We start from the raw sequence: 115,343 nt of genomic DNA on the forward strand, positions 1-115,343 counted from the left end.
GGCCGTACATTAAATTCTGGTCAACGCGATCAGCTTTTTCAGTTGTTATCGACTGAAGATGATGTGGTGGCTTTGGCTGCTGCCATACAGCAAAAACTAGATACGGAAAAGAATCAACGTCAAGCAGCTGATATTGTGCTTCAGGGCAACATTAATACAGAAGCCGCAACAAGAGCTAATGCAGTTAACAATGAGTCAAATGCCCGAACTAATGCTGACAATGCTTTGTCAGTACGTTTGAAAGCATTGGAGGATTTACCACCACCACTTGGTGTTAATCAAACTTGGGTGGATGTAAAAAGCTCAAGAGTTGCAGGGACTGTTTATACTAATCCTTACAATCGTCCAATTGCAGTGAATATAACAGTTAAGGTCTATCACGACTCTTCACCAGCTCAGTTGCTAATAGATAGTAAAGTACATGCTCAAGTAAATTGTGATGTTGGCCCTAATGGTTATGTTGTTTCACCGATGTACACTGTTATACCTGCTGGAGCAAAATACAAACTGAGTAATGCAGATGCTATTTTATTTTGGGAAGAGTTAAAGCAGGCCGATTAATTTTGAAATTTATTTTCAAATGTTGAAACTAAGATGAGCGCCAATTATCTCGAAATTTTTGCGAAATTATCTCGGCGCGCATCAGGCAAGCTAAGAAATCGGTACCAGCCTACTTACAACTCAAACAAAAGCATTCAAAGAAATAACCATCAACTTCTCTCAACTCAAAACCTCTTTTTAATATCATGATTGATTTTTAATTCAACTTGCATTAATATTTTCTTCGGTACATATCGTATCGCATCCATATCGAGGGTTTTATGTTGGAGATAGCAGTAATCTGGTAACTAAATTTCAATAGCACATTGAAATTGGTTATCTGCGCGATTTTTTGGGCTTTAAGCCTAACTTTGCCTCTGATTATTTCTATCTGGATAACAACATGAACTTATCTAAGTCCGAACAACGGACACTGCACGTCTTAGCAAAAGGCGGAAAAATCGTAAAACTTCGTAATGACTCAGGTCAAATCATCGCTGTAGAGTGCTATAGCCGAGAAGGTTTCTTGCTGTCCGATTGCGACCTTGCCGTTTTTAACAAGCTAAGAAAGAAAAAACTGATTAAATCCATTAATGGACAGCCCTATCAAATTAATTTACATGGGCTTAGATCAGTACGCCCACAGTTAGACAATCGTTAACACACAACCATCGGTTTGGATAAATCCTTGGTTGTACTTAGATGATGTCTATCAATCTAATCTTAGATCGGGTTTATCCAAATTACATATGGTTTATTTTGAGAAAGAAAATGGAACTAGACGTAATTCAAAACCGCTTAGCTTTTTTACGAGAAGCGGAAAAACTAAAAAATGTGCTGCGATTTTCACATACTTCCAATGGTCGCCAAGAAAGTACCGCTGAACATAGTTGGCGTTTATGCTTAATGGCGATGATTTTTGCAGATCAATTTAAAGACATTGATTTGGAGAAATTACTAAAAATGTGTTTAATTCATGATCTTGGCGAAGCCATTCATGGTGATATTCCAGCCATTCTGAAAGATCAATTTCCAACTAAGAATCAGCAGGAAAAACAGGATTTTTATCAATTAACCGAATGTTTAGATGATAAACCTCAAATATTGATTCGATCACTCTGGCAAGAATATGAAGATGCAAAAACACCAGAAGCAAAAATCGTTAAGGCACTAGATAAGCTAGAAACGATCCTTCAACACAATCAAGGAATCAACTCACCTGATTTTGATTATGAATTTAACTTAAGTTATGGAGAGAAATATACAAATGATTCTCCACTACTCAAACAAATTCGAGCAATTTTAGATCAGGAAACACAAGAGAAAATGAAGATGAATATGCACATTCGCGATGAAAACCCATCTGACATTCAAAGCATTTTTGATTTAACCCAAGCTGCTTTTGCAACAGAAGAGCATTCAAGCCATACCGAGCAATTTATTGTGAATGCTTTACGTGATTCCAATCAGCTCATGCTTTCCTTAGTCGCGGATTGTAACAATAAGATTATTGGTCATATTGCCTTTTCACCCGTGCAGATTTCTGATGGCACAACTGGTTGGTATGGACTTGGTCCGATCTCGGTACTTCCAGAATATCAAGGTCAAGGAGTAGGTTCTAAACTGATGCATGCTGGTATCGAAGCGCTTAAAGATTTGGATGCGGTTGGTTGTGTTTTATTAGGTGAACCGCAGTATTACGGCCGATTCGGTTTCAAAGCAGATTCAAGACTGGTATTAGCTGGTGTCCCTGCCGAATATTTCCAGATCTTGCCATTTACAGAAGATGTCCCGACAGGTGAAGTGGTTTATGCGGATGCATTTAATGCCACAGCATAATTCCACAGACTAAATCACATGAAAGTAGAAGTTCGTATCGAATCGATGTGAACTTCTATTCTTTCAACAAGACAAAATCGTGACTTCTGAAGCGTGCAAGACTGCCTCAAATGTCTCTGCATACCCTGCAATCAACTCAGCTTTATCCGCTCCATTAATGATTCGCCGAGCACCTATATAATCTTTCTTATTTTGGCAGATGTAATCAGACAATTTCTTACCGGTAAACATCCCTTTTTTCATTCCAACAATCATGACACGAGCTGCAATATCCGCTTGTAAAGCCAGTTTCGGATTTTTCACTAAATCAATTTTTAAGTAATCCCCCATTCGCTTATAGTTTGCCAACCATGTCAGTTGTACATAGCCATAGCCGATATAGGGATAATATTGCTTAGACTTTAGATACTTTTCTGAACCATATTCAATCACGGGTTGCATCGTTTTAGCCGTTTCGTGCCAAGCCGTTGCCAAGATATAAGCGGCTTGGGCAGATGTGATCGCCCCATCTTCATCAAGCACTGAAACCAGAAAATTGATTCCATCGACCTGCAACTGACTTAATTTTCCAAATGTGTGGCGCAAAATATCGAAACCGTCTTGTGTTATTTTCATGTCATTTTCCTCTTTATAATAAAAAACCGCCCGAAGGCGGCATTGGATTGTTTTTTCTTTAGAATTTGTCTTTAAAGTCTTTCACCTCTTTTGCTACATCCAAAATGGTTGAATCTTCTCGTGCATTAATATAATTAAAGGTCCAACGAATAATCGCCCATACTGGCAAACCACAAAGAAAGTACAGACCTCCCAAGGCAAATGCGCCATATGGGTTTTGACTCCACTCTTGCAAGCCAAAATGCTGAATCACAAAAGCACCTCCGGCAATGCTGCCAACTGCTGTTGAAATGAGTGAAACCACCCATTCACGTCGAGACTTGGGTAACCGTGTCATAATCACAACCATCCAAGCCAAAAACATAAAAGTGAGTGCCATCATGACAATAAAAAAAACTCCATAAGATTTAATTACGGCTGCAATCCCTGCACCCGTTGAAACAAACTCTGTCATTATTTTTCCTCCATAAATAGAAAGGCCCTAACTTATTCAAAGTTAAGGCCTCGATTGACATTTTAAGCAAAACCACATAACCGACTACTCTCAATTCATTTTGATCACCATTGCTTAATTATTTAATTTAAATTCATACTATTGTGGATAATGCGTCATCCAACTTTGCTGAGCATGAAACTGCACAAAATCACCTGCGTTCACTTGTAAGCCCAAGATTTCACCTTTACTGGTTAAGTGATAATAGATATTGTCTTCAAGTGCTGATGGCATTTTATAATCCAAGCTGACATAGGCCTCTCGCAGATCAAAATCCAGTTGCTTTAAATCTTCTTGTGCAACAATGTGATAATACTTCGGCAATTTTAGGGAATTGGTTGAATGCCACTCTCCAACAAGTTCATAGTCAACATAGACCTTCATCGATTGAGAGCCAGTAATCTCAAAGGTCACAATTGGGTTTTCTGAGGGGTTAGCTTCAATAAAAGTGACGTTATTCAGACTATTATATTCGCCCAAAGTCACCACAAATTTATCATCCAAAAAATAGCTATGAATGACAAATCCACGCTCAACTTGGTTTAACTTCACCTGATGTTCAGGTTGCTGATCCACACCTAAAATGACAATTGACCGTTGCGCTGTATTTGCGCTGCTAAAAGAAAATTGACCTTTCTGTGCTTGGAAATAAGCAGATAAAGATACTTGGCACGCATCCTTCACTTTGACAGAACCTAATTGAGCATTCCCTTCAATATATGCAGTCGCTGTGAGATCAGCTGTTGTTTGCATAATCGCAGGCACAATCTCGGCATAAGAAAGAATATCTAAGTGTTTAATGGAGAAAGTGCCTAGCAGCATTTTATTTGTACAATTCATTTTAATCACCTTCAGTTATTTTCGGCTTTAAGCCGCCATCAATAGACAACAACCAACAATCTGTAGATATAAAAAAACTCGGCATCAATAAGAAACCGAGTTTTTAGGCAATAAAAAAGCCCATCTATCAAATGAGCTTTTTAATTATGATCGAAAATTTTATATTACGACCAGTGTAATAAAACTATAACTTAGTTTCCTAAAAAATGGAATCATTAAATCACTAGCTCTTTGTAAATATTTCTTTCCTTAATTTTCTTAAAACTAATGTATGAATACTAAAATTAATAGACCTCAATCAAAGTTCATTCACTAAATCATTTATATACGCTTTTTGATATCATTCTTATTTAGAACTAAAAAGGTTTACACAATATTTGTAGTTTTCCTCTTTGCTTACATGCCCTCCAACATGGACACATGAGCAAAAATTTTCCATCTAATTGTATTTTATTGATTTAGAAATATCAACATCATAGCATCTAGAATCTAATCGAACAGGCTTCCTCGGAAACAATGAATTCGAGCTATATATTGAATAGAAAATTCCGCCGCAGACAATAACGATTAAAGTCAAAATGGGTGAATGTTTTTTTAACATTAATAGCCTCCTTCTTCTTAGATATATTTATATTATCCACATATTAAAAGCCCACATAAAAATGAGCTTTTAATCAAGAATATTTTAACAGCAAAATTAGAATAAATATAATTATGAAGTTGACAATTACATCTATAAAATATCATGCCTTCATTATTTTATAAGTATCATTCCTATATTTTTCTATTGCAATTTCTGCTTCTTGAATTGCATTTTCAAGCACATTTATGAGTTTAATCTCATAACATTTCCATGTCTTTCTATAACAATCAAGACTCATTTGATGGCGGCTGATCCCAGCATAAGCCAAACGTCCTTTTGCAGTATAGTTTTCCTCTAAATCAGGATCTAATACAAAATCCAATACCATCCGTGCTATCAATTCTGCCAAATGGTACATCGCAATACGTTCAGGCTCTCGTTTTTTATCTTGTACGGCTTGCTCAATAAATACTTTAGCCAAATGTTGACGGACATCGTCATAGTCTTGCTTGCTTTTATGTTCGAACACAATCAATGCCGTGACCGACTTTGCCAATTGGCTTTGCATTGAGGCAATCACACCCAAACGATCTTCATAACTCAAGGTTCTCTCACCTGTACCACGCACAAAAGGCTCTAAATTTGGTGAACGCAAGCTTAGCCCCTGCATTAACCATTCAAATTTTTCAAACTTTGCTACATTTGCATTCATAACTTCACCTCTTATTGATTTATATATTTTGTGATTTAGCGATCATTGTATTTGTTGCGTTTAGTGATACTTTTCTCTCGCTTCAACAATATTCATGGCCTGATGAATTTCTTCAAATCGAGCTTTAGTACAGGGCCGAGTTGCACTTTTGATTTGGGAAATATAACTATGTGCACAGCCCAAAATACCCACCAATGCTTTTGCCCGTCCCTTATGCGCATCCAACCACTGACTAAACATCTGAATTTGGGCATCTGTTGCCTGATTGGCGATTCTTATACTTTTCTTTAATTCTTTTTGGGTTTTTTCTGGTGATACAAATTTAGTCATATGATTTGGCCTTGCTTTCAAGCGCTGCTCATATGTATTTTGGATCTTTGTGATTACATTGCCTTGAGCCAACCATGCTTCAATTTCCGCATCAAGATTTTGCTTAATATGCATGTTTGGATTGATTGTCTTGTTCATGCCGCACCTCCAGCATTTAACCTAATGAATAAGACAATTATATTAGTAAACTAATATTTATTCAATAAGAATACTAATTTGACTTCACATTAGCTTGCTAATATTCTTAATCTATTGATTTAAGGTGCATTAAAATGCTTAAAGATCGGCTCAAAGAAGCAAGAAAAAAAGCCAAGAAGTCTCAAAAAGATGTGGTTGCTGCTGTCGGCATTACACAATCTGCACTTAGCCAGCTTGAAACAGGACTGGTAAGCTCATCATCACATTTGCCTTCGATTGCTAATTTTCTAGGTGTAGATGCTTATTGGTTACAAACGGGTCAAGGGCATGCCACACCGAAAGAATCTGGTCATGAAGATACTTCAAATATCTCCCCTGTAAAAGCCAATATGGCTCCAGTACTCTCCTGGGTCCAAGCGGGCGTTTTTACCAATGTGGAATCGGTTGATATCACACAAGTTGAAGAATGGCTGCCATTGCCAGATGATTGCGATCACTGCTTCTATTTAAAAGTACAAGGTCTCAGTAATTATCCTGTTTTTCATGAGGGTGATTACATCTTGGTTGATCCAACCGTGCAATATAGTGATATGCAGTCAGGTGACATGATTGTGGTGAGAAAGCATGAAGATGCAACATTTAAGCGCCTAGTGATCGAAACTGATAATTCAAGATATCTGCAAGCACTGAATCCAGAATTCAAACCCAACATCATTCCACTGGATGAAGAATGTATTTTTGTCGGTGAAGTGGTCGATTCCATTCGCTATATTTACCAATCCAAACGTCGATCGAAGATCAAACATAGCTAATGGATAAAGGCTTATTTATTAGTATTCTTATTCAAAGCTAATATTAGTAGGTTAATTATTTATACCATCAAACAAATTCATATAAAAAAGCCTAGATGATCTAGGCTTTTTTGTTCAACGTCATATTACTTCGCAGCAGTTGCTTCAGTTGTAATATTGACAGTGATCTTATCCCCTACGTTCGGAACGTAGTTACCGATACCGAATGCAGAACGGTTAAAGCTTGTTGTTGCATTAAAACCAATTGCAGGTACTTTCGCCATTGGATGCTCGCCTTGTTTATTCAGTACAGCATCTAATACCACAGGTTTAGTCACACCTTTAACAGTTAAATCACCCGTGATTTTGAAGTGTTTCTTGTCTTTGGTTTCTACTTTAGTACTTTTGAAGGTAATGTTTGGATATTTCGCAGCATTAAACCAAGCTTCTTCTTGGAACTCTTTATCCAAAGCAGCAACATTGGTATTTACGCTGCTTAAAGGAATAATCACTTCTACAGATGAATTTGCAGGTTTTGAATTATCAACTTTAATCGTACCTTGGATGTCAGTGAAATTTGCACTTGGTGTAGAGAAACCAAAGTGATTCCAGCTGAATACGGTCGCAGTATGCGTTGGGTCAATTTTATAGTCGACTGGCGCAGCCAACGTTACAGAACTCGCTAAAGCGACTACTAAACCGAGGCTTAATGTTTTAAATTGCATTTTTCGTATCCTTGTTTGATATAGTGATTAGTGTATAGATCATGTATTTTTATTCACTAGTCTTTATAAAACGATATGTTTCACCAGTGCAACAATAAAAGCGTTACAGCGCTTATCAAAAATCAATATCATAAGACCATTCGATACTGGACAATTGATCAGCAAGATCACATGATCAATGGGTATATTTTGATTTAGATACTTCACGATAAACAACAAGGTAAAACATGACACATACAGCACAAGCACTCAGTACAACAACACCTTATCGCGTTACATTGACAGATCCTGCTGGCCATACTTGGTATGCAGATGAGCCTGCAGATAAAGGTGGTCAAGATACTGCACCCAACCCTGTTCAGTTGGTACTTTCAGCTTTAGGGGCGTGTACAACGATTACTTTAGAAATGTATGCCAATCACAAAGGGATTAAGCTTGATCATGTTCAGGTTGATTTAGCCTTAAATCCCAATGGTGAACCAGAATCAGGTCACAACAATATTGAACGTAAAATTATCTTAAAAGGTGAATTTACCGAAGATCAGCATAAACGTTTATTAAAAGTTGCTGAAAGCTGCCCAATTCATAAATTGTTAACGTCAAATATTTCGATTCAGAGTGAATTAAGTATTGGCTAAGTAGCCCTTACACTAAATTTCAATCACATTCGTATACCATTCCAATGAGCCACTCATCGAAATATCTATTGCTCGGTCGACAATATTTGTGAGCTCATTTGGAATAAATGAATATAAATTTTCCCCATCGAAATGAATCCAAAATTCAGGTGGTGGAGTGTCAGAACCATCTATAAACCCACCTGTTTCGTTTTCACCTAAACAGTCAAACATTGATGAGTGCACATCAAATACTAATATTTTGCCCTTTAACTTTGTCCAACTTGGTAAGTGATGATATTTAACTCGAGCTTGAATAGCCTCTTCAAAATAAGTCTGCATACGATAAGCATAATCACCACCACCCAATGTTTGATCACCTTTTCCATTTTTGAAACGTTCTTGTAATGCGCGAAATAAAAAATTATATTGTGCGCACTGCCAAAACATTTCTTTTTTATTTAAATTTTTCAAATACCTATATTTAATATCATTTAATATTTCATCAAAAGCATGAAGTTCGAATTCCGTCCTCATCACAATACCTCAATCTATTAAATTTCAATAAAGTACCACTGATCAGCTATATAATTAGCTGCTTCATCATTTGGATCAATATAATGAATATGTATTCCTCATGTGATCAGGAATTTGTAGCCTCCAATTTTTGGCCAAACTTAGCCTGTCCGCTAAAAGATATTGGGGATCATAAGAACCTGCCGATAAGGTATGGGCATTAAAATAATCTTCATCTAAATATAAACAAATTTCACTAGCAAACATATCTGGTTGCACAATAACACACGCCACTTTACAGAATTTTAGTCCTTGAGGTTTTGCTTCAATTAAATACTGACAAGCATTCATAAGATATTGAGCACACTCAGCCTTTATTTCTTGTTGAGCGTGTTTTCCTTGAACCATATTCATGGGTACAGGTATCTTCCAATTATAATAATGCAAACCGCTCATTTTTATATTCCATTTAATCATCATAAAAAAAGCGCCCTTAATCAGGACGCTTTTTTATACGACTTAATTCAATTAAGCAGTCAATTCTTTAACCGCAGCAACAACCGCTTCAGTGGTGATACCGAAGAATTGGAACAAGTCTTTTGCTGGCGCAGATTCGCCGTAAGTGGTCATACCGATCACTTTGCCGTCTAAACCAACAAACTTCCACCAGTAATCCACATGAGCCGCTTCAACCGCTACACGTGCACGGATATGCGCAGGCAATACCGCTTCACGATACGCAGCATCTTGCTTCATAAACTCTTCAGCACATGGCATAGACACTACACGCACACCTTCAAGTTGTGCATATGCTTCCATTGCCAATGAAACTTCTGAACCTGTTGCAATGATGATTGCCTTCAATTCACCTTTCTCTTCAGCAAGTACATAACCACCTTTTGCAGCGTTTTGAATTTGAGCTTCATTACGTGCTTGGAATGGTAAGTTTTGACGAGAGAAAATAAGTGCAGATGGACCATCTTTACGTTGAAGAGCAGACTTCCAAGAAATTGCAGCTTCAACTGTATCACATGGACGCCATGTATTTAGGTTCGGTGTACCACGTAACGATGCAATTTGTTCAATTGGTTGATGCGTAGGACCATCTTCACCCAAACCGATCGAGTCATGCGTATAAACATGAATCACACGTTGCTTCATCAATGCAGACATACGTACTGCATTACGCGCATATTCCATAAACATCAAGAATGTTGCAACGTAAGGAACGAAACCACCGTGTAAAGCCACACCATTCGCAATTGCAGTCATACCGAATTCACGAACACCGTAATACACGTAGTTACCCGCTGGGTTTTCTTGTACGCCTTGGCAACCTTTCCAAAGCGTTAAGTTAGAACCCGCCAAGTCAGCAGAACCACCTAATAATTCAGGAAGTAATGGACCGAATGCCTGTAAAGTATTTTGGCTTGCTTTACGTGTTGCAATGGTTTCTGCTTTTGCATTTGTTTCAGCAATGAATGCATCTGCTTGTGCAGCAAATTCAACAGGTAAATCACCATTAATACGACGTAATAATTCAGCTGCGTCAGTTGGATATTTTGCTTGGTATTGAGCAAACAATTCATTCCAAGCTGCTTCAGAGGTTTGACCTTTTGCTTTTGCATCCCAAGCTGCATAAACATCTTCAGGGATAACAAATGAATCTTCTTTCCAGCCTAATGCTTCACGAGTTAAAACGATTTCGTCTTTACCCAATGGCGCACCGTGGCAATCTTCTTTACCTTGTTTATTTGGTGAACCTAGACCAATAATCGTTTTACAGATGATAATGGTTGGTTTATTAGTTTCAGCTTTTGCTTCTACAGTCGCTTGACGGATTGCATCAGCATCATGACCATCTACACGAAGAACTTGCCAGCCATAAGCTTTGAAACGTTGTTCAGTATCATCGCTGAACCAACCTTCTACTTCACCATCAATTGAAATACCATTGTCGTCATAGTACGCAACAAGTTTACCAAGACCCAAAGTACCTGCAAGTGAACATACTTCGTGAGAAATACCTTCCATCAAGCAGCCATCACCTAAGAAACAGTAAGTGAAGTGATCAACAACATTTAAACCGTCTTTGTTGAACTGCGCTGCCAAAGTTTTTTCAGCTAATGCAAAACCAACTGCATTTGCAATACCCTGACCTAATGGGCCAGTTGTTGTTTCAATACCAGGTGCATAGCCATATTCAGGGTGACCTGGTGTTTTAGAATGTAATTGACGGAATTGTTTTAAATCTTCAATAGATAACTCATAACCAGTCAAATGCAATAATGCATATTGCAACATTGAACCATGACCATTCGACAATACGAAACGGTCGCGGTTCGCCCATTGTGGGTTCGTCGGGTTATGATTTAAAAATTCACGCCAAACAACATCAGCGATATCTGCCATCCCCATTGGTGCACCTGGATGCCCTGAGTTTGCTTGTTGCACAGCATCCATTGCCAAGACACGAATTGCATTTGCAATACGACGTTCATTTAAAGGGGTTGTCATAAGTCAGAATCCGATTAAATCAAATAAGATGAGAGAAGATGAGAAATCATCTTTCAAAAGATGCGACTATTGTCTTAAAAAAACGCCAGTGGGTAAAGTCCAATACACGATATTTCTTATTTTTCACGCATTCATTTGGGATTCTGGGAGCAAATGTTCATGTGATAGACAACACACTTCTTCGCTAGACACAATTTTAGGCCCTAAATTACAGATTTATTCATATAAAAAGGCATTAATATCAGTTTCCCTGATACACATATCAATAAAAACATAATGAAAATGAAATAAATTCATGCTTTTTAGTCAGCTTATGCTAGTCCTCTGCGTCAAGTCGATGTAACATACTCTGTCTTTTTGAAAATACCAATGATAGGACGTTCATGCGCGAGTATGCTGTTTTTACTTCAGAATCTGTAAGCGAAGGTCATCCAGACAAAATGGCTGACCAAATTAGCGATGCAATTTTAGATGCAATCCTAAAAGAAGACCCGTATGCGCGTGTCGCTTGTGAAACATTAGTAAAAACAGGTGCGGTTGTTCTTGCTGGTGAAATCACAACAACAGCAAATGTGGACTTTGAAGCGATTGTACGTCAAACCGTAAATGGTATTGGCTATCACCATTCTGATTTAGGTTTTGATGGTTCTACCTGTGCCGTCATCAACATGATCGGTAAACAATCTCCTGAGATTGCACAAGGTGTTGACCGTCAAAAGCCAGAAGATCAAGGTGCTGGCGACCAAGGTTTAATGTTTGGTTATGCAAGCCGTGAGACTGATGTTCTCATGCCTGCTCCTATCTCTTATGCGCACCGTTTAATGGAGCGTCAAGCAGAATTACGTCGTTCAGGTACATTACCGTGGTTACGCCCAGATGCGAAAAGCCAAGTGACATTTGCTTATGAAAATGGCAAACCTGTTCGTTTGGATGCAGTTGTATTATCAACACAACACGATCCTGAAATCTCTCAAATTCAGCTTAAAGAAGCGATTATTGAAGAGATCGTTAAGCCAATCATCCCAGCTAAAATGTTCCATGCAGGCACTAAATTCCATATCAACCCAACAGGTATGTTTGTAATTGGCGGCCCTGTAGGTGACTGTGGTTTAACTGGTCGTAAGATTATTGTAGATACTTATGGCGGTATGGCACGTCATGGTGGTGGTGCTTTCTCTGGTAAAGATCCATCGAAAGTTGACCGTTCTGCTGCTTATGCGGGTCGTTATGTGGCAAAAAACATTGTTGCTGCTGGTTTAGCAGATAAATGTGAAATCCAAGTAAGTTATGCAATCGGTGTAGCAGAGCCAACATCGATCTCTATTAATACCTTCAATACAGGTAAAGTATCAGATGAGTTGATTATTCAACTTGTACGTGAACACTTTGACTTACGCCCGTATGGTATTACACGTATGTTGAACCTGATTCAACCGATGTATAAGCAAACTGCAGCTTATGGCCACTTTGGCCGCGAAGGTTCAGACTCTGCCTTTACTTGGGAAAAAACAGATAAAGTTGAAATCCTTAAAGATGCAGCTGGATTGTAATCCATAGTGCTCTTCTATAAAAAAGCTCGCAAATGCGAGCTTTTTTATTTACCCCAAAATTATTTAGCAGAATCTGTATTATCTTGCTTAAACATCTCAAACAGTGAATTGCTTTGAACGGGCTGATCTTCTTGATGATGTTGCGTATACAAATGCGCAAGCTTAATAACAACGACAACGGCTAGACATGCGGCAACACAGAACATCCATAGACCATACGGACTACGGATATGATGAGAGCCACAATGTGGACACTCTTTATCAGTTGATGCAACAACCTTGTCACAACATGCACAATGATATTGATATAACATCATTAATTCCTCCTACCACTTATTTTTTATTTTCTTTTTACAACAATTTCAAATGTTGCACTTTTATCCTATGAAAAAAAAACTGAGAATTCAATCTAGTTTTCTGACCTATTCATTCAAATTAACAATTTTTTATGACAATTTGATTAGAATCTCGATTTTAAACAAATCTTTAAGTTCTTAATATTATTTTGATCTTTCACATAATTTGATAAAATAATCTTTTGAAACTGTGGAATACATCATGACCGAATTAATTAATAAAGGTGGATTTCGAGAACGTGCAAATCGTAGCCGTAAATACAAACAGTCCGAAAATGAGATTACAACTCTTCAACCAAGCCACTATCAGCCACAAAACAAAGAAGCCGATCTGCCTGCCACTCCAGAACCAGCTCAGAATCCACAAGAGCAAAAAGATAAGACATAAAAAAGCACACGCTATTGGTGTGCTTTTTTAAACCAATTGAAATCAGTTTACGTCTTTAAACTCAATTTTCTTTTGATCAGGTTTTACTTCACGCGCTTCGCCATCAATAATGGTTGAGTCTCTATATTGACCACCACCTTGTTGATTCTGCATATCCTGCATCTGACGCATCAGATCAGCAAATGGGTTCTGCCCTGCAGCACTACCAGCGCCCATGCCTCCCATCATTTTATCCATCATGGCTTGCTGACGTTTTGCCATCGTTTTCATCAATGCATTACGAAACGCCGTTTGAACAGGTGGAATTAAAACCAACACTGCCAATACATCAGAAATTAAACCAGGAACCATCAATAGAAAACCAGACATCGCTAGCGCCAATTTCTTGGTGACTGCTGGATCACCGCCTAATTGGCCTGTCATCTGCATTTGCTGCAATTGAGGCATGATGCTCGATGTACTTGAACGAACCATATTCAAGCCAATGAAGAATGCGATAATGAACCAGAAAAAGACATACCACATACTTCCAACGAGGTCACCCACGCCAATCCAAACTAAAACTTCGGCAATTGTGCCAAATACCACGATAAGAAGTAGATTCATGTCAAATCTCGAAAATTAAAACCTTGTGCAATCTTGAAGAATCAATCCTGACACAACAAATAAAATAAACTCAATAATCTAATTGATGGGTACATTTCTCAATTTATCAAGTCTGATATGATAGCTTGTATAAAAAAGCTCCCAATTAAATTTGATCTAATTGAGAGCCTCAATAATCTCTATCGATTAGCCACAAGTCGCTTGGATAATCTTCTTAGACTGCGGATCAATCGTTACTGTTACACGATTTTCACGATAATCCATAGTAACAGGCTGATTTGGTCCTACACTGCGAACAATCTCAGACTTAGTTTTTTGTTTGATTTGATCTTCGCTTAATCCAGACTGACCAATTAACTTTGTCGCTTCATCTGCTAGGCATTTTGGCTGACTTGCGCGGAACAACTCCCACTCTTCAACTACTTGTCCATTTGGTAACTTACAGTACCCAACCTGACCATTGGCTTCATTTTTAATTTCCAACTGACCACCTTGCTCTACGCAATATTTGCTTGCAGGGTTCGCCATACCAATTTTTGGCGGGGTCATATCTTTATTTGGTGTTGCTGAACACGCCGCCAATGAGGCTACAATTGCACCTAAGAGTAAGATCTTTTTCATAATTTGAATTCTGATAAAGTGAAAAGGCAAAGATAACAAAATAATGTCGATTATTATGTCTATGATTTGAAACAAAAAGAACTTAGGCGAAAAAGCATGGGCTGCATAAGGATGTAACCCATACTTTTTCACTCACAAACTTATCCAATAGAATAAAGATACGCTTATTGAATAATGATGTATTCCAACCGAATAGCCTGATCAATCAAGTAATGCTCTTTGATAATATAAAAGTAAGGTCGTGTATCCACCCACTCATCCATTGCCATAATAGCTTGCGTGTACCCCGTTGCCGCTGAAAAATCTTTAACTTGTATAATATCCATGGACTTCATCCTTTTTTATTTAGCCTAACATATTATATTTATTCATATATAGAACAAATTGAAGTCGAATAAGTCATTTATACACCACTCATCTTTCAAGCTTAAGAAACATAAAAAATGTCTCACAGGGTGGAGACATTTTTTATTAGAAATGAAGAAAATCGAATATTAAAACGAAACCATTTTGCCAGGATTGAGCATTCCAGTAACACCATACCAACCTTTTGACATTGGAATCGCTAAGGGCGCCAATAAACGACCAAATAAAATATCGTTGTGCTGAATTTTAGTGAGCATTGCATAATCGGTGTTCTTAGCTGAAAAATCATCTGCAATTGCTTTACCTATACGGACGGTTTGCGCCACACCATGCCCACTCCAACCATGTACCGCATAAATTGGAAATTTATTGCCAAATTTTCGATTATCAGTTGCGCCATTCATAGTCAAATCACTGACACCACTCCAGCAAAAGTCCATTTCGACATTTTCAAGCTGCGGAAAAACTTTATTAATTCGGCCTAATAAATATTGATTCATTCTGCCTACTGCCCAACTTATGCCTGTACCTTGCCCACCAAAAAGCAATCTATTCTTAGAAACACCACGATAATAATCAATCTGTAATTGCGTATCGTAGACAGGATGATCGTGCGGTAATAATTCAGTCATTGGCATGTCTAATGGCGCCGTAACTGCAATATAAGTATGAAATGGAATTGCTGTTTGTTTCTTTTCAGGGAGTAACTTAAATGCATTGTGATGTACTGCAATCACGACACTTTTACGTGCTTTAATCACACCCGATGCCGTCTGTACATAAACTCCATCAGCTTGTTCAGCGATCGACAATACTTCCGTTTGTTCAAACACCCGCCCGCCATTCTTACAGAAGCCATGTGCCAAAGCACGGTTAAGTGCCAATGGATGAATATGGCCACCCAAGTTATCGACCAAACCACCTTTATACAGGTTGGACTTGATCAACTCTTTTAATTCATACTCACCCACCACTTTCGTGTGATCCTCACCCAAATATTTCCGAGCATCTGCACCTTGAGTCAAGGCAATCAAATGTCCCTCATGTACCGCAGCGGTAATATGTCCACGTTTACGTGCCAAATTTACAGCATACTTTTCAGCAATTTGATCAATTAAAGACATTGCTTCCGTAGAGGTAAAATGCCAAAGTCTCTTGGCATCTTCATAACTAAAGCGCTTAATCATCTCCTCAGCTTCCCAACGCGCCAAACCTGGAGTAAGCTGCCCACCATTTCGACCTGATGCTGCGGAGCCAATGCGATTCTTTTCAACCAGAATCGTATCAACACCCTGCTCAGCCAAATGCAATGCTGTTGAGGCACCTAACAATCCACCACCGATCACAACAACATCACATTCTTGATCTGCTGATAAAGCATCAAAACAATGCCAGTCCTCTAAAGAACTCTCATAATAGTTTGCAGGATGATCAAATTGACCGTGTTTCGGATTAACCCAATTCCACTCACTCGAATTTTTATATGCTTTACTTTCTTTAAAAACAACATCATCTAAATGCGCTGGTTTCTCTATGTCACCAAACATTCTAAATTCACCTAAAACAATTTTTTACCGATTAATGCAAGCAGCTTATCGCAGAAAAATTGAGTAACAAAACCAGAATCTTTCAATAATTTTGATAGGTATATCCGTAGCCGAACATTCCATCAATATACTCAGATTATGAAAACCAATTAAATTTGATGTGCCCAGATCTTCAAGCATCGACGATAAAAATGAGGTGATTCAATAAAAATCAATAATTGAAATTAAAAAAGCACCCGAAGGTGCTTTTCTCTCTTATAGGCTAGTTGCAATCAATACCACAAAGCTGAATAACAATGTACCTAAAGATCTCTTGCAATGTACATGAACTTCTTGCTCAAACCCTTGAGCATACGGCTCCAAGTTTTCCATAACTTTAACGCTCATTAAATGTACTACACTTATTAATTTGCCTAACAAATCAATAGGAATAAATTAGCAAAAAGTCGTATATCTCGCTAGTGCAATTCTTCAACCAAATGGTGAATTTATGACAAAAATCGACACTTAATACAAAATAATTTTAAAAAAGAGCCTGCTTTACATCAAGACATAAAAAAAGCCCACCAAAGTGAGCTTTTTTTTTAAATATCGCGCTTAGTTTTAAGCAACGACAGTAATACCACTTGCTTGAGGGCCTTTTTTACCTTCAGTAATTGTAAAAGACACACGTTGACCTTCATGTAGTACTTTGAAACCACTGCTTTGGATTTCGCTGAAATGAGCAAAAACGTCTTGTCCAGAGTCTGCATGAATAAAGCCAAAACCCTTAGTTTCGTTGAACCACTTAACTGTACCAGTCACAGTATTAGACATATATTTAAACCTATTTTAAAAAATTTGGGGCGCTTAGCAGCGAGCAACTTGGAATCATAAACTCTGAGAGGAAATCTGATAAAACGAAAGGTTTATCTACAACTATATGAGATGCAAGATTTTCTGAATCAACAGCGTTATTCTTCTAGTTAGCTTTCACTATACACGACTTTACATTTTTCACGCAATCTCTATCTATCAATCCTACTCCCTACGTCTTTTTTCCGCAGGTTATTCAAGACTACGAATAAACAGAAAATAATTTTTCTAATTAATTTTCATACACTTAAATTTAAATATTTTCATCTAAATTCTAAATTATGATTTTTATATAAATTTTTAACATATTATTTCATTTTCTTTTACTCTCAAATATTCGCTATCTTCACTCAGTTCAAATTGTTTTAGCCACAAAAAAAGCCCACTGTTGTGAGCTTTTTTTTCACTGGTCTAAAGTAATTAGATAACAGTAATTAGAGTTGCTTGTGGGCCTTTTTTACCTTGACCAAGAACAAACGAAACGCGTTGGCCTTCATTCAATACTTTGAAGCCCTTGCTTTGGATTTCGCTGAAATGAGCAAAAACATCTTCGCCAGAGTCAGCTTGAATAAAACCAAAACCTTTAGTTTCGTTGAACCACTTAACAGTACCAGTAACTGTATCAGACATACCTTTAAACCTTTTAAACTTTGTTCATTTATGAATTAAATCAAAATTTTTACATCATGATTTAATACAATCTATCCTTATTGAATAGATACTACAAGTATGTGAACCATTTATGTCAATCGATAAAGTTGATTAACATCGGTATAAAAGCTTTTCCCGTCCAAATTAAAGTCAATTTCTTGACCTGATTCCAACAGGATCTTCTTTCCTACTTCTACCCATTTAAAACCATTCAGCGTATTTTGCTGACGCTTTAAAGGGATGATTCTCACACAAATTTCATTGCCATTACTGGCTTTGGCTACACGCCATTCATTAATAATTTTCAACACAAAATCACTCATTTCTGAGCTCAAGTGATCGATTTTGATTTACTATAACACTAGATAGATGAGAGAGGATAGCTACATTTCTAGAATCTAATAATTTTTAGCTTTATTTAGGGTTATTTCAGCTAACTTTATTACTGTCTATTCTTTTTAGACAGTAACCTTAAATACATCACAGAGCATAACTAATTTAATTCGGTTGGTAGCGGGAGCTGGATTTGAACCAACGACCTTCGGGTTATGAGCCCGACGAGCTACCAGACTGCTCCATCCCGCACCGACGAGTTAGCTTTATACGCACATCTTCCCCACAATGCAAATTATTTTTATAAAAATCGCTTAATTTATCAATTAATGTCTAAATTACACACAAAGTGATCAAAACTCACTCTTATTCAATGGGCCTGAGTTAATCTTGCAAATGAGTTCTCAATTTTCAGATATTCAATAAATCAATTAAGATTCGTTCAATAAAACAACTATTTCTTTATAATTCAAAATTCTACAAAAATATTATGCAGTAAAAAGCCCATTATGTAACAATATCATCACCCTTTCATTTATATAGTGCTGCATGTCATTAATTATTGGTATTGACCCTGGTTCACGCTTAACAGGTTATGGAATTATCGAAAAAGATGGCAATAAGCTGCGGTTTGTTGATGCAGGAACCATTCGTACTGAAACACAAGAAATGCCTGAACGTTTGAAACGTATTTTTGCGGGTGTCGAACGTATCGTTAAATTTCATGGTCCAACAGAAGCAGCGGTCGAACAAGTATTCATGGCACAAAACCCCGATTCGGCTCTTAAGCTCGGTCAGGCCCGTGGTGCGGCAATTGCTGCACTGGTGAATCTAGATTTACAAGTCGCAGAATACACAGCACGTCAAATCAAGCAGTCTGTTGTCGGTTACGGCGCAGCAGAAAAAGAACAAGTTCAGCTCATGGTGATGCGTTTGCTTAATTTAACCATCCAACCTCAAGCGGATGCAGCAGATGCGCTTGCCGCAGCAATTTGTCATGCTCATGCGTCAGGTAGTATGAGTAAAATGGCAGTACTCAATGCTTTAGGTGGTATGGCACGCGGCCGTAGCCGTTCGAGTAGCAGACGCCGTTAAACCTTTTGATTCACGACTTTATATATCATTTTTGCCATGTCATGCGCTTGTAATCCCCTCATACCCTTTTCAGCCAGCAGATCGCCTGCCTGTGCATGTAGGCTGACGATCTCATGCAATGCAATCTGTTGATGAAATTGAGCTTTTAAACTGGCAATCATACCTGCCAGCACATCTCCCATTCCTCCAGTTCCCATTCCAGCATTACCCTGCGTACAAATAAATAATTGTTCTTCTAAAATTAAACTACCTGCACCTTTCAACACCCATTTCCCTGCATATTTTTGTTGTAACTGTTGAATGGCAGCGATACGGTCTTGTTCTATATCCGCAGCAGTACACCCCAAGAGTGTTGCTGCCTCACCTGAATGTGGCGTTGCATAGAGATGCTGGTTTAATTGTTGCGGATGCTTGGCCAGAAACCACAAGCCATCTGCATCAAGTACAACCTCTAAATGTGAGTTTAGCTTGAGTAAATCAAACCATTGTAAATATATTTGCTCTGCCCATTCATCTCGACCTAAGCCCATACCAAAACAGACTGCATCCACTTGCATTAATAGCTGCTGAATGGCTTGCTGATCTAAGGCATTAATGTCTCGCACCATAATATTTGGTGAACGTGCCAAAATGGCTTGATGATGTTTTACATGACAAATGACACTGACTTTACCAGCTCCTGCATGAAACGCCGCTTCAGCCGCCATAATCACTGCACCGCCCATGTCTGCATGACCACCAACAACAAGCACATGCCCATAATTACCTTTGTGTCCAAAGGCTTGACGCTTGGGTAAAACGATTTTTTCAGGTGACAGATAAGCAAGTGGTTTTAATTCTTGGTCAATCGGAATCAAACTCAGCAAATGTAGTTTCCCCACATATTGCTTAGCTTGACCCGTAAACAAACCTGCTTTGTAGCCTAAGATCGTAAAGGTTTGATCGGCTTGTACTGCGCAAGGCAAAGCTTGTCCTGTATTGGCCTGTAAACCACTAGGAATATCGATTGAGACTTTTAAGCCTGTTTGTGCATTATACAATTGAATAATTTCTTGCCAGTTTGGATCTAGCATTCGGTTGAGACCAATGCCAAATAAAGCATCAATATGACAATCAAAAGTGGGCAGTTCTTGATGGACAGCATTTTCAGATAAAAGATAATCAACACTTTGAATATCGACTTGATGAGACTGGGCAAAATCTGCGGCTTGTTTTAAATCCACGGATTGTCCGAGTTCTGTTGCAAATACCGTAATGCTAAATCCGTATTGCTTAAGAAACGCAGCAATATAATAGCCATCACCCGCATTATTACCCTGCCCGCACCAAACTGCGATCTTTTGAGTTTTATTTTGCTGAAATTGTTGCATTAACTGTTGTGTAATTGTCCAAGCCGCTTGCTGCATGAGCCCTAAAGATGAGTTTTGCTGAGCAAACCAACACTGCTCCCATGCTTGGATACTTCGGCTATGGTAAACTACAGCTTGCATGTTTTTCTCCTTATTATCGTTTTATGGCTTCAAGCACACCATCTCAAACACAGTCTCAGAAAACGCCTGATAAAATCAAGTTGCAACAACTTGACCCTCAAGCATTAAAAGACTGGATCAAAGCACAGGCATTAGACTTGGGCTTTGCTGATTGTGTCATTGCCAAACCAGATGCTCAAGATCAAATGCCACGTTTTAAAGAATATTTAGAACGTGGTTATCATGCAGATATGCACTATTTAGAAGAAAACTTAGACAAGCGGGCTGACCCAACCTTGCTCGTTCCTGGTACAAAAAGCATTATTTGTGTGCGAATGAACTATCTTGTGGCATCACCCAAGCCCCGTTATGTACCATTTCAACCAAATTCTGCCATTATTGCGCGTTATGCACGAGGTCGTGACTATCATAAAGTCATGCGTGGACGTCTTAAAACCTTAGCGACCCGTATTAAGGAAAAAGTCGGTGATTTTGAATCACGCCCCTTTGCTGATTCTGCCCCTATTTTTGAAAAATCGCTGGCTGAAAGTGCAGGTATGGGATGGACGGGTAAGCACACCTTATTGATTCATAAAAAATCGGGCTCTTTTTTCGTTTTAGGAGAACTGTTTACTTCTCTAGAACTGCCTTTTGACCAACCTGCGACTGCACATTGCGGTTCATGTACTGCCTGTATTGATATTTGCCCAACACAGGCGATTGTTGAACCGTATATGCTGGACGCCAGAAAGTGTATTGCTTATCTAACCATTGAATATAAAGGTATTATTCCTGAAGAATTACGCTCAGGTATTGGCAACCGTATCTTTGGCTGTGATGATTGCCAGTTGATTTGCCCTTGGAATAGCTTTGCTAAAAAAGCGTCTATTCCAGATTTTGATCCAAGACATAGCTTAGATGACATCAGCTTATTAGAGATTTGGCAATGGGATGAAGCAACGTTCTTAGCCAATACAGAAGGCAGCCCAATCCGCCGTACAGGCTACCAATCCTTTAAGCGCAATATTGCAATCGGTCTAGGAAATGCTCCATACTCGGCTGAGATCGTGACGCAATTGCAAGATGCAAAAACGCTGCACGATGAGATCGTCAATGTACATATTGATTGGGCAATTCAACAGCAATTGCAGCAAATAAAAGTACACTGAATAGAAAAATGGTGTTTTTTGCCCTTTGGCTTTGGCACGATTTCTGTATGATGAATCTCAATGTCTGTAATCAATCATCATGGATATAACAATGACTTTACGTAATGACTGGACTCGTGATGAAATCCAAGCTTTATATGACCAACCCTTTTTAGACTTAGTATTTCAAGCACAAGGCGTTCATCGTCAGCATTTCCAAGCAAATGCGATTCAGGTCAGCACGCTACTTTCAATCAAAACAGGTAAATGCCCTGAAGACTGTAAGTATTGCTCACAATCTGCTCGTTACGACTCTAAGTTAGAAGCAGAAAAACGTATTGCCGTTGATAAAGTTATTCGTGAAGCACTTGCAGCAAAAGAATCTGGTTCATCGCGTTTCTGTATGGGTGCTGCTTGGCGTAACCCGCATGAGCGTGATATGCCTTATGTGCTAGAAATGGTACGTGAAGTGAAAGCATTGGGCCTAGAGACCTGTATGACTTTAGGTATGCTCAACCAATCTCAAGCGGAACGCTTAAAAGATGCAGGTCTAGACTATTACAACCATAACCTAGACACTTCTCGTGAATACTATTCTCATATCATCAGCACACGTACTTTTGACGACCGCTTGGATACTTTAGATCATGTGCGTCAAGCAGGCATGAAAGTATGTAGTGGCGGTATTGTTGGCTTAGGTGAAAGCCGTAATGACCGTATCGGTTTATTACATGAACTTGCAACCATGCCAGTACATCCTGAATCTGTGCCAATTAACATGCTGGTTCCAATTGAAGGTACACCTTTGGCTGATGTAGAAAAACTTGATGTGACTGAATGGATCCGTACCATTGCTGTTGCACGTATTATCATGCCACACAGCTATGTTCGCCTCTCTGCTGGTCGTGAATCATTAAGTGATTCTGACCAAGCGCTTGCCTTTATGGCGGGTGCGAACTCACTCTTCTCTGGTGATAAATTACTTACGACGCCAAATGCGGGTGAAGGCAAAGATCAGGTCTTGTTTGCCAAATTAGGTTTAACTGCGGAAAAACCGAAACCAACGGTTGCAGAGCTCTCCGTCGATGCCATGAGTGCATAAATAAAAAAGCCTTGTCAGATGACAAGGCTTTTTTATTTATGATTAAATTGATGTCACCAGAATGCCGTATTTGGCATTTAAAAACATTCCAACACGGATGATATCAACACCTGCTGCATGGGTTACTGACAATTCTTGGCTATGCACATCAAAATGAAATGAATCAAAAATGTCTTGATGTTGCATCAACCATGCAATCGTATCAGCAATACGCTCATCAACAGTATATGTTTCTGATTTAAAGTCCTTACTCATAGCACTATGTTATCTTCACCTGATCTTTCCATCATAACGGATAGATAAGCTTCGTGCAGCTTGTTAAAAAAACACTTAGTAAAGGACATTACTCACTAAGTGTATTAACTTGAAATATGTTTTGAATTGCTTAAGCCGCTTGTGGACTCAGGATATTTTGGCCCGCTTTTAAGCTTGCAACTGCTTTGGCATTAAATTCTAAAGTCAGCACATGGTTATCTAAATGAACATGATAAGACTGAATCAATGACTGCTGACCCTCATCTGTTTCAAGCACATATTCATCTGCAATATTTAAAATACCTTCTAAATTGGTTGTACTAGAGGCACGATCATGACTGAATAAATCATAAATCGTCTGCAGATTAAAGCTTGTTTGCTGTTCCGTAGCATGGCTTTTTAAATAACTTTCTAGGAATAAAACAAACTTGTGTGCGAAGAAATAGTAGTTTGGTTTGTGGGTATAAAGCATGTTCATTGAAAGCTCCTTTACGGTGTTTTTTTCATCTAATCATGACTAAAAAACTAAGGATTTAACCTTAAAAGATTCTTAAAAGAACTTTGAGCTTTTTGTTAATAAACTTAATAATCACGCTAAAAACTTGATTATTCATCTAAATTATTTTTTTATTTTTGCAATACAGATCACAAAAAAATGTGAATTCCTTTATTTTTTGATCAAAAAATATTCAAATAGGCCTTTTTTATGAAAGGAAAAACAATCAGTCTTAAGCAATATTAAACAAACAGGCTAAAAAATCTGTTTTTACCAGAAATAAAAATACTTTATATCAATAACTTATTTATGATCGGAATTTTAGATCGAAATACACCATAAAAATGTGATGCAGTTTGCATTTATAAAACCTAGTGATATATATTTCGCACATTACTTGTTCAGCGCAAAAATCCAACTGAGAAGTAATTTTAATTCAAACTTTTAGCCGATGTGTTCGAGAAATTATTATGAAAAAACTTGCTTTGATCGCTGCTCTTTCAGTTGTAGGTATTGCTAACGCTCAAGCTGCTGACGGAACGATTACAATTAATGGTCTAGTAACAGACAAAACTTGTGACATCGTGACTCCAGCTGGTAAAGACTTTACAGTAACACTTCCAACTGTTTCTAAACAAACTCTTGCTAACGCAGGTGATGTTGCTGGTCGTACTCCATTCCAAATCAACTTGGGTAACTGTTCAGAAGGTAAAGTTGCAACTTACTTCGAACCAGGTGCGACTGTTGATTTCAATACTGGCCGTTTACTTAACCAAAACGCTGGTGGCGCTAAAAACGTTGATGTTCAATTATTAGGTAACAACAACCAAGTAATCCCAGTTCTTGCTGCTGGTAGCAACGGTGCTCAAGCTAACTCGCAATGGGTTGACGTTGTAGAAGGCGGTACTGCTGACCTTAACTACTATGCTGAATACTATGCAACTGGCGCGTCTACTGCTGGTGAAGTAAACACTTCAGTTCAGTACACTATTATTTATCAATAATCTATTGATAAACTTTGCGAATTTCTAGATTTCTAGGAATTCGCAGTTGTACACTTCACGCAATCATAGAGAAAATTTAAATGGCACTGAACGGTTACAATTTTTTGCTTGGTTTAACGATGTCGTCGGCTTTGATCGCAAGTCATACACATGCGGAAATTATTTTGCATGGAACTCGCGTTATTTATCCATCTGACGCTCGTGAAGTGACTTTGCAAGTCAGTAACAATGGTTCTAAGCCATCGCTTGTTCAAGCATGGATTGATGAAGGTGATGCTAAAAGTACACCGGATCAGTCTAAAGTTCCGTTTATGATTACCCCTCCTATTTCGCGTGTAGACCCAACGAAGAGCCAATCGCTTCGTATTACTGCATTACCCAATGCGGCTCAGTTAAATCAAAAACAAGAAACTGTTTTTTGGTTGAATGTTTTGGATATTCCACCAAGACCAACCGCAAACAGTAAAGATGCTATTCCTGATAATTTTTTACAGCTCGCAATTCGTTCACGCATTAAGTTTTTCTATCGTCCAGCCAGCATCAAAGCTGATGCCAATCTCGCTGGTGAAAAATTACAATGGGCGAAAAGCGGACAAACTTTAATCGTAAAAAATCCAACACCATTTCACGTCACCATGACTGCGGTGTACCAACAAAATGCAGGAAAGCCAGTTGACCTACTGCCTAAAGGTCTAATGCTCTCACCTTTTTCAGAGGACAAAATCCAATTGAAAACTGGGAGTACTGAAAAATTGAGCTATGTAAGCATCAATGATTACGGTGGTCGTATCGAACACCAGATCAAGCTTTAATAACAAACAAATTTATTTCCAATCAATAAATGATTTTGTACCTATCATTGAATAGGCGAACCGATTATGTCAAAGAAAAATGCAACAGCTAAATTCTTGAAGCGTCGTATCTGTTATTACCTTACTTCTGGGGTAGTCACAATCACGATGCCTATGGCTGTTTATGCAGTAGAACAGACAGCAGAAAAAGCTGCACCAATGGAAGCAGAATTTGACTCTGTTTTTTTAATCGGTGACGCCCAAAAAGTAGATATTTCTCGTTTTAAATATGGGAACCCCGTTTTACCTGGGGAATATAACGTTGATGTTTATATCAATGGTAACTGGTTCGGCAAAAGAAGAATGATGTTTCGTTCGGCAGAACAAAACCAAAATGCCTTTACCTGTTTCACTTCAAGCTCATTGCTTGAATACGGCGTAAAACAAGAAGTTCTGGTTAACCGTACAGAATCTGCTGCGCCGAATGGTTGTTACAAAATCGAAGAATGGATCGAAAATGCATTTTATGATTTCGATACCTCACGCCTGCGTGTCGATATTTCGATTCCACAAATTGCATTACAAAAAAATGCGCAAGGCTATGTTGATCCAAGTATTTGGGATCGTGGAGTTAATGCTGGATTTTTATCTTATAGCGGTAGTGCCTACAAAACCTTTAATCGCTTAAATGACAATAAAGAAACCACCAATGCCTTTATGGCGATTACTGCTGGTGCAAACATTGCTGGCTGGCAATTACGCCACAACGGTCAGTGGCAATGGCAAGATGGTGCTCAAAGTGAGCTAGATCAAAATAACAAAAAGAAATCAAACTATGAGTCTACCAGTACCTATTTACAGCGTGCTTTTCCTCAATATCGTGGCGTTTTAACCTTAGGCGATAGCTTTACCAATGGTGAGTTATTTGACTCATTCGGTTACCGCGGTTTAGATTTTTCTAGCGATGATCGCATGTTGCCAAATAGTATGCTCGGCTATGCACCCCGTATTCGTGGTAATGCAAAAACCAATGCGAAAGTAGAAGTTCGCCAACAAGGTCAATTGATTTACCAAACTACGGTTGCACCGGGTAGCTTTGAAATTAATGATCTCTACCCTACAGGGTTTGGTGGTGAGCTTGAAGTTTCGATTATTGAATCGAATGGTGAAATTCAGAAGCTTGCCGTTCCTTATGCATCTGTCGTGCAAATGCTACGTCCTGGATTAAGCCGTTACTCAGTCACTGCAGGTGAATTCCGCGACCGTGATATTGATTTAACACCTTGGGTCACGCAGGGTAAATACCAACGTGGTATTAACAACTATTTGACGGGCTATACTGGCTTTCAATTGGCTGAAGACTACAGTGCCCTATTATTAGGTGCTGCCGTTGCAACGCCTATTGGTGCGGTATCTTTTGACGTTACCCAATCAAATACTGACTTTGATAAGCAAGGTTCGCAATCTGGACAAAGTTTCCGTCTAAGTTATAGCAAACTTATTTCACCAACCAATACCAACTTAACTTTGGCAGCATATCGTTATTCGACAGAAAACTATTATAAGTTACGTGATGCCCTACTTATTCGTGATCTTGAAGATAAAGGTGTGAATACTTTTGCTGTGGGCAAACAGCGTAGTGAATTCCAAATTACCTTGAACCAAGGTTTACCTGAGGGTTGGGGTAATATTTATATGGTCGGTTCATGGAACGATTACTGGAACCGTAATGAGACCAGTCGCCAATACCAAGTAGGTTATAGCAATAACTACCATGGCTTAACCTATGGCCTTTCTGCGACCAATCGTCAAATCGAATATGGTTCAAATAATCAAACCCGTGATACTGAATATTTGATGACTCTTTCGTTCCCAATGAATTTCAGAAAGAGCTCTGTCAATGTCAACGCAAACGTATCTGAAAACAACCGCACAGTGGGTATGAGCGGTATGGTCGGTGATCGCTTTAACTACGGCGCTTCTGTATCTCATCAAGACAGACAGAATCCGAGCTTTAACGTTAACAGCCGCTATCGTACCAACTTTGCGACAGTAGGTGGTTCTTATAGTATCGCTGATTCATATCAACAAGCAATGGTTAGTATGAGCGGTAGTATTGTTGCACATGATAAAGGCATCCTGTTTGGCCCAGAACAAGGTCAAACCATGGTATTGGTCTATGCCCCAGATGCGGCAGGCGCCAAAGTTAATAATACGACCGGTCTGAGTGTAAATAAATCTGGTTATGCTGTGATTCCTTATGTAACACCATACCGTCTAAATGACATCACACTTGACCCACAAGAAATGTCGACCAATGTTGAATTAGAAGAAACCAGCCAACGTATTGCGCCTTTTGCTGGCGCGATTGCTAAAGTTGATTTCTCAACTAAGAAAGGCTATGCCATCTACATCAACACCAAAACAGCAACGGGTGAAAGCTTACCGTTCGCTGCACAAGTCTTTAACACCAAAGATGAGTCTGTTGGTATTGTTGCACAAGGCAGCATGGTGTATTTACGTACGCAAGAGCCAAAAGGTGATTTGTATGTAAAATGGGGTGAAGAAGCCAATGAACAGTGCCACTTCAGTTATGATGTTACAGCACAAATTTCTAGCGACCAACAAAGCATAATCATGACTGAGGCAGTATGCAAATGAAAAAATTACTCTTAAACAGTGTTTTGCTTACCGCAGGTCTCGGTATCTATACTGAAGCAAATGCTGCTTGTACTCCAGAAATAGACAGGGGTAAAGAATTTAAAACAGTCGATATCTCAATGGCTGTGGGTCGTGTCGTTGTGAGACCAACGGATGAGGTTGGTAAAATTTTGCGTAAAGCTACTTTCCCTATTACTCCTAATGGTTCAACCTATTGGTGTGATAGAAACGGAGGAACTTTAGAAGCAAATCTTTCTCAAAGTTATGCTCTGAGTCCTTTAGGGAATAACATCTATTCTACTAATATTGAAGGTATTGGGATTCGCCTTTATCGTGAAGCTGAGAATGCGACAAATTTCTCTGGATATTATCCATATCGAGCATCAACACAAAGAAATACGAGATATACACTTGCAAATGGTTATTTTGTTGTTGAAATTATTAAAACAGCAAACCAAACTGGATCTGGTGCTCTAGTCCCTGGTCGATATAGTGCCTACCATGCTAGCGGATACGGAGTTACGCCTTGGTTAACAAGTACGGTGTATGGCAATGCCATTACCATTGCCTCTTCCTCTTGTGAACTACAGGGCAATATTAATAAAGTGGTTCAACTTCCTACTGTGATGAAAACAGGCTTTAGTGGTGTTGGTTCAACCCAAGGTGAGCAAGCCTTCGACTTAAATATCTTATGTAATGGTGGGAAAAACCCAACGGGATATGAAGAAAAGAACCAAATCAGTTTAGATTTTGATTTTCCACAAGACGGTACCAACAACCAAGTAATGTCCAATACAGCACCAAACTCAACCAAAGCCAATGGTGTTGGTGTACAACTTCTTTGGAAATATCAAAATAAAAATCAAGTGATCCGCAAAGGTGACAAGTTGGATGTTGGTACAGTCAACTCAAACCAAACTGTACAATACAATATCCCGCTGTCTGCCCGTTATTATCAAACAGCAACCAATGTTACTGCGGGTACTGTCCGTGCGATGGCAACCGTAACCATTCAATACGATTAAACTTTTTATAAGACCTCTTCCCAAACGAGAGGTCTTTTTTTATAAAAACCTTAAAAAATATAATTAAGTTATTAATTTAAAAATTAATAACTTCAAAACTTCTCACACTTAATTTTTGATAAAAACCGTAAATAACACACCAGAGGAACAATCAATGAAAAAACTGAGCATATTTGCACTTAGCCTAGCCCTAGTTGGCTGTGGAGAAAATCAAAATAGTTCACAAGATAATTCCAATGCTCAATCAACAGTAACAACATCCAGCAACTTTAACTTGCGTAGTTTTAGCCAAGCACAAACATGCCAATATAACTTCGATGCAACACAGCAAGATTATGATGCTTGGAACCTACAAAACCCAGGATACACTTCAGCCACTCAATTTCCTGAAATCAATGGTCAAAAATTTGGATTTACAGTGAAATCAACTCCTATTGAAGAAGAAGCCCACACCAGCTACACCGCAACCAGTAAAGCTGCATTAGAACCAACAAACAATAATGGTGATTTTCCTCTACCTACGACAGGTATTATTGCATTTGAAATGCAGGTAAAAATTCCAACTCCACCTCCTACAGGCGATTCCTCATATACATCTTCATTCTGGATTAGAGGCATGACTGATAATGGATATGCAATTCACTCAGATTTTGGCTTTCAGTCTGGAACTCATGATCCAGACTTTGGAGAAAATCCAGCTGCATTATTCTATTCATTAAGATATCAACTTAGTGATGGTACTGGACCTACGACAGTTGGTCATTACAAGAATACAAAAGTGACCAGTAATACAGATAATTATCAACGTTTAGGTATCTATATCAACCAGCTAACAAAACAGGTTGGATTTATCTTCAATGGTGCTGATCAAGGCTATCAATCTACCCTACCTGCAGCACTTGAAAATCTTAGTTTTAACATTAATAGCGGAGTTTCTATATATTCCAATCATTTAGATGGGCAAGAGCTATCATCTGAGCTGATCACTGACCGCAACGCTCTACAATTCAGCTACCCTCAAGGTACAACAGACATCTGTGGCAATGTGATTTAACCCAGTTAGAGTCAAAAAGCCTAATCGACGATTAGGCTTTTTTGTCTTACAAAAACAGTAATAACATAATTTCTCAAGAGTAATGATATACCTAAGTTCCATATTTGAATTTTAAAAATATGTTACAGCGACCATATAATGTACACCAGACAGGTCAGGTTTTTAAATTCGCATTAAAACAAAAATATGTGACACAATTAACAAACTCAAATAAACATATTAATTATCAATTTAAAAGCAAAATTTTAAATACATCACACTTTAAATAACTATTTAATCAATATTTAATTTTAATATTGCCTTAATAATAATACTTATGTTAATTAATACTTAATACATCATATAAAAGGCAATAAACATGTATAACAATATCTATAAATCTGCCCTACTTTTATCATTAATGGCATTTGCTTCGGTGGGTTATTCTGCAAGCACAATCCAAATGAATGGAAGTATAGTAGAAGATACTTGCTCTCAGCAGCATAACACTAGTGATTGTCAGCAGTTGAATCAAATCAGAGATAAGATTGATTCTCAATCAATTTCTCTCAGTGACTTAAGCACTCATACACAAAAAAATACAACCACCGACATTAGCTTCGAACAGCTACCAGATAAAAAGAATGCTGTTATTATCGCAAGTTACTACTAGTTACTACTAGTTACTAAAATATACATCAATATGTGAACTAATTAACATTTAAATTATTAGTTCACATTGTTCCAATCATAAAAACACTTAACAAATACTCGGCTTTATTTAGATTTTATTAAAAAATTAATTCAAAAAAACTACCCACTGTTTATTTTCAATAAAATATTCTTAATAAAAAAACTTAAAAAACAATTTAATTAAAACAGAATATGGAATTATTTTATTTATTCCATTGCATACATATTGACCACCCACAATATTTTCTATAATTTCATAAACGATGAAAATAAAAACACTTTAAAATAATAAGGACAAAAAATGGATCACTTAAAATCAGATTCGCCCAGCAATACGCCATGTGTTGATTGTACAAAAGACCCGATTGAATCTTTGAAAGCCATGTTTGTGGACATGGTACAAGCTGGGAGAATTCGCAAAGGTCAATGCCCTGCCATGCGACCAGTATTTCTTAAACCACACGGGGTAGCTGCTGCTGAATTCATTATCCGTGATGATTTACCCGAGAAGTTCCGTGTCGGATTATTTTCAAATTTAGGCAAAAGTTACCCGACCTGGGTTCGCTTCTCATCTGACACCACACCAACAAATACGGACTTCAAATCTACCCTTGGTATCGGGATCAAACTATTTGATGTTGAGGGAAAAAAAATACTCGGTAACCCTGATGCGAGTACCTTTGATTTCTTGATGCAGAATTTTGATGCTTTTTTTGTCGACACTGCAAAAGATATGTGTGAATTTACCAAAGCTGGTGTGGTCGATGGTGATTATGATCCTTATCTAAAAGCTCATCCAAAAACCTCAGAATTACTGGATGCAATGGCAAAACCCGTAGCCAGTGTTTTAGCTTCCGCTTACTGGAGTGGTTTACCCTTTCAATTTGGTCCAAATGAGTATGTAAAATATAAACTAGAACCTGTTTTTTATCTTGACCCACCGAACCATTCGCCTAATGACCCTTCTTATTTAGCCAACGACTTAATCTCGAGATTAAAAGTCTCTGAAGCACGATTCCGCTTCATGATCCAACTCAGAACAGATCCTGAACGTATGCCATTAGACGAAGCAACTGTCGTCTGGCCAGAAGATTTAAGCCCACCTATTCACGTTGCCGACATCATCATACCCATTCAAGATATTTCAGCTCGCGGGCAAGCCGAATATGGTGAAAACTTAGCAATGAATATTTGGCGTGTCACTGCTGAACATGCTCCTGTCGGTTCTATCGCAGATGCTAGACGTGTTGTTTACTCAGCTTCGGCTGAGTTACGCCGTAATGTAAATGGTGTACCTCTAGGTGAACCTGATACTCCTCGTCCTGTTATTTCCCCAGCAGCGTGTATCGATACCAAGATTGTTCGTGCAGCAATCCATCCTGCAATTGGGGTCGCTCGCGTAGGTGACAGTGAAAATGAGTTTTTTATTGGACCAGAGCTTGTTGATGCTCCAACAGACCCAACCCAGCAGCCCAATAGCTATCGAGATAAGACTGGTGCAATCAAAAGGCAAGCAGCTCGATTCCGTATCTATGGCTACAATGCTGCTGGCGACGTAGTCCGTGAGCTGAATCCAGACAATGCAGATATTGTCTGGACTGTCCATGTTGCCAACCGTAAAGCTGAATGGTATCAATTTCAGTATGCACTGGACATACCAGAAGCCGTCAATGCTCCTGATAATGCGTTCACGCTACGTAATCCCAAAGTCAAACCAGCCAATCGACATAAATTAGCCATTGATCCAGGCCCACGTAGTATTTTTGGTCGTAATGTTTCGGGTGGTGCTGAACATCGTTTTGATACTGGAACTTTCCAAGCAGCAGCGGAACAGGCTGTGACTGTGCCTTTAGGTGAAATTCAAACAGATGAAAATGGACATTTATTATTTTTAGGTGGGCATGGTAAATCAGCATCTCCAACTCATGCACCTGTTTATGATCCAGACCATCCGCCAAGCTTTAATAATGCTGATGATTGGTATGATGACACATCCGATGGCCCAGTCACTGCAACAGTTTCCATAAATGGAATCGAGATACCCGTTGAATCTGCGTGGGTTGTTGTTGCTCCACCCAACTACGCACCAGATGTTGTGAGCTGGCGAACCATGTACGACCTTATGTGCGATGTCTACGTCAATGCAGGTTGGATGGTGATGCCTGAAAAGCCATCCTTTACTAAGGACATTTGGCCACTCCTGAAACGTCTAGGCGGTTTACAGTGGGTAAATAAAGGTTTTGCAGCCTACTTTGGCAAAGGCTGTCCAATGGATTTTAATAACCCTGCACTGCTGGCTAAACTTTCATTCCAATCAAAGAATAAAAATTTGGCTGATCCATATAGTGAATTACGCCGTGCCATCTTGCATAGTTTCAGACCATCCAAACCTAGCGTAGCTGAGCCAGTACAATGGCCACATATTTGGCCTTGGATTTATGGTGATGCGTTTGGAAGCTTTCCAGAAAATGGGCCCGGCAATATGCTCACTATGACGGGTTTACAAGAAGGTCTACTCCGAAACTGGGTGGACGGAAATTTTATCGATGACTGGTCTAATGAAGAAATTAAACCTCCTTCATCTTTAGATCAAGTTCCATTACAAGATCAACCTCATACATTAGATCAGGCAGCCTTGCATTATTGTCTGGCAGATACCTTTCATCCCGGTTGTGAAATGACATGGCCGATGCGTCATGCCAGTATGTATAGTTCACCATTCAGAATCAGATTACGTGCAGCTACAAATCCCGAACCAGACTATGGCTCAACAATGACCCCCATCAAAGTTCAGCAAGTTGATGGCCCCTTATATGCTCAAGTCGCAGGCAGTATTACCCGCTGGATGGCAGTCCCATGGCAAGGAGATACTGCATTCTGCCGCTCTGGATACGATCCAGATTTCGATCCCTATCTTCCAACATTTTGGGCAGCCCGTGTTCCAAACCACGTTCTCACGGAACAAGACTATCAAAAAGTTATAAATCCCGACCTATCGAGAGAAGAACGTATCGCCGCCTTTAATCAACGCCACAGTTGGCTACGCGCAATCCAAAATGCAGATACTGCCGAAGTGATGAAGCGTATGATTGCTCAATTTAATGAACTTGGTATTGTTGAAGTCCGTGCAGGTGTAAAGGACGATCCAGATATTCCTGAATATATCTATGTTGAAACACTGATTGCTGGTCAATTAAAAACGGCTGCCGAACATGCAACCAACTTGTTAGAAAGTAAGGTTGAACCACTTACTGACTTAGAAAAAGCAGGCTGGGCAAGTCATGAACAGTTATTGGCATTCCGCTCTGTCCGTGTACAAAAACGCTAAATGAATAACTTAAAGGTAGATGTTTGTATCGCAGGTCATGGGCCTGCTGGACTTATAGCGGCAAGACAACTTGCTTTGGCTGGGTTATCGGTGTGCACCATTGATAACCCAAGCCATAAGGTACATAAATTTGGTGAAACACTCCCCGGATCAGCAATTCGTTTATTAACCAAACTCGGCCTTCAATCAATCATTAAGCATTTACAAACAGAGCAGCATGCCAATGGCTACTATTCACCTCGTGTCGGTGGAAATATGTCTTTTTGGGGAAGCGAGTCCCCCATCATTTCTGATGCCTTACATGATCCCTATGGGTTTGGACTTCGGATTGATCGGCAGAAATTCGATATGCTTTTAGCGCAGCATGCTCATGTTGAGGGAATAGTAAAATTTAGTGCAAACATTTTGGATTTAAAAAAAGATCGTAATATTTGGAACATTCAATTGGAATGTGGCAAATCCATTGCAACAAAATGGATTGTTGATGCAACAGGCCGCAGCGCAAAAATCATCCGTCTACTCGGTATTCAGCGCCATCGTGGTGTACCATTGGTTGCGCTGTATCGAACATTTAAACCAGAGAAAAGTATTTCACTCAGTAAAACCATCATTTCATCACATAAAAATGGATGGTTATATGCAGGGAAAATTTCAGAACAAAAATGGGTTCTTGGCTATCACACAATCCCCAAAACCGCAGCAGCACTTCACAACTATCCTATACACTGGGATGAAATAATTAAAACCAATGCGATCATACCTGAGCTTTTTGGTAAATTAGAATTTGGAAAAAATATCTGTTGTCATGATGTACGTAGTGTTTGGTTAAAGCAGGGTTTAGGGGAAGGCTGGATTGCTTGCGGTGATGCTTTATTGGCATTTGATCCTATCGCAGGGCAAGGTTTGTTTAATGCAATTTATACCGCAATGAAAGCAGCAGAAACGATTGTACAATATGATCAAAATAAGGATGCTCATCAACATTATTTAGCTGAAACTCATAATATTATTAGAATCTATGAAAATCGAAGATATTCATTATATAAGCAAGAACAAAGATGGTTGAACAGTCCATTTTGGAAAGCACATCAAATGACCACTGGCTAAGCTAGACCAAATGATGAACACAAGTATAAAAATCAATTAGATCAGCGTATTTCTTCTACTCACGATCTTTTAAGTTGCTAAACTGATTTATGTTATGGAGCAAATATATGTTAGGTCTGATGCCTTTAGTACGCTTCGGTTTATTTTTCACAATCACTCCTCTACTGATCAGTATAAGTGGTTGCGCTTATCAGCATCAAAAATCAAGCATTGTGGCTAATACACATAAAATCCCCTATCCAACCATTGATACGGAATTAGGTGAAAAGTTACAACCGAACGAGAGTATTTTGGCTGCACAAATTTCTGAGGAAATTGGACAAAATATCCGTAAACAGTACGCAGCAGGCCATGTGCTACGTGATGCACATCCTAAAGCACATGGCTGTGTTCGGGCAGAATTCCATGTCTCAAAATCGTTACCATCAAACCTAGCGAAAGGCATTTTTATTGCTGATAAAACATATTCAGCATGGATTCGTTTCTCCAATGCTTCAGGAGATGCCACCCAAGCCGACAATAAAAAAGATGCGCGCGGCATGGCAATCAAAATTCTAGGCGTTACTGGAAAAAAGATTATGGAGAATGATAATCAAGCAATGACTCAAGATTTTATTATGATTAATCATCCTGTATTTTTTGTAAATCAACCTGATCGCTATTTATCCATTATACGGAATATAAATAGTGAAAGTACGCTCAAAAAATTGCAGATTCCTTTTGTCCTAGGTTTGCAGGGCACTATGAATGCGCTTAAAGCGAGAAACTCAATCATTTCCAATCCAATACAAGCCCGATACTGGTCAATGGTGCCCTATCAATTAGGATTAGGCGCTGACCGTCAGGCAGTTAAATATTCAGCAAGGCCTTGTTCTCAAAATATAACACTAGTGCCAGATCACCCTAATCATGACTTCTTAAGAGAAGCGCTTCGAAATAGCTTACAAAAAGGTGATGCATGTATGGAATTTCTGATCCAACCGAGAACATCAAATAAAATGCTCGTAGAAGATTCGATGACTGAATGGAAAGAAGCTCAAGCTCCATTTTATCAAGTTGCAACGATCCATATACCACAACAAAATTTTGATACGCCTGCTCAGAATGAATTTTGTGAGAATCTTTCATTTACCCCGTGGCATTCACTGCCTGAGCATAGACCCTTAGGCGCTATAAATAGATTGCGTAAAGTGATTTACGAGAATATTAGTGCAATCCGACATGAAATGAATTCTACTCAAAGAAAAGAACCACTATAAACATTTTTGTAGATATTCAATTGAATGGGCCATTCTTGATCTTATATTAAGTTTGATAGCAACTTGACTTCGTCATAAGAATCGAGGAACAGATTAGAATTTATAATAGTATTTAATTAAGCTAGTGCAATAAATAAACATAAAAAAGCCCATCTATCGATGGGCTTTTTCACTGCTCTAACTAATTAGATTACAGTGATAAGTGTTGCTTGTGGTCCTTTTTTACCTTGTCCAGGAACATAAGAAACACGTTGGCCTTCATTCAAAACCTTGAAGCCATTGCTTTGAATTTCGCTGAAATGAGCAAATAAATCTTCGCCAGAATCAGCTTGAATAAAACCAAAACCTTTAGTTTCGTTGAACCACTTAACAGTACCAGTAGCTTTATCAGACATACTTTTAAACCTTTTAAACTTTGTTTATTTATGGATCAAAACCTTAAATTTTGATCCAATCTATCTTTACTAAAAAAGATACTACCATTGTGTGAATTATCTATGTCAAACGATAAAGCTGGTTAACATCAGTGTAGAAACTTTTTCCATCTAAATTAAAATCAATCTCTTGACCAGACTCTAGAAGTACTCTCTTTCCAACTTCAACCCATTTAAAACCTAACAACGTATTCTGTTGACGTTTAAGTGGGATAATTTGCACACAAATTTCATTGCCATTACTGGCTTTGGCCATACGCCATTCATTAATAATTTTTAACACAAAATCACTCATTTCTGAGCTCATGTGATTGATTCGATTTACTATAACGCTAGACAGATGAGAAGAAGATAACTGCATTTCTAGAATATAATAATTTTTAGCTTTATTTAGGATTATGTAAGCTAATTCAATTGCTATTTGTTCTTTCCAGAATAGCAACTATAAATACATCACAGAGCAAAATTAATTAAGTCGGTTGGTAGCGGGAGCTGGATTTGAACCAACGACCTTCGGGTTATGAGCCCGACGAGCTACCAGACTGCTCCATCCCGCACCGACGAGTTAGCTTTATAGGCGCTTTAACTTAATTATGCAAGTTTAATATTGATTAATAGCAACAAGAGCTCAATTTACAGTCGATTTATCAATATTTTTGAGTTTAACGGCACTTTTACTTCAATTTGAGTTGTATCAGTTTTTCACTAAAGTTAGATAAAAATAAGAAGAAAGTGAAAAAAGTAATATGTAGTATTGCCTATTCAAAGTATAGCTACATAAATTCCCCCTCATTTTTAGAGGTTTAGCCCTTTTCATTTAGAGCGAATAAATTAGTATCAACTATTCAAAAATATTTACTTGAGTCTGTCCATCTATAGAAAATATACACTTCCCTTTGAATTCTTGTGCATTACCCAACTCATTTTCGGCACAGAACTCTAGGTAAATATACACATCTCCACTTTTTTGATTTATATAGTAATTACCACGTAAATTATCATTAAAACTAACCGTCTTTTTCTTTGTTACATTCGAAAGTACGAGTTTTTTGCACTTTTCAATCAGTTTTTCCTTATTTAAATTAATTTCGGACTTCCGAATATAAGCAGAGCTTTTACTCAAATCTCTCACATTTTTTCGATTATCATTCTCAATTATATAAGAATCAAATTCTGTAATAATATTAGAGTCTTTGCTCTTATAATCTTCAAAACTTTCACACCCTAATAAACCTAACATGATGGTGAAAGCTAAGATATTCTTCACTTTAATAATCTATAAAATCAAAAAATATAATATAGCAAAAATAATGGAGTATGACAAAATTGAAAAGTATCTATAATTGTATAAATTATTGTAGGGACGATTTCTTATACTTTTAAGTTAGATTCTTAAATTGGATAAAATTCACTTAAGTATCGAATATAACTATATTTTATAAAAAAATAATTTTTCTTACAACTATAAGTGACTTTAAATTTTAATTAGCTTCAAGCTTACTTTGTAATATAAAAAATACAATATATCTAATAAAAATATTTCAACCCGTCACCCTGCCGAAGATATTTAAGCTTATAGAATAGATTTCATTTCACTCTTTATTATTCATCTTTTTCTTGTAAAAATAATTCATAGTAAATTTGTCGGGAATATAAATAGTCATTTTCTTATCATCCTCTAATCATAGCTAACTGACTTAGGCTAAAAGCAGGTTTAGATCATCAAATTATTTAAAAAGTCTTGTTCACTAATTTCGATGTACATTGAATTGATTTAGCAAAACTATAAATAATATTCAACATCTTCCAAACTTAGATAGATCTTGTTTCCACTCTTAATTGTTAATTTTACTGATTACATAGCGCTTACATAAATTTAGCCAATAAAAAAGCACTTACAATTAATGCATGTAAGTGCTTGATATATATGGTGGGCCCACCGTGACTTGAACACGGGACCAACGGATTATGAGTTCAGATAAAACCTTATTTATATTAATAAATATCAACAACTTACTTTCATAGAAACCAAGAAATACATGACTGGCAAATGACCGTAGGTAATTTATTTACAACTCAAAGAAATATAAAGAATTTTCAATATTTTGATAGAAATCTGATCAAAAAAAGCTTAGCCGCAAAAGTAATAAATGCATAAGAAATAATGTTTTATCATTTTGCATATACAGTAATTACCTAAGATTTACCGTAGCTAGACCTGAAGACCGTAGCGATAAACCATAGATAACAATGCATTTTTTATAGACCGTAACTGACCATAACTACTTTTACAGCGATGTAGTAAAATGATTAGACCGTAGACTGATATTTCATCACTTGTCTACGGTCTAACTTCTTATCAAGCCGCCATAGTTGGCGTTAACTCTGATATGTCACTAAGTAACTGACCAGATCGAGCCCTCTAGTTCAATACGCTGTGGTTTGTTGGGTTCAATATAGGGAAGCCCGTTATATTGATAGCCTCCCCAACCTAATCCTACAAAAGATACGATCTTTTTTCATAAGGTTTCTTATCGTTTTTGATCGTAACATGGCGGTATTTTTTTACAAAATTTACGGCTTGATTAGATTTAAGAACGATCTTATTCTTCTGGTCTAACTCAAAATACTTATGACTTTTGATGCCTAGAGCAAACTTGGTTGACTCATCTTTATCGAGCTTTCCTAACCCTTGATTAATCAACTTTTCCAATGCTTTTACATTATATATCTTAGATGCTTGATCATTTACGAAAATGTACTTAGCAAGCTAATCCATAAGTATTTTAATGATTGGATGATTTTGATATTCATGCCCAACTTTTTTACAGACTTGTAGCTATCCGTCCGTAAAATCTCAAGAATATCATGCATATTACTAACGTAAATTGATGCTTCAACCATATGATAATACAGATCAAATTCAATCTCATAATCCTCTTTTATATAAGGAATTACCTGTGGATTTTGTAAAATCTGCTCTCCATGCAAAGTAACTTTGTGAACTTGTCTTGTATCCTTGAGAAATTGTTTAGCAACTTCTGATATGCAGCTTAAAAAATTCTTATTCTGAAGTAAAAAACTTCAAATCTACATTCAGTGCACTAGCTTGATTAAACCAAGTATCAAGTAGTTGATAGGCTTGAATTGTTTCTGAGACAGCTTCTAGGGGCATTTTCAATTGGCTTGTAAAATGTTGTCGTGAGAACGCATTACCGACAACTACCCATATTTCTTTACTTACTAAAGGATCAATTTTTCTCGTATTAATTGTATCTAGCACTTCATCAAGATTATGATTTATATCATAAGTTTTATTGAACAATCTTATACGATTTAGCTTATTTTGATACTTATTTCCATTTAATCTCGGCCAGTCTTCTTTAAGAGTAGTAATATTTCCATATTTTAAAGGCCTATAGTCACGTAAAAAATGTATATTTTTTAATGCCTGGCCTCCAACTTGGCAAAGAGCTCCTGCTGAAGATTGGGGTTTTGATGCACTACCGCCACATTTTACATGAACAAAAACAACTTTATCCTTAGAGGAAAGAATAAAGTCTGCTGGCTCGGTTCCCATGTCGGTACAAAGTACTAAATCTATATTTGGAATATACTGATAAAACTCACCTAAATCATCAAGGCTTACATTTTTATTTTTAATATTTGAAACTTTATCGATTAAATAAAAAACTGAATTCTCACTAAAATTATCATTTAGAATATTATCTTCATCCTTTTCAGATAAATTTGGTTGCTTCAAACAATCCAACGAAATAATATTTCTGACTATATTTTGATTAAACCTACCTGTTTCAGTTGGAAGTTTTTGTTTATAAAAATTGCCTTCCAAATAAACTGTACTATCACTATATAAAAGCTTAACACTCTCATTGTTTAAGATTTCAGATATTTCAACTTTACTTCCATTATTAAAAAAAATTAAGTCTTTATCATAATCTATAATTAAATCAAGGTTTTCATCAAATGAAAATTTAATAAACTTCCCGACCATCTCATCACTACTTGAACCATCAGAAAATTCAAAAAAAGAAACCCCATCACTATACGATTTATATATATAACTATTATCAATAGATTCCTTCACACCTTTATATTCAACCCCTAAATCAACATATTTCTCATCAGTAAAATCAAAAACACAAGCTACAGGGTTTTCCACTGGAGTATAATTAATTGACTGAGAGAATGAATTAATAAAATTACTTTCATTTTCCCCATTAGATTGCAAGCAACTATTTATACTATCAATCCAGTTTATAAACTCTTCATATGAAATTCCCAATTTCTTTTGATCAGATATTCTCCCTGATGCCACACCTAGATAATATGTAGAAATAGGTTTACCATTATCTCCAACATTTGAAACTACAGTAGTAGTTATTGCATAACCAGAATTTGACTGTTCATGATTAATTAGTTCTAAATTTTTTCCTTTTATAGATATACTCTCTGGGCGACTTAGATTATTTTGAAGTGCCCTTGTGTTGGCTCGCTTAGTTACAATTTTTTCGGTTCCCGAAATAACTGTAAATAACTTTTCTACACCAATTGTACTCAAAATTTTAAGATCTTTTCTATTGCTATATTTATGACTGCGACTATCAAAAATAGCTATCATATCCTGTAATTCTCTGATAATAAATATTTCCAAAGTTGGTTCAAAAAAAAGACTATCTTTTAGATATTTAGAGTTATTAAAAAAAATAGCCACAATAACTCCAAGCTCTTTATACGATTTAGCTAAAGCACCTTCTCTATTAAATTCCGACTCCAACTTATTAAGACAAACATTGATATCAAATTCATTTTCTTTATTATAAAAACATACAGAAGCTACTGGAATTTCTAATGATTCTTTAGGATTAAAATTATTAAAATCGAATTTTCTTCTAAAATTTGATTCAAAATAGCTTTTCTCAGGAAATTCTTTTAAATAATTTTCAATAAATTTTTTTGTATCAAGAGTTCTTAAAAATTTTTCTACTGATTTTTCATTTGATAAATATTCATCAAATTCAATGTAACTCTTCCATAATTTTTTATTATTATCCCCAGATATATCTAGAATTGTAGATTTATAGGTTTCATATTTTCTAACTATTCTTCCTGTAGTTTGTACTAATTCCTTTCCACTTCCTACTGAATAAGTAAGTACTAAAATTTTAGCTTCTGGTATATCAATACCTTCATCTAGTTTCTTCTGATGAAGAAAAACTTCATATTTTAAGTCTAGTAATTTTTTTGGTACAAAATTTATTTTATTCTTTTTCTTATTATCATATTGATCATGAATTGCTATTGTTTTAAAATGAGAACTAAAATCATCATAATACCTTTCAATTTCCGAAAAATTTTTACATTTAACAATACAAATTGAATTGGGCTGTTTTTTAATTATTTTTTTAATTTCATGTATTAGCTTCGACTTATTAGTTATTTTAAAAACTGGATATACTATTTCATTATTTCCACTTGCAGATTTAAACGTATATATATAGCTATAATTAGCATCTATATCAAAACTATATAAATCATTTCTATAAGGTGTCGCTGTTATGATAATTTTTTTCTTATTTAGCTTCCTTATTACCTCACTCCATTTTGGCGATGGTTCGACATGGCCCTCATCAATTAATATAAGACTAAAATTATTTTTTATATTTATTAACTCATCCTCACTTAAACTATTTATTTTTTGAAAAGTTGTACAATAAATACCATCTTGCGAGATATCATTAATTTTATTAAAAATATTTTTTTTCAAATAATTTTTATAATTAGGCTCTTGAGGTAATAGTTTTTCAAAAAAACTCCCACTTAACTCCTCATATAATTGATCACAGACAGCCCTTCTATGTGTCACAACAAGAATTTTATCATCTTTAGAATAATGGCTTACAGTGCATATAACACCGCTCTTACCAGCACCCGTAGGTAAACTAATTAAACAAGATTTAGTGCTATCTGAATTTAAATAGTTTCCAATCACCTTAACACTGTTAATCTGACAATCTCTTAATTTATCTATTAATTCAGTACTAATTTTTTCAATCATATTCTTACAAGTAGTTTTTCTAAACTGCTAACTTTAATATTTTTTTCTTTAAAGTTAAATACCTTATCGAATATATTCATAAAGAATAATTTATAACTAAAAAAGTAAGTTACTCTAATGAATTCTGATTTTTTCACTTTCGACTAGCTCTCTAGCTAATTCTTCCCTAATTTAGACCATTGAATAGTGAAATTTGCTTTTTGCTTGTAGGTATTTCTAATTTATTCCCAAATATTTTCAAAGAAATAGATGGTTTTGCCTTGCTCATCAGTAATTAACATAGCACTTTGGTACCTTCTTTCACTAATTCGTTACTGGATGGATGCAACATAATCATGTCGTTAGTTCTGGCTGCCTTATAAAGTTAGTAGATGAATTAAAGGCATAGCTAAACATAGGACTTAATGATAAAGTAAACGAAGGCATTCTTACAAAGAAACTTCTCTTAGAATTCCTATCCCAAACAGTAAATCTAAGCAATCTCATAATTCACCTGCACACAATTATTAGACCGTAGACTGATATTTCATCACTTGTCTACGGTCTTACTTCTTATCAAGCTGCCACAGTTTGCGTTAACTCGGATATGTCACTAAGTAATTGACCAGATTGAGCATCTATCCTCTCACCCTCTAGTTCAATACATTGTGGTTTGTTCGGTTCAATATATGAAAGCCCGTTATATTGATAGCCTCCCCAACCTAATCCCACAAAAGTTACGACTTTGTCTTTATATGATTTATGATCATTTTTGATCGTAACATGGCAGTATCTTTTAACAAAATTTACGGCTTGGTTAGATTTAAGAACGATCTTATTTCTTTGGTCTAACTCAAAATATTTATGGCTTTTGATGCCTAGAGCAAACTTGGTTGACTCATCTTTATCAAGCTTTCTTAACCCTTGATTAATCAACTTCTCCAATGCTTTTACATCATATGTCTTAGATGCTTGATCATTTATGAATATGTGCTTAGCAATCTGATCCATAAGTATTTTAATGATTGGATGATTTTGATATTCATGCCCAACTTTTTTTACAGTCTTGTAGCTATCCCTCCGTAATATCTCAAGAATATCATGCATATTACTAACGTAAATTGATACTTCAGCCATATGATAATACAGATCAAATTCAATCTCAGAGTCCTCTTTTAAATAAGGAATTGCCTGTGGATTTTGCAAAATCTGCTTTCCATGCAAAGTAACTCTGTGAACTTGTCTAGTATCCTTGAGAAATTGTTTACCAACTTTTGGTGTCTTCTCTTCCTTTAGTTTTTGCAGTTCATTCGTAATGTCAGCGTAAGCTCTCTTCAATTCGCCATCAATTTCCGCTCGACATACTTCCCTAGTAATATGTGCATCTTGATTCGCACAAGCCAATCTATATTCTAAATATTTAATATTAGAATATAAGTTCTGCGTATCTATTGCGAATGCCTTAGCTGCGACAACTGCATTATTGATATTAATTTCATCACGAATACACCCTAGACCTTCTATACTCTTCGAGTCTTTGAGCATCTTATTGATAGCCTCTACAAGTTTTTCGGCTTTGACTGATTTCTTTTGTCTAATATGCTCAGCAAATTCTTTACCACTTTCTAAAATCTCTAGATTAGTAGCAAGATCTGTATCCATCAGCCATACACGTTGCTCATGATAAGCTGCCAGATCATCGATTGGGGAGTGATCGACTTCTTGATCTAGATGAATATAGATTGGCGGATTTGCATAACGCGTTCTGCCTATAAATTGAGTAATTTCATCTGTATGAGTATTACCCCCCAATATATGGATACTATCAATCTCATTATCACTATTCAAAAAATTTACTGCTTCATCCCAAACAGATGTTGTCAAAATTACGTTGTACTCAGTCGATAATCGAGCTGTGTTAATCATCTCAACTATGGCTTCATTCCCCTGCTTTGCTCGATTTACAACAAGTGTAGGGATACCTTGCTTTTCCAAGAAAAAACGATATTCCTCTGCTTTCTTTTTATCATTAATCCTAATAAAGATGATCCGTTTAGAGCCCTCAGATTTTATCTGTTTAACTCGATTAATGATAAACTTAAGGCAGTTTAGAGGATGCTCATGTACATATTGTTGCAAAATAATATGTCGTTGAATTGGATTTTCTTGAGTGAACTGATAAATATGATCTATCGAAATTGATAACTTATCAAAAATCTCCATAGTAAGTGTTGCGCTCACCAACAACACCTTGCTTACATGCTTATTTTTTATAAATGTTAAGATTTCATTTAATGCCTTTCCTCTATAAGCGCCTGCACAATAAAGCTGATGCACTTCGTCTACCACAAAAATTGAATCTGGTCGGATATATTGCTTAATTTTAGCTAACTGATCATATGTTGCCACTATATGGTTTGTTGACAATTCCTCTTCTGTAAATTTCATTGTTCCGTGACAGAAAATAATCCCCTGATCTACATACATTTTTTCCAGTTGCTTTACCTGAGATACCTTAGGACATAGCATAACGACATGCTGTTGTGGCATGAGTGTCTTAATGACAAAAGTTGATTTTCCTGTCCCAGTAGAAGCTTCGAGAAATGTTGTACCGACTTCAATTGCTTCCAAATGATCCGCAATCATTTGGCCTTCAGTTAAGTTAAATTCCATCTTATTTACTAAATTTGGCATGAGTTCTCCTAAGGGTATGGTTTTTCATACCCAATAAAATTTGACTTGGTGGTTAGGTTGTTGGCTTAGATAGACGCTTGATTTACAATTTCAGCGACTTTTTGGTAGGCATCTAACATGACTTCCCCATTCAGATGGGCATAGCGCTGGGTTGTTTGTGGTGAAGCATGACCAAGTAGATGCTGAACAACATAAAGGCTTAGTCCCTTATTGACAGCCATGCTTGCGAAGTTATGTCTCAAATCATGAATTCGCATGTTTGGTATCCCTGCTGCTTTCATGATTTTGTCGTAGCATTTACGAATATCATTGAATGCTTGTCCTGTTTGCGGATTAGCAAAAACATACTCACTTTGACGTGGTAACATTTTTCTAATTTCTGCCAAACTTTCACTTGCTAAACGTATCAAGCGTGGTTTACCTGATTTGTTATTTTCAAGCTTCCAATGGCCTGAGGACAAATCAACATCAGCCCACTTCATATCCATGACCTCTCTTTTACGCATACCTGTTAGTAATAAAACTTTTACAATTGCCACAACAACGAGATTATCAATTCCATATTGAGCAGGTGTATTCAATACTTGCATAAGTCGTGGTAACTCTTGCTCTGTCAAGAAACGTTCAATCTGATTGACCTCTTTATATTTCTTAACTCGCGAGACTGGATTCCTTTCTAATAAAGCAAGATCAATTGCATAGCTGTACATTACAGAAAGTAATGCACGGATACGATTAATCGTTGCATGAGATAGGCCTGAATCTTTTGCTTGATCAAGAATTTGCATGACATGAACTGCTTCAACTTGATTTAATGGAAGGTGACCAATCGGATCGCGCAGATGATTGTTAAACCGTGATAAATCATCACAGTGTGAGCGTTTACGTTTCTGTGAGTGCGGATAATATGAGTTAGTAAAAAACTCGGTTACTGTCGGCATTGCTTTTTGCACATCACGTTCATGCTGTGGATCTTTACCTGTTCTCAGTAAATTATTATTTGATGCGGCAATGATTCTTGCGTCTTCTAAACATAATTCTGGATAATTTCCCAATTTCATTGCACGCTTGGTTCCGTTAAACACATAACGAAATAACCAAGTCTTTTTACCCAGACGAGTAACTACAAGTTTGAGTCCTTTGACTAGATGATCAGTTATTTCTAACTCACGTTTAGTTTGAGGACAAATGATACTCATCACGAGTACTTCATCCAATTTTAGTTTCGCATTCATAGATTTCTCCAAAAATTAGGCAAACAAATCTCCCTGACCGTTAAAGGCCATGATTCAAAAATGAGTCAAAATAGGGAAGAATAGGTCAACGAATATTTCATTGATGACTGGTGTTGGTTTCTGAATTTAAATAGTCTTTAAGTTCAAAAGCCCAAAGAAGCAAAAGAATTTCCTAACTGAACAAGTTGAAAATATGGTGCAAGATAGTGAGTTCGATGTAAAGATTAGCTCTTGAGGACCTATTTTTTTACTTTTTGAAACAAAAATAAATTACCATATAATTCAATAATTTATTAAATCACTTTTTTTAAAATTATTTGACAATACGAAAAATCGGTCTCTCATAAGCTATTGAATAAATTTAGGAATTTTTTTTGTAAAAAACTGGTTTTCTTAGTTCGACTGGTTAAATTTCAATCACGCCTTTTTAGTGATTGACAAGTTTCATGATTTGAACTAAGAACTACAAGACCCTCCTTCTCTCTATTTGGCCCATACATTTTTCCTTGTGTTGCATACCTAAATCAGAATTCCCGCAAAACCCAAAAAGTTTTACGGTTCATCTTACGGTTTAAAGCTGGTGTTTAGATTTATAGGATGCTGTTTAACAAACTAGAGAGACATAACTCAAGGGCTTATTCGATTATTCCCTGCGCTGTGCTACTGGTTAGAGTATGCCAAAGCATCATTACAGATTATTTATACCCAAACTTGAATAGATTTGATCAGGAATGTAGATCAATACACCTTCAGTATCATTAAGGGTGATATACACTTCACAAGCATGTGGGCATTTCTCAACGTATTCAATTTCACTAGCATTTAGTTTGTCCAGAATTGAGAACGTTAAACCTGCAATAGGTACGCTAAGTTCATGGGTATGCTCTAAAACAACAAACCACCCATGTTGGGTGGCTTGGTAGTCTTCTTGATACTCTATTTCGATTCGATCAATCGCACTAGATATTGCTAAACGTATAGCTTGATTCATCACATGTTCTAAATCACGCTTACTTTTGACAATATTCATCTCGCTATCCCTCCTTTTTTGATGTTTCAGAACGTCCGTGTTTCGGCTTATCAGTGATAGATTTTGTATCGATTGCTTTTTTCTCATCATCGGCTAGTACCTTGGATAGTGATGCAGATGATGCATCATTGAGCCTTTTTAGCCAAAATTCAGAATCATCACTCACCTCTAATAATCGTTGCGTATTGGGATGAGGATGAACGACTTTCTGATCAACGAGAATTGCAGCTAGAAAGCATGGGTTATTTGCTGACTTACCGATGAAAAGTCCTTTCAACGCGGTTGCATGAAAGGCTTTTCCACTTTTTCGTAATGCATAAAGTATCTGAAGAATATCTTCTATTTTGACTAATTCTCCGCTAAATCCACCTGATGATTCATTTTTGCTAATCGCTATTCCTAAAGATGCATCATCATTATTTCGCCATATTTGATAATGTAAGTTCCCTTTTGATCGTTCTGATAGTTTTGGACAGACTATAGTATTGATTAAACAGTGATTAATTTTATCGGGTACACGTGGTTGCATATTTGTCTCCAAAATTTAGGTATAAAAAATCCCGATGTACTTTTCGTACATCGGGACATATATTTCGAATCAGTAAGAAGCTAATTCACCAAAGCCATGAAAATGGCCCATTCAGATTTCTAACTTTTTCATTGATCTCTTGTTCAGATAAGAAGCAATAACGAACAAATTCGATAAAGCTTAATATGAGTGGGATATATAGTACACAAAGTAAAAGATAGACAATTCCCCACCCCCATGAACCGACATAGAATTTATGTGCTCCTAAACCACCGCCAACCAAGGTTAAGAGTAGTAATGCAACTTTTGTTTTTTCCTTTTTCTGCACTACTGTGGTGGCAGCTAGAGAAGGATACACATTAATCGCATGACTCGAATCATTAAGCTCATAATCAATTTCTAAGCCTTCTTTTATTGGAATAGCGCCACGCCATTCGTACAAATCAAATGTAATACGTTCACTATTTTTTGTGATGATTACTGCTTTATTTTGGACAGTATCAATTCCAAGGATTTTTCCTTCCATATATACCTGACTTATAAATATTTGAATTAAATGATGATAGAGATACGCATACAATGTACCTATTTTGGGTACAAAGGTCAATGTATCTTAAATAGGTACAATGACAAATAGTATCTATACCAATGAAATGCTTGCTTTGCGAAGTTGGTTGAAACAAGAACGTGAAGCTAGAAATCTGTCTATGCGTGCTCTAGCAGAACGCATGGACAAACCTCATTCGTTTATCCAAAAAGTTGAACAAGGTGAACGCCGTTTAGATGTCGTAGAATATGTATGGTATTGTCATACTTTGGGTATTGATCCCCAAATTGGGGTGGAATTAATTCAGAATGAACTTCCAAAAGAAAATAACTCCATATCTTCAACCTAAGCGTTCAGTATTGTTGGGCGAATCATTCATCCACGACAATCTAGATATTTTCATGCTAATTGGTCTGCTACATGGCCTTTCTCCTAATATGAATGCAAGCATAAAAAATCCCGATGTACTTTTCGTACATCGGGATCAATTGTGAGGTGAATAAGATTAGATCAGGATACGCCCTATAGCAATTAGCTTCTCAAGAGTATCTCGTTCTGAGTTATTACACGTGTAAAGTGCGTTTGCCAAAGTCTGTGCCTTCTCTGTTGGAATGAGTGCAATAGCATCTGCAACACACTCTAAATGATGCGAATATTTCATCTGTACTCCTGTTCACGTTTATGAATCTCATTGCTACATAGATTATTTACTTAGCAATTCACTAAAATAATATGTAAATCAAGGGTAGATTTATTTCGTTTTGCTAGAAGAATTGGGATTGATCTACTGCAGGGGGTGAAATTTATATTATATGAATTACTATATAAGAAAATTCCCCCTAGTTTTTGGACACTAATCCTTGTAAAGCAAGGCTTTTACCAATTTTTGCATTATAGATTTTTTACTCCCCATCCAAAACCAACACTGTAGAAAATATAATAAACCCGTAAAATAGCAGAATCACTTTTGCTGATTTTCTAGCTCGTTGCTGATGTATTGTATTCCTTGCTTTGGATCACTCCCTAGCGCTTGGCAATAATATACATACTCAATAATATCCAATGCATATACACCCCGCTCTACATCACCGACATATGAGTCAGGTTTGCTTAGGCTATTGGATAATTCTAGTTTCGAAATTCCTTTAGATTTTCTTTCTTTTTTGAGCCATTGCTGCAAAATTTGTGTCATTCTGATTCGCTCCCGATTAGCGCAAAGCTCAAAATATAGGGCTGGAGCGAACAAAGATTGTTTGAAACTGGGACGTTGCTTGGTACTAAATAAATTATCTTCATGATCATTCCTAGTTATAAAGATCATGAAAATAATATGTAACCGAACCGTTTTTTTATTTCGGATTAATCTAATATTGATTCATGCTCACGACCGTTTGATCTATTTTTTCTTGTATATCAAATTCATTCGACTATATTCAACGTTTACAACGTACTATCTCAAACTATTCCCGATATAAAGGAAATTTTGTAATTGTAGATACTCTTATATAAGCCCCCTAAATTTGGCTATTTCCCCTTATCCAGCAAGGATTTTACCCAAAATTTTCACTATAAATCCCCCCTCTAAACTCTCCCAATAGAAAATTTATCCAAAACTATTTCTTATCGACTATAAAATTGAAAATAGCCTAACTATAAGTCAGATTATAACTATTGTATGGATCCAATATCGAGCCTAAATCAGTTTAGTCCTTAAGAAAATATAAACACGTCATCTCAGAATCAATAGCTTTAATGCTATGATCAAAAATTAAAATAAAGTTATTCAGTTCATAATGGTATGAGTTGGAAAACCATCAAATTTTCACTGCAATTAAATTGAATACACAAAAGTAGCCTTATTTAATAAAGACTACTAAAAACTGGTACTATATTAGACTGCGATTTTTTCTCCTGTGTTCAGACATAGTAGATATTGATCATCTAATTTCTGAAAAGCTAATGTGATTGGAGGTTCATTTTCCATTAAAGCCTGAATACCTTGCTCTGCTATTTTCATGGCAAACATACTTTTTTCAGTGAAGTTCACTGAAAATTGCTCTACAGCTTGTAGTAACTCTAGTTTTCTCTTCTCCAAAATACCAACTTGTTTTTTCAATTTTTGATCAACAGCAATACCAGTCATAGTTACTGTAGTAGTTAAACCCATACTAGCTATCAAACCTATAGGCCCTAAAGTGACAGTTAACACTGACGCAGCAATTTTTCCCTTATGATCACTTACTACTTTCTGAGCCTTATTAGTCCAAGAATTCATAGCGTTAATTTCACTGGTAATATTTTCTTTTAACTGAGTATTTAACAATGTTAAATGTTCTAACTCATTTAGAATACGTTTTTGAATCAATTCTTTGATTGCATCCATATCCCCAAGGTGATTCATAAGATGACAACAAATTAGACGCAAACTTAAACACAGATATGCTAGCTCAGCAAATTCATTTACTTCTTTTACTTTTTTATCAATATCTATTTTTAGGTCTGCTGTTCCAAATATTTCCTTATGCTCTACTTTTTTTAGACCATATTTCTCTAAATCTGTTTTAAGGTGATAGTAGATCTGTTTTAGATCATCATCATATTTTGATAAAATAGAAGAATTAAGAATAACTTTGCGTTGTTCTGGATTTGCAAAAGTTAAGAATTCGATCTTCTCTTTTAAGCTATCAAAGATTGCCTGAATTCTTGCTTCACGTTCAGTTTGCTGTAAATCACTTATCCGCTCTACACTATCCTTTAAATCTTCTAGTTTTTTATTAATGTCGGCCAAATGCTTTTGTGCAACGACTACAGAGGCGATCTGCCAGACAGCAGCAGCATTTACTAACTTGGATAATGAATCAGCATGATATAAGCGAGCATGTTCTGTAAATTTTCCATTTGTAGCTCTAGAAAATGCTCTTAAACCATTTCCATCAGCAGCTTTAGCTAAATCTCCATGAATTACAACTTCCATAATATGCTTATTTGCTACTTCGGTTGCTGTCATTAATGCAGGCGCTGCTTGCGCTGCAACAGAAGCAATATTTGAAAGAGCATCTAAAAAGGGAATTTTTTTATATACTTTTTCATGCTTACAAGCTAGAGCTGAAATTTCTAGCAAAGGACGTTTCTCATCTTCCCCAATTAAAATTGCATGCGAACTCATCATTTTTATCCTTTTACAAAGTAATCTTAAGTTTAAGACAAAATTCACCCAATTGTTATAGATAGCTAAAATATATAAATTTATCCAATTTCTCATATAACTAATTTGCAACTTATCACAAATTATAATATATGATTTTAGTTTTTAAGATGACTGTGTCAAACAAAGAACTGACCATAATAGATCACATTGAAATCAAAATTAAAACTTAAGACTGCAAACCTGAGATTGAGTTAAGCCCCCTTCCATTCAGATTTTATAAAGCATCATCTTAAAGTTGAACATTTTGCAATAATTACAATGACACATCCTAAGCTTAGTGAAGACAATTGCACCATTGGAAACACATAATGACTTAAGGCTGTGATCAAAACCTAGAATAAATCTGAACTAACCCATATCAAATATACTCAATGCAACAAGTTCATAAAGAAACATCTAATACAAAGATATCAATACGACCCTTTAATTCACTTGGTAATTCGTTCTCTAAAATTAATTTTAGCTCTTGAGCTGAACTAATCCCATGATTAGTGATATTAGCCACTTTTTCATTGGTACCAAACCATAATACAAAATATATTCCTTGGTGTTCAGCATCAGGGTGAATTGAATATCGCTGAGATAATTGAGTTGATGCCGCCTTATACAAGTCTTTATGCCATTGGCCTTTTGACTCTAGCATTAAAAGTTTTCTTTCATTCTCAATAACTTTGGCAAAGGTTATATCGCAACGATTTGTATGTTGCATCTGATGTTCTAAAGTTACAATGACCCCTTTAGTTGAAAGTCTTAATTTCAATCTATCAGCAACAATCTTGGTGGCATCCACTTCATTTAAATGAATATATTTCGAAAAAGTCGATCCATCATATTGCTTATGGTAAAAAAGTGAAGGTGATGTTGTATCTCCTCCTCTAAGATCATTTTGATAGAACTCTAGCTCTTCTAAAATTAATGCCCTCAACCCTTCTACTGTTACCACCTCTTCATTATCCAAAAACTTAACAATTTCTTCTGGAGATGGTGCCTTAAAGTTTGTTAAAGCAAGGTTTCTTATAAGTGTTGACCGAATACTTTTTAGATCTAATCGCATGGCTTCGAATCTAGAATCTAAAATTAAATTATTCACAATAAATAATGATTTTTCAGAAATATGCTTTGTAAATTTCCAAATTATATTACTTATAAATCTATATGCTATCTCATTAGGTGGATCCCCAGTACCCCAAGAATCAGGTAGACTAACTTTAGGCCACTGATCTATAAATGTGTCTAGAATCCACCAAATTTTAGTAGGAGTTAATATAGGCCAAAACGGGTGATCTCCATGACGAATACCTTCATCTCGATCGCTTAGAAGAAATATCGTTTTTTCTTGCTCTTTTAAAACCCCCCAATAAGAAACTATCTCAGCCTCATCAAGAAAAAAAAATGCTCTTATAAACCAGAAAATTAATTTCGATTTTATGCTTTCTAAATCAACAGCATGTGTTATAAGTTGTTCATTTAATTCCTCACACCGTAGGAGAACTAATTTTTTCAATTGATTTTTATCACAGAATTGTGCACTTAAATCGAATAATGTTTTTGACGTAGCTATACTAATATTTGGATATTTAATAAGCCATTCTAATGGTAACGTTGCTTGAAATTCTCTGAATGTATCACTGTAACGTAACCACCCAACTTGTGTATATTCACTATTATTGTAGGTCAACTGATGTTCAATATAATCTTTTAAAAATCTTAGCCGACTCTCATAATCTGGGAAAAGGATTCGATCAACTTCATTTCTAAATGCCTTATGTTCATTCTCATTAACAGTATATGGCCGATGAACAATACCTGTCCGCAATGCTTGTAATAATTTCAATTTAACGCCATCAAGGTTTCCTTTTTCTCTAAATATCTCTAGACAAGCTGCATGTAAAATAACTTCTGAATGGTATCTAGTAGAACTACAATGTGCTTTAGCCAGTTCATTTAAATTAGGTACATGAGATTCTATAAATGGTAAACAGTTTTTAAGTGATGCCTTTACTAAATTTTCATCACCAAATTCCTGAATAATTCTTCCTGGATTATTTAATGTTAAGTTAGCAAAATCCAACAAGCAGCTCCAATGCTTGCCACTTTCTATCAACTCACGATTATTCTGAATATATTGAATATTTTTATTTCTTAGCATTTGCTGTTTAAATTTTCCATTTTTCATACGACGACTATTAATTATAGCTTGAGTATTTTTAAAACTTTCCTTGGAGGCTAAATTATTTTTAGTCCATTCTTTCAAAAAGTTAATATTTTTAGCTGCTTGTAACTTTGCATATCTACGCTGCTCATAATTAACCTCAGCTTTATTTTTTGCATAAAATTGATGGGGTTGTACAAAATAAGACCATAATTTTACATTATTATTTGCAAAAGCAAAATCCAGAATAAAATAGTAATCTTGAAATTTTAGACTCAAACCAGAATGAGTATATAATGACAGTTTCCTAGAAATTACTTGATATATATCATCAGTAGAAGTTACACCTTCAAATGCTAACTTTATAAGGCTATGGCGTAAATTATCTTCATTTTGTAATACTTTTACAGCAGTGCTGTCTTCTTCACTCTTTCCACTATGGAAATTTAGATTTCTTAACCAAATCCATATTCTTTGAGGATCATAAGAATTTTTTTCTATTTTAAAATAATGATCTAGAAGCATTCCGATAACTTTACTTATTCCATTACGACAAAAACAGTCGTATGGTTCTTTGTTACACGTACAACAAAGCCCATAAGTTAGACTATCAAGAAGTCTTATAACTAATTCATAATTAAGATTGTTAATGAAGTTTTTAACAAAATAGCGTTCACCTATAGTTCTGTCTTGTCCAATATTTTTTTGGGGGTATAACAAAGTACATTTTTCTAGAAATTCTAAAATTAGATCATAAGAAAAATAATTAACATCAATATCATCCATCAAATTTACTACTATATTTAATGATGATTTTTCTCCTTGTTCTATGAGTCTTTCAATAGTCAGAACTATTTCATAATCAGCTATTTCCTTTAACCTTATTCCAGCTAATTCTCTTATATATTGATCAACTTCCTTATTTAGCAAAATCCCTTCTAATTCAAGAATTAAAGATTTAAGAATTATTGAATTTTCTATTAATTCCAAAATTAACCCACGTAGTAACCCCTTATTGGATTCAACTAATATCGATTTAATTATGGATATAGAGTTATCATCAAAAAATCCAGAAATAGAGAAAGTTCTCCCCATATCACTCCGACGAAAATAAGGATCTTCTTCTACAAGGCACGTTAACTTTTCTAATAAAAATTTTTTTGATGAAGAAAGAAGTTGAGAGGGGTCTCCGTTTGCTAATACCGCATAAGGATCAATATTAATTAATGTCTCTTGTATAGATTTATTACCTAAAGCTGCCATCCACGCTACGAGACCTCTTAACTCATCTCGCACTATTCCATTTGGCGCAATAATCGATAGACATTGATGTAATGAGATATTATTACGATTGGCATTAATTCTTTTTACTAAATAATTAGCAGCTGTAAATTCAGCAATAATTTTATGACTAGGTTGATGTAGGCTAACATTGTCTGCTAACTTAAAAAGTTTACTCGACAATAAAGATAAATATTGTTCTACACTATCCAACGTAATTAGTGTATCTATTCTAGGATATAAAGTGTCATGATCATTTGGATTAGTGCTTACTCCCTCTGCGCCTGATAATAATATTTTTGCAAATATTTCTTCTGTAAATTCCAGTTTTCTTTGTATTGGTAAGTCATTCCTAAAGTTAAAAGCATTATTTGACTCTTTTGCTGAGGCCTTAACTGCATGATTAAATATAAATTTTCGATCAGAAAAAACTCGATTACTTTCAATATATGCATCGGCAAAGATTTTCAAAAATTGGGGATTGGAAAGTAAAGGTTCCAAATTATATTTTGTGACTTCTGATTCAAATTTTTTGAAATCTTCCAGTGGCTTATAATTTTCAAAAATTTGCTGTTGTTCTGATTCGTTAAAAGGAAATAAACGGAAAACTCTTGGTTCTATTTCAAAGTTTTCTCTGACCAAACTAGTATAAGACTCTTCCCACTCACTTGATCTACTTGAAATAATTATTTTTTTGGGTTCTAGATCTGCTGCCTTTCCAAGTAGATTACTTACGGCTGATTGATCTATTCTGACCAGCTCATCTAGAGCATCAATAATTAAAATTGAATTTCTATCTTGGTTATTTCTATTGATAAATGTGTTCGCTGATTTCTTTTTTACATTTAGTTGGTTGGAAAAACTTTCTAGAAGTGAAGTTTTTCCAGCACCTGGCTCTGCTAAAATAATTATTATTTGAAATTTCTGAATAATTTCTAACTCAGAGTACTCCTTTTCATAATCATAAAGCTTTCTTTGCAGGTAAAAATTCGGAGTCATATCAAACAAGTAAAAAATATCAATACAATTCTTTTTACATTGAAACTCTTTCATTGTCCATTATAAAAATAAGTGACTTAAGCCAAATATCATATAATTCTTCAATTTAGATTTTCATAGTTCATATACAAATTTTCAGTCTGAATGTAAATCCTATCTTTCAAAGTATACTGAAATACTCTCTATAGGCAAATCTCTCAAAGTACATCATCTCTTCACACACTATGAAATAATGACAGCGGTCTACTACAGGACAGCAAAAATAGACCGCAGGAATGCAAAGAATTTTTATAGACCGCAAATATCATGCTCACTTTGCGTACAACGTATTGGACAGTAAAATGAAAGCTATATCTTTAAATAACCTCTAAAAAATAATTTATCTAGGGCGTTTCAATACATTATGAGTAAGAAGTAAAATGACTAATTAACTTTTTTTTCACATCTGCATGGTTTTTAGCAAAATCAGAGTTTGTCCAAGTATCAAATTGTTGGAAAATTCTGATTGAATTACTGAATAGTTCAATATTTCCTTGAAAATATTTTTTCTTTTTATCAGAATAATCACGGTTATTCTGAGAGGAATTTTTTCGTCTCGAGATTAATACCAAATTTCCCAGTCTATCTTTTGCATAATTACGTTCTTCATCGGTAAAGTCATTTAACCATTGGCTATCGCTATTTGGTGTTTGCGGAAGAATATGCTCTATGCTAATCGTACTTGGAAAGTCTAATTTAGTTGTATGCCCATGCAATATACAATCCAATTTTAGCATTAGATATTTAGCAGCTCTTCTACCATAAATTTTTTTATCTAACTCGATAGCTAATTCTAATTGATCTATATGCTTTTTCAATATTTGAATGACTTCTTCGCTAGTTTTCGTGTCTATATTTTCCATCCAATTATTCACATTCTCTATTCGACTCGTTGGTGTTAAACCCACCAACCAATCATAAGCAAATGCATTGTCTAATGATTTTACGAAACGAATTAGTTGGTGACTACCAAATTTGTCGTAATACTTTAACAATGGAGCAATCCAAAAATCTGATTCAAACCCTGCTTTCATCATTACAAGCAAGTTATTTAATTCAAAACTCTTTGACAACTCATAGTGATTATTGTCAAATATTTCAATGTAATGCTTTCTGTATTTATCAATAAAGTTAAAAGTATCCATCCCTTTATTTAACAAAGGAGGTAAATTTTTAGTGGTTTTATTTGAACGATCATATTCCCTAGGCGCATAAATACTATCTTCATACTCTTTCAAAAGACTGACCATTGCTTTCTTTTTAACTAAAATTGAACGTAAATGAGAGAGAAACTCATCAAAATCTTCACCAAAATAGTTTTCAGCTTCTTCCCAATTTTTTGCAGCTTTCACTCTTTCATCATGATTAGAAACTAGAGCTAAATTACTTGCTTTTAAAATATCACTACTACGAAGTTTAACACCTCGATTATTCATAACCGTAAATAATCTAAAGGCATCATCAAGCTCTTCAGATCCTACATAAATCATCAGCACTTTATTAATTAAAAAAATAGCAAATTGGTCAAAATTTTGATGTTCTTCAAAATAGTCTCGTATTTGAACTATATTTTTAGACATATTGATTACTGAAAGATCAGTATCCTTGCCATAATTTTCAATAAGTGATGAAGTTATTTTAAGTGTACTTTTTTCTTCTTTAACGCAGTCATCAATGAAATCTTTAACTTCTTGCCTAATATCAAATACTACTCTCAGTCGCTCAGGAGTATTCGTAAATAGATTTTTCTTTTGGAAAATAATTTCTTTACAAGTTTTAAGACAGTCTTCATCCTCTGTTAAGTCACGAATCACAGAGATTAGCAAGAAAAGGGTCGTTAATCTCTGCTGGCCATCAAGTACATCATACTCGACATAATTGGTATTGTTTTTTTCAGTAATTTTCTTCTGTAAAACCATTGACCCTAAAAAGTACTGGGCATTCTCATCACGATTCATAGCATCACTTAAATCTTGTAAAAGCTCAGCTATTTGATCCTTGCCCCAAACATAAGGCCTTTGATACTCAGGTATTCTGTACCATTTTCCAAAGAGCTCACCCACATATAATTTTTCACTTTCAATCATTTTATATCTACTTTCACAACAAAATTAATTAGCTTAGAGAGCAAGATGCTAGAAAGCATTAAGCATTTAAAATCAAAATAATAAATCTTTTATGGAAAATTTTGCTAAAAATAACAAAACTCCACCCTAAAGATCTCTATACAACCCGATATAGCTTAATGCACTTCCCAAGTTTTTCTTCACCATAAAAAAACTCCCGTACAAAAATTCTGCTACATCATGCAGAAATAAGTTACTTTCAGCTTCTAGAAAGTACGTAAACTGAAGTAACTTATTTGTGGAAATCTAGCTATAAGGTGGTTTGATTAATTATTTAATCGATCTAAAATTTCAACTCTAAATAAAAGTAATTAAACTCACATATTACTATAATTGAGCTATTTAATTAATTTCCAATTTCTACTTTTGCACTTTGGACAAGAATATTTTTCAGATACCCATTTTGTAATCTGATCAGAAAATGCGAGCAGCGCTACTCCCCCAGTAACAATTGCCACACAAATTGCAAAAGCAAAACCTGTTCCTGCAAAGAAAAATGAAACCCATGCCCAAAATCCCCCACCAACAAATGCCGTACCCATTACTTTTAAGAAAAATGTTTTATTAGCTTCTTCTTTATAACTACATTTTTCACATTTGATATGCGCCATATCACTTACCCTTAAAAAATCAAACAAAATAAATTAAAACTCTAGATAAAATACTATACCGACAATTAAATACAATAGCTGTACACATTTTAACTTGTGAATTTTTCCATACTATGCTTCATAGTGATTAAATTTTCAATAGTTTATTCAAAAATAACCATACATATCTTTTTTTTCAATTATTTCTCAATATTTAAAAAATACTAAATTAAAACTTTAAAACTTCTAAATATTTTTATTTTCTTAATAAGCTTTAATATATGAAGAAGTGATTTTAATTTCAAAAGTACTATCTTCAAATTTAATAAAACTGTAAGTGGAGTTAGAGAAATTTTGAAATTGAGGAGTAAAAGAAGTATTTCCTTATGTCACACTAACTATTTGAGCAATAGTAGCTTCAAGTCCAATAGTATATATCGATAAATAGTATTTTTTTACAAAGTAGGCATTTTACAACCATCAACTGTGATTGGAAACAGGTGTGTTTTCCCCTTACTTGGTAAATAAGGTGTATTTTGCCATTCCAATTTTTACCATATCACTTTCAAACTCTTGGAAGATACTAAGAAGAAGACAAACTCAGGTGCTTCAAGCCTTTTATTCATTTGATCAATAATGCCGTGATCAGGTTAAATAGACCCTGAGTCATGAAAAACCAGATCTTGACCAAAGATATTGGCCAACCTCAGTGAAACAGCTTCAACTAAAGGTTTATCATTATAATTATGGCTAAGAAGAGTTTTTGAGACATGATAAATAGATTTATTCCGATTTTTCTCCTACGATAAAGCAGTTCTGCGTAATTAGTAACAATCCCAATAGCTTAACTCCCCTATCTCTAGCCATACCTCACTAAACCCATAGGAGAAAATGGTAAAACAACCGAAAGTCTAAATCCCCCAAACAATTTCTCTTTTCACACGTTTTACGCGACAATGACCTAGAACATAGAGGATGCATATTACTTGTAAATCGTGTGCAACACCGAAGTACTAGAAAACGTGCAATAGGGAAATATGTCGGCGCTATGTAGGCAATCAAACAGATAGAACATCGGACTATCGAACGGATGGACCACCAAATAGACCGAAAAATCCGATGGTCTAAAAATAGTAAGCATTAAAAAACCCCATAACTCAAAGAGTTACGAGGTTGAATATGGTGGGCCCACCGTGACTTGAACACGGGACCAACGGATTATGAGTCCGCTGCTCTAACCAACTGAGCTATAGGCCCTAAACTTAAATCATATTTTATGTATGATTAATGCTGCCTGATCTTAGTCAAATTTAACTTAAGTTACAAGCAGATGATTTTATCAAATTACGAAAATAATGTTAAAAATCATAAACTGCGCTGATTCTATCTGATCTTCCCAGCTTGAGTAAAGATCATATTGCACTATTTTGATCATTAATAAGACATCCAATTTTTTTCATCTGGTGTTTTAGGATATGTATTTTCCTGAAAACTCGTATTACACTGCTGCGACTCAAAGCCTATGATGATAAACATGAAAAAATTTTTAGGAAAATCTATTTTTAAAGCAACAGGTTGGGAATATAACGTAGACCCAAGCATTTTAGAAAAAAAACAAGTCATTATTGGCTTTGAGCATACATCGAATCTGGATACCATCCTCTCCCTCGCTTTATTTGAAATTTTAGAACTCAAAATTCATACCTTAATCAAAAAAGAATTATTCAAAGGCCCTCTAAAACCAATCTTAGAACGTTTAGGTGGCATCCCTGTCGACCGTAAAGCCAATAAAGATATCGTGACGCAAATGGTTGAACTGTTTAATCAAAATGACAGCTTTAATCTGGTGATTGCGCCTGAAGCAACACGTGCAAAAGATGGTGAAGAACGCAAACCCATCCGCACTGGTTTTTGGCATATCGCCAAAGCTGCCAATGTGCCAATTATTTTGATGTATGCCAATGCACGCAATAAACAAGGCGGGATTTTAGGTAAAATTTACCCAAGCGATTTGCAACAAGATCTGGAAAAGATCAAAGCGCTTTATGCGGAATACGACATAGACGTAAAAATTAGCTAATTAATCCAATCTATTTGATCAATCTTTGACGCTTGATCAAGATTTTAAAGTTTGAATATGAGCGATGCTAGTTTTCAACAAAACCATCGCTATGCTAATATTCCTGCACTTTTTTTTAAGTTTTATTTTTTGGAGTTACTTCCATGGCGGGTCATTCTAAATGGGCCAATATTAAGCATCGTAAAGCTAAACAAGATGCAAGTCGCGGTAAGGTTTTTACTAAATACATCCGTGAAATCGTAACCGCTGCACGTTTGGGCGGGCCAGATGCGGCGAGTAACCCTCGTTTGCGTGCTGTAGTTGAAAAAGCACTGTCTGTGAATATGACACGTGACACCATCAACCGTGCAATCCAACGTGGTGCTGGTGGTGAAGACAATGATGATTTAAAAGAAGTTACCTATGAAGGTTATGGCGTTGGTGGTGTTGCGGTTATCGTTGAAACCATGACCGATAACTTAAACCGTACTGTTCCAGATGTTCGTCATTGTTTCTCTAAAACCAATGGTAACTTAGGTACCAATGGTTCGGTGGCTTACCTATTCACCAAGCGCGGTGAAATTTCTTTTGAAGATGTTTCTTTAGAAGACAAAGTCATGGAAGTTGCTTTAGAAGCTGGTGCAGATGATATCGAGATTGATGAGGACAGTATCTTGGTGATCACTAGCCCAGAGAGCTTTGGTGATGTTCAGGATGCCCTTACAGCAGCTGGTTTAAAATCTGACAATGCTGAAGTTGTAATGAGCCCTTCAACTAAGGCTGAAATCACAGATATCGATCAAGCGAAACAAATCTTGAAAATGATTGATATGCTTGAAGATCTTGACGATGTTCAAAACGTCTATACCAACGTTGAATTCTCTGAAGAAGTTTTAGCGCAACTTGATGCTTAATTCTTTTAGATGATAAAAAAATGCATCTTTTTAGATGCATTTTTTTATAGCTTATTTAAAAGTTTATAGCAGTTAAATACATTATATTCTTTGATCACGAAGCTTGAATGTAGTGCGACGACACTATCAATCTTACCAATACGTCGTAATAGAATTTCACTATAGTCGTCCATATTGCGTGCCACCAATTCCAAAATAAAATCGGCACTCTGCCCTGTCACTAAAAAGGCATTGGTCACTTCTGGTATATCTTCAATTTCTTGTAAGAACTTATCAAAAGTTTCACTGTCGTGTTTGCTCAACGAAACCTGCAAAAGAATATGCAAACTAAAACCGAGTTTATTAAAATTAATTTCTCGTTTGAGCTGTCCCATTACTTGGGATTCAATCAGGTTTTTAATGCGTCGATGCACTGAACTAACCGAAAGGTTAATACGTTCTGATAGCTCATTCAGATTGACATCTTCATGGGTCAAAATTTCAAGAATTTGTTTATCAAAACGATCCAATTCCATTCTACAGTCCTCTCTTTCAATCGATGTTTTTATCGGAACTGCTCACTCAGTAATTTTTAAGGGTCAAGGGAAAACATTCGTTTAACTTTTGACGATGCTGCATGGATAACGCAAACATGATTCCGATAAACTTTTGGTTTATCTTTGTCTCAAAGCCGAAACAAGACCTTTTGAGCAACTGTTCAACTGATCTCCCAATAGTTGAACAACTTGTTTCGATCCCCATCACACCCTGAAACATAAGATAACAAAGCCTTTTTATAATTATTTCCCTCTTTTCAATTTTTTTAAAGTAAATTTGGCAATAATTTCTAATATTTTCTGCTTAAAACGAATTTTCTTTTAAAAACTAATTTTATTCCCTGATTATTTTTTGCTTTATCGATAGTTTTTCAATTTTCTTTCCCATAAAAAAGCCCCGATTTTTATTCATCAGGGCTTTTCGACTCAAAATTTGATTTACAAACCACGCCAATCAACGCGTGCATTACGCTCAGTCGCGTAAATACGCTGAACGTATTGCCCAATCGGTAGGTCTGATAAATAGTCATAATATTGCTTCAGTTCGCCATCAAACTGTTCAATATCGTCATTCTCGAGTTCCCAAGGCGTGCCTTTGATCACCAATAACGGTGCAAGAATAGAACAAACTGAAATATCCGCTAAACCAAGCCGATCACCAACCATATAACGCCCTTGATTATCAATCAAACGCTGATTCAGATCGCTAATTAACTCGGTCATACGTAACTTGGATTGAGCAACTTTTTCAGGGCTCAATTTATAGTTGGTCGAAACCAGACTTTTTAATATTGGTTTCGAAATCTTCTCAAACTGACGTAAATAGCCTTGTTCACCCATCATGATTTCAAGTGGATGATCACCCACTGACAGTGCATGTGCCAATGACCAGCGACGAACATGTACACCAAGTTCATCAGTCAATTTGTCGATTTCTAAAGCTTGCTTACGTAACTGCTCATCACGTCTCAATAACGCATGTTCAGGATAGGTCGTATCAAGATATAAAGCGATTTGTGTTGAATCAGCAACCCACCGCTTATCATCTTTCAGCATTGGCAATAAATATTGCCCAGACTTTAGATAAGTAAACGCACGATGGAAACCTGGAATTAAATTATGTGCCACATAGTCCAATTCCTTATGATCTAACAACCAGCGAGCTTTTTCACAATAGTGGGACAAAGGAAATTGGTATAAAACCCGCATAAACTCTCCAAATTTATTTTTCTACTCGATCAAACATAAGGTTTTCCCTACTTTAGAAGTAAAAGTTAATGAATACAATGTCCTTTTCGTTCGATCTTTTTGAATTTTGGCGAAGTCGCTTTATAAATTTTCATGGTGAGAATATTCCTCTCATTCATAGAAAATAAATTTTTATACTGTTTAATAAACCAGCACAAAATTCAAGTCATTGTTTTATATTAATATTTAATATTAATTTTTCTGTTATTTTTCTCATAAAAAATGCTTAGGAATTATTGTGATATACAAGCCATAACTGATGGTTTAGTTGAAAAGTAAAACTTTTGTAAAGTGTCTCTTATCTATTAGAGGTGCTCACATGTCCAGTAATCAATCAGTGATTCAAGTTCAAACACAACTGATTTCAAATGATCAGCAGGCCATCAATGCTGCCTATCAAGTTGCTGACTTTGCATTAGAAGATCGAAATAATCGAGATCAAAATCGTGTTTTACCCACCGAACAAATCATTCAGTTTAGCCAAAAAGGTCTGGGGGGAATCCGTGTACCGCAACAATATGGTGGTGCTTTTGTCTCCAATAAAACCTTAGCCCACGTGTTTCGTATTTTAAGTAAAGCCGATGCCAATGTTGGACAAATTCCACAAAACCAATTCGGCCTTTTAAATTTTATTAATATCACCGGTTCAGATGCGCAAAAGCAGTTTATCTACACTGAAATTTTGGCAGGCAAACGCATCGCCAATGGTGGACCAGAAAAGAATTCTAAAGACACCAAAGCCATTCAAACCACGTTAAGCTTGGAAAATGGGCAATACTTTTTAAATGGAGAAAAGTTTTATTCGACTGGGACCAGCTTTGCAGACTGGTTAGCGATTCGTGCCTTGCATCCAGATGGCTATACCGTATTGGCAATTGTTGATCGACATGCTGCTGGTGTTGAAGTGATTAATGACTGTAATGGCTTTGGTCAACGTACTACAGCCAGTGGAACAGTAAAACTACGCAATGTTGTCGTTGATCCTGCACTATTTTTTGATGAGCGCATTATTACCGACACTCCAAATGTTCGCGGTGCGTATTCTCAACTTTTACAGGTTGCCATTGATGTTGGTATTGCTGAAGCCGCTTTTGATGACACCTTATCCAGCATTCGTAAAGCACGTCCCATTATTGATGCAGGCGTAGAAAAGGCCAGTGAAGAACACTACACCCTGCAAGAAGTTGGCAAACTCAATATCCTGCTCGATGCTGCCATTTTATTACTGGACGATGCTGCCGAATATCTAGATGAACTTGATCAAATTGCTGAGATTTCTACCGAGCAAGCTGCTCGTGCTTCAATTTTAGTGGCTGAAGCAAAGATCTATGCCAATGATGCAGCCCTGCATATCTCCGAAAAACTACTCGAACTTGGTGGAAGCCGTGCCAGCCTGAGCCAACATAATCTTGATCAGCATTGGCGCAATGCTCGCGTACATACCTTACATGATCCTGTGCGTTGGAAATTCCATGCCATCGGTGACTATTACCTTAATGGTACACACCCTGCCCGCCATGCCTGGATTTAAGGAGCAAATCATCATGACCTCATATCAAGAATTACAAGGTTTTGCCAAAACCAATTTTAAAGCGGCGCATGTTATTCAGAGCGATGCCGAAGCCCTAGAAATTGCGACTCAACTCAGTCAACAGTTTAAACACGCGGCGGTTGAACGTGATGCCAATCGAAACTTGCCGTTTACTGAAATTGAAGCCTATAGTCAGTCAGGTTTATGGGCGATTACGGTACCTAAACAGTATGGCGGTGCAGAAGTTTCCAGCCTAACCGTAGCCAAAGTCATTGCGCTGTTTAGCGGTGCGGATGGTTCAATCGGTCAGATTCCACAAAACCATTTTTATGCATTGGAAGTATTACGCAATACTGGTACGGAAGCGCAAAAGAAACGCCTCTATCAAGAAGTATTACAAGGTGCGCGTTTTGGTAATGCGCTGGCTGAATTTAAAACCCGCACCTCTGCACATAAGCAAACCACATTGATTCCAAGCGAAAACGGTTATCTGATTCAAGGCGAAAAGTTTTATTGCACCGGCAGCCTATTCGCCCATCGTATTCCAACACTAGTGCTTGATGAAACAGGTAATGAGTTTTTGGCTTTTGTACAAAGAGACAGTCAAGGATTAGAACTGATTGATGACTGGTCTGGCTTTGGGCAACGCACCACGGGCAGCGGTACAGTCAAATTTAATCAGGTCTTTGTTACCAAAGAGGATGTGATTCCTTTTGATACTGCCTTTAAGCAGCTATCTTTGGTGGGGCCATTTGCCCAAATCATGCATGCCGCGATTGAAGTCGGGATTGCCCGTGCTGCGTTTGAAGAAACACTAGCGCGTGTGCGTGTCGCCCGCCCATGGATTGATGCCACTATTGATTCCGCTACTCAAGACCCTTTAACCCTATCTGAATTAGGTCGTGTGGCAACCGATGTCAAAGCCAGCGAATTACTCCTCAAACAAGCATCTCGCTCTGTAGATGCTGCAAAACAAGATCTCAATGCTGAGACCTTAGCCAAAGCCTCAATTGATGTGGCAAAAGTACGTGCACATAGTACGGAAACTGCATTAAAAGCCTCATCAAAATTAATTGAATTAGCTGGCAGCCGTGGCAGTCAACGTGCTGATGGGTTGGATCGTCATTGGCGTAATGCGCGTGTACATACCTTGCATGATGCTGCACGCTGGAAATATTACTTTATCGGTAACTATGTGTTGAATGGCATTCTGCCTCCACGTCGGGGGACTTTGTAATGAGTCAAACGACCGCTAAAAAAATCTTGTTAAATGCCTTTGATATGAACTGTGTCGGTCATATCAATCATGGCCTATGGACGCATCCGCGTGATCAATCACATCGCTTTAATGAGCTGAGTTATTGGACCGAATTAGCACAGACCTTAGAACAAGGTTTGTTTGATGGTTTATTCCTAGCCGATATTACAGGTGTTTATGATGTCTATCAAAATGGGATTGAGCTGACTTTAAAAGAATCGATTCAGCTGCCAAGCCATGATCCTTCTACCCTAATTTCGGCGATGGCTTTGGTCACGCAGAATTTGAGTTTTGGTGTGACCGTCAATCTCAGTTATGAGCAGCCCTATCAATTTGCACGGCGATTTGCCAGTCTTGATCATTTAACTCAAGGTCGTTTGGGCTGGAATATTGTCACAGGCTATCTGGATAGTGCCGAACGTTTGATTGGGCAAAAAGGTTTAAAAGATCATGATGCGCGTTACGATCAGGCCGAGGAGTTTTTACAGCTTTGCTATAAATATTGGGAAGGTTCGTGGGAAAATGATGCCTTAAAGAAAGATAAACAACAGCGCGTTTTTACTGATCCGAACAAGGTCCACTCGATCAATCATCAAGGGCAATATTACCAAAGCCAAGGTGTGTTTCAGGTAGCGCCTTCGGTTCAACGTACGCCAACACTCTTCCAAGCAGGTGCTTCACCGAAGGGACTACAGTTTGCCACGCGTCATGCCGAATGTATTTTTATTGGCGGCGATCAACCTGAAAAGATTCGTCAGCAAGTTAATAAAATACGACTACAAGCACAGCAACAAGGTCGAGATGAAGATGCGATTAAAATCTTTGTCGGCATTACCGTTGTCGTCGCGGAAACACATGAACTCGCCCAGCAAAAACTGGCTGAATATCGTCAATATGCCAGCCCTGAAGCAGGTTTAGCACATTATGCCAGTTCAGTCGGTATTGATCTTGCCAAGTTTGCAGATGATGAAGCGATTCCTTATCAAAAGAGCAACAGCATTGCTTCCGTCAATGAAAAGTTTAAAGAACAGCGCATCAGCAAAAATGACCTGAAAGCACAGCATGTTTTGGGTGGACGTTATCCCCTGATTGTAGGGAGTGGTGCTGAAGTTGCGGAATACCTGATTGAACTACTCGATCAAACTGGCATTGATGGTTTTAACCTGACCCGTACGGTTGCACCTGAATCACACCATGATTTCATTCGACTGGTAATTCCTGAGTTACAGCAACGTGGACGTTATAAAACTAAATATGCGACAGGTTCACTGCGGAACAAACTGTTTGCCCAAGGCGATCTTTTAGCTGCAAGCCATCCTGCTGATCAGTTCCGATGTAGAACGCATAACAACGCAGATGACCTAAAAATAATTGAAGAAATTAGTGCTTAACATTTAAGAAAAGAATTGGAGAAATATATGGCTCAAACAGCCTCTAAAAAATGGCTTGGTATTGGCCTTGTCGTCGTTGTTGCGATTATTGCCCTATTGATTTGGAATAAACAAAGACAGAACCATAGCAGTGAACTGGTGATTGGGATCAGTCCTTCTTTTGCCCATCCATTGCAAGTTGCAGTGGATGAAGCCAAACAGCAAGGTTTGAATGTCAAATTGGTCGAGTTTTCCGACTGGAATACGCCTAACATCACTTTGAATCATGGTGATATTGATGCGAACTTTTTCCAGCATCAGCCCTTTTTGGATAATGCCATTAAAGAAACTGGCTTTAAATTAAAGTCATTTGCTGCAGGTGCGGCTTCACATGTTGGACTGTATTCAAAAAAATATAAAAGTTTTGATGAACTCCCGAATGGTGCAACTGTTGCGATTCCGAATGATCCTGTCAATCAAGGCCGTGCTCTATTACTGTTACAACAAGCCAAGTTGATTGAACTGAAAGACAGTAACAATCACCTTTCTGCACTAAAAGACATTACAGCGAATCCGAAGAATCTGAAATTTACTGAAGTTGAAGGCCCGCAAACTGCGCGTGCCATTGATGATGTTGATCTCGCTTTTGGCTATCCACATTACTTACGTTTAGCCAAGACGGCTGATCCTGAAAGTGCCTTATTGTTTGATGACAACACCAATAAACGTTATGCGATTTTATTTGTGGTGCGTGATGATTATCAGGACAAGGACAACAAACTACAGAAATTTGTCGAGATTTATCAAAACTCACCTAAAGTCAAAGCTGCATTGGATAGTGATTTCGGTCCGACTTTGTGGTTCCCAGGTTGGAAATAAGGAGAACAATCATGGTGAGTTTTGGTTCACAGGTCGATTTTTCAGTCCCGCATCTAAAAATACGTGGTTTAAATAAGTTTTATGATGTACAGGGCCAACGCTTACATGCCTTAAAAAACATTAGTATTGATATTCCCAAAGCACAGATTGTTGGGATTATCGGAAAAAGTGGCGCTGGTAAATCATCCCTACTGCGTACCTTAAATGGCTTAGAGTCGATTGATACAGGTAGTATTTTAATTCATCAGCAAAATATTGCTGAACTCAGCCATGCCGAGTTGATCAAAACTCGGCAGAAAATTGGCATGATTTTTCAGCATTTTAATTTAATGTCTGCCAAAACGGTGTGGGAAAACGTAGCTTTACCACTCCGTATTGCGGGTTATGACAAGGCTGAGATCGAACAACGCGTCACCGAGGTACTGACGCTAGTGGGATTAGAGGCAAAGCGAAATGATTACCCTGCTCAATTGTCTGGTGGACAGAAACAACGTGTTGGTATAGCACGAGCCTTGGTTTCTCAGCCCGAGATCCTGCTCTGTGATGAAGCCACCTCAGCACTGGACCCTGAAAGTACCGCTAATATTCTGTCCTTATTGAAACAGATCAATCAGGACCTTGGTTTAACCATCGTCTTGATCACCCATGAAATGCAGGTCATCCAAGAGATTTGCGATCAGGTGATTGTAATTGATCAGGGTGAAATTGTTGAAGCCGGGCAAGTCTGGTCGGTATTTTCCAATCCACAACAACAGATCACGCAGGAATTACTCAACTTTGAACAGGTGAATTTACCCTTTGAGTTGAGCCAAACCATTCTGCCTCAGAGCACGCATCAGATTTTAAAATTGAAATATGTCAGTGAATCGAAATCGGTGCATGATTTATATGAACTATTGGATGGTTTTAATAGTCCAGTTCAGGTGTATTACAGTCAAATTGATAGCATTCAGCAGCGTACCATCGGCTCATTGATCATCGGGATTCGCAATCTCGAGTTTGATCTAAACCGCTCACAATCTGAAAAACATCCAGCAATAACACAACTTGAGGTGATCGGTTATGTACAATCAACTCATTGATCTATTACTGACAGGAACCACCGATACTTTAATCATGGTCGGTGTTTCTGCGATTCTCGCTTTTTTGATTGGTCTGCCAATTGCCTTAATTTTGGTGAGTACTGCAGATTTTGGGATTTATCCTTCCAAGAAAATCAATCAGTCCTTAGGCTGGATCATTAACATCACTCGATCAGTCCCCTTCCTGATTTTGATGGTGGCTCTGATTCCATTTACCCGATGGATCGTCGGCACCAGTTACGGCGTCTTGGCTGCGATTGTCCCCTTAACCATTGCTGCTATTCCGTTCTTTGCCCGTATTGCAGAGGTCAGTCTACGTGAAGTCGATCAAGGGTTAATTGAAGCAGCACAGGCGATGGGCTGTAACCGCAAGCAGATTCTTTGGCATGTATTGCTTCCTGAAGCTTTGCCAGGAATTGTTGCAGGTTTTACCGTGACCATTGTCACCATGATCAGTTCCTCTGCCATTGCTGGTGCCATTGGTGCTGGTGGTTTGGGCGATATCGCCTATCGTTACGGCTATCAACGTTTTGATATGCAAGTCATGCTGGCGGTGATTTTAGTCCTGATTGTTTTGGTCATGTTGGTACAAACCACAGGCGATAATATTGCCAAACAGCTCGATAAACGCAAAGTTTAAGCTCGAAATAAAAATCCGCACTCGCCATGACCTGACTTTGTCATGGCTTTCATGTAAAATCAGCAGCAATTTTTAAATAACACATTTGTGAGTGGTTTCATGGGTTTTAATTGCGGTATTGTTGGTCTGCCAAACGTAGGTAAATCTACATTGTTCAATGCATTAACAAAGGCAGCGATTGCAGCTGAAAACTTTCCGTTCTGTACCATTGAACCGAATACAGGTATTGTCCCTGTTCCAGATCCACGCCTAGACAAACTTACAGCGATTGTTAAACCGCAACGTGTTATCCCGACCACGATGGAATTTGTTGATATCGCAGGTTTGGTTGCTGGTGCATCAAAAGGTGAAGGCTTGGGTAACCAATTCCTTGCCAATATCCGTGAAACAGATGCGATTGCACACGTGGTTCGTTGTTTTGAAGATGAAAACGTGATTCACGTAAATGGTAAAATTGACCCATTAGATGACATCGCAACCATCAATACTGAACTTGCACTTGCGGACCTTGATACTGTTGCAAAAGCGTTATTACGTTTAACTAAAGCGGCAAAAGGTGGCGATAAAGAAGCGCTTGCAACTAAAGCAGTGTTAGAAAAAATCCAACCTTTACTTGATGAAGGTAAACCAGCGCGTGCAGCTGACCTTTCTGATGACGAACGTAAAGCCGTTCGCGGTTTCGGTTTAATGACGCTTAAACCAACCATGTATATTGCCAACGTGGCAGAAGACGGTTTTGAAAATAACCCACATCTTGAAGCGGTAAAAAAACTTGCTGCTGAAGAGAATGCGATTGTTGTACCCCTTTGCAACCAGATCGAAGCTGAAATTTCATTATTAGAAGATGAAGACCGTGCTGAATTCTTGGAAGCGATGGGTATGGAAGAACCAGGCTTAAACGTGGTGATTCGTGCAGGTTATAGCTTACTTGGCTTACAGACTTACTTCACTGCGGGTGTACAAGAAGTTCGTGCTTGGACTGTGAAAGTTGGTGCAACTGCGCCACAAGCAGCGGGTGTGATTCATACTGACTTCGAAAAAGGCTTTATCCGTGCTGAATGTGTGGCATATGATGACTTCATTCAATATAACGGTGAAAGCGGTGCCAAAGAAGCAGGTAAATGGCGTTTAGAAGGTAAAACTTATATCGTTCAAGATGGCGATGTTTTACACTTCCGTTTTAATGTATAAATCAATGTTTTGATTTCCAAACCGCCAGTAACGATCTTATTGGCGGTTTTTTTATTTTAGCCATTGGCTTGGGGTGCAACCTGTTATTTTGTTAAATACGCGGATAAAGAAACTGACATTTTCATAACCCACTAGATAGGCAATCTGCTGTACATTCATCTCAGAGGTTAATAATAGTTTCTTGGCCTTATCCACTCTCACCTGCTGTAAATATTGATTAGGTGAAATCTGTGTCGCTAATTGAAACCGCCGTTTTAAATTTCGCTCACTAAAATTAAACTGCTTGGCCAAATCAGCAATACGATTTTCCTGAGGAAAGTTGATATCAAGCCAATCTTGCACCTGCAACACCGCTTCATCACAATGATTACGAAAATTTGGCAGTACAGGATTGAGTTCTTGTGGAGCGTGCATTAACAAATGACTGGCACAGAGTTGTGCAAAATAATCCCCTTTCTGTTGTGCCACAATGCCCAGCAAAGCATCAAACGTTCCAAGCAATGTACCTGTCGTATAAATCTGCTCACTTTGCAAATAATTTCGATTGGCAGTAAAGGAGCTTTGAGGAAACAACCGTTTTAGTTCTCTCAGAAACGCCCAATGGGTCGCAAGCAGGACATGCTGCAATTGTTGAGTAGCCGCCAAAAAATAAGCAGCTGTTGTGAGCGCGAGAATTGGTGTTTGTTGCTGTATTTGACTTGTAAGCCAGTCGACCAAGTCATTATTTTCTTCTTGGATCTGAATAAGCCGATTCCCTTCAAAACTGGGAAGAATGACTAAATCATAAGTTGTCTCCCTTCTAACTTTGTCATCGACTTCGATACTTGGACCACTGGCACTTGTTTTGGCTAAACCATCTAGACTGATCATCTCAACTTGATAGCTTTCGGCTAGACCTTGCCGGATTGATAGTAAATTAACGACATGAAAGAAATCTTTCAGCATCATCACACTCATGGCCCAACACCCATCATAGACAATAATGGCGATTTTTTTCATTTTAATGGCACGATCAGACTATCCTTATTCACGATTATAGCTATATCAGATCAATCGTTTTTTATTATTCTTTGATCAATTTAGACACTTGGCTCAACTACAATGTCACTTTTACATAGCACAGAACAAATACTTGCGATAAAGCATGCACATGTCTTTCTAAAAATATGGCAGCCACAATACACAGATAATAAAATTCCAATCCTATTACTTCATGATTCTCTGGGCAGTGTGCAACTCTGGCGGGATTTTCCAGAACAACTTGCGATCGCAACCCACCGAACCGTGATTGCCTATGATCGTTTGGGCTTTGGCAAATCTGATCCTATTCTCTCTAAGCTATCTCATCATTTTATTCAACAAGAAGCCGAAGTGATTATTGAACTTTTAAATCAACTTGAAATACCACAAGTGATTGCACTTGGTCATAGCGTCGGTGGTGGTATGGCGGTCAGCTTTGCAGCACAAAATCCTTCACGATGTACAGCAGTCATCACGCTTGCAGCACAAGCCTATGTTGAACAGGAAACACTGGATGGTATCACTGCGGCTAAAAAAAACTTTCAACAACCTGAACAACTGCAACGCCTAGAAAAATATCATGCTGAAAAAGCACAATGGGTTTTAGATGCTTGGACAGAAACATGGCTTTCTGCTGAGTTTCGAGATTGGTCATTACAATCAGATTTACAGGCAGTCTCCGCTAAAATGCTGATCATACATGGCGGGCATGATGAATATGGCAGTGTAGAACAACCCAAACGATTGGCCAAATATACCCACGCTGAAACGTATATTATCTCCCAGTGTGGACACTTCCCTCACCGAGAATATCCCGAATTAGTCATCGAAACGATTCAGAAATTTATTGCTCAACTTTAACCGTTTTCAAAAGCGTACTGATATCACTCGCTATAAGTGCTCTTTCATCCAAATAAAAAAAGCCGACTCATCCTGATATCGGCTTTTACATCAAACTGACGACTTAAGATACCGTCTGCGGCTTCATATCCATTTCAGCACGTTTGATTTGGGCTTCTTTTAAAATGCGCTGATGCAACGGCTTACGGAATCCGAGCAAGAAGATAAACTCTGCCAATACAAATAATGGCCCGATGGCTAAACCAATCACATCATCAACAAAGGCTGGTTTTTTCTTTTCAAAATAATGGCCCACAAATTGGAATACCCAACCCACCACAAAAATACCAATACTCGCACCTAGCCAACTCCACATTGGTAAAGCCGCAATTTTCACAGCCAATGGATATGCCAAGACAAATAAAATCAGCATCAAAATACCGAATAACTTATCCAGTGAAATATAATAAATACTGCTTAGAACGATAAGCAACATGGCCAAAGTGATTGAAAAGCCCGAAATTTCTACGCCAGCACGCGCTGTTAAGCACAGAATAGAAAAAACAATTAAGGGAATTCCCACAAAATGGGTCACAACATTATTTCGATCTAAGTGATAAGCCGCATATTGACTAAGTAGACGTTCCAAATTTGTCATTGTTCATTCCTCATATAATTCGTTTATGCTGTTAATCTATAAGAAATATTGCAGCGAAGTTGTCATGTAGCTGACAAATGGATTTATTTTTCTCAAAGGAACCCGTTGTGCTAGATTCGATTTATATCCAACATTTGCAGCAAAACTCATGGTTTAGCCACCTAGCCGAGCCTTTTCAAAATTTTATTATTGAACATGGCAAGAAACATATCTTCGAAAAAAATGCAGCCGTTTTTAGTGCGCAAGATCGATTTGATGGGGTTTATGGCGTATTGGAAGGCTCAATTAGCTTGGGTTATATCGACGTCAATGGCAATGAAGCGATTGCTGCAATTGCGGAACCGATCATGTGGTTTGGTGAAATTTCCCTCATCGACCAGCAACCCCGCTCACATGATGCGATTGCATTAAAGAAAAGCGTGGTGCTGCAAATACCAGCACAACCACTCAATGATTTCTTGCTGCAAAATCCGTATTACTGGTACTACTTTGCCCTGCTGACCAGTCAAAAACTACGCTATGTATTTTTAGAGCAAATTGCGATTCAAACCCAAAGCATTACCCAGCGCCTAGCACAACGCTTATTGTTTATTTTAGAGGGTTATGGCAATCGTTCCTTTATTCAGGATTTTAGTATTCAAATCTCTCAAGACCAATTGGCCAATATGTTGACGGTATCTCGACAAACTGTAAATCAAGAGCTCAACCTGTTTGAAAAGCAAGGCGTCATTCAGCTTGGTTTTAAGAAAATCGAAGTCATTGATTTAGATCGGCTTAGAAAATTGGCAACAGTCGGTCACCTAAAAACGTAAGTATAATGTCTTGTATTTTAAATGGATAAGCACAGCATTTTTTTGCAATATGCTTTTAAGCTTAAACATAAATTAAAAGATAAACTCTCACTATAAAATACTACTGATGCCCTAAAATATTTCACAAAATCAGTCTGCTTTCTTGTCTTGAACACGCATACATTAAAGCTAAGCACTATCGCTTACCCGATGCAGATGACAATCATGAGAAAAATTGCAACGATTTTAACAGCAGGCCTATTTACAGTACTCAGCGCTAGCGCATTTGCCTGCCCGAAAGGAACTCAAATCCAAGGTGGTACCGGACCAAATCACAAAGGCGGTAAATGTGTTGCAACAAGTGTGGTAAAAACCAAGAAAGAAGCAACCAAAGCAACAGATACTGCAAAGCATGACATGACGAAAATGAAAGATACTGCGAAACACGATGCGATGAAAGCAACAACAGATACGAAAAAAGTGGCCAATACCACAGCAACAAAAGCCAAACAGGAAGCAGCAAAAACGGTCAAAACCTCATAAGCGTTTGATGACTTTAACCATAAAAAAGCGAGATAAAATATCTCGCTTTTTTATTTGTATATTCTTACTTAGGTGAAGTATTGCCTAGCGCGGGATTATCAATTGCATCCTTACACTGTGCTTTATCACGCTCGTAATCAGCCTGCTTCTGAATTGATGCATTGGCATTATCTTTTACATCACGTGCCCAAGTATCCAAACTGGTCAATGCTTTACGACACAAGGCATATTTCCCTTCAGTCACGGAATCGGTCATTTTGACATTGATACGCCAATCAGTACTGAGCTGACGCAATGGTTTTCTGACTTTTTCTTCAATATCAGTCACTTGTTTATTATAAACAATCGGATCGATGTCATTGATCAACTTCCATGCTGTATTGGCATAGGTGGTGGCATCATTATTAAGTTTCGGCGCAGGTTTGATCTCGACCTTTTCTTTTGGCTCATTATTTGAGTTTCCGCAAGCAGCCAATAAATATGCACTACACAACAGGATTGCGGTTACACGAGAGTTTGGATTAGACATAGCAAATCGCCGATGAAACATTTGGACATTATGCTAGTCAATTTGGGAATAATTCTCAATGCTTGTTACTTATTTACCCAGCAGAATGCTTTTTATTCTAAGTAATTGATTTTATGATTTTGTTCAGCATACTGTCAGACTTGTCCATCTATAAAAAATTAAAACTTCAAGAAGGAAGAAATCAACAATGTCGCAAATCAAGATTTATGCCTTACAAACCACTATTGAACAGTTTAGAAATCAACTTTCTCATGCCGTACATCAAGCACTAGTTGAAAGTTTGAACTATCCTATCGAAAAGAAATTTCAGCGTTTTATTGCGCTAGCGAAAGAAGACTTTATCTATCCCAATGATCGGAGCCAGCATTATCTAATTATCGAAATTTCGATGTTTGAAGGCAGAAGCACTGAAGCCAAAAAACGTTTGATTCAAAGTATTTTCACTTATATTCAACAACAATGTGGGATTTCAGCACAAGATATTGAAATTACAATTTTTGAAACACCGAAATGCAATTGGGGAATCCGCGGTCAACATGCAGATGAATTACAACTGAATTATCAGGTAGATGTGTAAGCAGCCAAATCGCAGATGAAGTGCAATTTTCTGTCTAACAAAAAGCAGGTTTTTTGTTTCAGATTAGCTTAATTCCACAAAAAGTTCTGCTATGCTTAAACGCAAATTACTCAGGATAGGATTATTCGCATGAGCGTCACTCTTGGAACTCCACTTCAATCTTCTGCATTTAAGGTTTTACTGTTAGGTTCTGGAGAGCTAGGTAAAGAAGTTGTGATTTCTTTACAACGCTTAGGTGTCGAAGTTCATGCTGCAGATCGTTATGATCATGCACCTGCAATGCAAGTCGCACATTATGCTTATACCCTGAATATGGCCGATCCAGCCGAATTAAAACAACTGATTGAAAAGATCAAACCCAATTTAATTGTTCCTGAAATTGAAGCCATTGCTACAGAAGTTTTGGTTGAAATTGAACAAAGCCAAACTGCAACGGTGATTCCATCTGCAAAAGCAGTTAACCTCACCATGAACCGTGAAGGCATTCGTCGTTTAGCCGCTGAAGAACTCGGCCTGCCAACCTCTGCTTATCGCTTTGCCAATACCTTAGAAAGCTTCCGTGCTGCATGTGATGACATTGGCTATCCAAACTTTGTAAAACCTGTCATGTCTTCTTCAGGTAAAGGTCAATCTCGTGTGAAGAGTTTTGATGAAGTGGATGCTGCTTGGGATTATGCAATGCAAGGCGGCCGCGTCAATCAAGGCACTGTGATTATTGAATCGCAAATTGATTTTGATTTTGAAATTACCTTGCTTACCGTCCGTGCTAAAAATCCAGAAACAGGTGAAATCGAAACACATTTCTGTGATCCAATCGGACACCGCCAAGATGCGGGTGATTATGTCGAGAGCTGGCAGCCGCAACAGATGACGCCTGCTGCGCTGGAAGAAGCAAAACGCATTGCCAATAAAGTCACTGTTGCTTTAGGCGGTTGTGGTATCTTCGGTGTAGAGCTGTTTATTAAAGGCGATAAAGTTTGGTTTAGTGAAGTTTCACCTCGTCCTCATGATACCGGTCTAGTCACTTTAGCTTCACAATTCCAGAGTGAATTTGAATTGCATGCCCGTGCAATTCTCGGTCTACCTGTCAATACAGCACGTCATAGTGTGGCTGCAAGTGCAGTGATTTATGCAGGTGTTGATGCTAAAAACTTGAGTTTCACTGGCTTGAATCTTGCTTTAGCAAATCCAAACACAGACTTACGTCTATTTGGCAAACCTGAGGGCTTTAAACGTCGCCGTATGGGAGTTGCAACTGCTCGCGCTGAAACAACGGATCTTGCACGTGAATTGGCACAGCAAGCCGCAGACCAAGTGAGTGTACAAACCAACGCTTAAGATGACCTTAGGTTATTATCATCACAATTTCCCCTCTTTTTAGAGGGGCTTTGATAGAAGACCCAGCTTTATGATCAAGACCTCTCCTTTGTTGAACTACGTCACTAGTCTTCATGATATTCAGGCCATTAACCAATGGCGTACGGATGTAGAAAAGCAATTACAGGAGAGCTATGAAAATGGTCAACCTATTCGTGAAGTGATTGGAGCGCGCTCAGACTCGATTGATGAAGCCCTGATCTTTCTTTGGAATCATGCAGGCTTAGATCAAACAGAATTGGGCTTATTTGCAGTAGGCGGTTATGGTCGCCATGAAATGCTGCCCTATTCAGATACCGATATCATGATTTTGTCTGAGGATGAAATCAGTGAAGAACAAGAAAAACTGATCTCGACTTTTATTTCTTCTTTATGGGATGTCGGCAATTTCAAACCGGGGATCAGCGTTCGTACCATTCAAAACTGTGTTGAACAAGCCATTAATGATTTAACTGTTGCGACCACCTTGATTGAAGCTCGTCTCATTACTGGTAATCAGCAACTGGCAAAATGGCCACGCCGTATCGTTGCGCAAACATGGACAGATCAAACCTTCTATGATGCCAAAATGGTTGAACAAGCCAAACGTTATGCGCAACACAACAATACCGAAAGTAATTTAGAACCTGATATTAAAAATGCCCCAGGGGGTATTCGCGATATCAATCAGATTGGCTGGATTGCCAAACGTCACTTCCGCGTCAATCGTATTTATGATTTGGTGCATTTGGGTTTTATCACTGAATTTGAATTGGGTGTACTGGAAGAAGCCGAAAGCTTTTTATGGGAAATTCGTACCCATTTACACCGTTTGGCCAAACGCGATGAAAACCGTTTATTGTTCGAATATCAACGTGATATCGCTGCAAAATTTGGTTATGTGCGTGAAGAAGGTCAGCCTGTTAATTTTGCTGTTGAACAGTTTATGAAGCGCTACTATCGTACCGCGCAGCAAGTTTCAACACTGAATGAAATGCTACTCGCCTATTTCAATGAATCAGTGATTACCCCACGTCTACCTGATTATGAACGCCATATTATTGATATTAATGAACGTTTTAAAATTGTCGATGGGAAATTGGCTGTTCAACATCACAAAGTATTTTCAGAAGAACCAATTGCCATCTTAGAGTTATTCTATTTATTGGCAAATCGACCTGAAATTACCGGTATTCGTGCCCGTACCTTGCGCCTGCTGGTACTTGCGGCAAAACGGATTGATCAGCGTTTCCGCGATAATCCAGAACATCAAGCACTGTTTATGTCGATTATTCGTTCACCACATTTATATGACACCATGGTGGCAATGAAACGCTATGGTGTATTGGGCAATTACATTCCTGCTTTTGGACAGATTACAGGCTTGATGCAATATGACCTGTTCCATATTTATACCGTCGATGCGCATACTCTGTTATTGCTGCGCAATTTAAGTCGCTTTAAAGAACCTGAGTTTGCTAAAGAATTCCCAGTGGTCAGTTCTGTATTCCAGCGTATTGCCCGTCATGACATCGTGTATATGGCTGCAATTTTCCATGATATTGCCAAAGGTCGTGGTGGTGATCATAGTGAACTTGGTGCGCTGGATGCGATTGAATTCTGCCGCACCCATGGCTTTACCGAGCGTGAATGTAAGTTGGTGGCATGGCTGATTAACAATCACTTATTGATGTCTCTTACTGCACAGAAAAAAGATATTTCTGACCCTGATGAAGTCAAAGACTTTGCCGAAAAAGTCGGTGATATGGAGCATCTCGATTATCTTTATACCTTGACGGTTGCTGACATTAACGCAACCAATCCGAAACTGTGGAATACATGGCGTGCATCCTTGATGCGTCAGCTCTATACCTACGCACGTGATGTGATTCGTTCAGGCTTAGGTCGTCCAGTTGACTATCAAATGCTGATTGAAGATACCAAATTTGCTGCCAGTGAACTCCTGGTCAATGACTTCTCTCTCGCTGAAGTTGAGAAAGTCTGGCAAGAGCTGGGCGATGAATACTTCGTCAAAGAATCAGCCAATGAAATTGCTTGGCATACCCAAGCAATTTTGCAACACGGCGATAATCCAGAACCTCTGGTCCTATTGCGTGCGCATCGTAATGCTGCTGATGATGCAGTTCAGATCTTTATCTATACTCGTGATCAACCGAACTTATTTGCTACCACGGTTGCGGTACTAGATCGTATGAATCTTGATGTTCAAGATGCACGTATTATCACCGCCTCAACTTCATTCAGCTTAGACACTTATCTGGTCCTTGATCGTTTTGGTACTTTACTGACTGATCCAGATCGCGAACGCAAAGTGAAAGCCGCTTTGGTCGATGCATTGAGTCATTCGGATCAATATCCAGGGATCATGCAACGCCGTATTCCACGTCATTTGCGTCATTTTGATGTGCAAAATACTGTCGATATTGTCCTAAACCCAACGCTACAGCAGCATATGGTTGAAATCTCAACCCTCGATCATCCTGGTCTGTTGGCGCGTATTGGTGGTTTGTTCATGTTGCAAGGTTTGGATATCCATTCTGCAAGAATTGCCACACTGGGCGAACGTGCAGAAGATATTTTCTTTGTCACCAAGAAAAATGGTGTCTTGCTCACCGATGAAGAAGTGAAAACTTTTGCGGAAAGCTTAAAAGCCGCTTTAGATGAAGCATCGAATCAAATTTGTAATCCATCTTAAATTTTATTGTTTGGTAACTGTTTAAATGAACTCTAGCTTGTCGTTATTGCATCCCTATCCTTTTGAAAAGTTAAATCAACTTTTTAAAGATGTGCAACCTGCCAATTTACCGTTGATTCCTTTATCAATTGGTGAGCCTAAACATCCTGCACCAGAGTTCGTTAAACAAGCGATTATTGATAATTTTGCTCATCTATCGACCTATCCAAACAGTAAAGGTCTGCCTGAGTTGCGCCAAAGCATTGCACAGTGGCTCATCAATCGCTTCAAGTTGAATCATATTAGTGCAGAGGATCATATCCTGCCTGTTTCTGGTACACGTGAAGGTATTTTCTCTTTTGTACAAGCTTTGATTAAGCGTGAAGATGCACCGTATGTGGTGATGCCAAATCCGTTTTATCAGATTTATGAAGGTGCAGCCCTGCTTGCAGGTGCAAAACCCTATTTCATTAACTGTACTGAAGAAAATGGTTACTTAGGTGACTTTGATGCAGTTCCAGCGGAAGTCTGGGAAAAAACAGCATTACTGTTTGTGTGCACACCAGGTAATCCGACAGGAACAGTTCTATCAAAAGAACAGTTTAAAAAGTTAATTGCCCTGTCTGATCAATATGATTTTGTAATTGCATCGGATGAATGTTATTCGGAACTTTGGTTTGACCAAGCACCAATCGGCCTATTAGAAGTTTGTGCCGAAATGGGACGTGATGATTATAAAAATTGCATCGTGTTCCATTCACTTTCTAAACGTTCAAACTTACCGGGCATGCGTTCTGGTTTTGTTGCAGGTGATGCGGCTTTATTAAAACCTTATTTGCAATACCGTACTTATCACGGCGCTGCAATGCCAGTACAAAATCAATTGGCATCTATTGCAGCGTGGAATGATGAAGCACATGTTGAAGAAAACCGCCAGCAGTATCGTGCTAAGTTTGATTTATTCCAGTCTGAACTCGGTCATTTATTACCTTTACAAAAACCAGATGCGGGTTTTTATTACTGGTTAAAAGTGGATAATGATGAAACTTTTGCCAAGATGTTGATGGAAAAAGCGCATATCAAGGTTTTACCGGGTCGTTATTTGTCTCGTGATACAGAACAAGGCAATCCAGGCGAAGGTCATGTCAGAATGGCACTGGTTGCCGATTTGGCGCAGTGCGAAGAAGTTGTGAAACGACTCAAAGCCATTCTATAAATAAAAAAATCCCCGAATATTCGGGGATTTTTTTATTTATGAAAAGACTTAAGTTTTAAATTTGCCCAATAAATAGGATTGCTGCGATGAGCATCATCAATCCACCCGAAATACGGCTAACAAATTTTACTGCACGCGGTCTGCTTCTAAGCAATTTATTGGCTGCTATCCCCACAAACATATACACCACAGCACAGCTAATTAAGTGAATTAATCCCAGAAAAATAATTTGTACGGTTGGTGAAAATGCCATTTGTGGATGAATAAACGGTGGCAATAAGGCAAAAAATAACAGCAAGACTTTTGGGTTTAAGCCACTAATCCCCACTCCTTTAATCAACCATGAACCTGCTGAATCAAGCGATTGCGTGGCATCGGTCTCAGTTGAAATGGTCGCTGGATGTATAAATAGATTGATGCCCATCCATAACAAATAACAAGCACCCATGATCGTCATCACAGTAAGTAAAATCGGATAGTGTTGCACCAAAGCGCCCACACCTGCTGCCACACATAAGATCGCCATGAGATGCCCAAACACTAAACCAGTGACGGCATTTAGAATAAATTTACCTTTGATGCCTGCAAGAATGACATAAGCCCAATCGGCGCCAGGTGTTAATACGAATAAGATCGAAACGCACCAAAAAGCAAAAATCACACTAAGTTCCATAAGCAAAGCCCTTCCCACATCGACAATACGACCTTTGATCGTTTTCTTTTTCACCATTTGGTGAAGATTGTTGAGAAAGGATATGCTTTAATGGTGAAAATGTTATTCCAAATACTTCTATATCTTCAAAGCCCAAAGGGAGATTCTTCTAAATGGATCGCATTGATAAGAAAATTATTGCTGAACTACAAGCAAATGGGCGATTATCTATCACAGAACTGGCAGAAAGAATCGGTCTAAGTCTGTCGCCTTGTCATCGTCGTGTTAAAGCATTAGAAGAAAGTGGTGTGATCAAAGGTTATCATGCTGATCTAGAAGCTTCAAAAATCGGCCTTAATTTCTCAGCGATTATCTTCGTCACTTTAAAAGATGGAGATAAAAAAGCACTTTCTAGCTTTGAAGAAAAAGTCATTGAAATTGCCAATGTGATTCAGGCACAACGATTATTTGGAAATCCAGATTATTTACTGCATGTGGTTGCTAAAGACTTGGCCAGTTTCCAGAAACTCTATGATGACAGTCTGTCTGCCTTACCCAATGTCCAGCGTTTGACCTCAACCATTGTCATGAAAAATGTGGTCTCCAATCGTTTACTGCCACTCTAAAGCAGCAGTTCGCCTTTATGACAGCATAAAAGTGTGGAATTGAAGCGGTTCAAACTTTTCCTAAGCTAAAAAGTCATAAACCTAAGCGACTTTATTAATTTTTTTATCTGTCTATGGGCTATTGAGCAACTGTTGAAATCTTCGTCTATACTTAGCCATCAAAACTTGATGACTATGGAAAGATGACTTCTCAAACTCCCAAGAAAATAAAGAAAAAGGGTTGGCTCATTTTAGCAATTGCGGTTGTACTTTTAATTATTGCAGTTGTGGTTTGGCAGACTGGAACTGCTAAAAAATCAGTGAATCCTGAAAAAGCTAAAAACGCAGATACCACTGAACAAAAAGCCGCTTTAACTGTAACAATTGTTCAACCCCAACAACAAAATTGGGAACAAACCTTTACTGCTAATGGCAACATTGCGGCATGGCAAGAAGTGGTGATTGGCAGCGAACTCTCAGGCCAGCGTCTTACCCGTGTGAATGTCAATGTCGGCGATGAAGTGCGTCGTGGTCAGGTCTTAGCTGAAATTAATAGCGAAACCATCCGTGCCGATTTGGCAGCAGCCAAAGCCAGTTATGCAGAAGCTCAAGCCGTACTGACTGATGCGATTACCAACAATAAACGTATTCAGCAACTAAAAAATACAGGCGCAATTTCAGCACAAGAGTCTACTCAGTATCAAACCTCTCAAGCAACAGCTCAAGCGCGTCTAGATGCAGCCAAAGCACAAATTGAAAGTAACCAATTACGCTTAGCACAGACCCAAGTGGTTTCACCTGACAATGGTGTGATTTCAGCCCGTACAGCAACGGTTGGATCTCTTGCACAAACAGGTCAAGAGCTGTTCCGCTTGATTCGAGACCATCGTTTAGAATGGCGTGCCGAAGTGACCACATCGGATTTATACAAGCTTAAACAAGGTATGACCGCACATATTGTTTCACCTGACCCAGCCCAACCTGCTGTAACAGGTAAAGTCAGAATGATTGCACCTGTGATCGATCCACAAACCCGTTATGGCTTGGTCTATGTGGACATTCCAACTACTCAAGCTGTGCGTATGGGCATGTTTGTTAAAGGTGAATTTGATTTAGGTCAGAAACTCGCATTGACGGTTCCTCAAACAGCCCTACTGTTGCGTGATGGTTTTTCCTATGTCTTTATTGTCAATGACAAGAATCGTGTCACCCAACAGAAAGTCATTGTAGGTCGCCGTTTGGGAGATCGTGTCGAACTCTTGAATTTACCAGCGAATGTAAAAGTGGTTTCTTCAGGTACAGGTTTCTTAGCTGATGGCGATCTGGTCAGTATTGCCAAAGACATTCCAGAGACACCACTTAGCAAACAACTTGTGACCACACAGGAGAAATGACATGAATTTCTCCGCTTGGTCAATCCGAAATCCAATTCCTGGCATTCTGTTATTTATTATGCTGGGTTTGGCAGGATTGCTCTGTTTTAAATGGATGAAGATCCAACAGTTCCCTGACATTGAACTACCCATGGTCACTGTGACAGCGGCATTACCCGGAGCTGCACCACCTCAGCTTGAAACCGAAGTCGCACGTAAGATTGAAAACTCGATTGCAACTCTGCAAGGTTTGAGAAATCAGTACACTAACATTCAAGATGGTGTTGTCACTGTCACAGCGGAGTTTCAATTAGAAAAACCTCTACAAGAAGCTGTGGATGATGTGCGCAATGCCGTGTCACAAGTTCGTTCCGATCTACCTGCCGATCTACGAGATCCAATTGTCAGCAAGATCAATCTTTCAGGTTCGCCAATCCTGACTTACACCATCCAATCGCCAAAGATGGATGAAGAAGCACTGTCATGGTTTGTAGACTATGATATCGCCCGCGCGATGTTACAGGTTAAAGGCGTTGGTGCGGTTGCTCGCGTTGGTGGCGTCACACGTCAGGTTGAAGTCGAACTTGATCCTGAAAAACTATTGGCGCTGAATGCAACTGCAACCGACATTACCCGTCAACTACGTTTGATTCAGCAAGATGCTTCTGGCGGTCAAACCAAAATCGGGGGTAGTGAACAATCCATCCGCACCATTGCGACAGTAAAAACAGCTGATGAAATAGGTGCAATGGATATTGCACTTAGTGATGGTCGACATATTCGTTTGGATCAGGTTGCAACTGTTCGTGATGGTACGGCTGAACGGCGTTCCGCTGCACTCTTAAATGGTCAACCTGTGATTGGCTTTGAAATTACGCGAAGCAAAGGTGCCAGTGAGGTTGATGTAGAAAAAGGGGTTGTCGTCGCATTAGATAAACTTAAAGCCGCACATCCCGATATAAAAATCAACGAAGCCTTTAACTTTGTAAAGCCTGTTGAGGATAACTATAAAGGCTCGATGTCACTGTTATATGAAGGTGCGATATTAGCGATCTTGGTGGTGTGGCTATTTTTACGTGATTGGCGGGCCACCATCATTGCTGCAACTGCCCTGCCATTATCGATTTTACCTGCTTTAATTGGCATGTATTTCTTTGGTTTCACCCTCAATACAGTGACGCTTTTAGCCATGTCATTGGTGGTGGGTATTCTGGTCGATGATGCCATCGTTGAGATTGAAAATATCATACGGCATTTACGTATGGGGAAAACGCCCTATGAGGCGGCCATGGAAGCAGCCGATGAAATTGGTCTGGCCGTGATTGCCACCACCTTCACATTGATTGCCGTATTCCTACCCACTGCGTTTATGAGTGGTATCGCAGGTAAATTTTTCGTTCAGTTTGGTTGGACGGCGGCTCTTGCGATCTTTGCCTCACTGCTTGTTGCGCGTTTACTCACCCCAATGATGTCTGCCTATATTTTGAAACCATGGGTCGGTAAAGTTGAACAGCAAGATGAATCAACAACCGTAGAAACTGCCACTGACCAAGGTACAAGCAGTCTAGCCAAAGACCGTGCTAAAGACGGCAAAGTTATGCGTGGCTACATGCGTTTGGTGACTTGGTGTCTGAATCATCGCTGGATCACTTTAGCTGGTGCAATTGCTTTCTTTATCTGTTCAGTTATGCTAATTCCATTGCTACCTACAGGTTTTGTCCCACCACCCGATACAGGACAAACGCAAGTTCGTTTGGAGCTTACCCCGGGTTCACAGTTTGGAGATACGCTTAAGACTGCCGAATATGCACGTACGCTGATTAAAGATCATCCTGAAATTAAAAGCATCTATACCACGATTGGTGGTGGTGCTGCGGGAACTGATCCATTTGCAGGTGGTGCATCAAGTGAACCGCGCAAAGCAACGCTCACGATTCAAACCACGGAACGTTCTGATCGTAGTGCTAGCTTACAAGACATTGAAGATCAACTACGCCAACGCCTTGCACCACTTCCGGGTGCACGCATTCAGGTTGGTTTAGCGGGTAACAACAGTCAATACCAACTGGCTTTATCAGGTGATGATCCAGAGGCCTTAATGGCAACTGCACGTCGCCTTGAACGCGAATTACGTACCATCCCGAATGTAGGCAGTATCACCTCGAGTGCAGCCTTGATCCGTCCTGAGTTAGTGATTCGCCCTGATTTTGCCAAAGCGGCTGATTTAGGTGTGACCACTTACGATATTGCTGAGACTTTACGAATCGCGACCGCGGGTGATTTTGATCAAAACCTTGCGAAATTGAACTTATCTCAACGCCAAGTGCCTGTTGTAATTAAACTGCCACTGGCTGCCCGTCAAGATCAAGAACTCATGAAACGCTTGATGGTGAAAGGTAGTCGAGGTCCTGTGATGCTCGGTACCATTGCAGACGTCAATATCGAAAGTGGTCCATCACAAATTGACCGTTTCAACCGTTTACGTAACATTAACTTCAATATTGAATTGAATAATCAACCGTTGGGAGATATTGCTGCCAAAGTTGATCAACTACCGACGATGAAGAATTTACCACCTACGGTGAAGCGTACCAATATTGGTGATGCTGAAGTGATGCAGGAATTGTTCTCTAGTTTTGGTTTAGCAATGCTCACAGGTGTACTGTGTATCTACGTTGTGTTGGTGTTGTTATTTAAAGACTTTTTACAGCCAATTACCATTCTGGTGGCCTTACCTTTATCCCTCGGTGGTGCATTCGTGATGCTGCTTTTAGCAAAAAGTAGTTTCTCAATGCCAAGTTTGATTGGTCTGATTATGCTGATGGGGATTGCCAGTAAGAACTCGATTCTACTAGTCGATTACGCGATTATCGCAAGGAATGAAAAGCATTATTCACGATTCAATGCCCTACTCGATGCCTGCCATAAACGGGCACGTCCAATTATCATGACCACGCTAGCAATGGGTGCGGGGATGCTTCCAATTGCACTCGGGATTGGTACCGATCCGAGTTTCCGTGCACCAATGGCAATCTCAGTCATTGGTGGCTTGATTACCAGTACCTTCTTATCGTTATTGGTGATTCCTGTGGTATACACCTTTATCGATGATATTAATCGCAAGATCCATAGCTTTAGGAAGACACCACATCAACCTATTGAACCCACTCAATAAGCTTGCATAAAAAAGACGGTCATTTGACCGTCTTTTTATTTAATACATGATCAGTACCAGCATCAATAACAAAAAACTGAGTCCTGCTAAATAATATAAATGGCGCAGATGCCGATTTAACCACGACAGGTAAATACTTGAACCGATCAATTGAACAATAGCGAGATTCCAGATCAACACTAACCCCACCATCCAGAAACACAACAAAGTATTTTGAACAAAATTATATTGCGGATAAATCAAGATCACCAACACGCTATAGAACATCAAATTCTTCGGGTTCAACACACTGGAAAGCAATCCCGATAGAAACGCCTTCAGGTAAGCATTATTGTGCGGTTGATGAACACGTTTCTCATCAAGTTGATTGACCCTCTGTGCCGATTGAGCCAAACGGAAACATTGAATCGCCAAATATGCAAAATAAACAACACCCAACCACTTCATGAGGATGAATAATTCGGTATTCACCTGACCAATGATAAATAGACTCAAATAAATGCTGATCAATATGATGGCATTCCCAAGTGCGATGCCTGCACAGGTGAATCTTGCAGCCTTTTTCTGGCTCTGTATCAAGGTCTTTAAAATTAAAAAGAAGTCTGCACCAGGTGTCAGTAATGCAATAAAATGCGTGATGGCGATGGTTAGAAAAAGCTCCATAGATGCTCTCCAAGTGAATCGGAGTCAGCTTAGAAAAGTGCGGTGCTTTGTTCTTGTATAAAATTGCGTGGGCTAAGATTTTTTATAATATTGATTGGGTGTTATGCCAGTATATTGCTTAAAAACACGATGAAAATGACTTTGATCGCTAAAATCGAGTTCATATGCCAATCTTGCTAAATCACGATCAGGTTCTCTTAAACGCTGCCGAGCTTGGTTGACCTTATAGTTCAACTGATAAGCATGTGGGGTTAATCCAAAGTAATGTTTAAATAATCGTATTAATGCATAACGACTCATGTTCATCTTTTCGGAAAGCTCTCGCAGAGACAGATTCTCAATATTGTCTTTAAGGCATTCCAATAAGTCTGGAAGATACTGCTGAAAATAATGAGAGGAATGTATCTTTTCCCAATGAAAACTCGGTATTAGAATCTCTGTTAAGGTTTGAATTAAATACTGTTCTTTTTCGAGTACTGAAATTTGCTCGTTAAATAGTAGCCGATTCAAAACTGTAAATGCGTCGTAGGCTTTTACATCATGAGCAATGGTTGGTCTTAACTGAGGGAGATATATTGTTTGTCTGTCAGTTTCTAAAGCAATATCTTGGTGCAGTTCTTCAATCAAGGTGATTAACCAAGCAGCATCCAAATGCATCATCTGGTAACTCCATGCCTGATCAGGTAAAGGATTACAAGAATGTTCTACGTGCGCAGGAATAACCACCAAAGCCCCTGCCTGAATGACTTGCTCTTGTGCAAAAGTACTTGAAAAGCGGCTCTGTCCAATATCAACAGCACCAATTGAAAAGGTCGGATGGCTGTGGGATTTATAGCAAATTCGACTTTGACATGCCCTACGCGTTTCAACATAAGGCATGTCTGGATCACTCCAGAATTCAACAGTTGAGTCCAAAAGAATTCAAACCTCAACCAAAAACTTTGCTCATTTATTTCTTCGCCAATGCTTTTTCGATATCAGCTTCCAAAGCCTCTGGCTTAGTTGTTGGCGCATAACGCTCTAAAACCTCACCATTACGCCCCACCAAGAACTTAGTAAAGTTCCATTTGATATTTCGGCTCCCCAAAAGACCTTTTGCCTCACGAGTCAAATAACGAAAAATCACATGTGCTTCAGGTCCTTTCACATCCACCTTGGCAAACATGGGAAAACTGACCCCATAATTACGCTGGCAATATGCGCCAATTTCCTTATTTGTCCCTGGATCTTGTCCTCCAAATTGATTGCATGGAAATCCTAAAACTTCTAAGCCTTGAGCATTATATTTTTCATAAAGTTTCTCAAGTCCCGCAAACTGCGGAGTAAAACCACACTTACTTGCAGTGTTTACAATCAGCATGACCTTGCCTTTATAATCAGCGAGCGCTTTTGTTTCTCCCTCTAACAATTCAGCTTCAAACTGATAAATGTTACTCATGGATACGTTTCCTCGTCGTTCTTTTCTTCTGTTTTAAGTTGTAATGATGCCGAATTCACACAATAACGCAGTCCTGTCGGCTGTGGACCATCCTCAAACACATGGCCCAAATGTGCATCGCAATCATGGCAGACAATTTCTGTTCTGACCATACCGTGTGATAAATCTTCATGTTCTTCGATTGCAACACTGTCAATAGGTCTAAAAAAGCTCGGCCAACCACAACCACTATCGTATTTTGTTTCTGAAGAAAACAATTCCGCACCGCAACAACGGCAAACATACGTACCATGTTGTTTATTGTTCCAATATTGTCCAGTAAATGCGGGTTCTGTGCCCTTTTGACGAGTTATGCGGTATTCTTCAGGTGATAATTCTCTTTGCCATTCCCGGTCTGTTTTATTCACTTTTCCCATAACCTGCACCTTTTATTCTGATGTTAGAACTATCTTAATGATCAGGTTTTATATTTACGCCATTCAAAAAAAAAACTCTAGTCTCAGATCGTATAATTTGGTGAAATTTAAGCAATAAAATCAACAAAAGCAAAAAGAAAGCAAATTAAATCCATATGGTAAGCAATTTTTAACAATATTATCTTTTGCGTAAGCAAATATGGTGTTATTCTAATTTCGCACGGTTGTATAGGACAAACAATGTCTCAGAAAAAAAGTGTGGTTTTCCAAAATCTATTACCAACCATCAGACAATATCAACAATCAGGTTTCACCCATGAAAAAATTGTTGAATTGCTGAGAGATCAACACGATCTAAATTTGGTAAGTGTTGAAACCTTTAAAAGTTATTTATACCGATATGCAAAAGTGAATCCAGCTATGTCAAAAAATACTGTTGTTCCCCAGTCTAATCAATCAAGCCGAGAAATTAAAAAATCATCTAAGCTTGAGCATGTTTGTTACGACATCCGTGGACCAGTATTACGCGCCGCCAATGAAATGGAGGAGCAAGGACATAAGATCATCAAGCTGAATATCGGCAACCCTGCACCTTTTGGTTTTGAAGCCCCTCAAGAAATTATTAACGATGTTGCATTAAACCTTCCAAATGCAATTGGCTATACCGACTCAAAAGGGATTTTCCCTGCACGTAAAGCCATCTGCCAGTATTACCAACAGAAAGGCATTTTTGATATGCATGTCAATGATGTGTATGTCGGTAATGGTGTTTCTGAACTGATCGTGATGGCGATGCAAGGTCTGCTTGATGACGGTGATGAAATGCTGGTACCTATGCCAGACTATCCATTATGGACAGCAGCAGTGAATCTTTCTGGTGGCACTGCAATTCACTATAAATGTGATTCTGAAAACTACTGGTATCCTGACATTGCGGATATGGAAAGTAAAATCACACCGAACACCCGTGGTATCGTGATTATCAATCCGAACAACCCTACGGGTTCTGTCTATCCACGTCATGTGTTAGAGCAAATTGTTGCGCTAGCGAAAAAACATGACCTGATTTTATTTGCTGATGAAATCTACGACAAAATCGTTTATGACGGCATTGAGCATGTAGCGGTTGCGGCTTTAGCTGGCGATCAACTGTGTATTTCATTCAATGGTTTATCAAAAGCATATCGTATCGCAGGTTATCGTGCAGGATGGATGGCAATCACGGGTAATAAAGCACGTGCTGCAGACTATATTGAAGGCTTAGATATGCTGGCTTCAATGCGCTTATGTGCCAACCACCAAGCGCAATATGCAATTCAAACAGCCTTAGGCGGTTATCAGTCGATTAATGACTTGATTCGACCAGGTGGTCGTTTATACGAACAACGTAATATTGCGTGGGAAATGCTGAATGAGATCCCAGGTGTGAGTTGTGTTAAACCTGATGGCGCAATGTATTGCTTCCCAAAACTCGACCCAACAATTTATCCAATTGAAGATGATGAAAAATTAATGTTGGATTTATTAAGAGCAGAGAAAGTTCTCTTGGTACAAGGCACAGGGTTTAATTGGCCAACACCAGATCACTTCCGTGTGGTGTTCTTACCTGCTGAAAATGAACTACGTGAAGCGATCAATCGCTTGAGTCGCTTCTTAGCCAAGATGCGTTAATAAAAAAAAGCCCCCATTAAATTTTGGGGGCTTTTTTTATTTAAGAATCAGAATCCTGTAACTCATCCCACTGCGCTTCATATTCTTTCGATTTTTTTAGGTTTTTAGTCAAACCATAACCACCTTTTTCATATAACCGAGCCAAATCCAGTAAGGCTTCGTCCTCACCTTGTGCCACTGCGAGCTCATAAAACTCTGCTGCTTTTTTATAATTCTTTGCAACACCTTTGGCCTCTTCATGGATATACGCAATATTAGAAGAACCCAAACCATTTCCTGCACCAGAAGCCAAACTAAATAAACGTAAAGCTTCTTTATAGTCTTGTTTTAATCCAGCCTTGCCTTCTAAATAAAAAATACCTAAGTTATTAATGGCAGAAGACTCTTCTTGTTTCGCAGCTAACTGATAATAATGCAGTGCTTTTTTGAGATCTTGTGGCACACCTTCCTCACCATCATTGTATAAATGACCGAGTTCAGCTTGCGCCATATCCAAACCAGCATCAGCTGACTTGGTCATCCACTCCACTCCTTTTTTGGTATTTACACTCACACCATCATCACCATAGAGATACAAATAACCTAAATAGTATTGCGCATAGAGCTGACCCTTTTGTGCCGCTTGGGTGTACCATTTCAAAGCAGTTGGATTATCTTCTTCTGTACCTTCGCCATAATCATACATATAGCCAACTGAAAAAATCGCATCTGCATTGCCTTTTGCTGCCGCTTTTTTAAACCATTCCAGTGCTTTACCAAAATCTTGATCAATCTCGTTTCCATAATAATAAGCATCACCTAAATTGTTCTGTGCCGTCGCATCCCCCGCTTTCGCTTGTTGTACGAGTTCTTGGCTAAAGGACACATCATCCGCATGACTGAAGGTAAATAAACTACTAGTCAATAATATTGAAAATACGATGTTTTTTAATTTCATTATTTCGCTCACATTGCTACATTTTTATTCGATTACATTCTAGCGGTAAAACACTTTGTGTAAATAGGTATTTATATCTACTGAAAAATCAAAAACTAATTTTTAATATTTTATAAAAATAACAAAGCAAACACACGGTTTGCCAAAATATTAAGCATGTCATTTTCGGTTTGCATGCTAAACTATGCGTTGCTTTAAAAAAGGATAGTCCTTCTATGCGGTTTGTTCATCTCGGTATCCACACAGAATTTTCGATCACGGAATCGATTGTTCGCATACCTGATTTGGTCAAGGCTGCCGTAACAAACGAAATGCCCGCACTGGCATTGACTGACTTATCCAATCTACATGCTGCAGTCAAATTTTATGAATCCTGTTTAAAAAAAGGGATTAAGCCTATTCTAGGCAGTGTCATTCGCTTAAATGATGCTGAACATCGTGCAACCTTATTGGCCATGAATAGTACAGGTTGGCGTAATCTGACTGAAATCGTGTCACGCGGTTTTATTGAAGGCCAGCAACTCAGTCTCCCTTGTGTACAAAAAGAATGGGTGCTTGAACAAGCTGAAGATCTAATTGTCTTACTGGGCCAACACAGTGATGTTGGTAAAATGCTCTGCTCTTCCAATCCACAAAAAGCAGAACCTTTATTAGAAGCATGGATTGAAAAGTTTGGAAATCGTGTCTATTTAGCTTTAACACGGACTGAACGTGTTGGTGAAGAAGATTTTATTCAACAAGCAGTTAAGCTCGCTGCCAAATATCAAATTGGTGTGGTCGCACATAATGATGTGCACTTTGTTAAACAAGATGATTTTGAAGCACATGAAGCTCGTGTTTGTATCGCCGACGGCTATGTTTTAGGTGATGATAAACGTCCTAAAAACTATAGTACTGAGCAGTATTTCAAAACTGGCGAGCAAATGTCTGAGCTATTCTCAGATATTCCAAGTGCGATTGAAAATACCTACCATATTGCAAGACGTTGTAATGTTGCATTGCAACTGGGTACTTATTTCTTACCTGACTTCCCGATTCCAGATGGCTATACCATCGACACCTATTTTGAACATTTGTCTCGTGAAGGTTTAGAGGAGCGTTTAAATCATCTTTATCCGATTGCTGAACGTGATGAGGATTGGGCTGAGATTCGGAAGCCTTATGATGAACGAATCAAATACGAAGTTGATATCATTCTTAAGATGGGATTTCCTGGCTACTTCCTGATCGTCATGGACTTTATTCAGTGGGCCAAAAATAATGGCGTCCCTGTAGGTCCTGGTCGTGGTTCGGGTGCTGGTTCATTGGTTGCCTACAGTTTAAAAATTACCGACCTTGATCCATTACGATATGATTTGCTATTTGAACGTTTCTTAAACCCAGAACGTGTTTCGATGCCCGATTTCGACGTCGATTTCTGTATTGCTGGCCGTGACCGTGTGATTGAATATGTGGCCCAAAACTATGGCCGCCAAGCAGTATCACAGATTGCGACCTTCGGTACCATGGCAGCAAAAGGTGCGATTCGAGATGTAGCACGTGTCCTTGGTAAGTCTTATGGTCTTGCTGACCGTATTTCAAAAATGATTCCAACAAAACCGCTGGGTGTCGATTTGGTCACAGCGATTGACATGGAGCCGCAGCTTAAAGATATCGTCACCAACCCATCCAACCCTGACAATGATGATGCTGCTGAAATCTGGGAAATGGCACTCAAACTTGAAGGTATTACCCGTAATACAGGTAAACATGCGGGTGGTGTCGTTATTGCGCCAGGTAAAATTACCGATTACTCCGCGGTACTGTGTGATTCAGATGGTACTAACCGTGTCGCACAATACGATAAAGATGACGTAGAAGCAGCAGGTCTGGTAAAGTTTGACTTCTTGGGTTTACGTAACCTGACCGTGATTGAAGATGCGGTTCAAAATATTAATAAAAGAATCAAGGCTGAAATACCACTTAATATTGCCGATGTCCCACTGGATGACAAAGATGCCTATCTGGTCTTTGCCAATGCAAATACCACAGCGGTATTCCAGTTTGAATCCGTCGGCATGAAAAAAATGCTGAAGGAAGCAAGACCAAGCAAATTTGAAGAAATTATTGCTTTCGTATCCTTATATCGACCAGGTCCTATGGATCTTATTCCTGACTTTATCCACCGTATGCATGGTGGTGAGTTTGAATATCTACATCCTTTATTGGAAGGTGTGTTAGAACCGACCTACGGGATTATGGTTTACCAAGAACAGGTAATGCAGGCTGCACAGTTCTGTGCAGGTTATACCCTTGGCGGCGCGGATTTACTTCGTCGAGCTATGGGTAAAAAGAAACCTGAAGAAATGGTGAAACAACGCCAAATCTTTATTGAAGGTGCATCGAAAAAAGATATTGATGAAGCAACTGCTAACCATATTTTCGACTATATGGAAAAATTCGCAGGTTATGGTTTTAACAAATCACATGCCGCTGCCTATGCCCTAGTTGCCTATCATACGGCTTGGTTAAAAGCACATTACCCTGCTGAGTTTATGGCGGCGGTTTTATCATCGGAAATGCAGAATACGGACAGTATCGTCTTCTTGATTGACGACTGCCGCAATAACAAGTTGGAAGTACTTCCACCTTCCGTGAATATGTCTTTATATCACTTCCATGCTAGCGATGAGCAAACCATTGTGTATGGTTTAGGTGCGATCAAAGGTGTAGGTGAACAGGCAATGCAATCGGTCATCGATTCACGAATTAATGAAGGTCCATATAAAGATCTATTTGATTTCTGTCATCGTATTGATCTGAAAAAAATCAATAAGCGTACCTTAGAAGCTTTGATTCGTGCAGGTGCGCTGGATTGTCTTGGTATTGAACGCTCAAGTTTAATGGCTCAATTACCTGAAGCAGTCCAAGCAGCTGATCAAGCTCGAAGTAATCGTGAAACAGGTATCATGGACTTGTTTGGTGAAGTTGAAGAAGTTCAGCGTAAACCAGCCAAACCCGTGAAACCTTGGTCAGATGAGGTTCGTCTTAAAGGCGAAAAAGACACACTGGGGCTCTACCTTACAGGTCACCCGATTGATGTCTATCGTCCTGAATTAAAATCATTCATTTCTGCCAAACTGAATGAACTCACTCCGACACGTCGCGGTGTGACTACTGTTTTTGCAGGTTTAGTGGTTGATATTGCCAACTTCCCAAACCGCATCATGATCACACTCGATGATGGTACAGCACGTGTTGAAATTAGCTGTAACCATGAGCGTTTCCAACGCTACAAAGATATTGTTCGTTTAGAACAGGTTGTGGTGATTGAGGGTGAAATTTACGAGCGTGAAGGCTTTGATCGCCCGATGGCACGACTAAGTAAAGCTTTTAATTTGAATGAAATTCGCCAAAAACGAGCGCAAAGCATTCAAATTCGCCTCCCTCAAGATTTGATGACCAAATCTTTGGCCAAGGATCTACAGGCGATCCTATTACCTTATTGTAATATCGATATGTGTCAGCATATTGGTCTGCAAATCCTGCTTGAACAAAGCTTCGCAACTGCTGAATTACATTTAGGTGCACAATGGAAAGTTGTGCCATTAGATGAATTACTTGGAAAATTACGCGATTATTTTGGCAAAGAAACCATTTTCATCGAATACCAAGTGAAATCGAAGGCTGCAAAAGCAGCTGAGGCACCTAAAGTTGCAACGGTAGCTCCTCCACCAGACAATATGTCAATGGATGAAGCACTGGATCTTTATCAAGCTGAAGTCTCTCAATACTCTTAATTTTGGATAATATATGAACCTGTTTGACTCAAACAACGTGTCCAAACATTTGGATCATGTGCGTATTGTTATGGTCAATACCACCCTACCAGCCAATATTGGTAGTGCTTTACGCGCAATGAAAACCATGGGTTTATCAAAACTTGTACTCGTCGCACCAAAGACCTATCCACATTCGGATATTGATGCACTGGCAGCAGGTGCGCAAGATTTAATTGAACAAATTGAAATTGTTGAAACTTTGGAACAAGCCATTCAAGATTGTCATATGGTGTTTGGGACCAGTGCACGTAGTCGCACGATTCCATGGCCATTGCTAGATGTTCGACCTGCTGCAAAAGAAGCATTAGATGCTGCAACCAAACAACAAAATATTGCAATTGTGTTTGGGCGTGAAGATCGTGGACTCACCAATGAAGAATTAGCCCTAGCCAATTATCACTTAACCATTCCAGTAAACCCTGAATATGGCGTACTCAATGTCGCGCAAGCGATTCAAGTGGTTTGCTATGAGTTAAGAATGGCTGCGCTTGAACAAAATACTCAGGTTCAAGACAAGTCAGATGACCACATGCAACTGAAGCAACAACAAAGCATGGAATGGGATGAACCATTGGTTACACAACAACAAATGGAACAGTTTTATCCTCATTTAGAAAAAATGTTGACTGAAATTGAGTTTTTAGATCCAAATAATCCCCGTTTACTCCCATTACGCTTGCGTCGTCTATTCGGAAGGATACAATTAGATCGTATGGAGTATCATTTATTACGTGGAATCTTTAGCCGCGTACAGGCATTAGCCCAAGGTTCATGGAAAAAGACCAATACGGAGGATCATAATCATGATTAAACAGCTAAAAGAAGATATCGAAGCTGTATTTGCGCGTGATCCTGCGGCCCGCAATACATTAGAAGTCCTGACCACCTATCCAGGTATCCATGCACTGATTATGCATCGCATGGCGCATGAGCTCTGGAAAAAAGAATATAAAGGTACCGCCCGCCTACTTTCTTCTTTTAGCCGCTTTGCCACTGGTATTGAAATTCATCCTGGCGCAAAAATCGGTAAGCGTTTTTTTATCGATCACGGCATGGGTGTAGTGATTGGTGAAACAGCTGAGATTGGTGATGATGTAACGCTTTATCATAGTGTCACCTTAGGTGGAACTACATGGAATAAAGGCAAACGTCATCCAACACTTGAAGATGGTGTGGTTGTTGGTGCTGGTGCAAAAATCTTGGGACCGTTTACAGTACATAAAGGTGCCAAAGTCGGCTCAAATGCAGTTGTAACCAAAGAAGTACCTGCTGGTGTAACTGCTGTTGGTAACCCTGCCCGTTATATTTTCAAAGACAAAAGTCAAATCGAACAAGATGAAGTCAATCGCCGTGACTACGCGGAAAGTATTGGTTTCGAACCTTATGCGACAACACAAGATCAGTCTGATCCTATTTTAGAAGGCATGCGCGTTTTACTCGATCGTATGCAAAAAAATGAAAAACGCATGAACGTACTTTGCCAACGTCTGTCTGAACTTGACCCGAGCTTCACCTCGCAAAGTTCAAAAACTCAACCATTGAGTAAAGAAGAACTTAAAATTATTGAAGAAGTTAGACGTGAGTGCGAAGCACAGAACAAAACTTCGGCAACCTAGTCAAATATATAAAAAATGTAACAAGCTTCTCATTGCAAGTTGGTTTTGCTTTTCCTAGACTGGTGAAACCAACGATCTACTTCTCATTTAACTAAAATTAATGGATGTAAAGCATGAATTTTAAGCCTTTGGCATTACTTGTACTTTCAACTTCTTTTTTGACGGCCTGTGGCGTTGCCCCTGTTAAAAAAGAGAAGGTTGCTGAACCCTTTGTGTTTAAGGAACCAGACCCAACTCCTCCATTCTATGCTTTAAATCCAACCAAGTATGATGCCCCACCAAGCTTTGAAGTTGCGATCAAAGATGCTGCGGCTCAGCCTGTCACGAAAATGGTCGTGTCATTACAAAATGATCCATCAAAATCAACAACATTGGATATCAACAAGCTCATTATCCCAACCATTGACAACAAACAACGCAACATGAAATATGCGGTTCTTGCTGGTGAGAATGAAATTGATGTCACTGAAATCGATGACTTTTTACAATTAGTTGAAGGTAAAGCACGTCACTATCCACCTCGTTTCCCAGAACGTCAAGAACGTAAGGGCTATGAAGTCAAGTTAAAAGAAACCACGCAGAAACTAGATGCTTTAGCCGAAAAGCCAAATGCTTCTTTAGATATCTTGACTCGTGCGTTTAAAGCAAGCGTGATGGCACGTAACTTAGACTTAGGTACATCTTATACTTCAAAGTCATTAACTTATGCGCAACGTATTCTCGCGATCAGCCCGAATGATCCTGAAACCAACTTCTGGTTCGGTTTTGGCTTATCAGAAGGTGGTGGTCAACGTGAGGCTATTCCATATTTAGACAAAGCAATGAAAGGTGGCGTCCAAGAAGCTTATCTTTCTGCTGCCAACAACTATTTATGGTTAGAGCAAAAGAAAAATGCGCTTCAAACCTTGAAAAACTATAAAATCAACTATCCTGACGAAGCAGAAGTGACTGATCGTTTGATCAAAGAAGTTGAAGCCGGAAAACGCTGGAATGTGTGGCAAGTTCTGAACTAATTGAGCTTGTAGAATCGCATTACAAAAATAGACTGCTGTGTGCAGTCTATTTTTTTATCTATGATTGAAAAAACATTCGATTTTCGTATTATAGCTACAATCTTCCAGCGAAATTGCTGACATACCATGCTAGCATTTACACCGAATAAGCGTCTATTTTTTATCTCTCTCCTAAGCACCGTCGTGATGAGTGGCTGCCAAGTTGTCAGTATCAAACAACAAGCTCTCAATGTGACGATTGCCAACGAACGTAACAGCATTCTTACGCAAAAAAAACTCAGTGAAGCCAGCCTCAATGTCTTGTCGATGTCGGGCAAAGAAGCCAAAGTGTGTATGCAAACACCAAATGAGTGCATTGCAGATCTACACAAAATTCCGCAAATCCAGGATGAGCAACTTTTATCTACAGCGAGCGAACTCTATCTCTCAAAAGCGCTGAGTCTGTCCGACGCGTCCGAATGTAAAATCAGTAAACTGACAAAACACAAACCTGAGGAAGAACAGAAAGCCATACAAAAGACCTATGAGCAATGCTTAGATCAAGAGCTTGAAGCTTTAGATAAAAGCATCCGTTATAGCTATGCATATTTGTTCAAAACGACACGACAACCGCAAGAACGCATTTTTGATAACCGTCAGGTCCAGATTCGAGACTTTTACAACCAAGCTTTAACCAAATTGGTGAATGTGCATAGTTTAAGAAATCCGTCTAAAACCATTAGCCCTACCATTCAAATTGGCAAAAGCACCTATACGATAGACATTCAATCCTATCAACGCTTACAAAATATGAAGCTGGAGAAATTTATTTCCAGCTATAACATGAACTTTTCGGGCTTACGAGCCATTAACCGCCGTGATGGTTTCGGTTCAGATTTCGTGGCCGTGTTTCCTTCAACGGATGCAGCCCATGGCGAAAATAAATATATTCTTGATCCATTAAGTTATAGCTATCCAAATGGAATTAACCCTAATATTCATAAAGCACGTTATTTAGCCGCAACCATTATTGCGCAACCCAAGAATGCAGCCGCAACCATTAATGATGTTTTAAATAATCCAAACTTTGAAGTAAAGGTTTATGACCCTTATAGCGTAGAGAAAGTCAGTATTGCAGGTAAAGAATATTCGCTTGCAGCCAATTTCTCTGCACCTTATGGACTCTGGTTAGCTGAGAATAATTTAGGTGCAGCGGCTTATTTAACTTTAATTGATCGTGATCAGCATCTGACCATGCCACATCTCTATATGCTGGAACCCTATAATCCGAACAAGAAAGTGATTGTATTGGTGCATGGTCTTGCCAGCAGCCCTGAGGCATGGATTGCGGTCACTAATGATATTATGGGTGATGCGGTACTACGTGAACACTATCAAGTTTGGCAAGTGTTTTATTCAACCAATATGCCGATTCTGGAAAGCCGTTTTCAAATTTATGCCTTATTAAAACAAGCCTTTGGCTCACTCAACAATAAAGATGCTGCAGCACAAGATGCAGTTTTAATTGGGCATAGTATGGGAGGCATTATCAGCCGACTCTTGGTGAGCAATGCTGATATTTCTAAACAGGCACTCACCATGATGAGTAGCCGTCAACAAACGCGTTTACGCAAGCATCCTGTGATTGGTGAACGGCTTAAAATGGAACCGATTACTAATTTTGATCGTGCCATTTTCTTGGCTGCTCCACATAAAGGAACTGACTTTGCTGATCGCTGGTTTACACTAGCAGCACGTAAAATCATCAAACTCCCTGCAACCTTCTTGACCACTTTGGCAGATACACTCACCAGTGATGATATGGATTTAAAAGAATTCGTTAAAACCCTGACCAATGATGTAATTCAAAATGGGCCAAGTGATCTCAGTAAAAAATCCAAATTTATGGAATTAACCGCCTCTATTCCGCCTGAAAATGGACTGGTTTTTCACTCGATTATGGGCAACATTACCAAGAGTGATGATCCAAATGTCATTACAGACGGGATTGTTCCTTATAAGAGTGCACATTTAGATGGTGCTGTTTCCGAGAAGATTTTCACGGGCGGCCATTCAATTCAAGAGACCCCAGAAGCAGTTCTAGAATTACGTCGTATCTTGCGTGAACACCTTGTCGATCACGGTTTATATAAACCGAAGAACTAAACACAATAAAAAAGCCCCAAATAATTGGGGCTTTTTTATTGTGTTTACTTACACACCAGAACGAATCATATAATCAAAGGCAGACAGTGATGCTTTCGCGCCTTCACCTGTGGCAATGATGATTTGCTTGTACGGTACTGTCGTACAGTCACCTGCGGCAAAGACACCTTTGACATTGGTTTCGTTGCGATCATTAATCACAATCTCGCCACGGTTGCTGAGTTCAACTGCGCTGTTCTTTAAGAAATCCGTGTTTGGCAATAAACCAATTTGTACGAAGATCCCTGCAAGTTCAACTGTGTGTTCAACATCAGTAGCGCGATCTTTGTATTTCAATGCCGTTACCTGAGCACCATCACCAACCACTTCAGTACTTAAGGCATTCATGATCACAGTGGTATTTGGTAAGCTGTTTAATTTGTCTTGCAGTACTTGGTCTGCACGAAGTTTGGTATCAAACTCAACCAAAGTCACATGCTCAACAATCCCTGCAAGGTCAATCGCTGCTTCAACACCTGAGTTACCTCCACCAATCACCGCAACACGTTTGCCTTTGAATAATGGACCATCACAGTGTGGGCAGTACGCTACACCACGAGTACGGTATTCAGCTTCGCCCGGTACATTCATTTCTCTCCAACGTGCACCTGTAGACAGGATGATGGTTTTCGATTCAAGTTTGGCACCATTCTCCAGTTCAACCTCAACCAGACCATTGGCCGTTTGATCTGCACCAGTGATCTTGCTGACACGTTGCAAGTTCATGATGTCGACACCGTATTCACGGACATGGGCTTCCATGTCTTGAGCGAACTGAGGACCTACGGTTTTTTGAACAGTGGTAAAGTTCTCAATGTCCATGGTATCCATCACCTGACCACCAAAGCGTTCAGCCACGATACCCGTTTTGATGCCTTTACGTGCCGCATAGATCGCCGCTGTACCTCCAGCAGGACCGCCACCAATCACCAACACATCAAATGCATCTTTGGCATTGATTGCGGCTGCATCTTTCTCAGCTGAATTGCTATCCAATTTCGCTAAGATTTCTTCCAAAGTCATACGACCTTGACCAATATGCTGATTGTCTTGGAACACCATTGGCACCGCCAAGATTTTGCGTTCTTCAACTTCGTCTTGGAAGAAAGCACCATCAATCATGGTTGCTGTAGTATTTGGATTGTTAATCGCAATCAAGTTTAAAGCTTGAACCACATCTGGACAGTTATGGCAGCTCAACGATACAAACACATCAAAGTTGGCAGTCAAGTTTAAGCCTTTGATCTGAGTGAGTACTTCATCAGAGACTTTAGGTGCATAACCCGATACTTGTAATAATGCCAAGATCAAAGAAGTAAACTCATGTCCCATCGGTAAGCCAGCAAAGAACACACGTGGTTGTTCACCTGCTTTGGCCACACCGAAACTAGGACGGCGAGCATTTGAACCGTCAAAACGCGCCGTTACTTGGTCAGAAAGTTCAGCAATTTCAGTCACGAGTTCTTTAATTTTTTCTGCTTTGTCGGAGTCATCTAAAGCGGCAACCAACTCGATTGGACTTTCTAAACGTTCTAAGTAAGCTTTTAATTGAGTTTTAATATTTTGATCTAACATGTATTTCTCCAAACGCTAAGACTTTTAAATCAGCTAAATTCATTCAATGAGGCTATAGTACGCAAAAGTAATGAATAGGTAAAACAGTATGTTTTTATGAGTTTGATCGGATAAACCGAACTTAAAATTAAGAGACATCCAATTTTTGACCAATCCGCACACGACGATTTTTCAAATGTTTGGCGAGCACATATAAAATTGTGCTTAAAGCAACAGCCAATACAATCAAGCCCCATAAAATGACATTCACAATCTGAGAAATACGTTCGGCTTGCTGTGCGCGCAGGTCTAAGGGCTGCGTGATTGAGGTAATACTCTTACCGTATAGTTGCTGCTGCATGACCCACAGCTGTTCAGGTTTAAAGTCATATGCTTTAAATTGAGTTGGATTGGTTTTCTCTGCACTAATTAATTGATTCACATAGACATTAGCGGTCTTTCGATCGACAGGTTGATGCAATAAGGCCACTTGCGCCAAGACATAAGCTTTTTCAGTCGAAGAAATATTGGCCTGCTGTAAATCTTGAGCAATCTGACTTTCAACAATATTGTTTTGATAGCTCATCCATTGTTGATAAGCCTGCTTAGTTTCATCTTTCCAGTCATACTGGATGTAGGTCAGACCTGACCAAAGCAAAATAAAAGAAATCACCCACGCCAGAATACGCTGTGTCCATGCTTGAAAACGTTGCTGAAAAAATTTAAATTTCTTGGCCCAACTAAGCAGTAAAAAAGCGCCAATAAATGAGACAAAAAGTTTGAGAAACAGCCAGCCGAACCATGATAATAAATTAAAAAGATAATCGACGGGTTGCTTAAAAGGAACAAGATCCTGTACATGATAAGGTAAATCTAAAGCCTGCACATGTACAGAAAGATCAAAGAAACGATAGATAAATTCTTTTTGCAAAAACAGACCAGCGATTGTAACAACAACGAATGTACTGGTCAGAAAAAACCAGATCATTAAATTGCGTTGACGTTTTTTTAAAACATCTAAACGCTGGTCAATCGGTTGTACACTAAAATCTTCTATGGGTGACAATGATCTTTCCTTCAAAAATTAGCAATATCAAGATTTAGGTGGTTGGCTATTTTCAAGCACCAGATGATTCAAATTTTCTTGCAAAGCACGCAAACGGGTTGTCGCTTCGGCACGCTTTTGCATCCCTTCTTTCTGAATCTGAATCACATCATTTACTGTTTTAATGAGGGTGTTTTGTACATGTTCAAGGGTTTCAACATCGATCACGGAACGCTGATTGGCTTTAGCCGTATCAACTGAGTTTTGATGCAATAACTCAGCATTACGACGTAATAATTCATTGGTAGTATCATCAATGGCCTTGGCAAGTTGGACGCTATTCTTTTGCTCTTGCAACGAAATTGCCAAACTAATTTGATTTTTCCAAGCTGGTAATGTGATGTTTTTAATCGCGTAAAATTTGTCTACCAACATCAAGTTATTCGACTGGATAATCCGAATCATCGGCAAAGTCTGCATCGCAGACTGCTGTAAAACATGAAGATCACTGACTCGTTTTTCAAGATTATTTGCCACATGATTGAGATCATAAATCTGCTGAGTGGTCTGTTGATCTTGTTCCTGACTTGTCAGAATCGTGATTTGCTGTTGAATATCCTGCTGCTTCAACTGACCCGCTGCAATATAAACACCTAGTTGCTTATATTCATCTTGAACCGCATCAAACATTTTATCCAATGTCCCAACACGTGCTTTCAAACCTGATTGTGAGCTTTCAATTTCTTTGACCAATACATCAATCTGCTCTTTGGTGGTATTAAAATGCTGATCAAAATTTTGTTTAGCATTCTTGAACTTACTCAATAAGCCACCAAAAAAACCTGAACTTTTAGATTTATTTAAAATACTTGAAGTATTTAACTGCTGAGCGACTTGCACCACTTCATTGAGTTTTTGTCCAGTTGCATCAAGGTCTTTGTTCTGTACCAGATTCAACAACTCATCGGTATAGGTTGAGGTTTTATTGGCAATATTTTTGCCATATTCTGCAACAGCAGTGGTACTGATATCGGCCAGTTCTTTATGCGCATCCATCACTTCAGCAAAATCTTGAGGTTGTAGGCCTAAGTCTTTTAAGTTCAACTGCTCAAAACGCTGCTCTGGCTTAATTTCAAGCTCATGAGATACCTTACTCAGTTCTGAATCTGACATCATATTTCCCTCTTATTTCTGTAATGATTTTTTCAAATTTTGGATTAAATCTTCGCGGCTTTTATCCAACTGTTCAATCGTCGCAGTCGAATTGGATTCCCGACTTTGCTTTAAATGATATTGCCATGCTGGAATTAAAACCTGTTGTGCCTCTTTAAAACGATCAAGCAAGCTAAAAGATAAATGCTGTGAAAGCTGCATCTGTTTGATTGCAATATCATTACTGGTCTGTAATGTTTGTAAAGTATTTACCTTTTTAGATAAGCGCTCCACAAAATGATCCAGCACTTGCTGCTTACTAAACTGAGGATACTCAATCAAGAATTGATCGGCTGCCTGAATATAAGCAGCCATCTGCTCTCTTAAACCCAATACCTGCTGTAAACGCGATTGTGATTTTTGGATTTCAATCTGCAAACGTTGACTCAAATAATTCGCTTCATTAATCAAACGATCTAAATCTTTAACATATTTCACTTGCCCAGCATCATATTCAATATCAATGCCCAACCATTTTTGCAGTGCATTAAAACGGCGTGTGCCTAAAAACTTTTTGGATAAAGACAACTGCTGAATAATCTGAGTGATCACTTCGCTAAGCTGCTGATTTAACTTAGGATCGACACCATTCAGCAAGACGCTTTGAGCTTGAACCAAATGATCTGCATAATGACTTAAACGATGCGGATCGTTCAATAAAGGTAATAAATCATTACGCTTGATCGCTAAAATATGTTCTTGATTTGATTCAATTTGCGATAAAGGTGTTAAGTCGAGCGGTAGCGTCATATCAATAGAAAATCGTGAGTACAAATAAATTTGAACAGCTTAGTTGTAGCATGTTCTTTGACTTTCTCATATCTAAATGTTGTTATGTTTTTTAAAATATAGTGTCGCCTTACTGACTAAAAACCCTCTAAATTACAATCAATAAAGAGGGTTCATCAATCAAATCATGTGTTACTCATCATTGAGCGCACATTCAAAGTTATTTGGATTTTGTTTGCAGCGAACTTTTTTCAAGAAGTTCATCATTTTTGGATCATAAATTCCTGCTTTAGTGAGTGAGATACGTGCTTCACGCATCATCTTCATATAGTTGACTTGTTCTTCAGGTGGGATAATCATCCAGTATTTGGTTGGAATTTCTTTTTCGTATTTTGAAATAATATTAAACGTTCGACCGAGTTGCCCCGCCACCCATTCACGCGATTTCTGCCCAAACCCGTCAGGAAATTTATCCTTTCGAATAATGAAATTTGCCGAAATTTGCGTCAGTGGAAATTTGACAATTCCGCCTTTATCACCGAGTCCCTTATAAAGCTCAAAAGGCTTATAAGCAACAATTGGCGCGGGAACAATATCAATTTGATGATTATTAAATTTTGCCCCTGCATTGGTCACATCGACTGAAACAGCTTGTGCACCTATTTGTGCAACCAATTTCGGTTGAGCTTCATCATAAGCAAATACACCAACTTTCTTACCTGCGGCCTTAGCCAAAGTATTTATATTACGATCAGCAACAAACAAATACGCAGGTCCAATCGTTCCAAGACCCGCAATTTCATAAGGGCCATTGATCATACTTTTTGCCGCTTGAGGCTTAGAGAGCAATTGATAAGCAAGAATTGCCGTTTTCAAATCAGTTAAAGCGCCAACTGCATCAAGTGAACCGACATATTTATTGAATTGTCGACCACGTAATCCACTGATAATTGCACCATCACATTGCCCTACTTTTAAATCTTCAGCTGCAACACGCTCATCGACATAGGCACGCAAATCAATCTCTGCGCCCCACTTTTTTGCTTCTAATGCATAATCTTTTGCCAGTGCAAATGCATCACCCGATTTACCAACTGGATCAAATACACAAACTGTTTGCTTCGCCTGCGTTGTTACAGCGAATCCGAATAATGCCAAAGCAATAAAACCGTTTTTAATTATCATCTCGTTCTTCCCAGATAAGATTTCTTTTATTTCTTTATCTCAACCTATTTGTGGATACTATCCTATGACGAGATTTTTATTTTTAACGGATTTACAGCCAATCATTCAGTTGCGCGAGTATTTTGAACGTTTCATCCGCCTAAGGTCGATGGTGAACTTTGTGGTAGTGCATAAGTTCCAATTACATGCGCAACTGGTTCTTCATCATCCAGAGAATATAGCCAAACTTCACCTGTGACCAAAGTTTTCCCGACTTTAATCAACTTACACACAGCCCGAATATCCCGATTACCATTGGGTTTACGAAAAAAATTAATGGTCATATTGGTGGTGACTGCCATTGCAACCAGCCCCAGATGCCCCAAGATGGCAATATAGAGTACATAGTCTGCAATCAACATCAGCGTTGGGCCAGAAACAGTTTGTCCTGGACGCAGGTCTCCTGCATCGACACGATAAAGTAGCTGTGCCCCCTTAGGAGGAATCTCCTCAATGGTACTTTTTTGTAACGCCTGCGGAAATTCTTGTGCTAAAAATCCAATAATTTCTTGTTTATCCATTGCCATACTCTTTTCCACCATTCCTGTTGTGTGAGCCCCGATTTAAAACAGAGCCCTAAAAAATCCAATATTTAATCCGCTTTAGCTGAAAGCTCATTCAGCACTTGCCAATAGCTTGGTGGTTCGGCAACATGACCGCGTTGTCTTAACATCTGGTGCATTTTTGGCAATTTAAAATAAGGTACAGCTGCCATCAAATGATGTTCTTTATGATAGTTGACATTGATTGGTGCAACCAAAGCACGAGCAATATAGCCTGCCTTAGTTGTACGCGTATTGGTTAAAGCACTATGACTGGTTTCCATTCCTGCATGCTCTGCCATTGAACGGACTCTGAGGAATAAAGGAAATGGGGTCAAATACGCCACAACCCATAATGCATAAAGTTTAGGATGCCCCGCTGCCCACAACGCTGAAAATAGAGCAGCGTTAGTTGCAATTGCACCACCACTATTTTTTAGGAATGCTTTAGGATAATCGCTCCAGTGTTTGCCTTCCTGAGAAATCCAGCGGCGGTCGTTTGATACCGTCCACTCCATTTTTTCAATATCCATCAACACTCGGCCGACCGCAAACTTAAACCCCGTCACGCCAGACAAATCACGCATAAATTTACGCATTAAGGATTTTTTCGTGGTTGGAAAACCTGTAACTAAGGATAAATCAGGATCATCGACCGTAGAGGTTTTACTATGATGACGCATATGATGGGCACGATATTTATGTAGATCATTCCAAATCGGACGCGCGCATAACCAATCCGTCAAGGTATCATTCAACCATTTGGTTTTAAATAAACTTTGATGGGAAGCGTCATGCATGATGATCGCGAGTGCCAACTGACGGCCAGCCAAAATGACCAAGGCTGCAACACACATGAGTAATTTACCCCAAGCAGGTAAATACTCCCAAGAGCTAGCTACAGCCGCAAAAGTTCCACCAATCACAGCCCATGTCGAAAACACAGCCCAACTGCCGTGCGCATCAGACTTGGCTGTTAACTCAGTAATTTCCTCTCGCGAGAATAAATCACTAATCGCTACACGTGTATTCATATCCCTATCCTGCATTTGTTTTATTTTTAAAACTACACAATTTATATTTTTATTCTAAATTAAGTAATATTTCTGTCAATAAATTAAAATTAAATTTTATGTAATATTTGTAATGAATATTTACTCAAGACTACTTTCATAAAACTTCTGCCATACGTTCAATCCTGTCTGATCCAACTGTTGTACGCTCTGCGCAAATTGCTCGCGAAGTTGCACATCAACAAAACCTTCTGGCAATAATGGATCATTCATCAATAAGGAAATGGTTTGTCGACCCAATAATAAAGACTCTCGCGCTGCGTCTTCCAAATTAAGCTGGTCGACAGTCGACAGCCATTTTTGAATCATTTGGCTATATTTTTCATAGTTAAGATTTAAGGTTTGAGTGGGCCAAAGTGCGGGGATGAGCGCCAAAGTATGTGCATCAAAATGGCCAATTTGACAGATCTTGGCACTATTTTCTAAGCCTGAAGCTTTTAACTCTGAAATAAGCTGGTCAAATGTAATGACCAAATTATCAGGACGTATATAAATGCCCTGCTCTAATTCTTTAAAGCCAAAATGCTTTAATGCTCTTTCACGACGATTTAATGCAGTACGATCAACCCGCCCAAGTTCACCTGTAAAAACAGCTAAATAGTGATGTGCCCATACTTTGGTTTGTTTAATACCATGCTTACGATTCAGCATGACATTTGCCCATTCGTGCGATTGAACTGTAAATTGATAGACGCCACGTTCAATGGCTTCAATCACACCATCACTGGATAACCGTGTCACAGCAACCCGAATACTATTTTCACTGATTTCAAAAAGCCGCGCTGCAATAATGATTTGTTTAATTGAAATCGCTCGACCTTGAAGTCCTAACAGCAAATCAATAATTAAGTCTCGAGCATTCATTTTCACTATTGTCATCGTGCTATCGAACCAGATCTGAAGGATTTAAAATAAAGAAAAGAAATTTTAACTGAGAATCTCCCTTTTCGCAGTTGCCAAAAGGGAGATGTTTTTATTTTTATAAAAAGACAAATAACAGAATAATACCAAGCACAATACGGTACCAAGCAAATACTCGTAAGGTATGGCGTTCCACAAATTTCACCAAGGCACTGACCACCAATAGTGCAGAAATAAATGCTGCGACAAAGCCAACAGCAATATTCAGCATATTGTCTTGCGTTAAGACATCCGCATTACGGGCCAAATCAAATACCGCCGCACCCAACATGGTTGGCATCGCCAAGAAGAACGAAAACTCGGTTGCTGCCTTACGAGACAATCCAGAGAACATACCACCAACGATGGTCGCACCTGAACGTGAAGTCCCTGGAATCATCGCAACACATTGCGCACACCCCACCAAGAATGCTTGTTTATAAGTGATCTTGGTCGCATCCGTTGTTTTATGATCAAAATTCTTTGATTCAACCCAGAAGATAATCAGACCACCCACAATTAAAGCAACAGCAACCACCAGCGGGCTAAACAAGACACTCTTAATGAAATCGACCGCAAAAATACCAATCACGACTGCTGGAATGAAAGCGAGTAAGACACTAAAGGCAAAGTGACGTGCTTCAGCATCTCCACTAAAGAAGCCTTTGACCAAGTCAAAAATCTTTTGACGATACAACCAGCACACAGCCAAAATCGCACCAAGCTGAATAACAACTTCAAAAACACGACCATCATCTGAATGAAAGTCGATCATATGACCAAATAAAATCAAATGACCTGTGCTTGAAATGGGCAAGAATTCGGTAAGACCCTCAATAAAACCTAAAAACAAGGCTTTTAAAATTTCAATATGTTCCATAACTTACTCAAAAGAACGTAATAGCAGAATAAAAATAAACGGCAAGCTTAACCTGAAATGTCATCATTTTATGTGATTGTCACGTAACCTTTTAGCAAAAAATATTCAGACAAATGCCTGAATTTCTGTTAAATAATCATTAAACTATTTTTCTTCTGCATCTGTTCGACCACTTCATGTGTATCAAAGCCTAAACGCCAATACAAAAGCCCTAAAACATCTAATTCATCTTGGGTAATAATCCGATCATTCCACAAACATCTTTCTGCAATCGACAAAATATTAAGGCGATCGCGTAATAACAAACCAGAGACATCATTCAAAATTTCCGCCAAGTCCAAAGGCTCATCTGAAATATCTGCATAAATTTGCATTTCATCTTCAGTTAAAAGCATCTGCAAGATACGTTCACGAACTTCGAGCTGGTTCGGACTATTAATTTGCTGTACATGCAGTAAGGCATCGATCAAATGTACAATCTGAGATTTGACATCTTCAAAAGCCGCAGGCAAATGTGCAGGCATTAAATTGAGTTCATGTTTCACCCGTTCCAACAACAATGCATCAAGCAAACCGACTTCACCATCTTCTTGAATGATACACGCCAACTTGGTTAAGAATTGGCGTGCAATACTGGTCGGCATATGCCCAATATTTTTGCAGGCATCATGGAAAATCTGCACATGAATACGACCATCCAAATTCAATAAAGCATCGACAATCGCATGGCTGACCGGTGCTTCTTGCGGAATAAATTCGCGATACTGACGAATCATCAAAATCGCAACCATGACCTCACGAGAACCCGTCGCTGTTTGCATTGCCCGTTGAATTAACTCAGGGCGTTTCTTATTCTTTCGAACTTCTGGATTAAGTGGTTTGATTGCATCATTCAGTGCAAAACTAATCGGTGATAAACGCAATAAAGGTAATGGCTGTGGCGAACTCCATGGCATGGTGAGCTCGGCACTTTCCTCTTCTAACGAGCGAAAGAGGCTAAATAACGGGCGATTACGAAGCTTGCGTAGATTTTCTAATTGCAGATCTTGCAACAAAGTTGGATTTAATTCGTAAATTCGTTCTTTAATACTGGGATGAATATTCATCCAGCTCTGCGGACTCAGCGAGTTAGCAAAGCACATATGCGAAATCGACTCAGAATAAGCACTATGGATCTGCGATCCTGAGTGATGCACATAAATCCGTAACAAGGTTTGCACATTGGCATTATTGTTCATCAAGCGCATGGTCTTGAGATCATTACGGAAGGTACGGCCACTTAAAGTCAAATATTTAATACAACGTGTAATTAAAATACCCAAACTACCGATTAACCAAATTACCCCACCAATCGCAACAAAGATGGTTTCAAATTTATTTCGATAAGTCGTTGCATAGGGATTATAACCCGCCTGAGCAAGCTTACTGCCCCACTGGCTAAAAGTAGTTAAACCACTATATAAAATTTTTAGCTTAGTATTTTCAACAGCTTCACCCGATAAAATCTGATTAAATTCATAACTGAGTAAGCCATAAAGTTCAAGTTCATCCAGGTTTTGTAATGCACCCCAAGTCAAAATAATCACAATATCCTGTGATCTAAACCCTGCAGTTAAAGCATTCACCCCAACTTCATCAGGGAGTACATAAACCGCGGGCGTATCAATATCAAAACTTTTAGCGACCTGTTCTACAACTTTTAAGGCAGTACTTTCTTCTGGCGTACTTTCATCGAAAACTAAGCGACGTGCTTTTAGCTGCTTTGCCAGCGAGTGACCGCCCTCACGTAATACATATAGCTCCGCCCCTACAGACCAAAACAAGACGAAAATAAGGACTACAATGAAATAAGGACTAAGTACATGCCACCAAATCGGTTGGGTATAATCAAAGAAATGAACGACCAAACCCAAAATTAAATTGAGAATAAAGACCGTTAATAACATTGCGATAAGACAGAAACTAACTGACCATGCAATATTTTTATTTTCAATTAAATAATGGCTCATTTCTTTCAATGTAAGTTTTCCTGATTACATTGTTTCAGTTAGGGTTTCCGTACCCACTATCATAAAATAAAAAAGCGGGAAATTCCCGCTTTTCTATAGATTAAGATGAGATTACTCTTCTTTGATCCCAGTTAAGTCAACTGATGCGGCATCGATATTCACATCGATATAACCATCTGATTTACTTTTCGCAGCATCACTACGTTTTTGCTCAAGTGCATCCAGATATGCCTTATCAATACCACCCGCGACATAGACACCATCAAACACCGAACAATCAAATTCAGTTAAATCTGGTACTTTGCTGGTACGAACTGCATTTTTCAAATCCTCCAAATCTTGGAAAATTAAACGATCTGCACCAATGTTTTCACGGATTTCTTCTACTGTACGACCTGACGCAATCAACTCCGCCTTGGCTGGCATATCAATACCATACACATTTGGATATTTCACCATTGGTGCGGCAGAAGCAAAGAAGACTTTCTTCGCACCTGAGTCACGCGCCATCTGAATGATTTCATTACAGGTGGTACCACGAACAATCGAGTCATCGACCAACAGTACATTCTTGTCTTTAAACTCAAGTTCTACAGGGTTCAATTTTTGACGAACTGATTTTTTACGTTGCTGCTGACCCGGCATAATGAAGGTACGTCCGATATAGCGGTTTTTCATAAAACCTTCACGGAATTTCACACCTAAAATATTTGCCAGCTCTAATGCAGAGGTACGACTGGTATCTGGAATTGGAATCACAACATCAATATCATGCTGCTCACCCCATTCTTTCAAGATTTTATACGCCAGTTTTTCACCCATTTTTAAACGGGCTTTATAGACTGAAATCCCATCAATAATGGCATCTGGACGAGCAAAATACACATATTCAAAAATACACGGACGATATTCAGGATTTGCAGCGCATTGTTTGGTAAACAACTGTCCTTCTGAATCGATAAAGATCGCTTCGCCTGGTGCGATATCACGTTCAACTTTAAAACCAAGTGCAGTAATCGCAACAGATTCAGATGCGATAATGTATTCAACACCTTGTTCAGTTTCACGAGAACCATAAATCAAAGGACGAATCCCGTTTGGATCACGGAAACCGACCAAGCCATGACCAGTGATCATCGCTACAACACCATAAGCCCCTTTACAACGCTCATGTACGCGAGATACGGTGTGGAAAATATCATCTGGGCTTGGATTTAAAGTTCTGATCTTTTGTAGCTCATGTGCAAAAACATTGAGTAAAACTTCAGAATCCGAATCAGTATTCATATGACGTAAATCTGTTTTGAACAGATCATCATGAATTTCTGCAGCGTTGGTCAAGTTCCCATTATGAGCAAGCGTAATGCCATAAGGTGAGTTCACATAAAATGGTTGTGCTTCAGCACTGCTTGATGAACCAGCAGTTGGGTAACGAACATGTCCGATCCCGTAGTTACCAAGCAATGCACGCATATGACGCGTATGGAATACATCACGTACCATACCGTTATCTTTGCGGAGGAATAAACGCCCTTGATGGCAGGTTACGATCCCTGCAGCATCTTGTCCTCGATGTTGCAGCATCGTTAAGGCATCAAATAACATTTGGTTCACTGGTGATTTACCGGCTATCCCAACAACTCCACACATAGCAACCTCGCGACAAGCTAGCGATTAATAAAAAGGATTTTTCGTCGAATGATCAGAACGCTCATCAACTGAAGCACGTTCTGACTGGTCCATTTCAGTCGAAGGGCGATG

The 115,343-nt window shown here is 38.3% G+C and carries 100 protein-coding genes, 3 tRNA genes and 2 pseudogenes (1 of these 105 running past the window's edge); 45 read left to right on the forward strand and 60 right to left on the reverse strand.

Annotated features, from left to right (window positions below; genetic code table 11):
• The 3 genes and pseudogenes from MN869_RS07290 to MN869_RS07300 all read left to right on the forward strand — a co-directional run.
• Positions 1-561, forward strand: a pseudogene (locus tag MN869_RS07290) (hypothetical protein); the annotation flags it as partial.
• Positions 562-943: 382 nt separating this feature from the next.
• Positions 944-1,201, forward strand: a complete 258-nt coding sequence (locus MN869_RS07295; protein ID WP_005285282.1) for a YjhX family toxin — start codon at positions 944-946, stop codon at positions 1,199-1,201.
• Positions 1,202-1,311: 110 nt separating this feature from the next.
• Complete coding sequence (locus MN869_RS07300) at positions 1,312-2,379, forward strand: bifunctional HD family hydrolase/N-acetyltransferase (RefSeq protein ID WP_081406942.1); 1,068 nt, start codon at positions 1,312-1,314, stop codon at positions 2,377-2,379.
• A 63-nt stretch (positions 2,380-2,442) separates the two neighbouring features.
• On the opposite strand, the gene MN869_RS07305 is transcribed toward MN869_RS07300, so the two are convergent.
• The 5 genes from MN869_RS07305 to MN869_RS07325 all read right to left on the reverse strand — a co-directional run bounded on the left by MN869_RS07305 (position 2,443) and on the right by MN869_RS07325 (position 6,090).
• A complete protein-coding gene (locus tag MN869_RS07305; RefSeq protein WP_033133303.1) occupies positions 2,443-2,994 on the reverse strand; it encodes a chitinase in 552 nt (183 codons plus the stop codon).
• A gap of 58 nt (positions 2,995-3,052) precedes the next feature.
• On the reverse strand, positions 3,053-3,448 hold the full coding sequence (locus tag MN869_RS07310) for a hypothetical protein (RefSeq protein WP_004807705.1): 396 nt from the start codon (positions 3,446-3,448) through the stop codon (positions 3,053-3,055).
• Positions 3,449-3,586: 138 nt separating this feature from the next.
• A complete protein-coding gene (locus MN869_RS07315) occupies positions 3,587-4,327 on the reverse strand; it encodes a hypothetical protein (RefSeq protein WP_033133304.1) in 741 nt (246 codons plus the stop codon).
• Between the two features lie 743 nt (positions 4,328-5,070).
• Positions 5,071-5,622 carry a hypothetical protein gene (locus MN869_RS07320; RefSeq protein WP_033133305.1) on the reverse strand — a complete coding sequence of 184 codons (552 nt, stop codon included), beginning with the start codon at positions 5,620-5,622 and terminating at the stop codon, positions 5,071-5,073.
• A gap of 60 nt (positions 5,623-5,682) precedes the next feature.
• A complete protein-coding gene (locus tag MN869_RS07325) occupies positions 5,683-6,090 on the reverse strand; it encodes a hypothetical protein (RefSeq protein ID WP_033133306.1) in 408 nt (135 codons plus the stop codon).
• Positions 6,091-6,224: 134 nt separating this feature from the next.
• On the opposite strand from MN869_RS07325, the gene MN869_RS07330 reads away from it, so the two are divergent.
• Positions 6,225-6,902 carry an XRE family transcriptional regulator gene (locus tag MN869_RS07330; RefSeq protein WP_005316102.1) on the forward strand — a complete coding sequence of 226 codons (678 nt, stop codon included), beginning with the start codon at positions 6,225-6,227 and terminating at the stop codon, positions 6,900-6,902.
• Between the two features lie 125 nt (positions 6,903-7,027).
• Here MN869_RS07330 and MN869_RS07335 read toward each other — a convergent pair whose 3' ends face one another.
• Positions 7,028-7,606 (reverse strand): YceI family protein, encoded by a 579-nt coding sequence (locus MN869_RS07335; protein WP_243307018.1) that lies wholly within the window; start codon positions 7,604-7,606, stop codon positions 7,028-7,030.
• 227 nt (positions 7,607-7,833) lie between these two features.
• Here MN869_RS07335 and MN869_RS07340 point away from each other — a divergent pair, with 227 nt between their 5' ends.
• Entirely contained in the window at positions 7,834-8,244 is a 411-nt protein-coding gene (locus MN869_RS07340) for an OsmC family protein (protein WP_033133308.1), read from the forward strand.
• Positions 8,245-8,256: 12 nt separating this feature from the next.
• On the opposite strand, the gene MN869_RS07345 is transcribed toward MN869_RS07340, so the two are convergent.
• The 3 genes and pseudogenes from MN869_RS07345 to tkt form a co-directional block, all read right to left on the reverse strand.
• Positions 8,257-8,760: a hypothetical protein gene (locus MN869_RS07345; protein ID WP_033133309.1), complete on the reverse strand. Its 504-nt coding sequence runs from the start codon at positions 8,758-8,760 to the stop codon at positions 8,257-8,259.
• Positions 8,761-8,777: 17 nt separating this feature from the next.
• Positions 8,778-9,180 (reverse strand): annotated as a pseudogene (locus MN869_RS07350) (DUF3916 domain-containing protein); the annotation flags it as partial.
• 87 nt (positions 9,181-9,267) lie between these two features.
• Complete coding sequence (gene tkt / locus MN869_RS07355) at positions 9,268-11,256, reverse strand: transketolase (protein WP_033133310.1); 1,989 nt, start codon at positions 11,254-11,256, stop codon at positions 9,268-9,270.
• A gap of 383 nt (positions 11,257-11,639) precedes the next feature.
• Between tkt and metK the strand changes: the two genes are divergently transcribed.
• Entirely contained in the window at positions 11,640-12,806 is a 1,167-nt protein-coding gene (gene metK, locus MN869_RS07360) for a methionine adenosyltransferase (protein ID WP_033133311.1), read from the forward strand.
• 59 nt (positions 12,807-12,865) lie between these two features.
• Here the strand turns inward: metK and MN869_RS07365 are convergent, their stop codons facing one another.
• Entirely contained in the window at positions 12,866-13,123 is a 258-nt protein-coding gene (locus tag MN869_RS07365; RefSeq protein ID WP_004807761.1) for a hypothetical protein, read from the reverse strand.
• 241 nt (positions 13,124-13,364) lie between these two features.
• On the opposite strand from MN869_RS07365, the gene MN869_RS07370 reads away from it, so the two are divergent.
• On the forward strand, positions 13,365-13,550 hold the full coding sequence (locus tag MN869_RS07370; protein ID WP_004807762.1) for a hypothetical protein: 186 nt from the start codon (positions 13,365-13,367) through the stop codon (positions 13,548-13,550).
• Positions 13,551-13,592: 42 nt separating this feature from the next.
• On the opposite strand, the gene MN869_RS07375 is transcribed toward MN869_RS07370, so the two are convergent.
• The 8 genes from MN869_RS07375 to MN869_RS07410 all read right to left on the reverse strand — a co-directional run bounded on the left by MN869_RS07375 (position 13,593) and on the right by MN869_RS07410 (position 18,781).
• The gene (locus MN869_RS07375; RefSeq protein ID WP_033133312.1) at positions 13,593-14,156 is read right to left on the reverse strand and encodes an FxsA family protein; all 564 of its coding nucleotides are present in this window, start codon (positions 14,154-14,156) and stop codon (positions 13,593-13,595) included.
• A gap of 186 nt (positions 14,157-14,342) precedes the next feature.
• Positions 14,343-14,777 carry a DUF333 domain-containing protein gene (locus tag MN869_RS07380; protein ID WP_033133313.1) on the reverse strand — a complete coding sequence of 145 codons (435 nt, stop codon included), beginning with the start codon at positions 14,775-14,777 and terminating at the stop codon, positions 14,343-14,345.
• A 164-nt stretch (positions 14,778-14,941) separates the two neighbouring features.
• Entirely contained in the window at positions 14,942-15,103 is a 162-nt protein-coding gene (locus MN869_RS07385; RefSeq protein WP_005316127.1) for a hypothetical protein, read from the reverse strand.
• Between the two features lie 168 nt (positions 15,104-15,271).
• Entirely contained in the window at positions 15,272-16,690 is a 1,419-nt protein-coding gene (locus MN869_RS07390; RefSeq protein WP_033133314.1) for an FAD-binding oxidoreductase, read from the reverse strand.
• Between the two features lie 603 nt (positions 16,691-17,293).
• Positions 17,294-17,506: a cold-shock protein gene (locus MN869_RS07395; protein WP_004807774.1), complete on the reverse strand. Its 213-nt coding sequence runs from the start codon at positions 17,504-17,506 to the stop codon at positions 17,294-17,296.
• Between the two features lie 459 nt (positions 17,507-17,965).
• Positions 17,966-18,175: a cold-shock protein gene (locus tag MN869_RS07400; RefSeq protein WP_004653101.1), complete on the reverse strand. Its 210-nt coding sequence runs from the start codon at positions 18,173-18,175 to the stop codon at positions 17,966-17,968.
• Positions 18,176-18,285: 110 nt separating this feature from the next.
• Entirely contained in the window at positions 18,286-18,519 is a 234-nt protein-coding gene (locus MN869_RS07405) for a hypothetical protein (RefSeq protein WP_004807776.1), read from the reverse strand.
• Positions 18,520-18,704: 185 nt separating this feature from the next.
• Positions 18,705-18,781, reverse strand: a tRNA-Met gene (locus MN869_RS07410).
• Between the two features lie 297 nt (positions 18,782-19,078).
• On the opposite strand from MN869_RS07410, the gene ruvC reads away from it, so the two are divergent.
• Positions 19,079-19,624 (forward strand): crossover junction endodeoxyribonuclease RuvC, encoded by a 546-nt coding sequence (ruvC, locus tag MN869_RS07415; protein ID WP_004807778.1) that lies wholly within the window; start codon positions 19,079-19,081, stop codon positions 19,622-19,624.
• Here the strand turns inward: ruvC and MN869_RS07420 are convergent.
• A complete protein-coding gene (locus MN869_RS07420) occupies positions 19,621-21,114 on the reverse strand; it encodes a bifunctional ADP-dependent NAD(P)H-hydrate dehydratase/NAD(P)H-hydrate epimerase (protein WP_033133315.1) in 1,494 nt (497 codons plus the stop codon). The genes ruvC and MN869_RS07420 overlap by 4 nt on opposite strands.
• 23 nt (positions 21,115-21,137) lie before the next feature.
• Here MN869_RS07420 and queG point away from each other — a divergent pair, with 23 nt between their 5' ends.
• Together queG and bioB are read left to right on the forward strand one after the other, a co-directional pair.
• Complete coding sequence (queG, locus tag MN869_RS07425; protein ID WP_033133360.1) at positions 21,138-22,262, forward strand: tRNA epoxyqueuosine(34) reductase QueG; 1,125 nt, start codon at positions 21,138-21,140, stop codon at positions 22,260-22,262.
• Between the two features lie 91 nt (positions 22,263-22,353).
• Positions 22,354-23,343, forward strand: a complete 990-nt coding sequence (bioB, locus tag MN869_RS07430; protein ID WP_033133316.1) for a biotin synthase BioB — start codon at positions 22,354-22,356, stop codon at positions 23,341-23,343.
• Positions 23,344-23,385: 42 nt separating this feature from the next.
• Here the strand turns inward: bioB and MN869_RS07435 are convergent, their stop codons facing one another.
• Together MN869_RS07435 and MN869_RS07440 are read right to left on the reverse strand one after the other, a co-directional pair.
• Positions 23,386-23,598, reverse strand: a complete 213-nt coding sequence (locus MN869_RS07435) for a hypothetical protein (protein ID WP_004807783.1) — start codon at positions 23,596-23,598, stop codon at positions 23,386-23,388.
• A 130-nt stretch (positions 23,599-23,728) separates the two neighbouring features.
• Positions 23,729-24,076 (reverse strand): hypothetical protein, encoded by a 348-nt coding sequence (locus tag MN869_RS07440; RefSeq protein ID WP_004807786.1) that lies wholly within the window; start codon positions 24,074-24,076, stop codon positions 23,729-23,731.
• 488 nt (positions 24,077-24,564) lie between these two features.
• On the opposite strand from MN869_RS07440, the gene MN869_RS07445 reads away from it, so the two are divergent.
• The 9 genes from MN869_RS07445 to MN869_RS07485 all read left to right on the forward strand — a co-directional run bounded on the left by MN869_RS07445 (position 24,565) and on the right by MN869_RS07485 (position 36,995).
• Positions 24,565-25,098: a fimbrial protein gene (locus MN869_RS07445; RefSeq protein WP_004653088.1), complete on the forward strand. Its 534-nt coding sequence runs from the start codon at positions 24,565-24,567 to the stop codon at positions 25,096-25,098.
• Between the two features lie 80 nt (positions 25,099-25,178).
• Entirely contained in the window at positions 25,179-25,910 is a 732-nt protein-coding gene (locus MN869_RS07450; protein WP_004807790.1) for a fimbria/pilus periplasmic chaperone, read from the forward strand.
• 63 nt (positions 25,911-25,973) lie between these two features.
• Positions 25,974-28,550, forward strand: coding sequence for a fimbria/pilus outer membrane usher protein (locus MN869_RS07455; protein ID WP_164467923.1), 2,577 nt, complete (start codon positions 25,974-25,976; stop codon positions 28,548-28,550).
• Positions 28,547-29,575, forward strand: coding sequence for a fimbrial protein (locus MN869_RS07460; RefSeq protein ID WP_033133361.1), 1,029 nt, complete (start codon positions 28,547-28,549; stop codon positions 29,573-29,575). Before MN869_RS07455 ends, MN869_RS07460 begins: the two co-directional genes overlap by 4 nt.
• Positions 29,576-29,729: 154 nt before the next feature.
• Positions 29,730-30,629 (forward strand): DUF4882 family protein, encoded by a 900-nt coding sequence (locus MN869_RS07465; protein WP_005316156.1) that lies wholly within the window; start codon positions 29,730-29,732, stop codon positions 30,627-30,629.
• Between the two features lie 358 nt (positions 30,630-30,987).
• Positions 30,988-31,281 (forward strand): hypothetical protein, encoded by a 294-nt coding sequence (locus tag MN869_RS07470; protein ID WP_005203129.1) that lies wholly within the window; start codon positions 30,988-30,990, stop codon positions 31,279-31,281.
• 321 nt (positions 31,282-31,602) lie between these two features.
• Complete coding sequence (locus MN869_RS07475; protein ID WP_033133318.1) at positions 31,603-34,629, forward strand: LodA/GoxA family CTQ-dependent oxidase; 3,027 nt, start codon at positions 31,603-31,605, stop codon at positions 34,627-34,629.
• Positions 34,630-35,736, forward strand: a complete 1,107-nt coding sequence (locus MN869_RS07480; RefSeq protein ID WP_033133319.1) for an FAD-dependent monooxygenase — start codon at positions 34,630-34,632, stop codon at positions 35,734-35,736.
• A 107-nt stretch (positions 35,737-35,843) separates the two neighbouring features.
• Positions 35,844-36,995 carry a catalase family protein gene (locus MN869_RS07485; protein ID WP_033133320.1) on the forward strand — a complete coding sequence of 384 codons (1,152 nt, stop codon included), beginning with the start codon at positions 35,844-35,846 and terminating at the stop codon, positions 36,993-36,995.
• Between the two features lie 185 nt (positions 36,996-37,180).
• Here the strand turns inward: MN869_RS07485 and MN869_RS07490 are convergent, their stop codons facing one another.
• The 10 genes from MN869_RS07490 to MN869_RS07535 form a co-directional block, all read right to left on the reverse strand.
• Positions 37,181-37,390: a cold-shock protein gene (locus MN869_RS07490; RefSeq protein ID WP_004807805.1), complete on the reverse strand. Its 210-nt coding sequence runs from the start codon at positions 37,388-37,390 to the stop codon at positions 37,181-37,183.
• A 100-nt stretch (positions 37,391-37,490) separates the two neighbouring features.
• Positions 37,491-37,724 carry a hypothetical protein gene (locus MN869_RS07495; protein WP_004807806.1) on the reverse strand — a complete coding sequence of 78 codons (234 nt, stop codon included), beginning with the start codon at positions 37,722-37,724 and terminating at the stop codon, positions 37,491-37,493.
• A 185-nt stretch (positions 37,725-37,909) separates the two neighbouring features.
• A tRNA-Met gene (locus tag MN869_RS07500) sits at positions 37,910-37,986 on the reverse strand.
• A gap of 284 nt (positions 37,987-38,270) precedes the next feature.
• On the reverse strand, positions 38,271-38,669 hold the full coding sequence (locus MN869_RS07505; protein WP_005203125.1) for a hypothetical protein: 399 nt from the start codon (positions 38,667-38,669) through the stop codon (positions 38,271-38,273).
• Between the two features lie 1,824 nt (positions 38,670-40,493).
• Positions 40,494-43,508, reverse strand: a complete 3,015-nt coding sequence (locus tag MN869_RS07510; RefSeq protein ID WP_033133323.1) for a DEAD/DEAH box helicase family protein — start codon at positions 43,506-43,508, stop codon at positions 40,494-40,496.
• Between the two features lie 555 nt (positions 43,509-44,063).
• Positions 44,064-46,181 carry a DEAD/DEAH box helicase gene (locus tag MN869_RS07515; protein ID WP_033133324.1) on the reverse strand — a complete coding sequence of 706 codons (2,118 nt, stop codon included), beginning with the start codon at positions 46,179-46,181 and terminating at the stop codon, positions 44,064-44,066.
• Between the two features lie 65 nt (positions 46,182-46,246).
• The gene (locus MN869_RS07520) at positions 46,247-47,416 is read right to left on the reverse strand and encodes a site-specific integrase (protein WP_033133325.1); all 1,170 of its coding nucleotides are present in this window, start codon (positions 47,414-47,416) and stop codon (positions 46,247-46,249) included.
• 688 nt (positions 47,417-48,104) lie between these two features.
• On the reverse strand, positions 48,105-48,407 hold the full coding sequence (locus MN869_RS07525) for a hypothetical protein (protein ID WP_227505278.1): 303 nt from the start codon (positions 48,405-48,407) through the stop codon (positions 48,105-48,107).
• Between the two features lie 43 nt (positions 48,408-48,450).
• Positions 48,451-48,975, reverse strand: a complete 525-nt coding sequence (locus MN869_RS07530; protein ID WP_033133327.1) for a hypothetical protein — start codon at positions 48,973-48,975, stop codon at positions 48,451-48,453.
• 85 nt (positions 48,976-49,060) lie between these two features.
• Positions 49,061-49,501 (reverse strand): NINE protein, encoded by a 441-nt coding sequence (locus MN869_RS07535; protein WP_033133328.1) that lies wholly within the window; start codon positions 49,499-49,501, stop codon positions 49,061-49,063.
• A 100-nt stretch (positions 49,502-49,601) separates the two neighbouring features.
• On the opposite strand from MN869_RS07535, the gene MN869_RS07540 reads away from it, so the two are divergent.
• A complete protein-coding gene (locus MN869_RS07540; protein ID WP_033133329.1) occupies positions 49,602-49,871 on the forward strand; it encodes a helix-turn-helix transcriptional regulator in 270 nt (89 codons plus the stop codon).
• 612 nt (positions 49,872-50,483) lie between these two features.
• On the opposite strand, the gene MN869_RS07545 is transcribed toward MN869_RS07540, so the two are convergent.
• The 6 genes from MN869_RS07545 to MN869_RS07570 form a co-directional block, all read right to left on the reverse strand.
• On the reverse strand, positions 50,484-50,714 hold the full coding sequence (locus MN869_RS07545) for a helix-turn-helix transcriptional regulator (RefSeq protein ID WP_033133362.1): 231 nt from the start codon (positions 50,712-50,714) through the stop codon (positions 50,484-50,486).
• Between the two features lie 699 nt (positions 50,715-51,413).
• On the reverse strand, positions 51,414-52,688 hold the full coding sequence (locus MN869_RS07550) for a hypothetical protein (RefSeq protein ID WP_243307019.1): 1,275 nt from the start codon (positions 52,686-52,688) through the stop codon (positions 51,414-51,416).
• A gap of 424 nt (positions 52,689-53,112) precedes the next feature.
• Positions 53,113-57,216, reverse strand: a complete 4,104-nt coding sequence (locus MN869_RS07555) for a hypothetical protein (protein ID WP_243307020.1) — start codon at positions 57,214-57,216, stop codon at positions 53,113-53,115.
• A gap of 347 nt (positions 57,217-57,563) precedes the next feature.
• On the reverse strand, positions 57,564-59,288 hold the full coding sequence (locus MN869_RS07560) for a DUF262 domain-containing protein (protein WP_033133331.1): 1,725 nt from the start codon (positions 59,286-59,288) through the stop codon (positions 57,564-57,566).
• A 377-nt stretch (positions 59,289-59,665) separates the two neighbouring features.
• Complete coding sequence (locus MN869_RS07565) at positions 59,666-59,938, reverse strand: hypothetical protein (protein ID WP_033133332.1); 273 nt, start codon at positions 59,936-59,938, stop codon at positions 59,666-59,668.
• A gap of 1,159 nt (positions 59,939-61,097) precedes the next feature.
• A tRNA-Ile gene (locus tag MN869_RS07570) sits at positions 61,098-61,174 on the reverse strand.
• A gap of 265 nt (positions 61,175-61,439) precedes the next feature.
• On the opposite strand from MN869_RS07570, the gene MN869_RS07575 reads away from it, so the two are divergent.
• Together MN869_RS07575 and MN869_RS07580 are read left to right on the forward strand one after the other, a co-directional pair.
• Positions 61,440-61,997: a 1-acyl-sn-glycerol-3-phosphate acyltransferase gene (locus tag MN869_RS07575; RefSeq protein ID WP_033133333.1), complete on the forward strand. Its 558-nt coding sequence runs from the start codon at positions 61,440-61,442 to the stop codon at positions 61,995-61,997.
• A gap of 143 nt (positions 61,998-62,140) precedes the next feature.
• Positions 62,141-62,890: a YebC/PmpR family DNA-binding transcriptional regulator gene (locus MN869_RS07580; RefSeq protein WP_033133334.1), complete on the forward strand. Its 750-nt coding sequence runs from the start codon at positions 62,141-62,143 to the stop codon at positions 62,888-62,890.
• 44 nt (positions 62,891-62,934) lie between these two features.
• Here the strand turns inward: MN869_RS07580 and MN869_RS07585 are convergent, their stop codons facing one another.
• Entirely contained in the window at positions 62,935-63,405 is a 471-nt protein-coding gene (locus tag MN869_RS07585) for an Lrp/AsnC family transcriptional regulator (RefSeq protein ID WP_004661600.1), read from the reverse strand.
• Between the two features lie 459 nt (positions 63,406-63,864).
• Positions 63,865-64,635 carry a glutathione S-transferase family protein gene (locus MN869_RS07590; protein WP_033133335.1) on the reverse strand — a complete coding sequence of 257 codons (771 nt, stop codon included), beginning with the start codon at positions 64,633-64,635 and terminating at the stop codon, positions 63,865-63,867.
• A 358-nt stretch (positions 64,636-64,993) separates the two neighbouring features.
• Between MN869_RS07590 and MN869_RS07595 the strand changes: the two genes are divergently transcribed.
• The 7 genes from MN869_RS07595 to ychF all read left to right on the forward strand — a co-directional run bounded on the left by MN869_RS07595 (position 64,994) and on the right by ychF (position 72,625).
• On the forward strand, positions 64,994-66,205 hold the full coding sequence (locus MN869_RS07595; RefSeq protein ID WP_243307024.1) for an SfnB family sulfur acquisition oxidoreductase: 1,212 nt from the start codon (positions 64,994-64,996) through the stop codon (positions 66,203-66,205).
• Positions 66,206-66,218: 13 nt separating this feature from the next.
• Entirely contained in the window at positions 66,219-67,442 is a 1,224-nt protein-coding gene (locus tag MN869_RS07600; protein ID WP_033133337.1) for an SfnB family sulfur acquisition oxidoreductase, read from the forward strand.
• Positions 67,442-68,854 carry an LLM class flavin-dependent oxidoreductase gene (locus MN869_RS07605; protein ID WP_033133338.1) on the forward strand — a complete coding sequence of 471 codons (1,413 nt, stop codon included), beginning with the start codon at positions 67,442-67,444 and terminating at the stop codon, positions 68,852-68,854. Before MN869_RS07600 ends, MN869_RS07605 begins: the two co-directional genes overlap by 1 nt.
• Before the next feature lie 27 nt (positions 68,855-68,881).
• Positions 68,882-69,712 (forward strand): MetQ/NlpA family ABC transporter substrate-binding protein, encoded by an 831-nt coding sequence (locus tag MN869_RS07610; protein ID WP_005189398.1) that lies wholly within the window; start codon positions 68,882-68,884, stop codon positions 69,710-69,712.
• An 11-nt stretch (positions 69,713-69,723) separates the two neighbouring features.
• Positions 69,724-70,794 carry an ATP-binding cassette domain-containing protein gene (locus MN869_RS07615; protein WP_033133339.1) on the forward strand — a complete coding sequence of 357 codons (1,071 nt, stop codon included), beginning with the start codon at positions 69,724-69,726 and terminating at the stop codon, positions 70,792-70,794.
• Entirely contained in the window at positions 70,775-71,434 is a 660-nt protein-coding gene (locus MN869_RS07620; protein ID WP_004962596.1) for a methionine ABC transporter permease, read from the forward strand. The genes MN869_RS07615 and MN869_RS07620 overlap by 20 nt, the downstream gene beginning before the upstream one ends.
• Positions 71,435-71,533: 99 nt before the next feature.
• Positions 71,534-72,625 (forward strand): redox-regulated ATPase YchF, encoded by a 1,092-nt coding sequence (gene ychF, locus MN869_RS07625; protein ID WP_005271118.1) that lies wholly within the window; start codon positions 71,534-71,536, stop codon positions 72,623-72,625.
• Between the two features lie 51 nt (positions 72,626-72,676).
• Here the strand turns inward: ychF and MN869_RS07630 are convergent, their stop codons facing one another.
• Positions 72,677-73,624, reverse strand: a complete 948-nt coding sequence (locus MN869_RS07630) for a helix-turn-helix domain-containing protein (RefSeq protein ID WP_033133340.1) — start codon at positions 73,622-73,624, stop codon at positions 72,677-72,679.
• Positions 73,625-73,726: 102 nt separating this feature from the next.
• Here MN869_RS07630 and MN869_RS07635 point away from each other — a divergent pair, with 102 nt between their 5' ends.
• Positions 73,727-74,506 carry an alpha/beta hydrolase gene (locus tag MN869_RS07635; RefSeq protein ID WP_033133341.1) on the forward strand — a complete coding sequence of 260 codons (780 nt, stop codon included), beginning with the start codon at positions 73,727-73,729 and terminating at the stop codon, positions 74,504-74,506.
• 103 nt (positions 74,507-74,609) lie between these two features.
• Here the strand turns inward: MN869_RS07635 and MN869_RS07640 are convergent, their stop codons facing one another.
• Positions 74,610-75,143 carry an Mpo1-like protein gene (locus MN869_RS07640; RefSeq protein WP_033133342.1) on the reverse strand — a complete coding sequence of 178 codons (534 nt, stop codon included), beginning with the start codon at positions 75,141-75,143 and terminating at the stop codon, positions 74,610-74,612.
• Between the two features lie 107 nt (positions 75,144-75,250).
• Between MN869_RS07640 and MN869_RS07645 the strand changes: the two genes are divergently transcribed.
• The gene (locus MN869_RS07645) at positions 75,251-75,955 is read left to right on the forward strand and encodes a Crp/Fnr family transcriptional regulator (RefSeq protein WP_033133343.1); all 705 of its coding nucleotides are present in this window, start codon (positions 75,251-75,253) and stop codon (positions 75,953-75,955) included.
• A gap of 204 nt (positions 75,956-76,159) precedes the next feature.
• Positions 76,160-76,477, forward strand: a complete 318-nt coding sequence (locus MN869_RS07650) for a hypothetical protein (RefSeq protein WP_033133344.1) — start codon at positions 76,160-76,162, stop codon at positions 76,475-76,477.
• Positions 76,478-76,541: 64 nt separating this feature from the next.
• On the opposite strand, the gene MN869_RS07655 is transcribed toward MN869_RS07650, so the two are convergent.
• Entirely contained in the window at positions 76,542-77,006 is a 465-nt protein-coding gene (locus MN869_RS07655; protein ID WP_033133345.1) for a hypothetical protein, read from the reverse strand.
• Between the two features lie 187 nt (positions 77,007-77,193).
• Here MN869_RS07655 and MN869_RS07660 point away from each other — a divergent pair, with 187 nt between their 5' ends.
• The 4 genes from MN869_RS07660 to dapC all read left to right on the forward strand — a co-directional run bounded on the left by MN869_RS07660 (position 77,194) and on the right by dapC (position 82,850).
• Positions 77,194-77,583 carry a tautomerase family protein gene (locus MN869_RS07660; RefSeq protein ID WP_033133346.1) on the forward strand — a complete coding sequence of 130 codons (390 nt, stop codon included), beginning with the start codon at positions 77,194-77,196 and terminating at the stop codon, positions 77,581-77,583.
• Positions 77,584-77,703: 120 nt separating this feature from the next.
• Positions 77,704-78,921: a formate-dependent phosphoribosylglycinamide formyltransferase gene (gene purT, locus MN869_RS07665; protein WP_171248652.1), complete on the forward strand. Its 1,218-nt coding sequence runs from the start codon at positions 77,704-77,706 to the stop codon at positions 78,919-78,921.
• Positions 78,922-78,991: 70 nt separating this feature from the next.
• Positions 78,992-81,655, forward strand: a complete 2,664-nt coding sequence (gene glnD / locus MN869_RS07670; protein ID WP_005189443.1) for a [protein-PII] uridylyltransferase — start codon at positions 78,992-78,994, stop codon at positions 81,653-81,655.
• Between the two features lie 25 nt (positions 81,656-81,680).
• Positions 81,681-82,850 carry a succinyldiaminopimelate transaminase gene (gene dapC / locus MN869_RS07675; protein WP_033133348.1) on the forward strand — a complete coding sequence of 390 codons (1,170 nt, stop codon included), beginning with the start codon at positions 81,681-81,683 and terminating at the stop codon, positions 82,848-82,850.
• A gap of 55 nt (positions 82,851-82,905) precedes the next feature.
• Here the strand turns inward: dapC and MN869_RS07680 are convergent, their stop codons facing one another.
• On the reverse strand, positions 82,906-83,523 hold the full coding sequence (locus MN869_RS07680; protein ID WP_033133364.1) for a LysE family translocator: 618 nt from the start codon (positions 83,521-83,523) through the stop codon (positions 82,906-82,908).
• A gap of 152 nt (positions 83,524-83,675) precedes the next feature.
• On the opposite strand from MN869_RS07680, the gene MN869_RS07685 reads away from it, so the two are divergent.
• The 3 genes from MN869_RS07685 (at position 83,676) to MN869_RS07695 (ending at position 88,655) form a co-directional block, all read left to right on the forward strand.
• Entirely contained in the window at positions 83,676-84,128 is a 453-nt protein-coding gene (locus MN869_RS07685; RefSeq protein WP_004807851.1) for an Lrp/AsnC family transcriptional regulator, read from the forward strand.
• Between the two features lie 182 nt (positions 84,129-84,310).
• A complete protein-coding gene (locus MN869_RS07690) occupies positions 84,311-85,501 on the forward strand; it encodes an efflux RND transporter periplasmic adaptor subunit (protein ID WP_033133349.1) in 1,191 nt (396 codons plus the stop codon).
• 1 nt (position 85,502) lies between these two features.
• A complete protein-coding gene (locus tag MN869_RS07695; RefSeq protein ID WP_033133350.1) occupies positions 85,503-88,655 on the forward strand; it encodes an efflux RND transporter permease subunit in 3,153 nt (1,050 codons plus the stop codon).
• Positions 88,656-88,694: 39 nt separating this feature from the next.
• Here the strand turns inward: MN869_RS07695 and MN869_RS07700 are convergent, their stop codons facing one another.
• The 4 genes from MN869_RS07700 to msrB all read right to left on the reverse strand — a co-directional run bounded on the left by MN869_RS07700 (position 88,695) and on the right by msrB (position 91,172).
• Positions 88,695-89,318 carry a LysE family translocator gene (locus MN869_RS07700; RefSeq protein ID WP_033133351.1) on the reverse strand — a complete coding sequence of 208 codons (624 nt, stop codon included), beginning with the start codon at positions 89,316-89,318 and terminating at the stop codon, positions 88,695-88,697.
• A gap of 72 nt (positions 89,319-89,390) precedes the next feature.
• Positions 89,391-90,239, reverse strand: a complete 849-nt coding sequence (locus tag MN869_RS07705; protein WP_201772398.1) for an AraC family transcriptional regulator — start codon at positions 90,237-90,239, stop codon at positions 89,391-89,393.
• A gap of 28 nt (positions 90,240-90,267) precedes the next feature.
• On the reverse strand, positions 90,268-90,756 hold the full coding sequence (locus tag MN869_RS07710; RefSeq protein ID WP_004653049.1) for a glutathione peroxidase: 489 nt from the start codon (positions 90,754-90,756) through the stop codon (positions 90,268-90,270).
• Positions 90,753-91,172, reverse strand: coding sequence for a peptide-methionine (R)-S-oxide reductase MsrB (gene msrB / locus MN869_RS07715; protein WP_004653048.1), 420 nt, complete (start codon positions 91,170-91,172; stop codon positions 90,753-90,755). The genes MN869_RS07710 and msrB overlap by 4 nt, the downstream gene beginning before the upstream one ends.
• Before the next feature lie 240 nt (positions 91,173-91,412).
• Here msrB and MN869_RS07720 point away from each other — a divergent pair, with 240 nt between their 5' ends.
• The gene (locus tag MN869_RS07720) at positions 91,413-92,843 is read left to right on the forward strand and encodes a pyridoxal phosphate-dependent aminotransferase (protein ID WP_005202960.1); all 1,431 of its coding nucleotides are present in this window, start codon (positions 91,413-91,415) and stop codon (positions 92,841-92,843) included.
• 40 nt (positions 92,844-92,883) lie between these two features.
• Here the strand turns inward: MN869_RS07720 and MN869_RS07725 are convergent, their stop codons facing one another.
• Positions 92,884-93,780 carry a tetratricopeptide repeat protein gene (locus tag MN869_RS07725; protein ID WP_033133353.1) on the reverse strand — a complete coding sequence of 299 codons (897 nt, stop codon included), beginning with the start codon at positions 93,778-93,780 and terminating at the stop codon, positions 92,884-92,886.
• A 215-nt stretch (positions 93,781-93,995) separates the two neighbouring features.
• On the opposite strand from MN869_RS07725, the gene dnaE reads away from it, so the two are divergent.
• The 5 genes from dnaE (at position 93,996) to MN869_RS07750 (ending at position 102,375) form a co-directional block, all read left to right on the forward strand.
• A complete protein-coding gene (gene dnaE / locus MN869_RS07730) occupies positions 93,996-97,559 on the forward strand; it encodes a DNA polymerase III subunit alpha (RefSeq protein ID WP_033133354.1) in 3,564 nt (1,187 codons plus the stop codon).
• 13 nt (positions 97,560-97,572) lie between these two features.
• The gene (locus tag MN869_RS07735) at positions 97,573-98,412 is read left to right on the forward strand and encodes an RNA methyltransferase (protein WP_033133355.1); all 840 of its coding nucleotides are present in this window, start codon (positions 97,573-97,575) and stop codon (positions 98,410-98,412) included.
• Positions 98,405-99,217 (forward strand): serine O-acetyltransferase, encoded by an 813-nt coding sequence (gene cysE, locus MN869_RS07740; RefSeq protein WP_005202954.1) that lies wholly within the window; start codon positions 98,405-98,407, stop codon positions 99,215-99,217. The genes MN869_RS07735 and cysE overlap by 8 nt, the downstream gene beginning before the upstream one ends.
• A gap of 113 nt (positions 99,218-99,330) precedes the next feature.
• On the forward strand, positions 99,331-100,230 hold the full coding sequence (locus tag MN869_RS07745) for a hypothetical protein (protein WP_005202952.1): 900 nt from the start codon (positions 99,331-99,333) through the stop codon (positions 100,228-100,230).
• A gap of 126 nt (positions 100,231-100,356) precedes the next feature.
• Positions 100,357-102,375 (forward strand): alpha/beta fold hydrolase, encoded by a 2,019-nt coding sequence (locus MN869_RS07750; RefSeq protein ID WP_005202951.1) that lies wholly within the window; start codon positions 100,357-100,359, stop codon positions 102,373-102,375.
• Between the two features lie 48 nt (positions 102,376-102,423).
• On the opposite strand, the gene ahpF is transcribed toward MN869_RS07750, so the two are convergent.
• From ahpF to MN869_RS07810, 12 genes are all read right to left on the reverse strand, one after another.
• Positions 102,424-103,989 (reverse strand): alkyl hydroperoxide reductase subunit F, encoded by a 1,566-nt coding sequence (ahpF, locus tag MN869_RS07755; RefSeq protein WP_241345346.1) that lies wholly within the window; start codon positions 103,987-103,989, stop codon positions 102,424-102,426.
• A gap of 127 nt (positions 103,990-104,116) precedes the next feature.
• A complete protein-coding gene (locus tag MN869_RS07760; protein WP_005316248.1) occupies positions 104,117-105,034 on the reverse strand; it encodes a hypothetical protein in 918 nt (305 codons plus the stop codon).
• A 27-nt stretch (positions 105,035-105,061) separates the two neighbouring features.
• Positions 105,062-106,186, reverse strand: coding sequence for a toxic anion resistance protein (locus tag MN869_RS07765; RefSeq protein WP_033134101.1), 1,125 nt, complete (start codon positions 106,184-106,186; stop codon positions 105,062-105,064).
• Positions 106,187-106,198: 12 nt separating this feature from the next.
• On the reverse strand, positions 106,199-106,975 hold the full coding sequence (locus MN869_RS07770) for a hypothetical protein (protein WP_033134073.1): 777 nt from the start codon (positions 106,973-106,975) through the stop codon (positions 106,199-106,201).
• A gap of 171 nt (positions 106,976-107,146) precedes the next feature.
• Positions 107,147-108,139: a putative solute-binding protein gene (locus tag MN869_RS07775; RefSeq protein ID WP_004807883.1), complete on the reverse strand. Its 993-nt coding sequence runs from the start codon at positions 108,137-108,139 to the stop codon at positions 107,147-107,149.
• A gap of 131 nt (positions 108,140-108,270) precedes the next feature.
• A complete protein-coding gene (locus MN869_RS07780) occupies positions 108,271-108,705 on the reverse strand; it encodes a PaaI family thioesterase (protein WP_033134074.1) in 435 nt (144 codons plus the stop codon).
• Positions 108,706-108,770: 65 nt separating this feature from the next.
• The gene (locus tag MN869_RS07785; RefSeq protein ID WP_033134075.1) at positions 108,771-109,754 is read right to left on the reverse strand and encodes a fatty acid desaturase family protein; all 984 of its coding nucleotides are present in this window, start codon (positions 109,752-109,754) and stop codon (positions 108,771-108,773) included.
• Positions 109,755-109,874: 120 nt separating this feature from the next.
• Positions 109,875-110,672 carry a PaaX family transcriptional regulator gene (locus tag MN869_RS07790; RefSeq protein WP_033134076.1) on the reverse strand — a complete coding sequence of 266 codons (798 nt, stop codon included), beginning with the start codon at positions 110,670-110,672 and terminating at the stop codon, positions 109,875-109,877.
• A gap of 100 nt (positions 110,673-110,772) precedes the next feature.
• Positions 110,773-111,573 carry an undecaprenyl-diphosphate phosphatase gene (locus MN869_RS07795; RefSeq protein WP_004807892.1) on the reverse strand — a complete coding sequence of 267 codons (801 nt, stop codon included), beginning with the start codon at positions 111,571-111,573 and terminating at the stop codon, positions 110,773-110,775.
• 128 nt (positions 111,574-111,701) lie between these two features.
• On the reverse strand, positions 111,702-113,591 hold the full coding sequence (locus MN869_RS07800) for a M48 family metalloprotease (RefSeq protein ID WP_164467928.1): 1,890 nt from the start codon (positions 113,589-113,591) through the stop codon (positions 111,702-111,704).
• 102 nt (positions 113,592-113,693) lie between these two features.
• Positions 113,694-115,232: an amidophosphoribosyltransferase gene (purF, locus tag MN869_RS07805; protein ID WP_033134078.1), complete on the reverse strand. Its 1,539-nt coding sequence runs from the start codon at positions 115,230-115,232 to the stop codon at positions 113,694-113,696.
• A gap of 24 nt (positions 115,233-115,256) precedes the next feature.
• On the reverse strand, positions 115,257-115,343 hold the end of the coding sequence (locus tag MN869_RS07810; protein ID WP_004807899.1) for a CvpA family protein. It continues 507 nt past the right edge of the window; only the last 87 of its 594 coding nucleotides appear in the window; its start codon lies off the right edge, out of view; the stop codon is at positions 115,257-115,259.

This window comes from Acinetobacter sp. NIPH1876, assembly GCF_022808535.1.
Lineage (GTDB): Bacteria > Pseudomonadota > Gammaproteobacteria > Pseudomonadales > Moraxellaceae > Acinetobacter > Acinetobacter higginsii.

What these genes read in the sequence shown, in the direction of transcription:
- MN869_RS07320 (WP_033133305.1), bottom strand. Translation starts at nt 5,622, where the DNA reads ATGAATGCAAATGTAGCAAAGTTTGAAAAATTTGAATGGTTAATGCAG.
- MN869_RS07440 (WP_004807786.1), bottom strand. Translation starts at nt 24,076, where the DNA reads ATGAACATGCTTTATACCCACAAACCAAACTACTATTTCTTCGCACAC.
- MN869_RS07465 (WP_005316156.1), top strand. Translation starts at nt 29,730, where the DNA reads ATGAAAAAACTGAGCATATTTGCACTTAGCCTAGCCCTAGTTGGCTGT.
- MN869_RS07750 (WP_005202951.1), top strand. Translation starts at nt 100,357, where the DNA reads ATGCTAGCATTTACACCGAATAAGCGTCTATTTTTTATCTCTCTCCTA.
- MN869_RS07700 (WP_033133351.1), bottom strand. Translation starts at nt 89,318, where the DNA reads ATGGAGCTTTTTCTAACCATCGCCATCACGCATTTTATTGCATTACTG.
- MN869_RS07310 (WP_004807705.1), bottom strand. Translation starts at nt 3,448, where the DNA reads ATGACAGAGTTTGTTTCAACGGGTGCAGGGATTGCAGCCGTAATTAAA.
- MN869_RS07590 (WP_033133335.1), bottom strand. Translation starts at nt 64,635, where the DNA reads ATGCGGGTTTTATACCAATTTCCTTTGTCCCACTATTGTGAAAAAGCT.
- MN869_RS07635 (WP_033133341.1), top strand. Translation starts at nt 73,727, where the DNA reads ATGTCACTTTTACATAGCACAGAACAAATACTTGCGATAAAGCATGCA.
- MN869_RS07575 (WP_033133333.1), top strand. Translation starts at nt 61,440, where the DNA reads ATGATGATAAACATGAAAAAATTTTTAGGAAAATCTATTTTTAAAGCA.
- MN869_RS07300 (WP_081406942.1), top strand. Translation starts at nt 1,312, where the DNA reads ATGGAACTAGACGTAATTCAAAACCGCTTAGCTTTTTTACGAGAAGCG.
- MN869_RS07655 (WP_033133345.1), bottom strand. Translation starts at nt 77,006, where the DNA reads ATGTCTAATCCAAACTCTCGTGTAACCGCAATCCTGTTGTGTAGTGCA.
- MN869_RS07525 (WP_227505278.1), bottom strand. Translation starts at nt 48,407, where the DNA reads ATGAATCAAGCTATACGTTTAGCAATATCTAGTGCGATTGATCGAATC.
- MN869_RS07510 (WP_033133323.1), bottom strand. Translation starts at nt 43,508, where the DNA reads ATGATTGAAAAAATTAGTACTGAATTAATAGATAAATTAAGAGATTGT.
- MN869_RS07605 (WP_033133338.1), top strand. Translation starts at nt 67,442, where the DNA reads ATGAGTCAAACGACCGCTAAAAAAATCTTGTTAAATGCCTTTGATATG.
- MN869_RS07790 (WP_033134076.1), bottom strand. Translation starts at nt 110,672, where the DNA reads ATGACAATAGTGAAAATGAATGCTCGAGACTTAATTATTGATTTGCTG.
- MN869_RS07445 (WP_004653088.1), top strand. Translation starts at nt 24,565, where the DNA reads ATGAAAAAACTTGCTTTGATCGCTGCTCTTTCAGTTGTAGGTATTGCT.
- bioB (WP_033133316.1), top strand. Translation starts at nt 22,354, where the DNA reads ATGACTTTACGTAATGACTGGACTCGTGATGAAATCCAAGCTTTATAT.
- MN869_RS07535 (WP_033133328.1), bottom strand. Translation starts at nt 49,501, where the DNA reads ATGGAAGGAAAAATCCTTGGAATTGATACTGTCCAAAATAAAGCAGTA.
- MN869_RS07770 (WP_033134073.1), bottom strand. Translation starts at nt 106,975, where the DNA reads ATGACGCTACCGCTCGACTTAACACCTTTATCGCAAATTGAATCAAAT.
- MN869_RS07530 (WP_033133327.1), bottom strand. Translation starts at nt 48,975, where the DNA reads ATGCAACCACGTGTACCCGATAAAATTAATCACTGTTTAATCAATACT.
- MN869_RS07315 (WP_033133304.1), bottom strand. Translation starts at nt 4,327, where the DNA reads ATGAATTGTACAAATAAAATGCTGCTAGGCACTTTCTCCATTAAACAC.
- MN869_RS07555 (WP_243307020.1), bottom strand. Translation starts at nt 57,216, where the DNA reads ATGAAAGAGTTTCAATGTAAAAAGAATTGTATTGATATTTTTTACTTG.
- MN869_RS07660 (WP_033133346.1), top strand. Translation starts at nt 77,194, where the DNA reads ATGTCGCAAATCAAGATTTATGCCTTACAAACCACTATTGAACAGTTT.
- MN869_RS07495 (WP_004807806.1), bottom strand. Translation starts at nt 37,724, where the DNA reads ATGAGTGATTTTGTGTTAAAAATTATTAATGAATGGCGTATGGCCAAA.
- MN869_RS07650 (WP_033133344.1), top strand. Translation starts at nt 76,160, where the DNA reads ATGAGAAAAATTGCAACGATTTTAACAGCAGGCCTATTTACAGTACTC.
- MN869_RS07765 (WP_033134101.1), bottom strand. Translation starts at nt 106,186, where the DNA reads ATGTCAGATTCAGAACTGAGTAAGGTATCTCATGAGCTTGAAATTAAG.
- MN869_RS07420 (WP_033133315.1), bottom strand. Translation starts at nt 21,114, where the DNA reads ATGCAAGCTGTAGTTTACCATAGCCGAAGTATCCAAGCATGGGAGCAG.
- MN869_RS07330 (WP_005316102.1), top strand. Translation starts at nt 6,225, where the DNA reads ATGCTTAAAGATCGGCTCAAAGAAGCAAGAAAAAAAGCCAAGAAGTCT.
- MN869_RS07390 (WP_033133314.1), bottom strand. Translation starts at nt 16,690, where the DNA reads ATGTTTGGTGACATAGAGAAACCAGCGCATTTAGATGATGTTGTTTTT.
- MN869_RS07365 (WP_004807761.1), bottom strand. Translation starts at nt 13,123, where the DNA reads ATGATGTTATATCAATATCATTGTGCATGTTGTGACAAGGTTGTTGCA.
- MN869_RS07305 (WP_033133303.1), bottom strand. Translation starts at nt 2,994, where the DNA reads ATGAAAATAACACAAGACGGTTTCGATATTTTGCGCCACACATTTGGA.
- MN869_RS07585 (WP_004661600.1), bottom strand. Translation starts at nt 63,405, where the DNA reads ATGGAATTGGATCGTTTTGATAAACAAATTCTTGAAATTTTGACCCAT.
- MN869_RS07600 (WP_033133337.1), top strand. Translation starts at nt 66,219, where the DNA reads ATGACCTCATATCAAGAATTACAAGGTTTTGCCAAAACCAATTTTAAA.
- ychF (WP_005271118.1), top strand. Translation starts at nt 71,534, where the DNA reads ATGGGTTTTAATTGCGGTATTGTTGGTCTGCCAAACGTAGGTAAATCT.
- MN869_RS07725 (WP_033133353.1), bottom strand. Translation starts at nt 93,780, where the DNA reads ATGAAATTAAAAAACATCGTATTTTCAATATTATTGACTAGTAGTTTA.
- MN869_RS07685 (WP_004807851.1), top strand. Translation starts at nt 83,676, where the DNA reads ATGGATCGCATTGATAAGAAAATTATTGCTGAACTACAAGCAAATGGG.
- MN869_RS07550 (WP_243307019.1), bottom strand. Translation starts at nt 52,688, where the DNA reads ATGAGTTCGCATGCAATTTTAATTGGGGAAGATGAGAAACGTCCTTTG.
- MN869_RS07345 (WP_033133309.1), bottom strand. Translation starts at nt 8,760, where the DNA reads ATGAGGACGGAATTCGAACTTCATGCTTTTGATGAAATATTAAATGAT.
- MN869_RS07695 (WP_033133350.1), top strand. Translation starts at nt 85,503, where the DNA reads ATGAATTTCTCCGCTTGGTCAATCCGAAATCCAATTCCTGGCATTCTG.
- dapC (WP_033133348.1), top strand. Translation starts at nt 81,681, where the DNA reads ATGAACTCTAGCTTGTCGTTATTGCATCCCTATCCTTTTGAAAAGTTA.
- MN869_RS07295 (WP_005285282.1), top strand. Translation starts at nt 944, where the DNA reads ATGAACTTATCTAAGTCCGAACAACGGACACTGCACGTCTTAGCAAAA.
- MN869_RS07745 (WP_005202952.1), top strand. Translation starts at nt 99,331, where the DNA reads ATGAATTTTAAGCCTTTGGCATTACTTGTACTTTCAACTTCTTTTTTG.
- MN869_RS07505 (WP_005203125.1), bottom strand. Translation starts at nt 38,669, where the DNA reads ATGTTAGGTTTATTAGGGTGTGAAAGTTTTGAAGATTATAAGAGCAAA.
- msrB (WP_004653048.1), bottom strand. Translation starts at nt 91,172, where the DNA reads ATGGGAAAAGTGAATAAAACAGACCGGGAATGGCAAAGAGAATTATCA.
- MN869_RS07690 (WP_033133349.1), top strand. Translation starts at nt 84,311, where the DNA reads ATGACTTCTCAAACTCCCAAGAAAATAAAGAAAAAGGGTTGGCTCATT.
- MN869_RS07325 (WP_033133306.1), bottom strand. Translation starts at nt 6,090, where the DNA reads ATGAACAAGACAATCAATCCAAACATGCATATTAAGCAAAATCTTGAT.
- MN869_RS07785 (WP_033134075.1), bottom strand. Translation starts at nt 109,754, where the DNA reads ATGAATACACGTGTAGCGATTAGTGATTTATTCTCGCGAGAGGAAATT.
- MN869_RS07405 (WP_004807776.1), bottom strand. Translation starts at nt 18,519, where the DNA reads ATGAGTGATTTTGTGTTGAAAATTATTAATGAATGGCGTGTAGCCAAA.
- MN869_RS07340 (WP_033133308.1), top strand. Translation starts at nt 7,834, where the DNA reads ATGACACATACAGCACAAGCACTCAGTACAACAACACCTTATCGCGTT.
- ahpF (WP_241345346.1), bottom strand. Translation starts at nt 103,989, where the DNA reads ATGTTAGATCAAAATATTAAAACTCAATTAAAAGCTTACTTAGAACGT.
- MN869_RS07620 (WP_004962596.1), top strand. Translation starts at nt 70,775, where the DNA reads ATGTACAATCAACTCATTGATCTATTACTGACAGGAACCACCGATACT.
- MN869_RS07375 (WP_033133312.1), bottom strand. Translation starts at nt 14,156, where the DNA reads ATGAATCTACTTCTTATCGTGGTATTTGGCACAATTGCCGAAGTTTTA.
- MN869_RS07335 (WP_243307018.1), bottom strand. Translation starts at nt 7,606, where the DNA reads ATGCAATTTAAAACATTAAGCCTCGGTTTAGTAGTCGCTTTAGCGAGT.
- MN869_RS07435 (WP_004807783.1), bottom strand. Translation starts at nt 23,598, where the DNA reads ATGAGTAAGGACTTTAAATCAGAAACATATACTGTTGATGAGCGTATT.
- MN869_RS07795 (WP_004807892.1), bottom strand. Translation starts at nt 111,573, where the DNA reads ATGGAACATATTGAAATTTTAAAAGCCTTGTTTTTAGGTTTTATTGAG.
- MN869_RS07735 (WP_033133355.1), top strand. Translation starts at nt 97,573, where the DNA reads ATGAACCTGTTTGACTCAAACAACGTGTCCAAACATTTGGATCATGTG.
- MN869_RS07370 (WP_004807762.1), top strand. Translation starts at nt 13,365, where the DNA reads ATGACCGAATTAATTAATAAAGGTGGATTTCGAGAACGTGCAAATCGT.
- MN869_RS07565 (WP_033133332.1), bottom strand. Translation starts at nt 59,938, where the DNA reads ATGGCGCATATCAAATGTGAAAAATGTAGTTATAAAGAAGAAGCTAAT.
- ruvC (WP_004807778.1), top strand. Translation starts at nt 19,079, where the DNA reads ATGTCATTAATTATTGGTATTGACCCTGGTTCACGCTTAACAGGTTAT.
- MN869_RS07400 (WP_004653101.1), bottom strand. Translation starts at nt 18,175, where the DNA reads ATGTCTGATACAGTTACTGGTACTGTTAAGTGGTTCAACGAAACTAAA.
- metK (WP_033133311.1), top strand. Translation starts at nt 11,640, where the DNA reads ATGCGCGAGTATGCTGTTTTTACTTCAGAATCTGTAAGCGAAGGTCAT.
- MN869_RS07615 (WP_033133339.1), top strand. Translation starts at nt 69,724, where the DNA reads ATGGTGAGTTTTGGTTCACAGGTCGATTTTTCAGTCCCGCATCTAAAA.
- purF (WP_033134078.1), bottom strand. Translation starts at nt 115,232, where the DNA reads ATGTGTGGAGTTGTTGGGATAGCCGGTAAATCACCAGTGAACCAAATG.
- queG (WP_033133360.1), top strand. Translation starts at nt 21,138, where the DNA reads ATGGCTTCAAGCACACCATCTCAAACACAGTCTCAGAAAACGCCTGAT.
- MN869_RS07490 (WP_004807805.1), bottom strand. Translation starts at nt 37,390, where the DNA reads ATGTCTGATAAAGCTACTGGTACTGTTAAGTGGTTCAACGAAACTAAA.
- MN869_RS07540 (WP_033133329.1), top strand. Translation starts at nt 49,602, where the DNA reads ATGACAAATAGTATCTATACCAATGAAATGCTTGCTTTGCGAAGTTGG.
- MN869_RS07780 (WP_033134074.1), bottom strand. Translation starts at nt 108,705, where the DNA reads ATGGCAATGGATAAACAAGAAATTATTGGATTTTTAGCACAAGAATTT.
- MN869_RS07520 (WP_033133325.1), bottom strand. Translation starts at nt 47,416, where the DNA reads ATGAATGCGAAACTAAAATTGGATGAAGTACTCGTGATGAGTATCATT.
- MN869_RS07710 (WP_004653049.1), bottom strand. Translation starts at nt 90,756, where the DNA reads ATGAGTAACATTTATCAGTTTGAAGCTGAATTGTTAGAGGGAGAAACA.
- cysE (WP_005202954.1), top strand. Translation starts at nt 98,405, where the DNA reads ATGATTAAACAGCTAAAAGAAGATATCGAAGCTGTATTTGCGCGTGAT.
- glnD (WP_005189443.1), top strand. Translation starts at nt 78,992, where the DNA reads ATGATCAAGACCTCTCCTTTGTTGAACTACGTCACTAGTCTTCATGAT.
- tkt (WP_033133310.1), bottom strand. Translation starts at nt 11,256, where the DNA reads ATGACAACCCCTTTAAATGAACGTCGTATTGCAAATGCAATTCGTGTC.
- MN869_RS07395 (WP_004807774.1), bottom strand. Translation starts at nt 17,506, where the DNA reads ATGTCTAATACTGTGACTGGTACAGTTAAGTGGTTCAACGAAACTAAG.
- MN869_RS07515 (WP_033133324.1), bottom strand. Translation starts at nt 46,181, where the DNA reads ATGCCAAATTTAGTAAATAAGATGGAATTTAACTTAACTGAAGGCCAA.
- MN869_RS07480 (WP_033133319.1), top strand. Translation starts at nt 34,630, where the DNA reads ATGAATAACTTAAAGGTAGATGTTTGTATCGCAGGTCATGGGCCTGCT.
- MN869_RS07680 (WP_033133364.1), bottom strand. Translation starts at nt 83,523, where the DNA reads ATGGAACTTAGTGTGATTTTTGCTTTTTGGTGCGTTTCGATCTTATTC.
- MN869_RS07460 (WP_033133361.1), top strand. Translation starts at nt 28,547, where the DNA reads ATGAAAAAATTACTCTTAAACAGTGTTTTGCTTACCGCAGGTCTCGGT.
- MN869_RS07485 (WP_033133320.1), top strand. Translation starts at nt 35,844, where the DNA reads ATGTTAGGTCTGATGCCTTTAGTACGCTTCGGTTTATTTTTCACAATC.
- MN869_RS07775 (WP_004807883.1), bottom strand. Translation starts at nt 108,139, where the DNA reads ATGATAATTAAAAACGGTTTTATTGCTTTGGCATTATTCGGATTCGCT.
- MN869_RS07595 (WP_243307024.1), top strand. Translation starts at nt 64,994, where the DNA reads ATGTCCAGTAATCAATCAGTGATTCAAGTTCAAACACAACTGATTTCA.
- MN869_RS07380 (WP_033133313.1), bottom strand. Translation starts at nt 14,777, where the DNA reads ATGAAAAAGATCTTACTCTTAGGTGCAATTGTAGCCTCATTGGCGGCG.
- MN869_RS07545 (WP_033133362.1), bottom strand. Translation starts at nt 50,714, where the DNA reads ATGACACAAATTTTGCAGCAATGGCTCAAAAAAGAAAGAAAATCTAAA.
- MN869_RS07560 (WP_033133331.1), bottom strand. Translation starts at nt 59,288, where the DNA reads ATGATTGAAAGTGAAAAATTATATGTGGGTGAGCTCTTTGGAAAATGG.
- MN869_RS07720 (WP_005202960.1), top strand. Translation starts at nt 91,413, where the DNA reads ATGTCTCAGAAAAAAAGTGTGGTTTTCCAAAATCTATTACCAACCATC.
- MN869_RS07580 (WP_033133334.1), top strand. Translation starts at nt 62,141, where the DNA reads ATGGCGGGTCATTCTAAATGGGCCAATATTAAGCATCGTAAAGCTAAA.
- MN869_RS07475 (WP_033133318.1), top strand. Translation starts at nt 31,603, where the DNA reads ATGGATCACTTAAAATCAGATTCGCCCAGCAATACGCCATGTGTTGAT.
- MN869_RS07450 (WP_004807790.1), top strand. Translation starts at nt 25,179, where the DNA reads ATGGCACTGAACGGTTACAATTTTTTGCTTGGTTTAACGATGTCGTCG.
- MN869_RS07610 (WP_005189398.1), top strand. Translation starts at nt 68,882, where the DNA reads ATGGCTCAAACAGCCTCTAAAAAATGGCTTGGTATTGGCCTTGTCGTC.
- MN869_RS07385 (WP_005316127.1), bottom strand. Translation starts at nt 15,103, where the DNA reads ATGGATATTATACAAGTTAAAGATTTTTCAGCGGCAACGGGGTACACG.
- MN869_RS07470 (WP_005203129.1), top strand. Translation starts at nt 30,988, where the DNA reads ATGTATAACAATATCTATAAATCTGCCCTACTTTTATCATTAATGGCA.
- dnaE (WP_033133354.1), top strand. Translation starts at nt 93,996, where the DNA reads ATGCGGTTTGTTCATCTCGGTATCCACACAGAATTTTCGATCACGGAA.
- MN869_RS07630 (WP_033133340.1), bottom strand. Translation starts at nt 73,624, where the DNA reads ATGAAAAAAATCGCCATTATTGTCTATGATGGGTGTTGGGCCATGAGT.
- MN869_RS07640 (WP_033133342.1), bottom strand. Translation starts at nt 75,143, where the DNA reads ATGACAAATTTGGAACGTCTACTTAGTCAATATGCGGCTTATCACTTA.